Source organism: Formosa undariae, from assembly GCF_042427615.1.
Lineage (GTDB): Bacteria > Bacteroidota > Bacteroidia > Flavobacteriales > Flavobacteriaceae > Formosa > Formosa undariae.
Genome location: NZ_JBHMEZ010000003.1, coordinates 1 through 115,343 on the forward strand (window position 1 = coordinate 1; position 115,343 = coordinate 115,343).

Here is a 115,343-nt window from a genome sequence, read left to right on the forward strand (position 1 = left end):
ACGACTTAAAATCGAGGTCTTAAAGCCTCATAGAACTGTACGAAATCTGTGTAGAAAAAGAGAGGGGGTTTTCAATGTTGACGAGATCTGTAGTCTCTGCGTATATATTAACCTTATTCCTCTCTTTTGTGCTTTCTTTTTATAGGTCTTAATTTAGTGCTTTTTATTAAAATGCTAACTTAAGCCGTATAAAAATAATTGCGGTTTAGTGCTTAATCAAAGGTCGTTGTGTGTTTGTAGCGACTGAATTTCCTTCGGAAATTCCTCGCATACAAACCCGCAACTATTCTTATACATAAACGTTAGCGGTCATACGAAAACACGAATTTGTTACTAATTATTTAAAACAATATTAATTTCAAAACTATGAAATTTAAGCCTGCTTTACTTTTGATAATACTTACTATTACCTATTATCAAACAACCGCACAAAAAATTAAAGCGGGATTCAACCCACAGGAATACAAAGAATTGCTTGCCATTAGTGTCAAGAATTATTATCCCTCTGAAACGAAGAATATTCCTTATCCTGCTAACTATGAAAGAAAATATCGTTCTCAACCTATGGGTCTAGATAATGTTTGGGAGCTATGGACTAACACTGATAGCATTGCTGTGATAAGTATAAGAGGCACAAGCGCAGACCCTAGTAGTTTTTTAGCAAATGCCTATGCAGCTATGGTTTCTGCTAAAGGAAAACTAACCATTGCGGAGAATAATGTTTTTGAATATGAGTTATCCGAAAACCCGAAAGCTGCAGTGCATATAGGCTGGTTAACCTCAATGGCTTTTTTATCTCAAGATATAATACCGAAAATTGATTCTTGTTATCAAACTGGAATTAAAGATATTTATATTACGGGACACAGTCAGGGTGGCGCAATAGCTATCCTAATGACATCGTACTTTAGTAATTTACAAAAACAAGGAATTATTCCACAAGATATTCGCTTTAAAACGTATAGTTCAGCTGGTCCAAAAGTTGGCAACCAATACTTCGCAAATAATTATAGTATATTAACACAAGACGGTTGGGGATATAATGTTATAAATCCGAACGATTGGGTACCAGAAAGCTTTTTGACAGTTCAAACAATGGAAGACTTTCCTGATATCAATATTTTTGCTACCGTTAAAGAAGGGATTGATAATCAATCATTTTTCAAAAAAATTATGGGAAAGGCTTTGTACAATAAAGTAGCTAATCCATCCAAAAAGGCGCAACGGAAATATCAAAAATACTTTGGGAAAATGGTTTCAAATAAGATTAAAGAAAAGCTACCAGGATTTATCAGTCCTACATATTACCATAGTAGTAATTATATACAGTCAGGAAATATTTATGTATTGAAAGCTGATTCGGATTATCATAAATTATTCCCTTATGATAAAACAAAATTAATGCAACATCATCAACCCAACGCCTATTACTATTTGATAAATGAGGTATTAAAAAGGGACAGTACGAACCGCTAACAATGTGTATAAGCAATGGCTTGTCCTCGTATACTTGGAAAATCCTGCGAATTTTCCTCTGGCAAGTACCTGTTTACAAATGTCCTTGACGAACCATGCCACTGCTCATACACGAGACGTCAGACTGTCTAATAACTATTTAAGTTTTTAGTAATATTTAGAAACAGTTATAAAGTAATTTTCAGGTAGTTTTTGTATCTTTTAGTTATGAAATTCATACTTGNACAAAGGCAATTGCGTGTTTGTAACGTCTGATTTTCCTTCGGAAAATCCTCGCATACAAACCCGCAACTATTCTTATACATAAACGTTACCACACATTTGAACTCACTCAAACTCATGAATAAACTATTAACCGAAAAAGAATCTAAAGTTGCAGACTTATTTCTAGAGTTTTTACTATCCTCAGAAAAAAATGGTGTATTTAAAGGCGTAGTTAATTTTTTCTTTAAAAAACATAAAATATCTGAACACAGAGCATTATTTGTTTGTCATTTTTTGCAAAGGAAAAAATTATTAAAAGTATTATTAGATTCTAATGATGGATTAAGAAACTTAACATTTGAAAAATCTAAAATAGAGGATTTTATAATAAACAACAGAATACACGATGAATGGCTTTTACAAAATAAACTAAAAAATGAATCAAAAATATCTACAATAAAAGCAAAAACATTTATTCCCGTTTTAATTTTAGGTGCTTTTGGAGGTGTATATAGTATCATTAAAGTTGTGATTTTAGTATTAGGTAAAGAATGACAAAACTCACAAACGGAAAAGGAACTAAAAAACAAAATAAATCAAACGGAATATCACAACTTTTGATTTAAAAATCTATAATCTGACCAATGCAAATCGTAACTGTTGTGTAGATCTGACATTTGGAACGAGAAATAAAAAACGTGTGGTAACACCGTGTAAAAAACATTGCTTATTTTAGTTCAATCGTTTGGTCGTTATTTTGTTTGCTAGCTTCTGATTTTCCTTCGGAAAATCCTCGCACACAAACACGCAACTTTCCTTACACATAAACGTTAGGCACAATTTAATTTGATCAAAAATTAATAATATGAAAAACATGACAAGACTTTTTGGAATTACTTTAATCATCCTCTTTGCATTAAGTTGCGAAGAAGAAACGACTTTTATTGAACCCTCAGAATCAATTTTCTATTTTCGAGGGACAATAAATGGAGTTTATAAGGATTGGACAGTAACTGATCATAAAAATGGAGACAACTTAGATTATCGCTTTAATTCAGCTTCAGGTGTTGATTCATTAGGTAGTGATTGTGAAAATACTTTCTGTAAGTATATGTTTGAAGATGTAGATATTTTCGAAAATAATGGAGCAGGGACAACAAAGAATTATATTGCTGCTGGTTTCTACATTAGCTCTAAAACTGGCGATAGAAATGAAATAATTAATCAGTTTTCTGTCGGGCAAAAAGATTTTGGCAAACCTCGATCTAGTATTACTGACCCAGTTAAAGATGGGGTTTATGTTTACTATATTGACGAAAATGGGAAAGTATGGTGTTCTCATTATGGTTCAGGATTTCAGACAAATAGTAGTTTCAAATCAGAGGAATTTCTGAAACAACCATACACTGAAATATCTTGTGAAAATATTTGGAGGGCAACTTTTTCTTGCATTCTTTATGACGGAAATGGAAGCTCCATAAAACTTGATAATTGTGAATTATATACACCTGTAATTGTAATTAAATAGTTAACGAAATAACTGTGCCTAACATCTCATAAAATTTATGCTCACATTTGAACTAATACAAACGACAAAAATTCAACAAGCGATTTGCTACGTCCGAAAAATCTCCGATTTCTCAGTCGCACAAATCTTATAAAAATCCGTTGTAAAACATTTTTAAAAAAAACACTCTGCATTCAATAACACTATGAAAAACTTAATAATAATTCTATGTTTTTTTTACTGCCTTTGCTTCAGCTCAAGAAGAATCGCAATTCGAAATTAAAGATAATCTCTTCAAAGTTAGTTTGTTTAATAACATTTCAAATGAATGGTCTACATTTTTAGGCATACAATCAAGAAAAGTTATCTATATAAATTTTCCAGACTTAAATCTTGAACGACCTTCAAAGTCCTATATCTCGACAGGTACGGAATATGAATTTAAAAACAATTTTACTGGAAATTTGACTATTGGATTTCCTTTAGATTTAAACTTAGGACTAAAATTTTAGAAACTTCAAATGAAAATAAAACAAACTTTAACCACAGTCATTTTAGTTCTATTTTTTTCGATTGGATATTCTCAAACTACAGAAAAAAAGAATCAACTTGAATTTTCAATAGGTTACAATTCAGGTTCTTTAAAAAATTTAGAATTTGCCCCAATATCTCAATACGATTATAATGACGTTATCTATAAGTTAAACTTTGAACGAACAAGTAAAAGACAAAATATATTTGAAATAGAATTAGACTTTTTTGACAGAACAGCATTAAAAAGTGAAAGAATACCGAGTTTAAACGCAGAATATTTAAGAGCAGATTTGAGTTTCTCGTATTTAAAGCAAATTCATAATAAAAATTCACTTTCCATACATTTAGGATTACAAACACAATCAAATGTTTCTTTTCTTTATAATAATACTGACTATTTTTCTGTTCATCAAATTTTTGGTGTAGCAAGTCGATTCGGTTATAAAATAAATGAAAAGCAATATCTCACGTCAAAATTGACTATTCCATTTGTTTTGTTTAGAGCTACTGGAAATGGCGGAACAATTAAATCACTTAATAAATATCAAAGTATTTTGTGGAATTTAAAATATGGTTATGTGTTATCGGAATATTTCGATTTAAAAATGACCTATGATTTTATGTACAATAGGCTTCAAATACCGAGTGCTTACAGAGAATTACAGCATCAAATTAACCTTGGAATAATATATAAATTTTAAACTAATGATTAAACATAAAAGATTAAACATATATATCTTTTTCTCTTCACTTATCTTATTATCAATATCTTGTACTGATACTTTAATTAGCGATAAAGGAGAACTTGATGAAGACATTTTTTTAAATTATCAATCGCAAACGGAATTAGAATTGCCATTTGAAAATGAAATGGAAACTAATATTGAATGGACTATAAACCAAGGTGGTAGAACAGGTTTAGAAAATAATCATTTCTCAAATCGTGAGGCAAGATATGGAGTGGATTTTGGTCAAAAAGTAAATGGTGTAGGTTTTACTGGAGACGGAACTAATAATGAAGATTATTATAGTTTTGGGGAACGTGTAAATGCGCCTGGAGATGGGAAAGTTATTGCTCTAATGAATAATATTGATGACAATGCAGTTGTTGGAGATTTTAATACCGATCAACCTCTTGGTAATTTTATAACAATAGACCATTTGAACGGAGAGTTTTCTTTTTTGGCTCATTTTCAAAAAAATTCTATAATAGTGGCATTAGGAGATACGGTACAGAAAGGTCAAGAAGTGGGAAAACTAGGAAATAGTGGCCGTTCTACTGGTCCACATTTACATTATCATATGCAGACAACGCCCAATTATGAGGAAGGAAGTGGAAACGGAATTGGACTTCCAGTGCAATTTTTAAATTATTTCGCAGATGATGTATTTATAGAAAAAGGGGAGCCAATAAAAGGTCAAATTGTATATAAGTAGTGAGAAAAAACGTTTTACAACAAAGTACTGTGGTAAAAAACAAGTAAAACTCATTAAGTTCCCACTAAAACACTTCTATAATTATTATCATAGGTTAATCCTGATTTGGCTATGGCAAAAGCCTGTTTTAGTGAGGGTATTACACACGGCTATTAATGCTAACTTTTTACTTTTCCTTTATTTACCATTCGCTCATTAAGTTCCCGACATAAACTTTTGTTTATATGCATAAAAAGAGCTGCAAAAAATGCAATTAATCTATACAACGAAATCAGATTACATTTATCTTTAGATTATAAATCACCAAATATGGTATATCTGTTATCTGCCTAAAAGCAATTTTAATCTGTAGCCATATTTCAGTACAAGACATTTAAACAGACCTTTGAACTATGATAAAAAAAAGTATTTTATTATTCATATTTACGATTTTATTCCAATTATATGGGTGTAAAGAACAAAACAAAAAGGAAAGTAAGTCTGAAAACATTTCAATCAAAATAGACACTCTGCTAACACCTGAAATTGGCGGAATAAAACAAGTTGTTGAAATTAAAACGGATGACTCAAACAAGCCAGTACTTTTATTTTTATCGGGTGGTCCTGGAAGTTCAATGATGAATACTGCTGACAATTTCACGAACATTCTAAAAAATAAATTCACTATCGTCCAATGGGAACAAAGAGATGCAGGAAAAACTTTAGAATTAAATCCTTCACCAACTCAACCATCAATTGAACAAATGGAAAAAGATACTTATCAAGTTATAAGTTTTCTAACAAAGGAATTAAATCAAGAAAAAATATATCTATTAGGTAGCTCTTGGGGAAATGTTTTAGGCTTTTATATCGTTGAAAATCACCCTGAATTACTTTATTCCTATTTTGCTGTAAACCCAGTTATCAGCCAATTAGAAAGTGAAATGGAATTACTCAAAATTTTGAAAACTCATTTCAAAGAAAATCCTACTGCCAGTAAAGAATTAGCAAACGTAAACATTCCTTTTAAAACTGACAAAGACTTATTTTATTTAAGAAAGTGGCTTTTTTATAAAGACGGTAAGGAATATGTAACAAGTGATGATTTCAAAAACGGTTTTCTAAAATGGTCTAAAACTTGGACGCCCGTTTGGAACGAAGTAATGGATATCGATTTACCAAAAACATTAAAAGAAGTAAATTGCCCAATTTATTTTTTCGTTGGGAAAAACGACATTCAAACATCGACAGAAATTACAGAAGATTATTTTAAGGAACTGAAAGCACCACAAAAAGACTTGTTTTTATTTGAAAATTCTGGACATCAAATTCATCACGATGAACCAGAAAAATTTCAAAATACGATAATCAAAACTTTAGAACAAAATTAAACAGCGGAATAAAAAACTGCTCAAAACAATGTGTATAACTCATAAATAATCAGTTGATTAATAATAGTTTTGGCATATTTGGAAAGTAGCCAAATTTTTAAATTTGACAATTTCAAAACAAAAAGATAAATAGTAAAATTTAATATACATTGAGAAAATTAAAAGACATCGTGCTGAAATTTATAATTGGAATTCCCTTATTTATTCTGGCCATTCCGTTTTTAATAATTAGTATACCGATTGAACATGTTCGGAGAAAAAAGTTTGAAAAAAGGTATGCTGAATTTCTAAATGAACATAACGGCAAGAATTTCTTCTGTTACAATAATAGAAAGCACTCAAAACAATATATTGAAGAAAATATACTCCCGAATCTGACTGACGGCATTGAAATCGTGTATCTGAATGGGAAAAAAGTTGAATCGGAATATAACTCTGAATTTATTTCTGAAGCGTTATATGGTTTAAAGCATTATAATAAGTTTCCGCACATAATGAAAATCAGGAATGGAAAGCTCATTGACAAATCCGTAAATAATCCGTTTTATAATATTCTGAATGCAAATAAACCGAAAAGCTCCTTTTTAAATCAATTAAATACATTCTTTAATCTGAATGATATTAATAACACGACATAGTAAATTATACTCGTTAAAAACGGAATAAAAAACATGGCATGCTTGCTAAAAGAGTTCTATCTATTTTTTATATAAACACCCAATTTGGCTATAATAATACCTTAAACAGAAAGACCATAACGGCAATATAAAAGTGCCAATATCTCGAAGGCATAATTGATTATGGTTTATATTTGATTTTATATAACATGTTGGCTAATATATAAAAATGACCCATAAAGAATTCGACATATCGATTTACAATATAATTTTTGAAGATTTAAGAAAATATCAAAATCTAATTGAGACTTTCCTAAATTCTCAAAAGTTATTTGAAAACCTTTTAAACCTAAAATACAATGACTAACAAAGTACTGCGGTAAAAACTCATTAATTTCCCACTAAAACACTTCTATAATTATTATCATAGGTTAATCCTGATTTGGCTATGGCAAAAGCCTGTTTTAGTGAGGGTATTACATACGGCTATTAATGCTAACTTTTTACTCTTTCCTTTATTTACCATTCGCTCATTAAGTTCCCGACATAAACTTTTGTTTATATGCATAAAAAGAGTTGCAAAAAATGCAATTAATCTATACAACGAAATCAGATTACATTTATCTTTAGATTATAAAACACCAAATATGGTATCTGCCTAAAAGCAATTTTAATCTGTAGCCATATTTCAGGACAAGACAAATGTGGTGTACTGGATATATAATGAATGGAGGTTGTTCGGACGATGGATTTGAATATTTTAGAAATTGGATAATATCACTAGGGAAAGATACATATTATAAAGCAAAGGAAAATCCAGACAGTTTAATTTCGGAATTCATAGAAGGCGAAGAATATTATGACTTTGAAAGTTTTTGGTATGTTGCATTAACAGCGTTTGAAAATAAAACAGGAAAAGAATTATATGACTATCTATCTGACGATTTTAAAACAAATGAAGGGAATTATCCGAATTTCGAGTTTACTTGGAAAGAGGAAGAACCTGAAACTATGAAAGTGATTTGTCCGAAATTATTTGAAAAAATGTACAATTAAAGACAACAGGTAATACCATATATAATTAATGGCTAGTTCAAAAATACATACAACTAAAAAGTTAGAAAAGTTAGTCAAAAAACTGATCACAACTGACCAAAAAACTGATTCCGGAATTCTTGGAAAATGGAATGCGACAGTATTTTATGTTGACAGAAAAAAATGCTGGTTAATCACAAACGGACTGACCAAATACAATGTAATTCTAACTGATATAAAATCATCAGATTTGAGCAACATTGAGCAAATTTTTAAAGAGGCTCTTTTCGGACAACTAATTTTTGATGGAATACTAACCGACTTTGAAACTCTGAATTTAATTATTGGCGGACTGGATTTTCTGCCAACAGATAACGACCGAAGTACGACTGGATTTCAAAACCAAAGACTTTATGAATTAGATTTTTGGAAAAATGATTTTGGTAAATTAGAAAATATGCCAATAAATGACTTGACTAATCGCATGAATGGAAGTCCTATTCATATTGGAAAAGGACGTAAAATGTCTGATTATACAGATTCGATTGAAGAAATGAAAAAAATATTAATGAAATAAGAACGGTAGCTGAAACCGTATTAAAATATTTCTTAGTTTAGTGCTTAATCATGGGTCTGTACACATTTGTTACGCCTCATTCATCTTAAGAACATCCATTTACAAGAGTCCAAAAAATAAATATAAATAGGGGAGCCACTTTAGGTTCAAAAAACAATACACCCAAAATATGAATGAAATGACGCCACCACAAGACCATAGAACAAACCAACACGGACAAACATATATAATCACTCAGAATGAATCTAATGGCATTGGGATTGCTGGATTTATTTTTGCGATGCTAGGTTTATTTTTAGGATGGATTCCGCTTTTTGGATGGTTTATTTGGTTTCTTGGAGCAATTTTATCTTTTATAGGTGTATTTAAAAACCCTAAAGGATTTGCGATTGCAGGACTTGTAATCTCATTTATCGGTCTTATTTTACTACTATTTATTTTCGCTGGATTGGCTGTTTTAGGAAGTCTGGCATAAGAGACGTAATCTATAAACTAACAAGAATAACTACAAATTAACGTAAAACACTTCCGTTAATGACAAAATACGCCCATATACGGCCTACAATTTCAAGCGATTGATTTTGTAGGCTTTTTTTTATGGTTATATTTAGAAACCTAAACCATCTATGTCCTTAATTACCCGATTTATTGAATAATTACGATATTAAGAATAGATAAAACGTATAAAATAAATTACTAATTACGACCTAAACTAATACACCTCCAAAATGACATACAAATACCTTCTTATTTTTCTGTTCTTATCGTTTGCTATTTCCCTTAATGCACAAACATATATTACCAACGTCACTGTAGCCGATGTAGAAAAACAAGTATTAATTCCGAATCAGACCCTCGTGATTACTAATGACTTGATTTCGGATATTAAAAAAAGTACAAAAGTAGAAATCCCTGCCGATGCTAAAGTTATAGACGGGAGTGGCAAGTATGTATTTCCTGGACTCACAGATGCTCATATTCATTTCTTTCAGAGTGGTGGTTTATACACGCGTCCAGATGCCATAGACCTGAGATCTGAAAGGCCTTACGATTTAGAAATAGATTATGCACATAAGAATATGGAAGTCGTATTGCATCGGTATTTACAAAACGGTATTACCAATGTGATCGATTTAGGCGCAACCTACAACCTGTTAAAACAAAAAGACGCGTATAAAAATATTGCCAATTTACCATCGGTTTATATGTCTGGTCCGTTGTTAACCACTTACCAACCTGACGCCTACAACGACTTAGAGAATGATGCCCCTTTTACGTTAGTTAAAACGGTTGAAGACGGTATAAATATGGTAAGAGCGCAGTTGCCTCATCATCCAGATCTTATTAAGATTTGGTATATCGTGGGAAGAGATGGGTTATCGCTAGAGGAAAGCGCTCAGAAAAGTTTACCTCTGGTTAAGGCGATAATAAACGAAGCCCACCGTAATAATTTAAAAGTTGCTGTGCATGCTACACAACGCATTACAGCGCAATTGGCTGTAGAACATGGCTGTGACTTTTTAGTACATAGTGTCGCTGATGAATTGGTAACCGATGATTTTATTCAACTTTTAAAGAAAAACAAGACCATACTAAGTCCAACGCTACTCGTTAGAGATGGGTATGTAAACACGTATAGTCAGAGTACTGAAACAAGCATACATGAATTACAAAAGGCAGATGCGTATCAATTAGGGACTTTACAAGATTTAAAGCATGTGCCAGATACAGTATTGGTAAGCAAATATAAAAAGCGCACGACGTCTGAAGCGAGTATCCGTAATTTAGATAAAAGAACATCTATAATGATGACGAACTTAAAGCTATTGTCGGATGCAGGAGTGCTCATCGCAACGGGTACCGATGCTGGAAATATTGGAACGTTACATGCCTCTTCATATTTAGCCGAAGTACAAGCCATGTATAAAAGTGGGATGAGTACTTGGGATATTATGACGGCATCTACCGTAAACGGGGCAAAAGTTCTTGGTAAGGCGCATGAATTTGGAACGGTTAGCAAAGGTAAAAAAGCAAATCTTATTCTGTTAGATGCAAATCCTATAGAGGATATTAATAACATTACCGCTTTAAATAAAGTGATAAATAATGGGATGGTTTTAAATCCGAATGATATTCTTAAAGATACTGCGAGCGACTTAGTACAACGTCAATTAAATGGGTATAACTTAAGAAATATAGAGGCCTTTTTAGAGCCATATGCAGACGATGTGGAGGTTTATACAAATATGGACCAATTACAGTATAAGGGCAAGGCAACCATGAGAGCGAAGTATTCTAAATTGTTTGACAACACCCCTAATTTACACTGTGAACTTACGAGTCGCTTTGTTCAAGGAAATAAGATTATAGATAATGAACGTGTGCAGTTTGGAGATAAAACTATAGAAGCTTCAGTCATCTATCAAATAGAAAACAATAAGATTAAAAAAGTGTTTTTTATGAAGTCGGAGTGAGGCAAATATGGTAGGTAATGGTGACTATTAATTAGTATTGAAATAGTGTAATTTAGTATTTAGATTACAGAACTAAGCGCTTTAGAGTAGCACAAAACTTCATTATTTAAAAAATACATATGACTTTATTCTCTTATCATCTTGTCAAAATACCCATCGCGTTGGCGATAAAAGGATTATTCTCATCCCCAATAAAAAGTAATACTAAAGGTTTAGTTCATGCTGAATATATGACTGCAATGACATTAGGTGCGCCCATTTTATCAACTTCGAGATTTCTTATAAAACAAGTCGCAATATTTGCACAATGGGAAAGTGAAGATGCGTTTGAAACTTACTTAAAAGAAGATAAATTTGGTAAAATTTTGACAAATGGTTGGCATGTACGATTAGAATTTATGAGAGAGTGGGGGAGAATAAGTGGCTTTAAAATACCAGAACAGAAAGCCAAGTTGCAAAGCGCATCGTCTCCAGTTGTTGCAGTTACAATCGCTAGAATGAAACCTTTCGCCATCCCACGCTTTTTACGCTGGGGAAAACCTGTTGAGAAATTAGTTCGTGACCACACAGGAACTTTACTTTCCTTAGCTTCAGTAAGGTTTCCTAATACAGTCTCCACCTTTTCAATTTGGAAAACAGAACAAGAAATGACCAATATGGTACATGGTCATAGTACAATGCCTAATCCAAAAAGACATTCAAATGCCATGCAAGAGAGAGCAAGAAAGAATTTTCATTTTGAATTTACAACTTTACGTTTTAAACCGATTTCTGAATATGGTTCATGGAAAGGAAATAAGAATTTTATTCCTAACCTTAAAAATAAATAAATGGGAATTGCAATTCAAAAACAAAACATTCAAGATTTTATTACTCAACAATGGGTAATATTATTTGGAATAAAAATTATAAAAAATGAAAATGATTGGCTTCTAGGTCCGTTTGGAAGCTCAAAAGGTATTGGAATAAATTTTATTAATCAACTGGCTAAAAATGAACAATTAGTACGTGATGATAATAAAAAGAATAAAGGAATTATAACCTCTATTAGCCAGCTAAATTTAGCACCGAAAGAACTAAGTAGACTGTCTAAAAATGTAATAGACTTTTATGAAAATACTAGTCATTATGATTTTGATTTAAAAGTGAAATGGAATCCTATTTTTTATGGATTTGGTGTGGTGTTACGGCTATTATTTAGCAATCGCATAGAGCAATTAAATGTTCCTCTTCAAAACATAAAAGATTCTAAATCTTTACAAAGTGAAATCATTCATTTAGTAGATGCAACAAGCAGAAAAGTTAAAAGTACCATATGGCTTAGGACTTTTAGAACAACAGGAGAGGTTGTGTATTCAGGCGTTTACGAAACATGTATAATACATTCAGGACAAACTTGTATTAAAGCGATATTTCCATTACCAAATGGAAACGCTACAGTTATTTTAAGTCCAAGTGTTGGGAGAAATGGAGAACTCATTTTAACATCTTCTGGAAGGAAATTAGGGGATAGTGGGTTTTACTTTTTACTAAATGACTCCAAGGGAAATTTATGGGCTAAATTCATTAAATCCTTTAAGGACGAACTAGTTGTTAGTTCCAATAATGAAAGTATTACAGCTGTACAGACGTTAACCTTGTATGGTTTAAGAGTATTGCAATTTAAATATTTTATCGAAAAAAGTGACGATATTTCAATTTGATTGCCTGATATATATAAACACACATATATATGTTTATATAATAATTACTAACAAAACAGTTGCTATTTCGATTATCAATGTTAAGTATTCTAAATACTTTTATTTGTAATCAAATAGGAGCGTCCTCACAGCAATGCATTCCACGATATCAATATTTTATTACGACTTCTGAAGGATAGAACTAATGGCATTTTTAATGCGTTGCATGCCTTCTGGCTGATTGATATCGATCTCGCAAAATAAGGTGTCGGTCGATTTTGCATGAAGCACCATATAATAAATCGCTGCGACCAATATAGCCGATACCGCACGTATGTCTTTACCCTCAAGCTCTTTATCGGCCAACGCGAAGACTTTAGAGCCTAGGCGCTCGCGTTCTTCGCAAGCATCATACATAATTTGTGATTTTTCGCTGATTTCCCACAATATAATTTTCTGCATTTCGGTATTATTGTAAAAATACTCTAGCTGATTTTGAAGAATCTCATCAATCATTTTTTTAGTATCTCTCTTATCATGGTCTTTCAGCATGTCTTCCACTTTCCCTGAAGCTGCGGTCCAATAATCCTTATTTCTCACATAAGTTTCTACCAAATCATCTACCGAATCAAAATACGTACTAATAAGACGTCGACTTAAACCTGCTGCTTTTGCAATATTCGTAGCCGTTAACCCAGTATACCCTTTGGTTTTTAGAATTTTCCCTACAGCATTTATAAGTTTTTGCTTAGACCGTTCCTTATCATTGATTTCGCCTTGGTATTTTTTTCTAGTCATAGTGCATTCTATTCAGATAGTAAATTGTAAAAATATGTATTTATTAATAAAACAAAGCGCGTGTGAAATACATATTTACTTTCACGTTAAATAATTATCCCAGTAACGGGAAAAAAAGTATATTTGATTTTTAGTAATGAAAATTGCAACTAAAAAGACATCTTATGAAAAACAAAATTTACACTATAACATGCATACTAATTAGTACGCTTATTGCTTCGTGCTCGTCTGATGACGATATGGATTATCAAACAGATTTTAATAATAGTAAAAATGCTTGGGAGCAGTTTAAAGCGACGTCTAACAATTCTTATTCATATGTCACTTCTGGAGGTTCAGTTTTTACAGAGTATGGTTGGGAGACAACAATTACAGTATTCAACGGGGTTATCATTACACGTGAATTTAAATTCACCCCAGGGGCAGAAGACTATATTCCTGTAGACGAATTGGAATGGACAGAAAATGAGAATGAAATTAATAGTTCTGAACACGAATACACCAGTGCTACAGTTGCCCGAACTTTAGACGAGATTTACTACATCTCTGAAAACGATTGGTTACTGAAAAGAAAGGATGCCACATCGTATTTTGAAACCGAAAACAATGGATTAATCTCTATGTCTGGTTATGTTAAGAAAGCATGTCAAGACGATTGTTTTGTGGGTATAACTATTAAAAGCATAGAAGCGTTGTAAAAACGAACGGTTAAAAAGTAAAATAAATACTATGAAACTACACACTTTTGTAATTGGGTTATGTTTATGCTCCGCAGTGTTATCTTGCAGCTCCGAAGAGAACACCATCGAACAAGAAAACAGTCTAAAGGCGTACGAATTAATGTCTTTAGAATGGAAATTAGACACCAACAATGGACAAACCATAATAGAAGAAAAACTTCCTGAGTTCTATTTTAGAAATGATTCAGATACTATCATGCAAGTCGTTATCAATCCGTTAGAAAATCTATTAGGTAATTCCAAATTCGTTTTTAATGATTCTTTGAGGTTTGCACAACTCAATTCCCCAGAAATACAGGTCTTTATTCCAGACGAATTAAGCCTATTATCGGAAACCTACGGTACTTTATACGGGGGTACAGAAGTGCCTTTCAATCAAGAACCATCGGCGTTTCCTTTTTCTTTTAATTCTAAGAGTACCTATGCGCTAAATCGAAGAAGTATTTTAACTTCTAATTACACTATTTTTCTCAAACAAAATACAGCAACCATCTTGGCTACTTTTAGAGAAACCACTACCGGAGAACGTTTAGAATTGGATGGCACCTGGACAGGTGTGTTTTTTAATAATATAAAAGTAGAAACTATAGCTAATGCTATATATGTTTTAGACTGACACGTTCGTGATTTAACGATGAAAAATTAAGGGCATACTGATAAGCGAAATGGATTTTAATGAAGTTTAATTCATTATATCTACTTTGCAGACGTCATGAAATCGTCAAGACATATTTAAGACGAAACTCGGATTTGTCTGCCAGAAAATAGTAGACTTAGAAACAATAGCTTACACATTCAAGAGATTGATGCTGTAAGCTTTTTTTAGCTATATATTCTATGTATTTGTACATTTTAGAACCATAAGCTATAATAGAAAGCCCAAACTTTTCATAAACAGGCTGATTAACCATGCCATATAAAAATTCACGTAACATGGTAATTGTTGTTAGATAATCTCAAAAGATACCGATTGTAGTGACATACTTTTAGAATAAATACAAACTAATCTGTATTTAGCCTGTATTGTAGAATATAAGGCCTACCTTAAAAAAAAGCAATAGAGATGGAAGATCGTGATGATTTAAATAAACAAATTGTACTGGCAACTACAAGAATTCGAGACGAATGTCCAGAATTGATAAAATTTATGGGTGAAGTACCGGTAAGTTTTCAATCTACTGACGCAGAAGGAGTGAACAATAAAGAACTAAAAGATTATTTAAAGACTTTAAACGACTTATTAGATTCTTACGAAAAAGAACATTAAAAAATATAAGATATGACAATCCACACAAATACAGATAAAAGCCAAACGAGAGCACAAAATAACACTAATTTTTTTACGGCTAGAATTATAAAATCCTTAAAAAGATTAGAATCTCATATAAATAGAATAGGAATGCTTTTAAAAAGGGACCATGAAAAAAATAACGGAATGCATAACATCTCGTGGTTTTTAAATGCGAGACTAGAACGTATGCAACTTATTCCAATTACGAATCAAGAAAACACACGAAATGTTGGTGTAAGAGGTGCTTTAAATAAGGCAAATCAGCTATAAAATGCTTGCTTAGTAACCGTTAATTATTAAAACTTAAGATCATGAAAATAAATAGCAATTTAGGAATATGGATGGATCATTCAACCGCTAATCTGATTGATATTAATTCAAAACATAAAGACCAATCTATTGTCTCTCAATTTACGTCAGAAACCAAAGAAGATGCTTTAAACCGCAGTGAAAGTCTTATGCACAATAAAAGACAGCAAATGCAAGGCAAATATTATGATAAGATTGGGGCTCAGATTTTAAAATATAAACACGTTCTACTATTCGGGCCAACAAATGCAAAAGTAGAACTTCACAATTACTTAAATAAGGATTCTCATTTTAAGAATATTGAAATTGATATGGAATCCTCAGAGAACATTACTCATAATGAACAACTCGCTTACGTTAAAAATCATTTTGAAACGGTTTAAAATGCTTAAATCAATTTAGAAAGAATAAAATTCTACTACATTGATGGAACTGACAAACAGCCCACTACATTATAACATATAACTGTTTATTTTTTGACCTGGTCGTGGGACAGCTGTAAGCAAAGTGAGTTGCTCTTGTTGGTTATTTTTACGATACAAGCTTAAATGGAATAAATACATCTCTTTTTACGCCACACATTTAACAATTTATAATACGTGTACTTTATATGTGTCCCTAAAGTTTCTACACCGTGTATTTTCTTCTTCTTGGTAATTATAGTTTTACCACATAAAACCATTATATTTTTTCTTATTCTATCTCTAATTTATTAGGAATCAACTGTAAGCAGTATTTAAAAAATGCTTATTTTAGTTTTTTATTTATCTCAATGGCTTATTTTTTTAACCATGAATTTCTTTTGAAAACTATAATTTAAATTCACAGGTTTCACAACTTAAAGCGTTGACAATCACTTAAAAACACAGAGCTATGAAACCTATATTTTTATTATTATACCTTACCGTTTTTACCCTAAGTTGTAAAAACAAAGGCATTGTGTATAACGATCCCATTCCAGAACACGACAGTTTAATTATAAGTTCGAAGATTGTAAACGAAGACCGCGTTATTAATATTTGGACGCCACCAAACTACAAAGAATCGACGGACAGTTTTCCTGTACTTTATATGACAGACGGAGGTATAAAAGAAGATTTTCCGCATGTCGCAAATACGTTAGCTAAACTGATAAGTGAAAATAAAATTCCACCTTATATTCTAGTTGGAATTGAAAATACAGAACGCAGAAAAGACCTTACTGGTCCGACAGAGGTGGAATTTGATCTCACCATAGTGCCTCATCCTGGAGGTTCTACTAATTTTAGAGGATTTATAAAAAATGAACTTTTTACTGAAATAAATAACAGATATCGTACTACAGACAAAAGGGCCATTATTGGAGAGTCTGTCGCAGGACTATTTGTTATTGAAACCTTTCTTTTGGATAATGACATGTTCGATTATTACATTGCCGTGGATCCATCTTTATGGTATAACGAGCAATATCTAGCGAAGAACTTTGAAACCTTAGCAAAAGATGATTACGGACAACAAAAGAAACTTTGGTTTGCTGGTTCTGATGCTGAAGACATTTCTACACATACCAGAACGCTAAATGAAAAATTAAAGGAATTAGACTTGGGATTGGTATGGAAGTATTCTGATGAACCCGAAGAACAACATAGTACGATTTTTAGAGCGACTAAAGAAAAAGCGATAATTTGGACATTGAATGAATAATAAGGCCTGCGGGTATTCCGTATTAAAATAATGATTTATGCTTAGCGTTTCAATTAATGTCTTAATACCATAAAGAAGAATGACTACGCGCAAAACGGATGCTGAAAACATAAAAAACCTGTATGAAACTATAGACGAGCAAAACCTTAGCGATGAAGAAAAGTATAAATATCTCACGCAAAATGATTCCGATATACTAGAACACAAAGCACGTGTTTTAAAAATTATAGGAGAGAGGGGATTGGGGGCTTTAATGAATGACACCAAATGGTTAAGGCTTCAAAAAGTAATATCAAAACTTGAATATCCACCTGCCTATTTAGAAAAACGAGTTACCGATACCGAATTTATATACTCGGACGTCGATACTGATACGATATCATTTATAGGCGATTGGTCGCCTTATTACATGGAAGGTATGCCACTATTTTTCGATATTGAATATTTAATAATAATACCGAGACGTAAAGAATATTTAGGGACGTTGGTAAAAGCAATGACTGTAGATATTAGTGAGCAATTAAAGGACATTCTGATCAAAAACAAGATCCCTTTTGAAATGGATCATGCTAATTTTGTCATTTTTGGATATAAATAAGTTACTTACAGCACGTCATAATATGGAACTTTATATCCGCAAACCGATTTAAATAATACCAATCTTACTAAAATGTTTTACACAAAATATACTTTCTTAGCTTCTTTAAGCCTTTTTATAGTACTAATATCGACAGGTTGTAAGCAAACTTCTGAAAGTGCCAATAAAGGCCAAATTTCTAATGAGCCGACTTTAGATGCAAACACAGCAGTACCTTTTAAAGACTATTACGACTCTGGTGAACTTAAAACCGAAGGAGAACTTATTGATAATAAAAAAACAGGGAAATGGATTTCATATTATAAAAATGGTGAACAGAAATCTGTAAATCATTATAAGGACGACGTATTCGATGGTTATCAAAAAATAGATTATTCTCAAGAGCTATATATGGAAGGGTACTCCAAAAACGGATTAAAAATCGGGGTTTGGAAAAGTCATTTTAAAGACGACAACAGACTAAAATATGTAAAAGAATTTGACGCTGCTGGCAATCCCTCAGGAGAATGGAAAAGCTATTACGATAGTGGAGAGCTTTACACGGTTGAAAACTTTTTAAAGAATAAAGCTCATGGCACACAGACATCCTATTTTAAAAATGGTAATATCAGTGCTATCGGCGAAAAGGCTAACGGAAGAGAACACGGCATCTGGAAATATTATTACGATAATGGGACTTTAGCTTCTGAGAAAACCTTTACAAACGGAAAAGAACAAGAGTAATGTATTCAGTATCGTAAATAAGGTAGAATGCATAACATTGGAATCAAACAAAATTTTAAAAATGTTGGAAGTTGAAAAACCTATGATACTAAGTGCCATTTAATAGAAAACTGATACTTACGATAATTAATACGCTTAATAAGTCTAGACCTATTTGAAGACTTAAAATAATATCAAAAAAAATACTTTACTGAAAAACCAAGTCTCATGCACCTAGTTTTACCAGTAAAGTATAATCTATTTATATAAATCTAGACTTCATGTTTTGAAGTCTACAGGTCTCATGTTAATCGATCCATATCGTCTTGGTATTAACAAACTCTTTAATTCCGTAACCAGAAAGCTCACGACCAAAACCACTTGTTTTTATACCTCCAAAAGGTAATCGCGGATCGGATGCGACTAATTTATTCACAAAGCAACTTCCGGCTTCCAATTGCAAGGCTATTTTTTCACCTTTCTTTTTGTCGCTTGTAATCACACCTGCTCCTAAACCAAACTTAGAATTATTGGCTAATTCAATGGCATGTGCTTCATCTTTTGCACGAATTACAGATGCGACAGGTCCGAATAATTCTTCATTAAAAGCCTCCATTCCATCTTCTAAATCCGTTAGAATAGTAGCAGGGTAGTAGGCACCTTTACGGTTCGGAATTTTACCACCTAAAATTAATGTCCCACCTTGATCTATTGTTTTTTCGACTTGTTTATGTAATTCATCTCTTAAGTCTAATCGCGCTAATGGACCGTAATAAGTATCTTTATCGGTAGGTTCTCCCATTTTGGCAGCCTCCATTTTCTCGGTATACAATTTTAGAAACTCATCGTAAATTTTATCTAACACAATGATTCGTTTAGCAGCGATACACGTTTGTCCGTTATTTTGTAAACGACCAAGCGTTGCTAAATCCGTAGCCTCTTCTAAATTAGCATCGTCTAAAACGATATAAGCATCATTTCCTCCTAATTCTAAAACCGTTTTCTTCAAGTTTTTACCCGCTATTGACGCTACAGATTGTCCTGCAGGTGCACTACCTGTAAGTGTTACAGCAACGATGTGGTTGTGTTCTATAACCGCTTCAATAGCATCTGAAGCTACATTTATATTAGAAAAGATTCCTTCAGGAAAACCTGCTTTAATAATCGCTTCTTCAATAGCAAAAGCACACCCTTGAACATTAGATGCGTGTTTTAAAACACCCGTATTTCCAGCCATAAGCGCAGGTGCTAAAAATCGGATGGCTTGATAATAAGGAAAATTCCACGGCATAACTGCTAATACAACTCCCAAAGGTTGAAAGGTGACATAGCTTTTTTCGGCCTCGGTTTTAACAGCTGTATCTTGTAATAAATCTTTAGTGTTTTCGGCATAATAACGACACACCCAAGCACATTTTTCAACTTCTTTTCTAGATTGTCCAATTGTTTTACCCATTTCAGCAGTCGCTATTTCCGCATAATAATCGGTGTTGTTTTCCAATTCATCGGCAAGGTTATTCATTAATTGTGCACGTTTTATATGGGATGTGTTTTTCCATTCCATAAAAACCGTATGCGCTTTTTCAATTTTTTGCTGTGTTTCTTTAACTGTTAATCGGTTATATTCGGCAATTTTTTCTTCTGTAGCTGGATTTATTGAAATTGATTTACTCATGATATTTATTTTTTTAATTTTTCAGAGAATTCTTTAATAAGAACATTTAATATTTCATGATTTAACGAATAATCGATCGCTAAATCTATAAGTTGAATGCCTTTGGAATGTAATGCGGTGTCTAATGCAGATTTAAATGACTCTACCGAATTTGGTTTGTATCCCACGGCTCCAAAACTTTCGGCTAATTTAACAAAATCTGGATTGGTATATTCTAAACCATATTTGGGAAAACCTTCATCTTCTTGTTTCCACTCGATCATACCATAACCATTATCGTTTAAAATGATAACAATCAGGTCTAATTGTAGTCGAGAAGCGGTTTCTAGTTCTTGAGCATTCATCATAAAACCGCCATCTCCATTAATTGAAATCACTTTTTTATTTGGATATAATTCTTTAACCATCATAGCAGATGGTAAGCCAGCGCCCATAGTGGCTAAAGCATTATCTAGAATTAAGGTGTTTTGCATATAGGCTTTATAATTTCTCGCAAACCATAATTTATACATCCCATTATCTAGCGTAACAACACCGTCTTTAGGTAGTACATCGCGGACTAATTTTACCAAACGTTGTGGTAAAATAGGGAAGCGGTTATCGTGTTCGTAAGTTGTTAAGTGATCACAAACATTGTCTTTTACATGAAGGAAAAACGTGTTATCCCAAGAATGAGCAACAGGTTTTAAAGCTTCGGTAAGCTGATTAACACTGGTCGCAATGTCGCCGATAATATTTAAATGAGGGAAATACAATTGATCTATTTCTGCCGCAAAGTAATTGACATGAATGACCTTTTGATCGCGATCTGCTTCCATAATGAAAGGCGGTTTTTCAATAGTATCATGTCCGATATTTATAATGACATCGGCTTTATTAACGGCTTCATGTAAAAAGTCGTCGTTAGATAATGCCGCGGTTCCTAGATATAAATCGTGACGTTCGTCGATAATACCTTTCCCCATTTGGGTATTAAAAAACGGAATTCCAATGGTATCTACAAAATCGGTTAGCGCTTTGCTTGTCCGATTTCTATTGGCCCCAGCACCGATAAGCACTAAGGGTTTAGATGCAACTTTAATTAATGCCACCGCGTGTTGTATTGCTTTTTGGTCTGCAATAGGTTTTCTATCCACTACAACATCAAAAAGTCTGAAGTCGTCTAACTCTTCCTGTGCAACATCTTCTGGTAATTCGATATGTACAGCACCAGGACGTTCTTCTTGAGACAATCGGAATGCTTCACGAATCATGGAAGGTATATGATTGGCATGAGTAACCTGCTTGGTGTATTTTGTTAGAGGTTGCATCATTTCCACAACATCTATAATTTGAAACTTCCCTTGTTTACTTTTTTTAATTGGCTTTTGGCCAGTAATCATAAGCATGGGCATGGCCCCTAATTGTGCATAAGCTGCGGGAGTCATTAAATTGGTAGCACCTGGACCCAAGGTAGATAAACAGACTCCCGGTTTGCCGGTAAGACGACCATACGTGGCCGCCATAAACCCTGCACCTTGTTCATGCCGGGTAAGTATGAATTTGATCTGTTTTGACTTGCGAATAGATTCAAGAATGTCTAGATTTTCTTCTCCTGGAAGTCCGAATATATATTCTACCCCTTCATGTTCTAGGGCTTTAATAAATACATCTGAGGCTTTCATTTTAGTGTTCATAATGCTAAAGGTTTTAGTGACGCTTACGATTCTGAAGCTCCAGAATTTGCTATATTTTCTAAGGCTTGAGAAATCATGCCTAAAGTCTCATCATTATCATCTACATCATGACGTTCTGCGATATAATACGGATCGTTATATATGATGTGTACACTGCCATCTGCATCTTGATAAACCAACATTTTTTGAGGTAAATCTAATGCCATAGTTCTAGACTCTTCCATTAAAGGCGTACCCAATGCTGGGTTACCAAAAATTATAAGTTTAGCAGGTCCTAAGTCCAAATCTGCACTTTGTGCATTAGCTTGATGATCTAATTCTGCTATGATAGAAATAGGTTCTAAGCCATTAAGTGTATTAATAATATTTGTGTAAGTGGTGTCGAAATCGTTCGGACTTGAAACGGAGATAATTCCTTTTGATGATGCATTAGCAACAGGATTTAAAATTACCTCTTCTCCAGTAGATGCATTTACAATATTCGTAAGGGCATTCTCAACCATTTCTGTAGTTGAAACAGTTCCTAAACCATGTCTATTGATTATGTATTCTACAGAATTATAAGCCACAACAGTATGATTATCTTCATCTGTATATACCGAAATACGTTGAGGCAAATCTAATCCCGCCTGAATATTATCCTGCATAAGTGGTGTGCCAAGTGCAGGATTTCCGAAATATACGGTTCGTGTATAATCTAAACTTAAATCTGCATTTTGAGCATTTGCAGAATGATTTACTTCAGCAACAATTCCGATATTATCGTTAGAATTTAAGGTTGCAATAAGTGCATTGTAGATGTTCGTAGGATCTTCATTGGTTTCTATGTATCCAATACCAGCGGTTTCTGGCACATCGTTGCTTGGAATTTCGCTATTATTATCGTCATCATCATCGCAGGCCGAAACTAAAAATAATGCGCAACATACAAGTGAGGTGATTTTTAATGTTTTCATGGTGATCTGTTTTATATTAGAGCACAATGTAACACAGGCTATTTTTAGTTCTTACCGCTATCACTTATAATATTGACTTGAAGGCAAAACAGATCTTAAAGCACATGTTAAATTTATAAAAATCACATCATTACAGCACTAATCTATTTCAGTTTTACACCTGGTTTTAGACTAATAAAGACTACCGTACAGACAAATAAAAATAGTAAATACCAAGTATGACTAACCAAGTCTATATAATTTATGCCTTCGTTAGAAAAACTTAAAATCATTAATACTTGTGCACCATAAGGTAATAAACCTTGAGTAATACAGGCAAAAATATCTAAGGTTGAAGCTGTGTCTTTTGGATCCAATTGGTATTCATCGGTAATTGTTTTACTAATCGGTCCAGAAATAATAATAGATACTGTGTTATTTGCAATGGCCATATTTATACTACTTACCAAAGCTGCTATTCCGAATTGTGCCGACTTTTTATTCTTGATGTATTTTTTAATATTGATTAATATATAATCGATACCACCGTTCTTTTCTACCAAAGCGGCAAGTCCACCAGTTAACAAGGATAACAAGAAGATTTCGGTCATGTCGGTAAAACCTTCATAACTAATTTTAGTGGCCTCTAAAAGTGTAAAATCTCCATAAATTATACCTATCAGCCCCGTAGAAAGTGTTCCTATTAATAATGTAACAAAGACATTTACTCCTAAAATAGACAGTAAAATAATTAAAATATAAGGTAGTATTTTTATTATAGAATAGTTGTAAACGACCAATTCGGTATCTTCTGCTTTAAGATCTAAACCTTGGACTATTAGAATAATAAGTGTAATTACAGCTGCAGGTATGGCTAGTTTGATATTCTGCTTAAATTTATCGCTCATTTTGCAGCCTAAAGATTGTGTGGCAGCAATGGTTGTATCTGAAATTACCGATAAGTTATCGCCAAACATACTACCGCCTAATAACGCGCCACATAAAATGGCTAAATCAGCAGTACTTTTATCTGCAAAACTCACTACTATAGGTGCTAAAGCAACGATAGATCCAACTGATGTTCCTGTAGACAACGATAAAAATCCAGCTATAATAAAGACCCCTGCATAAATGTATTGAATGGCAATATAGTCTAACCCCAAATTCACAATGGCATCTACACTTCCTGTGGCATCGGCCACTGCAGCAAATGCTCCAGCCAGCAAATATATAAGACACATGGTTAAAATTTTATCGTCGCCACATCCTTTTAAAAGTGTTTTTATTTTAGAATCGATTGATTGTCGAAACATTAAAAAAGCTACAATAATACCTCCTATTACTGCAATAGGAGAGGGTAATGCATAGAAATCGTTTTGATAAATACCGACCCCTAGAAACGTTAATACGAATGCGAAAAGCGGAATTAATGCTGAAAATTTTGGTGTTCTTTTGGTGATTTTTGCCATCTTATAGTCGTTTTAAAAAGAGCATAGTAGCAAATAAGAAGAAATATGATTTAACATTTGTTCCAAATAATTGGCATATCTATTTAGCACCTTGCTCGTTAATGCAGGTTGCTATCTCTTTTTATGGAGATTCTTGATAATTATTTTAAGCCGGCAAAAGTAGTATATAAATTGATATGAAATTCTTAAAAAAAGTTAATTTTAAATTCAATGCGGTTATCCTAAGAATAATACGGCATCCTAGACGACCTCGTTCGTCTTTCCATTTATAAAAACGACAAGACATAAAAAAAGCTTTAATACTGTCCGCGCCGACAAGATTAAAGCTTTTTTAATTTATTAAAATACTATCTATATTCAGGATTAGAGAAGTTCCATCGGGTACCATCGTCCCAAGCTTCTCTAGAGTTTCCGTAAGCTGGATAGCCGTCTTGTGCTTTCAGCATTTTCGCTAAATGCATTAAGTTATAGCTCATAAAGGTCGTATTTCGATTGGTGAATTCAGAATCGTGACCTACTGGCGGATCGATACTTTCACCTTTCCATTCGGTATCCCCATAACTAGGTCCAGGACCTACGGATCCAATCCAACCAGCATCTGATTGTGGCGGAATGCTATATCCTAAATGTTGTAATGCGTACAACATACCCATCGCGCAATGTTTTACACCGTCTTCATTTCCTGTAATGATACATCCTCCAGCTTTTCCGTAGTATACATATTGACCTTTATCGTTTTGATACCCGCTCATAGCATACAAACGTTCTATTAATTTAGAGGCTACCGAAGAGCGCTCTCCCAACCAAATCGGTGTTCCAATAACGAGTATATCCGCATCGATAATTTTTTTGTAAATGTCTGGCCATTCATCATAATCGTAGCCTTCTACGGTCATATCTGGTTGCACACCTGCCGGAATATCGTAATCTGCTAAACGTATCGTTTCAACAGAAACACCTTCAGATTTCATAATATCAATAGACACATCCATAAGGTTTCTGGTATGACTTAGCGATGGAGATTTCTTTAAAGTACAATTAACAAATACAGCTTTTAAGTTGCTAAAATCTATTTTTTTCATAATTAATCATGTGAAATTAGTATTATATATTGAGTTATTAACAATCAAATTATCAGTCAATTAAAACCCATAGAGTTGATTATTCTTTCCAATTATCTTCGCTATAACTACACCCAATATAATATATGGGACAAACGTGATTAATAAAAGTATTTCGAAAGATGTAGTTATTAAAGACATTCCTAAATATGCTACAATGTTAGCAAGAATACCGTATGCAACTCCTTTAAACCAGAGATTCCGAATGTGTATGTTGTGAGCAAATATAAATCCATATCCCAAACCAAAAAGGATTCCGGCCATGAAATGCGCCACCCAACCAATCACCAACGAAACGCCTATTGCTTCCGATAATAATTCCCAAGGGAAAATCTCAGGCATTCCTAAATTAGGTAGGATTACCATAATAATTGTCATGGCTACTGTACCTAAAAGACCTGCTGCTATATACTTTGGAAATTTATTCATTCACTTTGTTTTTTTAATTCAATCTTTCATATTAACTACCCAAGATTGTATTTGTAATATGACATTATTAACATTCTGTCGATAACATTATACAAGATACAGGATGCATTCAGTTAGAATTGATGCATTCCGTTTTACTATTGCCGTAATCAGGATTTCGACCTATATTTAAAGTATTGTTGGGTTCTGTATAAAGACAAATTTTATAACATATGTAGTTTTATAATAAACTTAAAGGTGTTTAGAGAGTGCTGTGTTGGTTGTTAAAAAAATAAAGGATACGTATGAGCTACTCAATTAAAACCTTTACTTTTATCATTCTTAATTAATAACATGTCAGTTCCCAATAAATTCTCATTTGTCAACCCCAACAAGTTTCCTTTTTTCTACGGTTATATTGTCCTTTTTATAGGAAGCATTGGTGTTCTCGCCAGTATTCCTGGACAAACAGTAGGTGTTTCTGTATTTACAGATCCGGTAAAAGATGCATTAGGATTGAGCCGAAATCAGTTTAGCAATGCCTATATGTTTGGGACATTGTTAAGTGCTTTTTTTGTGTCTAAAGCAGGAATTTTGTTCGATCGTTTTGGCGCGCGATATGTTGCTTTTTTTGCAACACTAGTTTTAGGAATTTCATTATTACTTTGTGCCGTTTCTGTGCAAATTAGTGAAGGCCTTAAAACGATGCTTAATGTGAACACTTGGCTAATTCCTTTTGGTGTGATGTGCGTGTTGTTTTTCTTTATCCGTTTTAGTGGACAAGGTGTATTAACCATGGCATCTAGAAATATGATTATGTTGTGGTTCGACAAGAATAGAGGAAAAGTAAACGCCATAAGTAGTATTACCGTGTCTTTAGGATTTTCAAGTTCACCTTTAGTGCTTAATTACCTGATAGAAAATCACGGGTGGGAGCGTAGCTGGCAAATTTTAGCGGTCTGTTTATTTATCTTTAGTTTCGGTATTTTACAATTATATCGAAACAAACCAGAAGATTTTAATTTGGTTCCAGACGGTGTTAAAAAGACGATTAAAAAAGTAGTCGATACACCCAAAAAAGCAGTTAAAGATTTCACTTTAATTGAAGCAAAAAAAACACGAGGATTTTGGATGTTTGGTTTAACCCTAGCTTTTAATAGTTTCTTTGCTACAGGATTTACGTTTCATGTCGTTTCTATTTTTGCTACACAGGGTTACAGTAAAGCACATGCTATTGCTATTTTTATTCCCATTTCTATTATTGCGTTATCCGTGTCTACCTTTTGTAATATTTTAAGTGATTACATTAATCATAAAATATATTTATATGTAATGTTAGGCGGTGGTGTTTTGGCGTCTTGCGGTTTATTGTTTTTATCTCACCCGATGGGTGTGTATGCTTTAGTGGCTGGTTTAGGACTTTTAAGCGGGTTATTCGCGGTGATTAATGCAGTAACTTGGCCTAGATATTATGGCCGTTTACATTTAGGAGCTATTACCGGAAAAGTAATGAGCTTTTTAGTGATTGCAAGTGCTGTCGCTCCGAGTTTATTTAGCTACTGTTTTTCTACGTTCGGATCTTACAGTTATCTTGGGTATATGGCTTTGGCCTATTTATTATTTTTAATTGTGGGCGCTTTGGTCGTAAAGAATCCGCAGTAATATGTTTATAATTTCTATAATTCACCAAACTCCGAATCTAAAGCACTGTATTTATTGTAAAACGAATAAACCACTGTTTTCGGGGATGCTTATATGTGCTACATTGCCTACATTTGCCCATGCTTTTTAAGCCCCAAAATATACTAGTCATTTTGTGTCTCTGTTATGCGTCTCTGTGTATGGCACAAACTGCGACTGTTATAGAGGCAGAAAATCAGAAAATAGACTCACTGTTTTATTACTTCAATAATGGCTCCGATAAAAAAGCATATCAGGAGGCTCACATTGCGTTATCTAAATTTAAAACCAATAAGGCCGTAGTGAACACTAATTTATTATTGGCTTATTACCATAATAAGTATTCGGCCATAGACTCTTCTATTTATTATACTCAGAAAGCTCTTAAAAGTAGAACAACAGTAAATGATTCTTTAAGCATACGATTAACCATTTTGGCTTACCAATTACTCGCGATTAATAACAAAAAGAAGGGCTTATATCACGAAAGTAAAAAATGGTATATTCAGGGTGCCGAACTCAGTGAAAAAAATAACGAAACAAATTTATACTACACACATATCCACGGTTTGGCAAGTACATATATTGCACTGGGTAAGAACGTTGAAGCCTTAGAACTTCTGAAAAAATGTGTTAAAAACTCTAACGATCAAGAAATAATTTTAGGAAGCTACATTAATTTAGGTTCCATTTATTCCTCACTTTACCAATATAAAACCTCGAATACCTATTTGCAGAAAGCTAAAGAGATCTGCGAGCAAGATCCCAATCAGAAACAGGCCCTAACAAGTGTTATTCTTAATATAGGAGATAATTACATCAGTAATGGTGAGCCAGACAAAGCGCTATTTGCATTTTATGAGGCGAAAAAAATAAGTTTCGATAATCGGTTCCATAATTTAGATATCATAATTTCAGACAAAATTGGTACTGTACTGTATAGTGAAAATCGAAATAATGATGCGCTTTTAATATTTACGAATACATTATCTAAAGCGATGCGCTTGGGATCTTTAGATATACAGATGCATAGCTATCTCATGCTAGAAAAACTATCGGTTAGAAAAGCAGATTATACTAATGCCTATCATTATGGAAAACGATATTATCAGATAAAAGACTCTATTGAAAACTCCCAGAAAGAGCAAGAAATAAACAGGTTAGAAGTTCAGTTTGAAACCCTTGAAAAAGAGAAAAAGATAAAGTTATTAGAGATTGAGAACTTAAATAAAAGTTTGAATATTAAAAATAAAGATGCCGATATAGAGAACTATAAACTTCAGCAAGCTATAATTGCCAAGCAAAATGAGAATCAGGTACTTCAATTTCAGAATGGTGCTGAAAAACGTAAAAACGAGATCGCATTACTTAAGGAAAAAGAAGCTTTAAAGGCAGTAGAATTAGATCGCGAAAAGACCATAAAATATATTGTTCTTGGGGCCTTTTTCATTTTACTAGTTCCTATTGTTGCGCTTTTAATTATCTACTATCAAAAACTTCAAGCACAAGGGTTGCTTAATTTAAAAGAGAAAGAGATTAATGAACAGCGTGTGAGTTCATTAAAAAAAGATCAAGAATTAAAGCTTATTAAGGCCTCTGTAGAAGGACAAAATCAAGAACGAAAAAAGATTGCTCAGGAAATGCACGATAGTGTTGGTGGTAACTTGGCGGCTATAAAACTACAGTTCAGTCAGCTTACAAATCATCCTGAAAAAATGGCTTTAATTTACAGTCAGTTAGACGATACTTACGAGCAAGTAAGAAATCTATCGCATAATCTATTACCTAAGAAAATCAGAGAAAAACACTTGGTCTTTTTAATTAAGGAATATATTTACACCGTGGAAGATGCTAGCAACATTAAAATAAATGTGTCATTTTTTGATGAGGATAAAATTAACGCTTTAAACAAAAACTTACAAAACGAATTGTTTTCAATTTTTCAAGAGTTAACCACCAATACGCTTAAATACGCCAAGGCAAATACGATAGATATCCAGTTAGATCTCTTAAACGCCTGTATCTTTTTCATGTATGAAGACGACGGTTTAGGTTTCGATGTCTCACAAACGTCGTTGGGTATTGGCTTAACAAATATAAAGCAAAGAGTAGAAAATTATAATGGGACATTACATATAGATTCTAAACTAAATAGAGGTACAAGTATAAATATTGAAATTCCATTAAACGCATAATTAAATGAAGCATAATCTTATAATAGCCGACGATCATAAAATGTTTTTAGACGGTTTATTAAGCATTCTAAGCACAGAAAGTGATTACAATATTTTATACACTGGAAAACATGGTGGTCATATTCAGAAATATATTTCGATAAATACTGAAGAACAAATAGATCTTGTTATTACAGATGTGACCATGCCAGAAGTTGATGGCATTGAACTAAATAAATGGATTAAGAAAACGTCTAGAAATATAAAAACACTGGTGGTGAGTATGCATAACTCGGCAGATATTATAGACGATCTTATAGAGAATGATGTAGATGGTTACCTTCAGAAAAATGCACAAAAGGAAGAATTTCTAAAAGCGATTAAAACAATTTTAAGTGGTGAAAAATATTTCTCGAAAGAGATTAAAGACATCTATCTTAAAAATAAATTTGAAAAAAATAAAGAGCAGGACATTAAACTTACAAAACGAGAAGTTGAAGTAATCTCACTTATCGCCGAAGAATTTACGACACAAGAAATAGCAGACAAATTATTTTTGAGTAAGCATACTATTGAAAGTTACCGAAAAAATTTAATCACGAAACTTAATGTGAGAAACCTAGCAGGACTAACCAAGTACGCCATTAAAAAAGGATATGTTTCTTAATGATTAATATATATAGTATACGGCAAGGTGCTTTTTTTAATAGCGCCTTTTTTGTTTCATTTACTTTTAAAACCTAAAACAGATTAATTCTTCTACTTATTTCAAATAAAAAGAATAATATAGTGAAACAAAAGCGTAAGAAATAATTCGCAAATAGCTAAAAAACAACAATATACATGCAAAACCCCTGTTTTCAGGGGTTTTGTTTTCACCTGATAAGGGGTTATACAGGAGGTGCTATTCCTCTAAATTTGCTAAAGAATATGAAACGCATCCCAATAAAAAAACAGGATGCCATAATTCAAAAACAAAACAATATTTAACCCTTAAAAACACATTATGATTTTCGGAATTACACTAATCTTATTAAGCATCATCGCAGTACCATCTTTATTATTATCAAAAAAACCTAATGCCAAAGAACTCTTAGAAAAAATAGAACCTTATCAAGGTTGGATCGGATTAATTTGTTGCTTTTATGGGATTTGGGGAATTGTATTTTCAATTTTAAAGTTAGGCTGGATCTCGACATTTCCAATTTGGTGGGGAACCTTATTAGCAGGAAATAGTATACAAGCTATTTTAGGATTTATGCTAGGCTTTGGATTGATTAACAAATATGTATTATCTAAAAACGATGGTGCTAAAGAAAAAGCAGTAATCCTTAGAGAAAAGTTGGCACCAAAACAAGGTAAACTAGGTCTTATTGGAATATTCGTAGGTATTTGGATGATCGTCGCTAACATTCTATTCTTTTAACATAAACACTTTAAATTAAATTATCATGAAAAATATTATCTATTTAATGGTTTTAATGTTTGCATTACCAAGCATTGCACAAGACAATAAAAACACGATTTCTGTTATTGGAGAAACAGAAAAACAAGCCCTAGACGACAGTTATATTATTCTAATTACGTTACAACAAGTAATGGTTTACGAGGGTCAAGGCGAAGTAGAAGCTACTTCTTTAGATGTTGTAAAAGAAAATTACATAAAAAAAGCAGCAGAAGCAGGTATAGATTTTAACAAATTTAAAAGAAACACCTATTACGAGTTTGCGATATCGTATTCGCAAAACAGAGAATCTGCATCTTATTACTTAAAAACGTCCGACAAAGCAGAAGTTAGAAAAATAATGTTATTAAAATCTGCTGGAATGTCTATTACAAATATAGATATAGAAACCAATAAGTTAACAGAGCAAGAGTTGGTAGAACTTTCTGTAAAAGCTATTGCCAATGCAAAAGAGCGCGCTAAAGCTATGGCTAAGAAAATGAATAAAACCATTGGAGAGATCGTGAGTATTTCCGATACAAATACGAGCAAACAGTATGTGCTAGATTACGGGACTTCGGGTACTCAAACCCATTCTGTTTCTGTGTCTTTTGAATTATTATAAAATTACGAATGTCTATATATAAACAAGAAATCAAAACAAAAATGAAAATTAAATTACTAGTATTATCAGTATTCGCTGTCTGTTCTATTTTTAACGCAGAAGCACAAAAATTAAAAAAGTTTGGAAGTTCGATAGAGAAAAAAATTGGACCAAAAACCATTCAAGTGCCTTACACAGACGTTATTTCTTATTTAGGCTATGCATCTGCAGGTAATGAAGACGAAGTGGTAGACGGTAAAAAATTCTATTACATTTACTTATGGATTCCTGCTGTTGCTCCAGAACTTGGTGTAAGAATGTTGTCTCCTGTAGCTAAAACAAAAGTAAAAGATGCTATAGAATCTGCCGCTTATGCAGAAAACGCATCTTCAAGCGACTATTTTGATACGTACATAACTTTAGAACGTTCTACTATTTTTACAAAAGAAGATATCTCTGAAGACGCTGCTAAAAACGCAACGTGGACTAAACTTGCGAGCAATGATGATAGTTCTGAAATGCCAGAACAACCTAGCGGACGTAGCTACAATTCTTTATTAAGATACGAAAGCGAAGTAGGAAATCCTACAAAAGCATTAACTGTTGGTTTATACCGTATTGGTTTTACAACCTATAAAACAGGAGAAGTTAATGGAACATTTTTAGCTGAAGTTGCTGCCCCAGTAAAATTACCTGGTGTTGTTATGGCTAAAACTATTGAAGAGCTTAAAAAAGGACTATAAAACACATTAGACATTTGTATTTTATTGTAGCACCGCTTTATTTGCATAAAGCGGTGTTTTTTTGTTTTATAGGATTACTAATAATAGTTAGAACTTAAATTGCTCTCGTATATCTCCTGAATTCTAAGGATTTTTCACAGACTCTATCATTTTTTAGTAATTTAGATGCTTTTCCTATAGCACTAAACTTATATAACAACCTCTTAACCTATAAAACCAGTATGAAACAAATTTTACTATTAATTTTAGGAATACTTCTAATAGGCTGTAAACAAAAAACAACACATACGAATGAATTCTCTTCACATTCTGATAGAATTGAATTAACTACTAAAAAAATAAAGGGCAATAGTTTGTTTCCTGCTGGAGCAGTTCCAATTTATTTTAACGACACTTTAGATCATTACGAATATCCTGTAATTTTTCCAGAGGATCTTACAGAGATAAAACTCGCAACGCAACATGTGGACATAAAACCTTTTCAATTTGAAAATTTAAAAAAGGATAATTCAGATTATCTGAAAGTCTTTTTAAAGGAAAATTATCCAAGTCATATTGACACCTTAAACTTGCCACCCGTTAAAGACAATAGTATTTGCATGATGACTGGAAAACGTGGTACTGAGCGTATTTTTATTATTGACGAAAACAACAATAAAGACTTTAGAGATGACGCCATTAGAAAACTTGGTAAAATGGATTGGGAAACAACAGATCAGCTCATCAAATCTAAATATAAAATTTTCGATGGAGAGAAAATGAAAACAGATTCCACTTGGGTAAATATTGGTAAATTAAAAAATAAAATATTATTTTCTGTGTCACATCATTTAGTGTCAACTTTTTCTATAGACACTAATAAATATCAAATAGGAATTGTAGATAGGCACTCAAATTTTGGCTTCGACAGACCCATATTAGCATTACTTTCAGAGAATGGTGTAAAGAAAGATTCCCTTCCTAAAAGTGAATTACTTAATAAAGGAGAATACCTAAAATTAGGTTCCGATTACTACAAATTTGAGAATATTTCAAATGATGGTGAAAAGATTAACTTGATTAAACAAAAAGATGTTAGTCATTTAGTTGGAACTCAAGTTGGGTTTATTGCACCAAAATTTACTACTCAGACCATAGACAGCAGTACTGTTTCTTTAGACGACTACAAAGGTGAATATTTAGTATTAGCGAATCTAACAGCATGTTATTCGGCTATAAGTACGTATCAGCATTACAAAGAAATGACAGAATCGTTTCAAGGAAAAATTAGTTTTATTGGCATTGATAATTCAACCCAAAGCCTTCCTGTGAATATTAAAAATTTAAACTTATCAGGAAAATTTATATTTGCTGAATTGAATAATGATGAGATTCAAAAACATTACAGACAAGACTTCTCTTCAAGAACTTGTTTCTTAATCGATAAAGAAGGTCATATTCAAGATAAATTTGAAATATCAGATTGGAAACAGAGCCTAACACGAATTATTAAATAGATAAAATATCGTGTAACCAAGTACTATAAGACAAGAACCGTTAATACTAGAGTTAAAAAAACTACATAAAAGTAAAAAAAATAGAATGAGTAAAATAGAACACATTGAAAGTGAGATTTTAGAATTAAGAACTCAATTAAAAAACCACAAACTATATGCGAGTCTAAATACGATCGATGACATAAAAATTTTCATGGAAAATCACGTGTTTGCTGTCTGGGATTTTATGTCACTTTTAAAGAATCTTCAAATCAATCTTACCACAATCCAAACTCCTTGGACACCACCCAAAAATCCAACATTATCACGGTTTATAAATGAAATTGTTCACGGAGAGGAAAGCGATATTAATGAATTGGGAGAGCCTAAAAGTCATTTTGAAATGTATTTGGATGCCATGCTTCAACTAAATGCAAGTACTAATGAAATCAATAGTTTTATAAAACAGATTGAATTAGGGAATTCGGTTGAATATGCTTTGAACGAGATTAATATAGATAATAGAGTAGCCGATTTTGTAAAGTTTTCATTCTCAACTATCAAAACAAATAAACCGCATCTTGTCGCTTCGGCATTTACATTTGGACGAGAAGATGTTATTCCTGATATGTTTATTGAAATTCTTAAAAATTCTGATTCTGAGAATAAATTATACAACAAATTAAATTACTACCTGGAACGCCATATTGAATTGGATGGTGATGAACACGGTCCGTTATCTCTTAAAATGATTTCAGAATTATGCAAAGACGATGATCAAAAATGGAACGAAACATTACATGTTGCAAAACAATCATTAGAAAAACGAATTGAACTCTGGGATGCGATTTCAGATTTAATTCAGAGTAAAAAGCAAGCATACAGCAATGCTTAATTAATATTAATTAGCAACGTAAATTCAATTTTTAACTGTGGCTATGTTATAAACACCCTTAAGGCATAAAGTAAAAATGATACGCTTCTTTAATCTATAAAATAAATCATCAGAACTCTTTATCAAAGTTGATAATGATCAATTGTCTATTAACCATACTGTTTTCGAATTTCCATTGGACTGGAAGGCGCTTAAAAAATGTTTTGGGGAACACTCTGAAATTAAAAGTAACGGAATCTATTGGAAACACATAGGAATAAGTATGCATCCGCATGGTGAGATGGTGGTAATGCCATTTATATGCAATTGTTAAGGTTTGGAGAAGGTTGGGAAGACTTTTGGGATATAGAAATAACGGAGGATGCCAAACAGTTTCCAAACTTAAAAAAGAGTAAGATTATATTATGCAAAAGACCATGTAATTAAAGAGCTAAATGGTATGGGGATTGAAACCACAAGGATATAAAAAATTAGAAACCACAAAGTATCGTAATAAACAGCAACTAAAAATACATAAGGGATTAACTAAAGGGTTTCGTGATACTTATTTTACGGTTATACAGAATTAACTATTCAAAACTCTTAATTGCAAATACGCCATGTTCTTAGCGTTAAACGCTGTGTAACGTGCCTTGAAAAACACACATGAAACAAATTATACGAATCACATTTAGTCTTGTATTTCTAGTCAGTTGTAATAATTCGACTAAAAATAAGGGCGAACGGGAATTTATCCCAAATCCTGAAAAATATGCCCTTGACGAATATTTAGAAATCAACGACTCCTTAAAATATAAATTTACACCTGATACTTTAATTGGACAACTAAGTCTTAATAATACTCAAAACGTAAACGAATATCTCGGAAAAGATGTCATGAAAAAATTGATCGATGATAGTCTACCATACTCTAGTGTGACGTCCAAAGATGGAGAACAACGCCTGACATTTTATTTTCATCCTGGAAATATAGTTAATACTTTTTCGGAATTTAAAGTCAGTTATAACAATAAAAAGGATAGAGTAGAAGAGGTTACAAGCGATAGAGCGTTTAAAACTGAAAGCGGCATAGAACTAGGAATGACTGAAGGAGATATTTTGGCAATTAAAGGCAAACCTCAAAATAGAGTCAACAATGAAACGACCGTTTTTCATTATAAAATTGAAAATATGGAAAACTCCGAATTCTTAAAAACATATAACATGCCAGTTTATTATGCAGATTACGAATTTAATAACGGGTATCTGATAGAGTTTCGGTTCGGATTTGAATACCCATAGGATGAAAAAGAACAATGGCATAAGCTGGTATAAAAAGGATGATTTAAGCACTTCATCTAAGCGAAAATCATTTTACAAATACACATACTATTTTTAAAAGAAACGTTAAAACTAAATAAATCTGAAAAATGGAAATATTTGAAACCGAAAGATTAATAATTAGAGGTTTAGAAGAAGTAGATAAGAAATATTTTGCTGAACTTTTTACTGATCCAATCGTTTTAGAAGGTATTCCTCAGAAAGCATTTACGCCGATCCAAATAACAGAGCGGTTTAATAAAAGCCGGAATTTAACGTTGCGCGATTTAAGTGATCAGAAATGCGCTTGCGCAATATTTGAAAAAGGTAACGAAGAAATGATTGGACTCGCTCTGTTTTTAATAAATGAACATGACGAAAAGGAATTGGGATATCGGTTTAGAGTAGATTATTGGGGGAAAGGATACGGAACAGAAACGACGAAAGGTATGTTGAAATATTATTTTCAGGAAATGAATGAAAACAAAGTGACTGCAGATGTTAATATCGCTAATATTAGTTCTGTAAAGATTTTGGAGAAGTTTATGAAACCTGTCCGCCAATTTTTTAATGAAAGAGATAATTGCATCGATAGAACGTATGAACTCACTAAAGAAAACTGGATAAAACAAAAGTGAATGACTACTTAAAGGAGTATGCATTAAGCACTCCATTACTTCTTGTAGTAAAGTAAAAAAAACCATGTAAAAAACAATCAAGTTAAGAAACTGAAAACCCTAGAAACAGACATGGTTTGGTTAGACATTGATAAGCAAATCTGGGATGCTCAATTTAAAAAAAAAAAAACACGATCAAGAGAAGCTATTAATACAGCGAATTTATACAAGACATAATTTTAGATGTTAAGCTTTTATTAGTCCAAATAATAAAAATAGTAAATAAAAAATCACTTATTCTTCTCCACCAATAAGACTTTCTAGAGCATAAAACAAACGATTCTTAGCATTTGCTTGCGAGCCAAAAATAGAACGGAACAGTTTGCCTTCCTCAGAAATTAGAATCCATTGTGGTGTCCCTTCAGACTTAAACTGATCGTAGACCAAATGATCTGCGTCTATATAAATTGGAAACGGAATCTCGCCACTCGTAAACACGCTTTTAATATTTTCTTTTGTACCTGTTCGATTTTTAAAATCCGCATGAATTCCAATTACTTGAATTGTAGGGAAGGTCTGCTGAAATTCGTAAGCCAACGGAATAGCACGACCTGTGCAGCCCAAACAATCGTTATTATAAATAATAAGTAGCATGATTTTATGCTTATAAATAGCTAAGAGATCTACAGGAATACCTTCTAAATCTAAAACGGATATGGATTGTATTGGAGTACTCATGGATTTTTGTTTTCAAAAGATTATAAATTTAAGGATTATAATGGTGTTCTAGTGCGCAATTTGGTTTTAGATTAAGGATAGTAAACGATTGTTTTTCGGATGTGTTCTTTATTCTATTTGATAAATGTGTTTTAATTCACAATAGCCAAACAAATTCTAATGTGTTCGATTAAAAAAAATTTACTAAATTTAACCTAGATACTAAATGCTGTTCTAAAATGAATCATTCCAAGTTACAATCTATTAAAGAAATGGCACAAGAATTGGATTGTGGTAGCGACTGTTACTATAACACTAAAACGGACAAGGTAATTGCAATTCCCAATTTTTCAGAGCTGATAGATGAAGATCAATATCTAGAGTGCTTTGGAGAAGCCTTAGAAGAAATCGAGAAAAATAAAGCAGATATTATAAAAATAGACGTTTTAAATGCTACTGAGTCCTTTCAAATAATGGAACGTTTTGCTAATCAACTTTCCGACCCAACGTTTAGAATAGAATTGGAAACTATTTTAAAGCACAAAAAACCGTTTCAAAATTTTAAGTATGCCATCGATCAGTCCGAATTTAGACAAGCATGGTTTGATTTTAAAATAATAGAACTCGAAAAAATAGTGGCTCTTAAACTTAATTAAACATTAGGTAACCCGAAAATATAATAATTGCTATCTTAGCAGTCAACCAAAGGCTGATGTTGTATTATCTGTCTTAATTAACGCATAGAATTATGGATAGCATTTGGATAATAATAGCAGTAATCGCCATTTTCTTGAGTATAAATTTCCTGTATTTTGCAATCATGAAAAGTTTTGTAAAAGAGTCTTTAGGGAAAAAGTGGTTACGTACTTGGGGTAACAAAATGTATTTCTGGCAAAGTTCGATTTATGTAAGTACAGGAGTCACGGTAATGGTTGTGTATTTTTTAAAATTGTCGAATGTGATGTCCTTCTAATCTGCATATTCTATCAATTTTAAAACTTATTTTATGCCTAGCTAAGTGTGTTACTTGAGTCTTATCTAAAGGATTCTTAGTCATTTTAAAACATTTGCATTTCAAGTATCTATAATAAAACACACACACAATAAATACCGATCTTAATACCAACAAAACGCTTAACCTAGATTCTATTACTCAAACTCAATAGGATATGACTAAGGGTTATGCAAATGGCGCTTTTATATTCATTCGGTTTCTTAAAAAATAGATTCTAAGGCTACTAGATGTATTGAAAAATCTTATAATTTGGCTTACCTATTAAAGTAACTTAATATGGTAAATCAAAGGAATCTAAAACCAAATCAGGGAAAGCTTATAAATTAAACAGAACTTAAATTATTAAAAAAATGAATTTATTAACTGTAAAGTTCATAAGCAACATGTAATGAATAGGAGCTAGTTTACTGTGAAGTTATTAGGATTTTGTTCTAAATAATAGATAGTTATGTAATATTTTATTTCCGAAAACAGCTGTACTTAAGCATATAATTATTTATACGTAAAACACTTAAAATCAAATAGTATCACGCCAATTACTAGACCGTTAATAGAAGTCTACTAATTAAGCAATTTAAGTAGATATAGTATATTCAGTTAAATTGATAAGTGATTAATTATTCTAAAGTATTGAAACTACAAATCAGTAAAAACATTAGGAGTAACAGCTATCGGTTTAGACTTCTATTACAACTTTACTAAAGAATTCTAAAAAAATACTACATTGCAAGGATTCTCTTTCGTAGAGCCCTAATTAAAGACCTTATGGAATATTTTCTTTCTATTATTATAATCATATTATTACTCCTTCAAAGATCTAAAACCAATAAAAACAGTTCGCGTTTACAAGGAGATATAGATGCGTTAAATTATAAACTAAATAGTTTATACGACCTTTTAAAAACGGATCAGCAACCAAAACCTACGGAACAGGACGTTGAGGAAAAAATTGTAAATGAACCTCTAAATTCAGATGTAGACCTTCCCAAAGAGGAGCCAATTCTGACTACTGAGGTTGAAGAAACCGCGTATACACCTACATATCCTCAGGTTTTGAAATTGTCGGTTAAAGACATTACAGCCATTAGAGATATATTCAATGCTGCTGAAGCGTCTGAAAATTTTGAAAGACTGACTTCACTGAGCACTAAACTAATAAATGTTTTAGGATTAGAAGATGTTAAAGCAACCTCGGATAAAGCTTTTATACAAACCATAATAACCGATTACGATTACTACTTAGAAAACCAATTAGATGCCACGGCACCTGCTGAAGCCGACACGGAAGACGATAGTATAAATCCTATTTTTGAGGATGCCGAAATAAGTATGACAGCCGCGCCTTTACCTGAAGAAAAAACTGAACCTACACTTTCGCTTTGGGCGAAATTTAAACAAAAGAATCCCGATTTAGAGAAATTTATAGGAGAAAATCTAATCAATAAGATTGGAATTTTAATCTTGGTTTTAGGGATTAGTTATTTCGTGAAATTTGCAATAGACAAAAACTGGATTAACGAACCTGCACGTGTGGGTATTGGTATCTTGGCAGGAAGTTTAGTGCTTTTTATCGCTCATAAATTACGACAAAAATACGCGCCATTTAGTTCGGTTTTAGTCGCAGGAGCCATTGCAATTTTTTACTTTACCATCGCTATTGCGTTTCACGAATATCAACTCTTCGGACAAGAAGTCACCTTTTCTATCATGGTGGTCATTACCGCGTTTAGTTGCTTAATTTCCTTATAGTACAACCGGATGGAACTTGCCATACTATCACTTATAGGCGGATTTCTAGTGCCGTTTATGGTCAGTACAGGTAGTGGGAACTATTTAGTACTATTTACATACATTGCCATTTTAGATATTGGAATTTTAGCTTTAGCATATTTTAAAAAATGGCAATTATTACATATTCTAGCTTTTGTATTTACCGTGGTATTATTTGGTGCATGGGTCTATAAGGATCTGAATAGCGATACGCCACATTATATTGGCGCTCTAGTCTTTGGGTTTATATTCTACATTATTTTTATCGTAACGACTATTATAAATAATCTACGCACCAAAGGCAGTTTCACGACAATGCAGTTGGCCATGCTTACCATTAATAACTTTGTGTTTTATGGTATTGGCATGTTGGTGTTATCCGAATTTAAACCGCAATACACAGGTGTTTTTACAGCCTTTTTAGCGATTCTAAATATGGGGTATTCCGTATTGTTATATAAGAAGTTTGGTTTAGATAAAAAGGGAATCTATGTCTTAATAGGATTGAGTTTAACCTTTATAACATTGGCCATTCCTGTTCAGTTTTCAGGACATAGCATTACTATTTTCTGGGCTGTGGAAGCGGTCTTGCTGATTTGGTTATCACAGAAATCACAAATTAAAAGTTACCGTTTTGCTTCGGCTATTGTACAACTTTTAATGCTAGGTAGTTTGTTAATGGATTGGGGAACCTATTTTACAAATTCCGATTTAGCAGTAGTTCTTAATCCTATATTCATGGCAGGTATTTTAGTAGTCGCATCGTTTGTAGGCGTGAACGTGTTATTAAGAAAAGAGACAGAAACATTAACCAAATTCGGATTAAAATTTAATCCCATAGCTTACCGTAAACTCACTAGTATTCTAGCGATAATAACGGGGTATTTTGTAGGGTTTGCCGAAGTATTATATCAGTCATTACAGTATTACGAATTTAACGATACCTTGGCTATTACATTAGTTTACCATGTAGTCTTTACAGCTGTTTTTTGTTTTATTTTATTTAGAAAGCGAACGGTTAAACAGGATAAAATCATCAACCTTTTAGCGGTTTTAAATATTCTAGGTTTTGCATTTATTTTTATGCAAATTCCTATTTCAGAAATTGAAGAGAACATTGTTTATGGTTCTCAAAATAACATCGCTTATTATCTGCATATGGTAGCGCTCATTTTTATTTTATATTTCTGGTATTTAATATATAAGAGCAACACACCTCAAAAGGTATTTGCCATCTTTAATCATAAATTAGCGTTGTGGTTTGCTGTTTTTGTTTTGGTGGTTATTGCCAGTACCGAAGTGATTTTACAAAGCCTTCATCTTATGGATTTCTCATCGACTGCTTTAGAGACGAGCTACGAAACGGTGTCTTCTGCTCAATATAAAATCATAAAAACAGGACTGCCAATATTATGGGGCGTTTTAGCATTCGGATTATTACTTTGGGGAATAAAGAAGCAAATGAAACAGCTACGTATTATCGCGTTGTCGCTTTTAGGATTAACCATTGTAAAACTATTTGCATACGATATTAGTAATGTTTCTGAAACCGGAAAAATTATCGCATTTATATTGCTTGGGGTGCTAATTTTAGTGATCTCATTTATTTACCAAAAAATTAAAGTTCTAGTTATTGATGAAGACAAAACACCTACGAATGAAAACATGGATTAAAGTATTAGTCATGCTATGCACTGTTGTGGCTTTTGGTCAGAGTCATACCGTAGCAGGAAAATTAGAGCCTGTAAATACAGATGGTTTGTATTTGATTCCGATACCACAAACGGTTCGTCCTTATGCGTCAGCAGATATGCGAGATTTCAGAATTTGGGATGTAAAAGGAAATCAAGTGCCTTATTTTGTACAACCTACAACGTCGTATACCAATACCACAGTTTCTAATTTTAGTGCCTTCACGATACTTTCAAGCACACGCATAGCGGATAGTAGCGCGACTTATGTATTCGAAAATCCTGATAAAACCATTAATCAAGCCGTGCTTTCTATTGCTAACTATCAAGGACGTAAAAACTATCGATTAGAAGGAAGTCATGATGAAAACCAATGGTTTGGAATTGTAAATAGGGGAGAACTCCAAGATTTAAATCATCCTGAAGATACTAGTGTGTATAAGATCATAGATTTTCCAATCTGTAATTATCCCTATCTTAAAATTGTTTTCGACGACCGTAATTCTTTACCACTAAACCTTTTAGAAATTGGTAAAGCGACTGCAGAAACGATCAATTTAGTACCTGTTGCTATGGAAGAGCTTCAAACAGCGGACATCACTTTTTCGGAAAAAGACAAAACCACACAGATCCATATTAGTTTTGAAAGACCACAAACCATCAATCAATTAAGATTGGATATTGCGGCACCTGAATTGTATAGCAGAAGAGCCACTTTATATACCGTTTACGAACGTGAAGTGAATCGTAACATGGAAACATACCGTAAAACGATTACGAGTTTCGATATCCGGTCTGATAATGCTTTGGTTTTCGATGTTACTAATATCGTGACGCAAGACCTCTATTTAGATATCGAAAATAAGGACAATCCTAAACTTCAGATTCCCTCAATTCATATCATGCAGAAACCGGTATATGTGGTGGCTAATTTAAAAGCACAGCAGGCATATACCATAACAGCAGGAGATGAAGCGCTAAGTACTCCAGATTACGATATTTCGGAAGTCACAAACACCATAAAACGTGGGTTACCTATCGCAAATATTTCTACTGTCACTTATATTGAGTCTAAAAAACCATTGGAAGAATCACGTTCTTTTTGGCAACACCCCTGGTTTATGTGGTGTTGTATTGGTCTGGCGGCGCTAATAATTTTCTATTATGCGTTCACTCTAATTAAGGACATGAATGCGAATACCAAGTAAATCTTGGTTTCAATTTTACACTTAAAATCATTTTGGAAGGAGGAACATTAGGTCGGTTTTAGGATTGCTTAGTTTTAATTAATTTTATTTTTTTCATGTCAAATACACATTCAAAATATATAATCATTGGTGCTGGTTTATCGGGTTTAACAACGGCGAATCAATTACAAGCACGTGGCGAACACGATTTCAAAGTTCTAGAAAGTAGAGCTCAAATTGGAGGGAGAATACTAACCCAAGGTGGTGTAGATCTTGGAGCGACTTGGTTTCAGAATCATCACAGGTATATGGCAACGGTATTAGATCAACTAAAGCTTAAATCGTTTCCTCAATTTAGCGCTGGAAAAAGTATTTTAGTTTACAATTCCATGGCACCCGCGCATTATTTTGAAAGTGATCCCAACAGTCCCGCAGCACAACGTATTGAAAATGGTTCTGAAACTTTGATCAAGGCTTTGGCCATAGGTTTTCAAGATAAAATTGAATTAAATACAAAAGTGATCCGTATTACGGAAGACGCAGACAAACTTCTAATACAAACCAATACCGATAGTTATACGTGCGAAAAACTAATCGTAACAGTGCCTCCAAAAATTGTTAAAAACATACAGTTTGTTCCTGAATTACCTGAAGAACTTACCCCGGTTTTAAGTAAAACACATACTTGGATGAGTAACGCCATTAAAGTGGGTATTACCTTTGAAACTCCGTTTTGGAGAGCTAACGGATTATCGGGAACAGTAATTAGTCAGATTAGTGAGGTTACCGAATTGTACGATCATAGTAACGCTTCAGAAACAGAATTTAGCCTCATGGGGTTTGTGAATGAAGGACTTCGTGAATTGACTGCAGCCGATAGAAAAGAACGCATTCTAACGTATTTAGAGAACTATTTAGGTTCGGATATCAGAACCTATATCCATTACGAAGAGAAAGATTGGTCTATAGATCCCAACACCTCTTGCGAAGAATTAAACTCTGTATATATGAGTCCGTCTTACGGAAATAAAGCATTTCAAGCGCTGTATATGAATGGAAAACTGGTATTCTCTGGCACAGAAACATCTACTGTTAGTGGCGGGTATATGGACGGTGCCATTTATAGCGGACTGCAAGCTGTCGCATTAATTAATAAAGATTAAAGCACTATTTAAAAAAGGGTACTTTATTGATACCGAATAATTTTGCAGGTATTTACAACGAAACAACATTTGGATGCTACCGATTTATACAATTTAATAGAATTTTAAGACAAATCTCTTTATTAGAATTGGATATGGTCTTATCTTTAAATTTGGATATTATAAAAACGAAAACAATGAAAACATTATATGAAGCAACTTCTGTTGCAACAGGAGGTAGAAAAGGACATGTCGTATCAGAAGGTAGTCCGATAGATTTTAATTTATCAGTGCCAGAATCTATGGGCGGTGATGGTGGCGCAGGAGCGAATCCAGAGCAATTGTTTGGTGCTGCTTATGCTGCGTGTTTTGGAGGTGCACTTCAAGCTGTAGCAAAAAGCGAAGGTATCGAAATCGATGAAGACGCTTTAAGTGTAACAGCAATTATCGGATTCTGTAAAGGTAAAAGCGGATTCTTACTTGAAGCAACTTTAGATTCTTACATTCCTGGAGTTGACTTAAAAACCGGAGAAGACTTAATCGAAAAAGCACACGAAATGTGTCCGTTTAGTAAAGCGACACGCGATAATATTACAGTGACTTTAAACTTATTATTAGACGAATAAACGTCTGTTTTGTTTAAAAACAGATCAAAGCTCACCATTCGGTGGGCTTTTTTTTTGTTCTTGATGTAGATCTTGTTCTCGACTCCGCTCGAACTCCCAGGAAAACGAAATATGATTCAAACGGTCTTCGAGCATTAGTGAGAAAGAATAGTAAGAACCTCACAAAACTAACAAACGACGTTTGTCGAGAAGCTTCTACTATATTATGTTTTCATGCCATGCTTTTTTTATCTTTGCAAAAGTCACACATATTCTGCCATGCAAATTTCTTTAAAGAACCAACTATTATACCGTTTTTCCTTCCTATGTTTTGCTTTGTGCGCAACACATTTACAGGCGCAAGAATTGTTTTTCGAGAACATAGAGTCTAATCATTTTCATAATCTATACAAGCTAAACGCTAATTTATACCGTTCGGAACAACCCTCTAAGAAAGGGATGAAAGACCTACAAGAGATGGGCATTAAATCGGTTGTAAATCTAAGACGAAAACATACGGATGAAAACAAACTTAAAGACCTTGATTTAGATTTATATAATTTACCGTTAAAGGCTGGCGCATTAGATGTTGATGATATTTTTAACGCCCTACAAACCATACAGCAAGCAGAAAAACCTGTACTTATCCATTGTTGGCATGGTTCTGATCGCACAGGAGCCATAGTTGCGGCATCTCGAATGGTATTCGAAAACTGGAGTAAAGAGGAAGCTATTGCCGAATTTACCGATAAACGTTTTGGTTACCATAAAAAAATGTATCCTAATTTAATTCCTTTGTTAGAATCTTTAGATGTTGACTTACTTAAAAAGAAGTTAGCACAGTAAATCTTATTTTAAACCTAATTGAATATACTCATTATTGTTGTCTTGAGATTAGGTAGGTATAATTAATACTTAAAGCCATAGAATGGAAGGCCCATGCCAAGAAAAGATTTTAACTACCAAGCCTCAACAATTAAAGCAGGACTGTTTATACTATACAAATCCTGATTAAAATTTCCGTAGTAGTTACACGTTTTAAAACCAGCATCTTTCAATAATTGTACTAAATCGTTTTTTAATAGTGGTACTAATTCAATACTATTTTCAATGATTTCCTGAGTAGATTTGACAGTTAATATAGTTTTAAAATCAATTTTATGTTCCGATTTACGATAAAAATAATTGCGTTCAAATATAATGTCATCGTTTTCTATAAGCGGTAATTCTTGGATTGTGTTGGCTAAAATCCTGTCGTAATTAACTATTTGTAATAGTAATTTCCCGTTAAACTGAAGTACATCTTTGGATTGTTTTAAAAATTCAGCAATTTCTTCTAATGAATTCAAATGCACTAACGTATTCCCAAAACATATAACACCGCCTATAGAGTTAGAATCTATAAACTTATTTATTTTAAGCATACTCAACTGTTCAAATTGAATGGATTTAGAATTAGGATCCTTTTGTTGTAAAGCTTTCTGAATCATTCCAGAATCCATATCAATGCCAAGTACATGTTTATAATAATTAGACAACTCCAAAGAAAGCGTTCCAATACCACAGCCAATATCAATAATTTTAGAATCCTGATCTGTTAGTTTTGACTTCACAAAACGAATCTGATTGATATTAATTTTAAATATATGGTGATAATAGTCCGCAATTTTCTGGTAAAAACTCATGCTAATTATTTTATAGATTAAAGATACGCGTTACAAACTATTAGGAAACAGTATTATTGAACTTTTCAGTATTTAAACAAATAATTTTATAGTAGGCTGGTCTGTTTTTTCATGAAATTAGCCATGTTAATATCATATATAAGGAAATATAGATTTTTTAATTTGCTTAAGTTGAAGAATCCGATTTTCAAAATGTTTCATATTACGTCATGTTGAAGTCTAAAATCTTCTCTGTGTATTTGATACAATCTAATTAGTGAGATTGGTACATGTTTTTTATGAGACGAAGTAAGAGAAAGGGGTATAATGGGTGAAGAAAGAATAGTAATTACTTTTTAATTAAATATTTGAGATAATCACAGTACAAAATACTTGCAACATTTTGTGAATCTGATATTCCCTTAATTCTATTTATGGAATTATATAAGCGTATTTTTAATCTGTAAATATCAAAAAGCTCACCAATATGATAGCATCGTATTCGAGTGCTATATACAACAGTAAAGTTGTCAATCTACAATACTATTAATAGTGCTATTCCTCTAAAGTATACCACTCTATATCCGTAAGAATCGCTCTGCGTCCTTTTTTATTTGGCGGATAATTTGTAACCAGATAATCGATGATTATATCTTCATTTGGGCCTAAATCCCACAAGTTTTGAGTTGCTTGCATCCATTCAATAGTAGATTTCCAACGCACTTTATTCATTCTATTTTGAATGACCAATTTAGAAGAATGGCAATTGGTACAATTCTGAATGGTTTCCATCATACCAGCAGCTTCAATAAAACCCGTGCGGACATGAATTCCATTTTCTATTTTATCTGGATCTTCTTCAACAACTACAGCCACTGTCTCTGTTTGTGGTGCATCATACTTAAAAGCAGACAAACTAGGATCTGCAATAAAATAGACCAATACAAGAGCTCCAATAACACTAATGGTACACAGCAATGTGCATGCCCATATAACGCTACGATATAATGCTTTAAGTTTAATATTTTCGTTGGTATACTTTTCCATCTATGCTATTTTTACAGCTATTCTATGACAAGAATTATTTAAATATCCCTTTGGATTCCAACCTGGGAGTAACATGGGTTGACTAACACCATTGGAATCTGTAGCTCTTGCCCATACCTCATAATAGCCTTCCTGCGGAAAAGATATTTCTGCTGAAAAGTGTTGCCATGCTAAGCGATTTACTGGTTTTTCAATAGTACAGGTACTCCAAGTGGCACCAAAATCTATAGAATACTCCATTTTAGAAACCTCCAATTCACCTGCCCATGCATGACCTCTAATATGTAAGGCTTTCCCTTTAGAAAGAATAGCCCCTGTTTTAGGATAGGTAATTAAAGATTTCACGGGCATAGATTCGATAATACACATATCTTCATCGGCTACTTTTTCGCCGGGAGCCACAGGTTTACAAGGCACTCTATATGCTGTCCCCGTCATTTTAGCACCGTCATGCACTATATTTCTAATACTTAATCGTTGCAACCATTTTCCTGAAACCGAAGCTGGCCAACCACCGGCTATAATTCGCAACGGATAACCATGTACCATAGGAATAGCTTCTCCATTCATTTTAAAAGCTAAAATAGTTTCATCTTGCATGGCTTTAGACAGTGGTGCACCTCTAGAAATGGACTCTTTTTTAGGATCTCTACTTAAATGTAAATCTGCCCCATGGTAACCAAAGTATACTGCATCGTCTTTTATACCTACATCTTCCAGTACATCTCGCAGTCTAATACCTGTCCAATTCGCACAATATACGGCACCAATAGTCCATTGATTTCCTTTGGCTGGCGGGTCAAATTCACTTCTACCATTACCACCACATTCTAAGGTTAATTGATAGGTGTACTGCTTAAATTTAGATTTTAATTCGGAAAGGGAATAGGTTTTTTCTTTTTTAACCGACTCACCATCAATGGTCAGTGTCCAATTCTCAAGATCTATATGCTCAGGCATGAGTCCATTATTTCTGACAAAAATTGATGAATTAGGGGTTACTTTATCATCTAAAAGGTGAGCTTGAGCCTCTATATTCCATGGCTTATCATTTAAAACCACCATCTCCTTATTTTTATTAAATAATTTAAATGGATCTGATTCCTCTAAGGCGAGTGGGGTATAACCTTCAGGCATTAATGTATTATAAACAACATCTACACCTAATAAAATAGCGAGACTACCTAAACTAGATTTCGCAACAAAACTTCTTCTCTTCAAATCATAAATATTTGATCTAAAATTAATTTTTTTCTGATAATAATACGGTTGTTACGTCTTAAAATGTTACAATTTCTTTAATAAAACCTAAGTTGTATTACGATTTATTAGATAATTAACACGTTGTTTTAGACTTTATGTTTTGTTTCTAGAGACTTATCAGCCATAAAAAGAAGCATTTAAAGATGACCTCAGAAATTTTATTTAAAACAAATCACTAATAATATAAAATACTTAGTGGTTAATATGTTTTTAGCATATACCAAATAGCATGAAATACGCAATTCCGATAATTATTATAATTTGTTCTATACTGTCCTGAACTAGAATACTTCCTTTTGGAAAACAGAATGTATAGAATGCATGCTTATTAAATGATTGATTATAGTAGAGTAGTAAACTTATTATAAAATATAATTTTATATTAAAATGCTAAAGAGTTCAAAAACGTTGTTTTAGTTTTGTATTTCATTTACGATACAAAAATTAAAAAACTTGTTAGAAAAACATCCGCAATACCCCCAAAACCAATTAATAGATTCAGAGTATTTTATTTACTGCTTAGAAGGCGTTAACGACATAGATAATGACCACGTTACCGAAGCACAAAAAAGCCTAGAACACTTGGCGTTGACCTACGAAATAGCGAGTATACATAAAACATGCGACACTATTGAAGGATTAGAAGACAGTTTAAATGCACTGGTTTTAGACGATCATAATTTTAAAGATTATGAAATAATTTATCTCGTAATGCCTGGCGAAGCGAATACCATTTGTTTAAATGACTACCATTATAATTTACAGGAAATTGCAGAAGTTTTTGAAGGACGCTTAAGCGGAAAGATTGTACATTTTTCTAATGCAAAGATTCTAGATTTAGACGACGAAGAATCACAATATTTTTTAGATATCACGGGTGCAAAAGCGGTTTCTGGCTATGGTAATACTTATAATGGTGTGCCTAGTTCTAACCTTGATAAAGCATTCTTTAACTTGTTTAAAGAAGACGATAATATGTTTGACGTTGTAGAAGAATTACACCAAAAACATTATGCGGTCTGTAAATTACTTGATTTTAGATTGTATTATTAGGCAGGTAAATTACTGCTTTTTGGTGTTTATTATTTCCTCGTTAAAGCATAATACATGCTTCTCGACTCCGCTCGAAGACCGTTTAAATCATAATTTATTTTCTATGGTGTTCGAGTATTAGTGAGAAAGAATAGTAGGATGCTTTCGAAACTACCAAATGAAATTTGTCGAGAACAGGGATTACGTTACTATTAATTTATTAGTTTTAATAGGATGTATCTCTAGGTTTTATATTTACTTCTTTTAATAGTATTGATGTCAATCGAAATATATAACGCTACTGTTTCTCACTTAAATATTTCCAATAGCGCTTCGGCACATGTTGGATATGGAGTCTCATGTTTTTCCGAGATGCAATGTTAGTGCTTTTAAAATAGTCGTTCCACAATTGCTGAAATTCTAATTCGATTTCAGCAAATAGATCTGATGATGTTTTAGACGGATCGAAATCCGCATCAAATTCTAAGGTAATCACATCTACTTTTTCTAAATCATAATAGATGCCATACTTCCGTTTTAAATCGTAAATCAGCCATTTTTGATCGGCATAACGTCTTTTAAAATGATTTTTTATAAGCGGTAACACATTAAAATCAGGTTCTATATTGGCGAAATAAACCCCATCTTTTGTCAGTTTAAACCGCACAAACGCTTCCATTCTGTGTTTTTCTCGTCCGACGTTTTTCGTGAGTTTAGAGATTTCTAAAATATGCACATTGGTAAAATCTGAAGCCACGTTGGTTTTAGAGGCAAACACGTATACCATGGCTTGGAATAAGGTAGCTTCCACCGTGGTTTTCTCACTCAGAAACGCATAATAAAAACGGCGTAACTCATTAGCAGACATTTTTTGTTTTAAGCCCGTCCACACGCGGTTTGCTTTCTCAGCATCTGTATGCACCGTTTCGGAACTCCCAAATAAAGGGTGCTGAAATCGCGCAGCAGTCACTATAGTCACTGCTTTTAATTTCATCTCGAACGCTGTAAACACTGCCGTTAAGAATCCATCGAAAGAGCTGTCGTAAATTAGAGTGGTTTCCATAACGCTGGACTATCCAAAAAGATTTAACTGGTTACTAAGCATGCTGGTATATTTACTCTTCGTATTTTGTAAGATCAAGCCTTTAATTTTTTCAGCGGTTAAATCACGAGTTTCAAATTTGTTGGAAGCACAAATCAAGAAATATTGCGCACGATTTAAGGACACACCAATCGCTTTTAAATGATCCCAATTGAGTTGTCTGTAACGTCTAGCACTTAATATTTTAAATACCGATTTCATCCCTAAACCCGGAATTCGTGCCAACATGCGCTTATCGGCTTTATTCACATCCACAGGGAATTCGTGTAAATTCCGTAACGCCCAACCCAGTTTCGGATCGATATCTAAATCTAAATGTTGATGCTGTGCGTTTAGAATCTCTTCAATATTAAAGCCATAAAAGCGCAATAACCAATCGGTCTGATATAACCTATTTTCCCGTAACATGGGTACAGGCGTACCAATTTGCGGTAAACGTGTATCGTAACTAATAGGCACATAACCCGAATAGTATACTCGTTTTAAATTGAAGTTTTTATAAAAGTAATTGGAGGTATACATGATTTGCATATCACTTTCGCCACTCGCGCCTACTATCATTTGGGTACTTTGCCCAGCGGGTGCATATTTAGGTGTGCTTTTAATCAGTTTCTTTTCATTTTTGTATTGAATGATTTCATTTTTCACCTTTTCCATAGGTTTAATAAAATCGGCTCTGTTCTTCTCCGGAGCCAACAATTTTAAACCTTCTTTTGTAGGGATTTCGATATTAACACTCAATCGGTCGGCATATAAACCTGCTTCTCGCATAAGTTCGTCACTAGCGCCCGGAATAGATTTTAAATGAATATAGCCATTAAAGTTTTCTTCTAACCGCAATTTTTTAGCCACGGAGACTAAACGTTCCATAGTGTAATCAGCGCTTTTAAAAATCCCTGAACTTAGAAACAGGCCTTCAATATAATTTCGTCTGTAAAAGTTTATGGTTAAATCGACCACTTCTTGCACTTGAAATGCTGCCCGTTTAATATCGTTGCTTTTACGTGTTACACAATAGGCACAGTCGAATATACAATGGTTGGTAAGGAGTATTTTTAATAAGGATACGCAACGGCCATCTTCGGTATAGGTATGGCAAATCCCTGAAGCCGAAGCATCGCCTAATCCCTTGTTTGTATTGGTTCTATTGCTGCCACTAGATGAGCAAGACACGTCGTATTTGGCGGCATCTGCAAGGATATTTAGCTTTTCTTGTACACGTTCAAAAGACATACTTAAGTGTTTAATTTTAAGGCGCAAAGCTACAACTTAATCTTATAAAACAGGCGTTGTGTATTAAAAAAATAACATTATACTAACAATAAGTATCTCATAATATGATATACTATTATGTAATTGTTTATATTTGTGACTGAAAATCAACCCATTGATTATGAATCGCATTAAGGAGGTATTAGAAGATAAAGGCATTAAGCAAACGTGGTTGGCCGAAAAGCTGAATAAGAGTTATAATATGGTGAATGCTTATGCACAAAACAGGAGGCAACCCAGTCTAGAATTATTGTACGAAATCGCTAATATCTTGCAGGTTGAAGCCAGAGATTTATTAGATGTGAACAAAGCGGTGTTTCCCAACACCGTTGAAAGTGATACTGTAAACATCCCCTTAATCGGAGCGGTAGCCTGCGGATTACCAGTATTTGCTGAAGAACATATTGAAGCGCAAATCCCGATTGCGACACAATTGGTAAAAACTCCTTCAGATTATTTTTTGTTAAGAGCAGCAGGAGATTCCATGAACACGAAAGGCATCGATAGTGGCGATTTATTATTGATTAAACGCCAACAGACTGCAGAAACTGGAGATTTGGTTCTCGCTCTAATAGACGACAATGCCACGGTTAAGGAATTTAGACATAACGGAAGCACCGTTGTGTTAAAGCCACATTCTACGAACCCAAAACATCAGCCTATTATATTAACTACCGATTTTAAAGTCCAGGGTGTTGTGGCGCATGTGATTAAGATGTAATTTGTGGTAAATGGGTCTTATTCTAAGGTGTTCGAGCAGCCTGTGCTGAGCGAAGACGAAGTAGAGTCGAGAACTGAAAAATGTTGTTATGATACTTTAGTGCTTTAATGAAATAGATACTTACTCTTTAGTGTTTCTTAGTTTTTAAAAATAATACATGCTTCTCGAAAAACTTCGTTCACTAGCTTCGTAAGCATCTTACTATGCTTTCTCACTAATGCTCGAAGACCGTTCAAATCATATCTTAGGTCTTCAATGGTGTTCGAGCAGCCTGTGCTGAGCGAAGACGAAGTAGAGTCGAGAACTGAAAAATGTTGTTATGATACTTTATTGTTTTTAATGAAATAGATACATACACTTTAGCGTCTCTTAGTTTTTAAAACAATACATGCTTCTCTGCAAACTCCGTTCGCTAGTTTCGAAAGAAGCTTACTATTCTATCTCACTAATGTTCGAAGACCAGCTATATCATATCTTAAGTTTTTCAGGGTGTTCGAGCGGAGTCGAGAACTAAAATGTGTTTTATTATACTCCTTTTTATTAATGAGATAATAGTTTATATCCATTACTTTTTGATTTTAAACTACTGTTGATGCTTCTCGACGTAGCTCGAAGTCTCTCCTAATAACAACTTCTTTCATGGTGTTCGAGCAGCCTGTACTGAGCGAAGTCGAAGTAGAGTCGAGAACAATAATTATGTTATAATACTTTATTTCTTTAAAGATAATAAATGTCTATACTTTAATGTTTTTAGTTCTTTAATATAATACATGCTTCTCGAAAAACTTCGTTCGCTAGCTTCGTCATAAGCTTACTATGCTTTCTCACTAATGCTCGAAGACCGATTAAATCAAACTTTAAGTTTTATAGGATGTTCGAGCAACCTAGAGAACCAAAAACACCGCAATAACCATCATATAATTTTAATAGCCATAATTTTCCATAAAACGAACTAGGAGGGAAGTTATATATATGTAGCCTAGAAAAAATATTCCGAAATTTAGTCTTGATATTAGATTCTTACCGGTTGCGAACACTGGTTCCTAGCTTAAAGTGTTGTTTAAAATTAAACTATATTTTTAAGTATTTATAGTATATATTGCTATTCTCATAAAAAATTAGAGGTATTGTGAACGACATCTTTACATGGATGTGCTTCATTTTTTTTATGCCTATGGAGTAAACGTAATGACTAGCACTCAAATTTTAATAAATAATAGAGACCAATGTACAGTAAACTGAAAAAGAAATATCCTAAATTTTTAATCTTAATAGGTGTGTTTTTATGTATTTCTTGTCAAAATGATAATGATTTTAATTTTGAAGAAGAGGCCGATATCCCTTGTAATGGTGCTATATGTGATATGCTGATAGCGGAAGAAATCATACTAAATCCCACAGGGTATGCACCTTTGTCGGCTATAATAGCACTAGAGACTAATGAGAGTATCCAAGTCGATATAAGTATCGCAGGGGTTAATGGCACGGATTCTAACGTGGTTCATCAGTTTTCTGAAACTGGCACAACTTTAGACATTCCCATCCACGGACTCTATCCAGACTATGAAAATACTGTAACACTTAGCTTTTTTAACACTAACGGTTTAAAACTAGGAGAAAAATCATATGTTATTAAAACAGATCCGTTAATTACAGATTTACCCCAAATAAGCATCGATACAGCAGAGCGAAATCTGATGGATAACGGAATGAATTTAGTGAATTATTTTGGGTATGATCAGCGTTTAACCCTGTTTAGGCCCTTTATATTCGATTCTTATGGTGATATTCGATGGTATCTCAATTTTGAAAATCATCCTATTTTAAGCGCCTTGGACTATGACAACGGACCAGAACAATTGGCTAACGGAAACTTATATTTTGCAGACCAGTCCACCAATGCGATCTATGAAATAGATCTTTTTGGAACTATTTTAAATACCTGGGGCATTTCAGGATATAAGTTTCATCATGAAGTCTTCGAAAAGCCGAATGGCAATTTTTTAGTTACCGTAGATAAAAATGGTAAAAACACAATAGAAGATTATATTATTGAGATCGATAGACAGAGTAAAGAGATAGTAGTCGAATGGGATTTAAATGCATCTCTAGACAATACTAGAATGGCTTTAACGAGCAATACACAAGATTGGATTCACGTAAATGCGATTAATTATGATGAAACCGATAATACTATTATCGTTTCTGGTCGTACACAAGGCGTTATCAAGTTAAATAATAACAATGAGGTGGTTTGGATTATGGGATCACACAGCGATTGGAATACCTCAGGAAACGGTATCGCACTTAGTCAATTTTTATTACAACCTTTAGATGCTTTAGGTGTACCTATTACCGATCAGGCCGTTTTAAATGGCGATGAAAATCATCCTGATTTTGAGTGGAATTGGTTTCAACATGCCACAAAAGTACTCCCTAACGGCAATATTATTCTCTTTGATAATGGTGGGGCTGACCGCAATTTTAGCACGACAGATTTATATAGTCGCGCCGTAGAATTTAAGATAGAACATGGTACTATTCAACAAGTCTGGGATTATGGAAAAGAACGCGGATTAGAAATTTATTCACGAATTGTATCAGATGTAGATTATTTAGAAAATCAAGATCATATTTTAATGTCTTCTGGTGCTATTGTCTCTGGGACGCAACCCGTAGGTAAATTAATCGAAATCGATATGTCAGACCATAATGTGATTTTTGAAGCCACAATAACACCACCTACCGCACATAACGATCAAATAACGTTTCATCGAACAGGACGCATTTCACTTTATAATAATTAGAATTTTAAATTATATGATGTGCCGCTCGAAGACCGATTAAATCACATCTTGAGTTTTACAGGGTGTTCGAGCAGCCTGTGCTGAGCGAAGACGAAGTAGAGTCGAGAACTAAAATATGTAAGCATCACACTATACTTTTTCACAAATCAACCGAAAAACACCTTAATATTTCTATTAAATCCGCTTCTAAGGTATCTCCAAATTAGGCGTTGATTGGTACTGCATTGGCATCTACTGAAAAGAGGTGGGGGTTTACTGAATACCCCTAGAATCCTTGCGGATTCTTTAGAAACATGTGGACATTTGCAGTAACATGAATCCATAAAACCAAACCCATGATAATGCAAAAATTGAAATATATAATGATTGCTTTCGGCGCTTTAATCTTATTTAGCCAGTGTAGTGATGATGCAATTACCGATGAAACCGATGGCACAGATGTAGTCGATTCGGGTACCATTATAAACGCCGATTATACCGTAGGACTAACCTATAAAACCGATGAAGCTAGTGAGGGCTACACCTTATTTGCACCCATCGGGAGTACCACAACCTATTTAATAGATAATTGTGGAGATGAAGTGTACAGTTGGCCATCTAATTATATGCCTTCACACTCCGTTTACCTATTGGAAAACGGGTATTTATTACGCACAGGAAACGCAAGTAACAGCAGTTTTAATGCTGGCGGACAAGGTGGTATTATAGAAATGATTAATCCTGATGGCGACGTGGTTTGGGATTATACCGTATCGTCTAGCACCGAATTACAGCATCACGATGTGGAGTATTTAGACAATGGTAATATTTTAATTATTGCTTGGGATAAAAAAACAGGTACAGAAGCGACAGCTGCAGGATTAACAACGTCGCTGTCTGAATTATGGTCGGAAAAGATTATCGAGATTCAACCGAATATAGAAGCCGGAACAGCTGTGATTGTTTGGGAATGGAACGCATGGGATCATATTGTTCAAGATCAAAGTGAAGGCTTAAGTAATTTTGGTGTGGTTTCTGAACATCCTGAATTATTAAATATCAATTACGATTATGAAAGCGATGAAATCGAAGATTGGTTACATTTTAATAGTATCGATTACAATGAAACTTTAGATCAGATTCTTGTGAGCAGCAGAAGTTATAGCGAATTTTATATCATCGACCACAGCACGTCTACAGATGAAGCCGCTTCTCATACAGGTGGTACACACGGAAAAGGTGGCGATATTTTATACCGTTGGGGAAACTCTCAAACTTACGATCAAGGGAGTTCTAGCGATCAGCAATTATACAATCAGCATGACGCTCATTGGATTGAAAGTGGTTTTTTAGATGGTGATATGATTATGGTGTTTAACAACCGAGCAGGCGATGCCGTAGGCTCTAATTATTCGGCTGTAAATGTAATAAACCCTGATGTAAATGCCGATGGGAGTTACGACTTAACAGATGATGTTTTCGGTCCGATAGATTTTCATTGGACGTATACCGCAGACACACCTACAGATTTATATTCTGCCTTTATTTCTGGAGCAACACGTTTAGAGAATGGCAATACCTTAATTTGTGAAGGTAGTACAGGCATTTTTACCGAAGTGAATTACAGTGGCGAAACCGTTTGGGAATATATTAATCCGGTAAGTGGGTCTGGCATTGCAGATCAGTACGACAATGCTGGTGAAAATAGACTATTCCGTGCCGAACGTTATACATACGATTTCGCAGGCTTTAGTGATTACGATTTATATCCGCTAGGAACCCTAGAAAGTGGTTCTGATTATGCCTGTGAATAATATTTTTTATACTGGAGTGACCTCATAATGGTAGCACTCTAAGTACTAATTTTCAAAAAGCTTCGTGAGCAATCACGGAGCTTTTTGGGTTATATAAGCAGTCGCTCATGTGCTTTACTTATAATAAACCTTGGACAATACGTTTAATACTTTTGTTATGACTTCATGATTTTAAAGTTTAGGTGTGGTGGCTTATATTATAAAAATGTAAATTGTAGGTTTATTGTCTTTTTTACTCTAAAACCTCATGAAAATTGTATTAGCCCCAGATAAATTTAAAGGCTCGCTTACCGGATTCGAATTTTGCGATCGTGTAGCAGCCATTTTAGAATCCATAGATCAGGTCGAAGTCATTATGGCACCTTTAGCCGATGGTGGTGACGGGACTATAGATGTGGTGAATTATTATTTAAATGGTGAAATCATTAGCGTCGGCGTCAGCAACGCCATAGGAAAACCCATTACAGCCCATTATCTGTATGCCGAACTGTCTAAAACCGCTTATATTGAAATGGCCGAAGCGTCTGGATTACAGTGTTTAGCCACAGAAGAACAGCATTGCATGGAGACCACAACTTTTGGTACTGGTCAGCTTATACAACATGCTATAGATCAGGGCGCACAACATATTATTTTAGGGATTGGAGGCAGTGCGACAAACGACTGTGGTATCGGGATGGCTACAGCCTTAGGGTATCGGTTCTTAGACCAACATAAGCGCGAGCTTAAACCCATTGGTAAATCCCTAACGGATATTACAACCATAGACTATGCTTTAGTCGATTCCAGATTAAAACACATCACCTTTAAAATCGCTTGCGATGTTACCAATCCGTTATACGGACCCGATGGCGCCGCGTATATATATGCCAAGCAAAAAGGGGCAAGCGATGCTGATATTCGGCATCTTGATCAGGGATTGCAACGGTTTTCCGGTGTATTAAATCGGCACTTTAATTTGAATGTTCAAGATATAAAAGGCGCAGGTGCGGCTGGCGGACTAGGAGCAGGAGCAGTCGCTTTTTTAAAGGGAACATTAGTACCCGGCATCCAACTGATTAAAGGCATCGCTCAGTTTGATACGTTAATCCAAGATGCCGATTGGATTATTACGGGTGAAGGGCATTTAGATACCCAAACGCTTTCTGGAAAAACATTACAAGGTGTTTTAACATCCGCTAAAAAACAGCATATAAATGTCGCCACGTTTTGTGGACATATCGATTTGGAACAGCATAATTTGCAAGACTTAGGCATTACATATTCAGATGCGATTACGAATCATGCTGAAGATTTAAATGATGACATACGGCGAGTAACACACTATGTAGACCTTATGACGAAAGCCTTTGTAAATCAGGCATTACGTAAAAAAACTACCTAATAGCGGGTATTAAACGGTATAATCTCCCAAATACCTACTAGTGGCTGTAAGATCTAGGTTACTATTCCTAAAGGTTGCCCACAGGTGTACGGTTTCGCCATGAAAATCCGCTTCAAAATCTAGCAAACACTGTCCGTATTCACGGAGGCTGCAATCTATAAAAGTATCAAAACGCTGTAAAGCGGATGCATAGGCCACGACTACAAAAGCATCGGTTGGGTAGGCTAAGCCTTGGGAGCTGTTATCATCCCAAGTGATACTCAGGGTATGATCGGGAAGCGATTGTACTGCAGGCTGTTCTAAACCGCATAATCCACCCATAGCCACCAACACTTTATTATAGTCCATAGTAAACCCTGAAGGCGTTGGTATTAACGCCTCTCTCATATGGTACGACATGGCCTGATTATAGGGCGATTTACTGCCTACTTGCTTTCCAAAGGTTTCGTTAAGGAGTTCTTTTATGGGCGTTAAAAATTGGAGTACCGTTTTAAACTTGTCCCGTTGGCGTTGCTGTGCGGCGCTTATGGGTTTGGTAGATTTAGTGGGTACAGACCGCAATATGTTTTTACCACGGTAGGTACTTCCTATTACAGGGCCAACTTTCCCCGAAAAACCACCCAAAATACTTTGATGTAATGTTGCCATATGCTTGATTTTTAACATGTTAGTTAACCCTAATATAAGAAAAAAAACAACAAAAATATTATGAGATCCTGATTTTCAAGGCTTAAACCCGTTTATTTTTAAAGACTTGGTTCGACAATCCTTCGGGGATTCTTCGAGAATCCTTCGTAAAACAAGGGTTTTTAGGGAGGATTCTCGAAGGAATGTGGGAGGAGAGTGGGAGGAGATTGAGTTTATTTTTTTTATAAATTTTTAGATACATGGAAATTAATGCGTGTTAGATTGGTTCTTATATTTTAAAATTGACAATTTTTATAAAACGACATAAAAAAGAGGTGTAATATGTGTAAAAAAAATATTAAATAGATTAATATTTAACATTTACGGTTGGCCTTCATATTAATTCCTACAATATTTTGTAGATTTAAACTCTCCCTATAAGTGCAAATTAAATTAGTGCTTTTTGTCCTTTTAATAATAATTTATTAATTGGATACAATTGTAATAGTTATAAATATGGAATAAATGGTCTTCAAATTCATAGACACAGTAATTAATGATTTAAATATAAATCTTGAGGTATTAACCAAAGACACAAATCTTTATACCTCATTATTATTTCAACATAAAGGGAATTTTATTGCTGAAGCAACAAGGTTTGGAAATAATGAAGATTGTACTGATAAATTTAATGCTTTTTTCACTCTTGCAAAATCTAAAAACTCTTCATTAGCTTTGACACCTGAATATTCATGTCCTTGGACTTCTATTGAATGGATATTAGAAAACGAAGAAAGATTACCAAATCAATCAAAGTTATGGGCAATTTGTTGTGAATCAATAACACCTCAAGAAATTGGAACATTCAAACAAAATCATGAAGATGAAAACACCTTAGTTCACTTTGATGAAACAGCTTTAAATAACGGTGGAACTGGAGTTCTATTAGATCCTTTATGTTATATCTTTAAAGCTGAGCGAAATGGTATTACAATCTTAATCGTTCCAATGTTTTCTAAAATATAGCGATTGAGCCGTGATTGTTTCCAAAGTTTTGTGCAGCCTTGATTTTTTTGTTTCTATTTTTATCAAGAAAAAAAGATAATAATAAACATTAATGTCACGATTTCAAATTTCAATTCTAAATGTTTCTTAAACAGCTCAAATCAAAAAAAGGTTGAATAATAGCACAATTAAAGCAAGTGTACAGAAATTATCTCGCAGAGTAATTTTGTACTCTTGCGGAAGGCTTTACGAGAATGTCGTAGAAAAAAATATTGAAGGATTATTATCGAATACGCGATTTTTGAATGAATCTAAAAGGTTAGCTTTTTTTGGCGCTGGCAATGCGGTTGGAAATTGTGTTTTAAAAAATTAATGCGATAGCATAATTATTTTAAAAAAGCAATCGAGCGCATTGGCGTGCGGCAATTTTACATAACGGCTAATTATAGATACAAATGTTTTTAAACGCTGCGAAGCAAACCGCTTATTAGTTTAATGACCCAAGTTCCAATTATTCTTAAGAAAACCAATGCTTCTGGGATATTTTACATAATAGAAAATTATAGCTACACATTAATAAATACAACTAATAAGCCACAATTAGCTTGTACATAATTACAGATATAAGTCTAAAGACATTATATCTGTAATTATGTCAAATATCGCCCAAAAGCGCTATTTCGCTAATTGTTATAAAATGTACTATAATTTATATTATGTAAAATAGAAAATTAAGAATGCGCTTGCACTCCTTTTAAATTATATGATTAGTTTTCTTCTTGATATTAAAAAGAATTGGAAGTAATATTATTTAATTGTTTTATTCTCGACTCCGCTCGAACCCCCTTTAAAACCTCTTTACAGTCGTTATATTAAAATGTACTGGAAAAAGTATCAGACTGTATTATTCTGGACTGCGCTCGAACGCCCTGTAAAAACTAGATATTCGTGTGCAGTCCAGAATTATGTAATCATATAAATTAAAAAAGTTATAGTTGAATTGTATAGTTCTCGACTCCGCTCGAACATCCTATAATACTAAATATGGTTTTAGAATAGTGTTAACGGTTAACACGTCCGCCAGTATTTCCAGATAATAAATGCTCTACATCTTTAACGGTAGCATAATTAATATCTCCTGGAAACGTATGTTTTAATGCACAGGCCGCACTTGCAAATTCCATAGCTCTATAATCGTCGAAGTTTAACAGTCCGTAAATTAGTCCTGCTGCAAACGCATCTCCGGTTCCAATACGATCTACAATATGCGTGATTTCTATGGGGTCTGTTTCTTTAAATTCTTTTCCGTTCCACATACGGCCTTTAATTTTCTGCCATGATGCGTTTATGGAAATCCTAATCTTATCGAATACCTTTTCAATATTTGGATACTTTTCAATCAGTTCTTTACTGGCTGTAATAAAATCTTCGTTACCGTAACCATATTCGGTGCCTAGTATGCCGTTAATTTCATCTATTCCACCATTAAAAATATTCACATATTGCATTAAATCCTGAATGGCATCTTTGGCATCTACACCATATTTCCACAATCCGCTTCTGTATGTCGGATCTGAGGATACTGTAATCCCTTTTGCTTTGGCAGCAATTAAACCGGCTTTCAGTGTGTCATAAGCGCCCTGAGATAATCCAGGTGTAATTCCCGTCCAATGAAACCAGTTGCATTTGTTTAATGCTTTTTCCCAATTCACCATATCTGGAGTCACCCCTGAAAACGCGGAATTAGAACGGTTATACGCAATGGTACTCGGACGCATAACAGCGCCAACTTCTAGAAAGTACATCCCCATTGGGCGGTGTGTTCTATAAATATCACGCGTATCTACATTGTATTGTCTGAGATAACCAATAGCCGTTTCCCCAATAAAATCGTCTGAAATACAAGAAATGTGTTTCACCTTGTTTCCGAAGTTCGCTAAAGAAATCCCTACATTTATTTCGGTACCACCAAAGTAATATTCTAATAAATTGGTCTGTTTCATTTTCTTATTTCCTAATGGAGACAGGCGCATCAAGACTTCGCCAAAGGTTACTATTTTATTCATGTGTGTAGTGTTGTTATGTTTTTATCTATAAATATATAGTATTGTTTAAAAACTTAAAAGATTACTAAAGAGAATTAAGTTAAACTCATCTTAAATATATATCTAAAAAATGAATGTTTATTCTTTTTTCATACCTTTGTACTCTAAATTAATATATATGCCAGTTTTAAAAAAGAGTGAAATTAAACGTGCGGCCCTCGTAGAAGCCACCATTTCGTTGGTGAACAATCAGGGGTTCCACGCTGCTCCTATGGCTAAAATTGCTAAAATGGCGTGCGTGTCGCCTGCGACGATTTACTTGTATTTTGAAAATAAACAAGATTTAATCAATCAGGTGTATAAGGAAGTAAAATCTGAATATATGCAGTTCGCTTTTGCCACGTATAAAACAGAATTGTCTGTAGAATCTGGATTTGAAGTGGTTTGGAGACGTATGGCAACATACAAATTAAATGATATTGAAAAGGGATTTTTCTTATCGCAGTGTGAAAACACACCTATGATAGATGAAGCCAGCAGACAAGAAGGTGTTTTAAACCTGAAGCCCCTACTCGACCTATGGGATCGCGGTATTGAAGCCGATATTATTAAACCATTCTCGCATCATTTACTTTATGCCTATAGTATTTATCCGTTAGCCTTTTTGCTAAATGCACATAAACGCGGGGATTTTAAAATAAAAAAACAACATTTAAACGATGCTTACCAAGCGGCTTGGGCAAGTATTAAAAAATAAAAATTTAAAATATAACACATTTACACTTATGGAATTATTAGATAAATTAAACTGGAGATATGCTACTAAAGCAATGAATGGAAACGTTGTGCCTCAAGAAAAAATGGATCGCATTTTAGAAGCAGCACGTTTAGCTCCAACATCTAGTGGATTACAACCTTTCGAAATTATTGTAATTACCAATAAAGAACTTAAAGAACAAATTAGGCCTGTGGCTTGGAATCAATCTGTAGTTACAGACTGCTCACATTTATTGGTCTTTGCAGCTTGGGATACTTATACTGCAGATCGTATTAATGAAGTGTTCGATTTAACAAATAAAGTTCGTGGTTACGAGAATGAAGGTTTCGAAAATTACAGACAAATGTTACTAAGTACCTATCCGCAAAAAGATGCTGAAGAGAACTTTACTCATGCAGCGAAGCAAGCGTATATCGCTTTCGGAATGGCTATTGCTCAAGCAGCTTACGAAGGTGTAGATGCAACGCCTATGGAAGGTTTTGATCCAGAAGCAGTAGATAAAATATTAGGATTAAAAGAAAAAGGGTTACGTAGCGCCATTTTATTACCAATGGGTTACAGAGACGAAGCTAACGATTGGTTAGCAGATCAAGTTAAAGTAAGAAAAAGTACAGAAAATTTAATAACAGTATTAGACTAAACATAATAAATTATGAATCAGACTATATTATTAAAAAGCAGACCACAAGGAACCCCTCAATTATCAGATTTTGAGTTCCAAAAAGAAAATAAATCATTAGAAATTTCTGAAGGGGAAATCCTTTTAGAAACTAAATATATCTCCGTCGACCCGTATTTAAGAGGGCGTATGAGTGATGCAAAATCGTATGTTCCACCGTTTAATTTAAACGAACCTATTTCTTCTGGAGTTGTGGCGCAAGTTAAAGCCTCTAAAAACGACAATTTTAAAGAAGGCGATTACGTTTCAGGTGCCTTAGATTGGAAAACAGAACAAGTATCTAATGGCGAAGGTCTTACAAAAGTGAATGCCGACCTTGCCCCTCTTAGTGCTTATTTAGGTGTTTTAGGAATGACTGGATTAACAGCATTTTTAGGATTACATGAAATAGGAAAACCTAAAGCAGGAGAAACCTTATTAGTTTCTGGTGCCGCCGGAGCTGTTGGAAGTGTGGTAGGACAAATAGGAAAGATTTTAGGTCTTCGTGTTGTTGGTATCGCTGGTACAGATGAAAAAGGTGACATGTTAAAGACTGAATTTGGTTTTGATGAAGTGATTAATTACAAAACCACTGAAGATATGACGAAAGCTATAAAAACGGCATGTCCGGATGGTGTAGATGTGTACTTTGATAACGTTGGTGGATCTATTTCAGATAGTGCATTATTCAGTATCAACAGATTTGCCCGTCTCATTATTTGTGGTGCGATCTCGGTATATAACAGTACAGAGCTTCCTACAGGTGTTAGTGTGCAACCCTTTTTAGTGAAAAACAGTGCATTAATGCAAGGATTTATTGTCTCTAATTATGCTGAAAAATTCCCTGAAGCGATTAAACAACTTTCTGAATGGGTAAGTAATGGTGACTTAAAATATACAGAAACAATAGTTGAAGGTTTTGAAAACACACCACAAGCATTTATTGATTTATTCAGCGGAAAGAATAAAGGAAAAATGATTGTTAAAGCTTAATTTTTAAAAATATAATTGTGTTTTTATTACGGTGTTACTGAACTTGGCTCTAGATTTGCGGTACTGAAACAAGTTCAGTAAGACTAATAAAATAAGTTGTAGCTAATTAAAGTAATAAAATGAAAAACCTAAGAGAACAAACAGATGCTAAAATAGCAGAAGGACGATTAAATAATCCTGACTTCATGAAAGGCGTAGATGCAGCCATTGAAGAAGCTAAAGCTTTCGAACAAGGTGATAACGCAATAAAAGTTGGAGAAACAGCACCAAGATTTAAGTTACCTAACGCTAGAGGCAAATCTGTGTCGTTAGATAATTTACTAGAAAACGGTCCTGTAGTTATTACATTTTATCGTGGTAGTTGGTGTCCGTATTGCAACTTGCAAATTAGAGCATTACAAGAGATTTTAGGCGACATTCGTAAGTTGGGCGCAAACTTAGTTGCTATCAGTCCGCAAGTACCAGATGGAAGTTTGACTGATAAAGAAATTAGTTCTATGGATTATGGGGTATTATCGGATCAGGATGCGAAAGTCGCTTTTCAATATGGAGTGGCCTGGGAAGTCCCTGAGTTTTTAGCCGAACACATGCGTGTAGATCGCGGATTAGATTTAGAGAAAATCAATAACGGTAATGCTACGATGTTACCTATTCCAGCGACGTTTGTTTTAAATCGTGAAGGTGTTGTAAAATGGAGTTTTGTAGATGTAGACTATAGAAAGCGTGCAGAACCAAGTGATATTTTAAAAGCGTTAAAGAATCTATTTTAACGTATTAGTATCGAGATCTAATCCCTCGTAATACTAATTTTAGCAGAAAATAAGTAGGATTAAAAACATGTAAAATTAAGGATTATGAACAATTTTGAATTTAAGAATCCAACAAAAATAATTTTCGGAAAAGATACAATTGCTAAATTAACCGAAGAAATTCCATCCGATGCCAAAGTATTAGTGCTTTATGGTGGTGGAAGTATTAAAAAGAATGGCATTTACGATCAAGTAAAAACAGCTCTTAAAGATGTTGAACATTTAGAATTTGGTGGTATTCCTGCCAATCCAGAATATTCGGTACTATTGGAAGCACTTGAGGTGATTAAAGCCGAAAATATCACATATTTACTAGCTGTTGGTGGTGGTTCTGTAATCGACGGAACTAAATTTTTATCTGCTGCAGCGCTTTATGAAGGTGAAACACCTTGGGAGATTTTAACCGGTGGAAAACCAACCTTAAAAGGTATGCCTTTTGGAACGGTATTAACATTACCTGCAACAGGTTCCGAAATGAATTCTGGTGCTGTAATCACCAATAGAGAGACTAAGGAAAAATTAGCAATGGGTGGAGCAGGCTTATTTCCTATGTTCTCTATTCTAGATCCACAAGTGATTACCTCTATTCCACGACGCCAATTGGTAAACGGAATTACAGATGCTTTTACTCACGTTTTAGAACAGTACATGACCTACCCTGCTGGTGCGTTACTTCAAGATCGTTTTGCTGAAGGTATTATGCAAACCCTTTTAGAAGTGGCTCCAAGTGTATTAAAAGATCCATCTGATTATGATGCGGCTTCAAACTTTATGTGGAGTTGTACTATGGCATTAAACGGATTGATTCAAAAAGGAGTACCTACAGATTGGGCGGTGCATGCTATCGGACATGAATTAACGGCACTTTATGGTATTGATCATGCACGTACTTTAGCGATCATTGCACCAAGTCATTATCAGTATAATTTCGAAGCTAAAAAAGAAAAATTAGCACAATATGCAGAACGCATTTGGAATGTTACTGAAGGAACTTTAGAAGATAAAGCTTACGAGGCTATCGAAAAAACAGAAACGTTTTTCAATCAAATGGGAATCGAAACCAAATTATCTAAGTACACAGATTCATATGAAGGTACTGCCGAAATTATTTCAAAACGTTTTACAGAACGTGGATGGTTAGGTTTAGGTGAACATAAAAGCTTAAAACCAGAAGATGCAGAAAACATAGTACGCATGGCTTACTAATTTAGTTTCTGCCATTAATTATTAACTTAAAAAATCAAAGATTATGAACATATTATTTGTCTTAACATCACACGATGAATTAGGAAATACAGGGAAAAAGACAGGATTTTGGATTGAAGAATTTGCAAGTCCGTATTACGCCCTTATAGATAACGGAGCTACAATTACAGTGGCTACACCAAAAGGAGGAAAAGCACCTATAGATCCGACGAGTGATACTGAAGATGCACAAACACCTGCAACGATTCGTTTTAAATCAGATCCAGCTACTCAAGAAATAATTGATAACACAGTTATGTTATCTACTATTAACGAAAGTGATTACGAAGCTGTATTTTATCCAGGAGGTCATGGACCACTTTGGGATTTAGCAAATGATGAAACGTCAATTAAATTAATTGAAAGTTTTAATGCAGCACAAAAACCTATCGGATTTGTATGCCATGCACCAGCCGCTTTAAAAAGCGTAAAAAATGCAGATGGTACGCCTTTAGTACAAGGGAAAAAAGTGACAGGATTCTCAAATACTGAAGAAGAAGCGGTTCAATTAACAAACGTTGTACCTTTCTTAGTTGAAGATATGCTAAAAGAAAACGGCGGAATCTACTCTAAAGGAGACGATTGGGCTGTACATGTTTTACAAGATGGAAATTTAATTACCGGTCAAAATCCAGCATCGTCTGAATTGGTTGCCGAAACGCTTTTAAAAGTCATTAAGCCTTTAAGAAACGCGTAGGTTAAATATTCCTATAATTAATAAAAAGCCTTCGATCCCATTTATGGGATCGAAGGCTTTTGCTTTTTGTATCTAAGAATGTGTAATCATAAGGGTCATCGCGCGGAGTCGAGATGGGTAGTTAAAGCTCTCGACTCCGCTCGAGCATCCTGTTAGTAAGTATATCGTACATAAATAAATATAGCCACTCTGAATGTAGTTCAGAACTCACCATTTAAAATTTAGACTGGAAATGTATTATACGTGAACGTTAAGGTCATCGAGCGGAGTCGAGATGGGGAGTTAAAGCTCTCGACTCCGCTCGAGCACCCTGTAAATAATTATCGATTAATACCGTCACTCTGAATGTAGTTCAGGATCTCAATATTTTAAATTTAGACTAGAAGTCTATTATACTCGAACATTAAGGTCATCCCGCGGAGTCGAGATGGGGAGTATATGGAGTTTAGATGACTCTCGACTCCGCTCGAGCATCCTGTAAATAATTATCGATTAATAACGTCACTCTGATTGTAGTTCAGGATCTCAATATTTAAAATTTAAACTGGAAATGTATTATACGTGAACGTTAAGGTCATCGAGCGCAGTCGAGATGGGGAATTACAAGCTCTCAACTCCGCTCGAGCACCCTTTACTATCGTTACCCAAAATGTAGTATAGGGTCTAATTATTTAATTCACTTCGAATTCAAAATTATTTAAAATGTAAGTCGCTTAACAAAGTTCCACATGAGGCAGCCAAAAGAAAAGCGTATTCAAATAAAATTGAATACGCTTTTCTTTTATACTTAAATATATAGATTATCGAGCGGAGTCGAGATTGGGACTCAAAAAGCTTTCGACTCCGCTCGAGCACTTCTATATTAAATAGAAATCTCTTTAAACTTAATACCTAGTTCTTTATTCATTTCATGAATACGTTTTAATTCACTTCCTAAAATTAAAGCAATCGACTGACCAGTTTTTCCTGCACGAGCTGTTCGTCCGCTTCGGTGTGTATAATATTCTATATGCTCAGGAAGTTGGTGGTGTAATACAAAAGCCAAATCGTTTACATCTATTCCTCTTGCAGACACATCTGTAGAAATTAAGACTTGTAAATTTCCTTTTTTAAAGGCACGCATTACTTTTTCACGATCACGTTGTTGCATATCACCTTCTAAAGCTTCTGCAGAAAAACCTTCAGTTTTTAAAAACTCGGTTAACGTTTGGGTTCCTGCTTTTGTTCTGCAAAAGATAATACCACGATCGTCTGGTCTAGCTTCTAATAAACTTAGAATAACGTTTTGTTTCTGCTCTATAGTTGTCGTAATATAGGTGTGAGAGATATTTGCGTTTACCAATTCATTTTTATTAATCACCACACGCACTGCTTTTGGAGACATGTACTGATCGATAATTTGTTGTATTCCAGACGGAATAGTTGCAGAAAACAACCACGTACTTTTAGACATGGGTGTATGGTCTAAAATTTTAGTCAGTGCATCTTTAAATCCCATACTTAGCATTTCGTCTGCCTCGTCTAAAACCACGGTATTCACTTTTCTAAGATCAATAATTTTACGATCTAATAAATCGTTTAAACGTCCAGGCGTTGCAACAATTACATGAGTGGTACGCTTTAAATTCTGAATTTGAATATCTATTTTTTCACCACCATAAACACCTTCAACAAAAATTTTAGCCTCACTAAATTTCGTGAACTTAAACAATTGTTTTTTAATTTGTTGTACAAGTTCTCTTGTTGGTGCTAAAACTAAAGTTTGAACATGACTTAATTTTGGGTCTATATTTTGAAGTAAAGGCAAACCGAAAGCTGCCGTTTTTCCAGTTCCTGTTTGTGCTAATCCAATAAAATCTGTTTTAGATTTTAATAAAACAGGGATTGCTTTTTCTTGAATTTCAGAAGGATGTTTGATTCCTAAATCCTTTAAAGCTTGTATAAATTCAGGTTCTACACCTAAGTGTTTAAATGATGCCATATTGTATATTTCAGATTGCAAAGGTATGCTAATTTAAAGTGCTGTCTAATACAAATTTCGATTTCTGAAATGTTGCTAATTTTTAGTTTATCTTTGTCACAAATTAAATCTATGCACTCTAATAACAAGCATAAAAAATCATACGATTTTGATGCATTAATTCAAGCGTATCCCAAATTGAGTTCGTTTGTATTTACAAGCCCATTAACCCAACAAAAAACCATTCATTTCGAAAAAAGTGATGCTGTTTTTCATTTAAATAAAGCCATTTTAATTGCCGATTACGAATTAACAGATTGGAGAATTCCGAAAGGGTATTTATGTCCGCCAATTCCTGGTCGTGCAGATTATATACATTATATAAATGATTTATTACACGTAGAAAAACTAGCCGAAAACGTAAAAGGTCTTGATATTGGCGTTGGTGCAAACACCATCTACCCTATTCTAGGTGCTCAAATTTACGATTGGAAAATGGTAGGTTGCGACACTAGTGCAAGTGCTATTGAAAGTGCAAAGCATAATGTAGGTTTAACACCTCCATTGCTTAAGAAAATAGATATTCGTTTGCAAGCTGATCCTGCTAATATTTTTGAAGGGGTTATTAAAACCGATGAAAAATTCACGTTTACCATGTGTAATCCTCCTTTTTTCGGATCTGAAGATGAAGCAACAAGAGCGACAAAACAGAAACTTAAAAACCTTAAGAAATCTGGTCCTGCTGAATTAAATTTCGGTGGTCAAGCTCATGAATTGTGGTGTAACGGTGGTGAAGCTTTATTTATTAAGCGTATGATTAAGCAAAGTGTTGCGTTTAAAGATCAAGTGGGTTGGTTTACAACTTTAGTCTCTAAACAAGAAAACTTAAGCAAGCTGAAAAAACAATTAGACAAGTTAAAAGCGACGTATAAAACAATTTCAATGGAACAAGGAAACAAGAAAAGCAGAATCTTAGCTTGGACGTTTGCTGAAGCTCCAGTGTGTTAGAAAAAGACAAATTAAAATAATAAAAGCGTATTCAGATTAATTTGAATACGCTTTTTTTTGTTTTTTTATTCTTGAACTTGAAAGGCTATCGATCGTCGTCGAGATCCGGATTGTAAGGTTTTTGACTCCACTCAAGCATCCTATAAGTAAATATATATGTTACTTGATGTTTTTGTCCTGTATTTAGTTTATGGTTTCAATATTGAAATCTCATAAGTAAAATAGTTAAGTTTCTTGTGGGATGCTGAAACGAGTTCAGCATGACGAGTTTGAAAATGAATTAGTTTCTTTTCTATAAAGTTAATGCCAGTCGTCACCCTGAATTTAGTTCAGGGTCTCATGAATTGCTAACGTTATGGATACATTTCGATTATTCTCTTTATGTGATACTGAAATTTCAATCATGAAAAAAGGCATAAATAGAACAAAAAAAATGTCCTTCAGTTTTAAACTGAAGGACATTTTTATATAATATACAATTAGAACAATAAACATGCTCAACTCGTTAGAATCAAATCTATATTCTCGGTTCTAACAGCGAAGCGGTCTTACATCTTAAGACTCTACTCCTCCGGCGGAAATCCATTAATTTCTTCAAACAATTCATCGAAGTTCTCACGAAGGTGTGCTCTTAATTTTTTACGGTAATCGTCGCGTAACCACTCCACAAAATTAAAAGTACTCTTACTGATACATTTTGTATAGCGTTGAATACGGTAATCGATATCGTCTCCTAATTTTTTAGCAAGATCTAAGGCATCATAAATATCTTCACTATTTTCTGTACAGATATACGCATGATGATGGATAGAACGTTCTAAAACCACTTTAGACGACTCCCCTTTTCGAATAGAATCGATATATGTTTTTTTAACATCGAAATAGACAGAATTAGATTTAGAAAATTCAGCACGTAATTCGTCTGGCATTTCATATCTAAAGTTCTCTTCTAATTCGTCGTCACTCATAATTCCGTCTAAATAGAAATTAGGAGATCTAAATATTTTTTGCCAGTCTAAATCTGCTCCCCAAGGTCCGAAACGGTGGAAATTGTTACCTAAATCGATAACATTAAATTTAGATTTGTTTTTTAATATACGAGAACCACGACCAATCATCTGGTAGTATAGCGTTAGAGATTTTGTCGCACGATTCAATATAATAGAATCTACTGTAGGTTCATCGAAACCAGTTGTTAAGATACTTACCGATGTTAAAATGGCATCTGGGGTTTCTTTAAACCACCTTAATATCTTTTTACGCTCACTTTTGGTATTGGTATTATCTAAATGCGCAACATTGTAACCTGCTGCTCTAAATGTATCGTAAACATGCAATGATGTATTAATACCGTTATTAAAGATAAGTGTTTTTTTATGTTTAGAACGTTCTTCGTAAGCTTGGATTAACTTACCAAGCATATCGCTATTTGTATATAAATCTTCGGAAGATTTTACGGTATAATCACCATTTGCACCTACCACTAAAGAGGTTAAACCTACATTATAAGAATATACTTCTGCGCGCGCTAAGAATTCGTTTTCAATTAAAGACTGAATGGTTTCTCCAACGATTAATTCGTTGTAGTTATCATTCATTGGTAATTTAATATTCGAACTTAAAGGTGTTGCTGTTACGCCTAAAATGAAAGACTTTTCAAAGAATTTAAATAGTTTGGTGAATGAGTTGTAGTGCGCTTCATCAATAATGATTAATCCCACATCGGAAATATCGAGTTTACCGTCGTTTAATCGGTTATTCAATGTTTCTACCATGGCCACAAAACAACTAAAATCTGATTGATCTTCTAAGTTTGCTTTACTGTGAATCACTTTGTTAGACACACCAAATTCGGTTAACATACCAGATGTTTGTTTACACAATTCTATACGGTGCGTCATTACAAGCACTTTCTTATTATGGTGCTTTAAATACTGCCTAACAATCTCAGAGAAAATTACCGTTTTTCCACCACCAGTAGGTAATTGATACAATAAATGGTAATCTTCAGGAGCTTCTTCAAAACATTGAAATATCTTGTTTATGGCTCCTTGCTGATAACTATATAAATCTTTTCCGGCGTTTCTTTCTGCTAAATCTGAAGCTGTAACTGACATTTATATTAACTTTTAAGGAATGCAAAAATACGGCCTTTTCTAGGGTTTTTATGCATGAAATCTTATAAATAATTTGATTTTAGCCGATTAACGTCATTACACGTTGAAATCTAATAATATTAATAGAACACTAACCCATTAAATATGAATATTATAAGATCGAAAATATACATTGTCGTTCTAAGATTATTTCTTGTTTTTTAATTTTGTCTTGCCCCGATTTAGATCGTATTTATAATAGGCTAATGCACTAATTATACAAACAATGGCCACCAAAACATATACAAATTTAGGAATTGGAACGGGATCTCCCGTTGCGTAAGAATGCAAACCCGATAAGTAATAATTCACTCCAAAAGATGTCATGATTATCGAGAAAAACGCAAAAACACTAACCATATTTAAAACATACCTATTATTTAATTTAGGCACAAAATGTAGATGTAAAACAATGGCATAAATAATAATACTTATAAGTGCCCAAGTTTCCTTTGGATCCCATGCCCAATAGCGTCCCCAAGATTCGTTGGCCCAAACACCTCCTAAAAAGGTCCCGATAGACAATACAAATAAACCAATGGTCATAGATAATTCATTAATATAGGTCAGCTCCTTTATTCTTATATCTATTTGTGCTTTGTTCTTCTGCGTTTTAAAAATCATTAAAACCATAGCCATTAATCCCAATAATGCAGATAACGCTAAAGGCGCATAACTACTAATAATGGTGGCTACATGAATTTTTAACCAATACGATTTTAACACCGGCATTAAGTTTGTAATTTCAGGACTTAACCAATCTAAATAACTCACAAACAATAAGGTTCCTGCAAATAAGGTCGCTAATGGCAAAGCAAAATCAGATTTTTTATAAAATATAATTCCGAATAACATGATAGACCACGCTACAAATGTGATCATTTCATAACCATTACTCCAAGGCGCATGCTGAGCCACATACCAGCGTAATGCTAAATTTCCGGTATGAATTATAAAAGCAACCAACGTAATTATAACTAATACATTAAATATGAGTGTCACATAGGTTTTGTTTGAAAAAATACGATATAGCGCTATGATTAATAATCCGAAACCAAGTGTCCAATAGGCTTGAAATAACCAGAAATAGGCATTGAGATCGTTGTACCATAATTCTGCCTCCAAATGTTGACTTGTCGGCATGATCTCTTTAGCTAATACAGACTGGTATTTTTTAATGTAGGCCAAATCGTTTTCTGCAGGTACCCAATCCCCACTAGATTTGGCATTTTCTATATCTCTAAAATAAATCGGTAAAATTGCCTTTGCAAAATCTGCATCTTCTTGATTGAAGTTTGAAAAATCATGAGAGTAACTATACCACGTTTTAGTTTCGTCGTCTTTTAACGGGAAAATCTTTAAATAATTTCCAGAAAAAACATTATATAAAATATTAAAACGCTCGTCTACTTTTAGCATTTCCTTATCAAACTCACTACGCTCTGCCGGCTTTTTAGTATTGGCTTCTTCTACTGCCTGTTCTAAGATATATTCACCATCATTTTTTATAAACTGATCGAAAGCCACTAAGTGATCTGAACTTTGTTCTAAGCCTTTATAAATCTCTCCTCCTTTTTCAGGATCTATTTTAATTAACGGAATTAAAGCCCACACATCTGGATGAGAATGCAAGGCCAAAAAGGTCTGATTGGCATCTAATCGTATGGATTCTGATTTATAATACGGACGCCGAGATATTTTTCTTAAAAACTCTGAAGCTAAGGAATTAATCGGTTTAATTCTTCCATCTAAATCTTGTACCATTAATCGGCCAAAGAGTGAAGCATGGTATTTATCTATAACCTGAGTTTGTACTAAACTATCTGCTTTTTTATCAATAGTATTAGCTTGAACGGTACTTAAGGTGAATAATAAAAGTAAGACCGTAATTACTTTTTGCTGTTTTAATTTTTTTAATTTCTTCTGAATTAATGTAAAACGAGACCCTTTTCCGAATAAGGTCCAGAGCATTCCTAAACTCATAAAAAAGTATCCAATATATGTAATTAGTGTTCCCGCTCTATCGTGATTTACAGCCAAAACAGTTCCTTTTTCATCGGTATCATAAGACGCTTGAAAAAATCTATACCCACCATAATCTAAAACGTTATTCATAAATATTTTATAAGCGAAAGCATTATTATTTACTTTATCTGTTACTGTAATATCACTAGAATACGAAGACGGACTTGTAGATCCAGGATAACGAATCAATTCAAAATCGTCTAGTTTTATACTAAAAGGTGTAATAATAGGAGTCGCTCCATAAGACACCGTAAGCGTAACTTCGTTAATGGTTTTGGTTTCAGAAATGGGAATAAAACCATGCCGGTATAATAATTCTATTTCTTCCGTAACACCATTTACAGTGGCATTTAACAGTAAAATATCGTCAATATTATCCTTATTGTCTTTAGGTTTTTCTGAGCTAGAAACCCAACCCATTTTTGCGCTTTTATGATGTTCCATCGGGACTACAGCAATATCTCCCATACGATAGAGCGTTTGCATGGTCATAGGATGCCAGGTATTAGCTACTAAATTACCCGCATTTTGTTCGGCCATGATAAAAAAGCTAATGTCGTGAGCCGCTTTAATTTCTAATCCGTTGGACGTTTCTCGTATATTTAATCCTTCTGGGACTTCATTATTAAATGTTATTTCATGACGATGCATCCCTACTTCTGCGATCTCACCAGATTTTAATAATCGATTTTCACGACCTTCGCCCTCGGAAACTACAATCTCTAAAATATTGTCGCCTCCAGTTTCTACATCCTTTAAATCTAGTCTGGCATCGGCAATAAACTCTTTAAAAGAGAGCTCTATAGTATTATCGTTTAAGGATTGAGTTAATGTAAAATTATTATCTTTTAAAGGCGAAAAGTATATTTCTTTTTTTGCTGTTAGTACTTCAGATGCATTTTCATTGGCATGTAATTGCACAAAATTTCTATCGGAAACGATGGTATTTGACGTCGCACCTTCACGAATTCTCATAATACCTTCATAAGCTGTAAACCGCGTTACGGCTGCTCCAATAACAATAACAACAAATGCGAGATGAAACATAAGAACAGGAATCTTACTTTTTCTAAAAAGTTTATATTTAAAAATATTTGCTATAAAATTTAAGGTAAGCAGTAACATAACCATCTCGAACCACCACGCATTGTAAATTAATGTACGTGCGGTTTGGGTGCTAAAATCATTTTCTACAAAAGTTGCAGTGGCCATTGCTACTGCAAAAATGACTAATAATACTAAGGCTATTGCTGGGGAAAATAGGAATCGTAAAAATTTGTTCATTGTTTGTGTATATGACAAACCTCATGAAAACATTTAATTGACATGAGGTTTTATAAAATTAATGGTTAAAACTCATTAGTTACTCATCGTGACTTGTTTAATGTCCATTTTAGACTCACGCTCTTTGGCTTGCTCTAGCCAAACTGGAATTAACTCTTTCTTGAAGACTTCTTTTTCTTTTTTTAATCGCTCTAAATCGATACCTATATACTTTTGAGCTTTTTCTTTTGAAGAAATATCCGGATAAGTCATCTCTTCATTAAAACCTAAAGTTGCCAATAAGCGTGCTAATTTAACACGTGCATCTGCGGCAACATTTAAGCCCGAAGCAATAACTCTACCAATTTCTACAGGTGCATGAAAAGAAGCACCATGAGATGCCGCAACATAATCCCAACGCCACTGTGCATGACGAATATCCATTAGAATAGGTTTCATTTGTTCTTCTGTAGCGCCCAAATCCCAAGCCTTTCTAGCTTCTAAATGTGCTTTCACTAAAACATCTTCTAATTTTAAACGCGACTCTGTAGATTTTGATTGTCGAGAATACACATTCTCAATCAGTTTATCTGCTTCCTGACGGTGACACACCTGACAAGAATTGGCGACATTGTTTAAAGGCGATTGAATGTGGTGATCTGTAAATTTTTGTCCGCCCTCTGTTTTATAAGGCATATGGCAATCTGCACAAGATACGCCTCTATCAGCATGTACGCCTGTAAGATAGGTTTCGTAACCGGGATGTTGCGCTTTTAACATAGGCGCTTTACTAATTTCGTGAGTCCAATCACTAAATTCAATATCGTCGTAATATTCTTCCATGCTTTCTGCAGACATTCCATTCTTCCAAGGAAAAACTAAATAAGGTACGCCTTCTTTTCCTGGTAAGGTTTTATCGAAATAGTACTCTACGTGACATTGCGCACACACTAAAGAACGCATTTCGTTGTGTGTTGCTTGATTAATGTCTTTTCCCATATTTTCAAAAGCTTCAACCAAAGCGGGTCTTGTAATTTTTAGACTCATATCTTTAGAATCGTGACAATCTGCGCAACCAATAGGATTTACAATTTCAGAACCTTTATCTGCCCATTTTCCACTGTAAAATTCTGTAACCCCTTTCTCATTCATTAAACGCGGCACATCCGGACTTTTACAAGTCCAACATGTTGCGGGCATAGGGCCATCGCCTTCACCTGTTGGAGCGCCAGTTCTTAAAATATTTCTAACATCATCTATAGCATAGTAATGTCCGCGACCTTGATTATAATCCTTAGAAAATGCATATCCGGCCCATAAAACAACAAGTCTTGGGTCTTCTTCTAACATGTCGATTGTTTTACTTCCGCCTTGATAAGACGCAAAAGATGTGTCTAATGTTTGAAGATAAGATTGATATTCTTTAGGAAAATTCTTTCCCCAAACTTCATTTCTAGGTTCGTTTTCTGAAATAGAAACTTGCGGTACGTATGCAAATTTAGCTTCGCTTTTTCTGTTTATAACACTTGAAGCGAGCATTCCTAAAAGAAAAACTACAATCGCTGTAATAACGAATAAGATCCAATTTTTCATCTCAATTAATTTTAATTATTTTTTAATCTCCTCTTTTAACCACTCTGGCACTACATCCTTTGCTTTATCTGTAGGTATTGGAGCAATGGTATATTTTGTACTCGAAAGCCCATGAACCTTGCCGTGTGGCACTTCCATATGGCAACTCCAGCAGGCACGTTCTGTTCTATTTTCTTTATGAGTATCTGACCAACTTGCCAATTTAGGATCTATAAGTTGATCCTGGTGGCAATGAATACAATTTTGTTGAACAACTTCTTGAGATGCCTCTAGCATTTTAATAACTTGAGGTTCTTTGCGCATTGTAAAAATATAAGAATGATATAAACCATCTTTAGCTTTGAAGTAATACGCGCTAAAAACATTATCCTGAGGAACATGGCAGCTATTACATGAAGCAACTTCTCTATGCGAACTATGCATCCAACTGTTGTACTCCGAAGTCATAACATGGCAATTAACACAGGCCTTAGGATCGTCTGACATATAAGAAACAATCTCTGCTTCTTTGGCTAGAAATAAACCCAAACCGACCATGCTTCCTAGGACAACAATGGATACAGGAAGCCATTTAGAGTTTTTGTCTGGTAATAATCTGGAGGCCAAATTCTTATTTTTTAAAAGTTAACTAAAATTAATAAAATTTTATGATAATTTAAGGCCTTAAAATGAATTTAGAATGCTTCTATTTTATCTCAAAAATTAAGTACATTTAAAGCTTAAAATGTTTAATTTTTGATGTCAGATACACAGCAATACTTAGGGTATTTAAATACGCCCGTACTTTGGAAAAATGAAAATAGTTGGGGCATGCAACAGTTTATAATGCCAACTTCGACAACGGCTTCTATCGACATTAATATTGAACCTAAACTAAGATTAGGAAAACGAGTTGAGCGCTTTGTGAGTTTTGAATTAAGCAAACAAAAAAACATTCAGATTCTTTCTGAAAACACACAAATTCAAAACCATAAAATCACACTTGGAGAAATAGATTGCATCTTAAAACAAGATGAAATTTGCATCCATTTGGAAATAGTATATAAATTTTACGTGTACGATCCGGAAGTAGGAACTACAGAATACGATCATTGGATTGGACCGAATAGAAAAGACAGCTTAGTTGATAAATTGTTAAAGCTAAAAGCCAAACAACTCCCTTTATTATACCGTTCTGAAACTGAAAACTATTTAGAAACCACTTTAAATATATCGGCTATAGATCTCTTACAACAGGTCTATTTTAAAGCACAATTGTTTGTGCCTTATAATGACAATAATATCCATTTCGAGGAATTAAATCCCGATTGCGTAAAAGGATTTTATATATCGCATAATGAGTTAAAGCAATTTGAAGATTGTAAATTTTATATGCCTGAAAAAGCAGATTGGCTATGCGATGTTCAAACACAAATACCTTGGCTAACATTTTCAATGTTTAATGATGTACTCCAGCCTTTAATCGGCAATAAGACAGCACCTTTATGTTGGATTAAGTATCCAAATGGTTTAACTGATAAATGTTTTGTGGTTTGGTGGAAATAATCTGTTTTCATAGGATTTAAATGACTCCTTTCTGATCTAAATAGCAAAAAAAAAAGCAATGCGTTACACCCGATATATCTTTGATATAAAGCGTTTTTAAGGATTAAAACCTGTATTAGTCAATCAAAAATTATTAGGATAAAATCACCTTGAGATTTCTACAACAGCCCTTAAATAGGCTGTTGTAAACCATCTTTTAAATTGTATAATTTGTTCTTAATGTTCAAATTCTTTAATATTTCGACACCTTGTATACTTCTTTTCCCTGTTTGGCAATATACCAAAATGGACTTTTTAGTATCTATTTCGATAAAACGATCACTTAATTCCTTTAATGGAATATGATAATCGTGAGATAAATGAAACATATCGTGCTCTTTAAGCGTTCTTACATCTAGAACAAATAAGTCGTCTTTATGCTTTAAATACTCATCGAAAGTTAGCGATTTCATTGACGTATTGACATTGAATTCTTCTTCTACATCTTCAATATACGTCACATGAGCATGTACTGTTTTTTCATAAGTTATTATATTCTGACTCATACTTAGGGCGTTAAAAACTAAAAGTTTTCCTGATAACACCTCTCCTATTTCACAGATCATTTTAATAACTTCATTGGCTTGTAATAAACCTACAATACCAGGCAATACACCAAGTACACCAACTTCCTCACAGTTTAAATTACCGCCGTCGCTTTTAGGATATAAACATCTGTAAGTCGGACCGTTTTTATAATTATATACAGAGACCTGTCCTTCAAATTTAAAAATAGATCCAAAAACAACAGGTTTTTCAGTCAAAACAGCTGCATCATTTATTAAATATCGGGTACCAAAATTATCTGTTCCGTCGACAATAATATCATATGCTTTGAAAATTTTCTTCGCATTAGATTTACTTAAGCGTTCTATATAAGACTTGAATTTCACAAACTTATTAAGCTGTTCTAGCTTAGAAATAGCACAGGATACTTTAAACTTTCCGATATCATTATAACCATATAATACCTGACGTTGTAAATTGGTTTGGTCGACGCTATCGTGATCTATAATACCAATTGTTCCCACACCAGCAGCAGTTAAATACTGTAGAATGGGGCATCCTAAACCTCCAGCTCCGACCACTAAAACTTTAGCGTCTTTTAATTTATTCTGACCAACTTCGCCAATATCTTCTAAAGTTAAATGACGCTTATATTGTAAATGTTCTTCCTTATTTAGCATGCCGTAAATTTAATAATTATTGCCAATTGTTAGCCCAATCTTTCCAAACAACTTCTAATCCTTTAGATTTTAACATTTCTGCCACGACTTCTGTCGATCGCTCATCCGAAATCTCGAATTGCTCTAGCGATTGTTTTTCAACTACATAGCCTCCAGGATTTGTTTTAGATTCTGCACTAATAGATGTAATTCCTAAATTAACAATATGATCACGAAATAACTCACTTTCCCGAGTTGACATGGATAATTCTAAATCTTCATCTAATAAGCGATAGGCACAAATTAGTTGAACCAAATCTTTATCGGTCATTTCTACTTTAGGCTCTAATCCACCCGAAAACGGACGTAAACGCGGAAAAGACATGCTATATTTCGTTTTCCAATACGTTTTCTGTAGGTATTTAAAATGAAGCGCTGTAAAAAAACTATCTACCCTCCAATCTTCTAAACCATATAAACTTCCCAATCCGATTTTATGAATCCCCGCTTTCCCCAAACGATCGGGAGTCTCTAAACGATAATCGAAGTTCGACTTTTTACCTTTGGGATGATGCTTTTTATATTCGTCCCGATGATATGTCTCCTGATAAACCAAAACCGCATACAAACCATGTTCTATAAGCAATTCGTACTCATCCTGATCTAACGGTTGGACTTCAATGGTAATATTCGAAAATTGAGAACGCATTAATTGAATGGCATTTTTCAAATACTCCACACCTACTGTCCGATTAGCTTCTCCTGTAACTAATAAAATATGGTCGTAACCTTTGGCCTTTAAAAAAGCGGTTTCTTTCAAGATTTCAGCATCGGTTAATGTTTTACGCGGTATCTTATTGGTCATACTAAAACCACAATACGTGCAAATATTTTGACATTCGTTGCTCAAATACATGGGTGCATACATTTGTATGGTATTCCCGAAACGCTTCTTTGTAATCTGCTGACTCAACTGCGCCATATCTTCTAAATAAGGTGCGGCTGCGGGAGACACTAAGGCTTTAAAATCTTCTAAATCACGAGTCGATTTTCCTAATGCATGTAATACATCATTTTCTGTTTTAGCATAAATACCTTGTAACGTATCGTCCCAATTATACTGATCTAAAAGGGTTTTAAAAGTGCTCATAACTTAGGCGTTTAAAAAGCTTGTTAATGGACTACTAGCTTCGGCAGTCTGTTTAATAGGTGCTAATTTGGCATTATACCCCATGCGTCCAGCTTGAACAGCCAATTTAAACGCTTTGGCCATTTCTATCGGATTCTGAGATACAGCAATCGCAGTATTTACAAGTACGGCATCTGCGCCTAACTCCATGGCAAAAGCAGCATGAGAAGGACTCCCAATACCTGCATCTACAATAACAGGAACATTACTTTGCGCAATTATAATCTCTAAAAATTCTAATGTTTTCAACCCTTTATTACTTCCTATTGGAGCTCCTAAAGGCATCACACATTGTACCCCAACATCCTCTAATCGCTTACATAAAACAGGATCGGCATGAATATATGGCATTACAACAAATCCTTCTTTAACTAGAATTTCTGCGGCCTTTAAAGTTTCAATGGGATCTGGTAGTAAGTATTTAGGATCGGGATGAATTTCTAATTTCACCCAATTAGTATGTAAAGCTTCACGAGATAATTGTGCTGCAAAAACGGCTTCTTCTGCAGTTCTTACTCCAGAGGTGTTTGGCAGCAAGTGTATCGACGAATGATTCAAATGAGTCAGTATATCGTCTTCTAAATCAGTTGTATTCACGCGTTTTAAAGCCACAGTAACTAATTCGCTTTCTGAAGCTAAAATAGCATCTCTCATGTTTTGAGAATTACTAAATTTTCCAGTTCCAGTGAATAGTCTAGAACTAAAAGTTTTATCTGCAATTGTTAAAAGATCACTCATCATCTTCGGTTTTATTCATTTTATAAACTTGCTCCTGAGTACTTGGTCCGTTTAAAACAGCATTAAATTCGGGGATAGCATTAAAGTTTTTTGTCAGCTCTCCAGACACTGCAACGCCATAAATTCCCGTATTTATAAGTTCAGGAATATCAGGTAGTGTAATACCTCCAATAGCAATAATCGGGATGTCCGAATCAAGGGCATTTAAAATTGATTTATAGCCGTCAATTCCTAAAATCGGGCCTAAATTAGATTTAGTTGTAGTAAATTTAAAAGGACCTAATCCAATATAATCAACCTTTTTATCGATAAGATTTTCACAATCTTCAAGTGTGTTTGCTGTACCTCCAATAGAAAACCACTTTCCTAAATACTCACGAACTTCCAACGGACAACCATCATTTTTCCCCAAATGCACACCATCTGCATTCACTGATTTGGCTATTTTATAAAAATCGTTTATGATTAATCGTGTTTGAAAATGCATAGTGATTTCTCGTGCTTTTTCGGCTGTTTGTAAAACAATAGCTTCATCGAAATTTTTCATTCGTAATTGAATCCAATCTGCACCTGCACTACATGCGGCTTGAACATATTCTAAATGTTGTTCTGCCGTGTTTCCTTGTGTGATATACTGTAATTTACTTATCATAAGTTTTTGTAATTATGTGTTCCTAACCACGAGTCATTTGAATTTAGAAACTGTTCTGTGTATTGTTTTGCTAATTTACAAGCATCTTCTAAATCCATATTTTTCGTAAAATTAGAGGCCAATGCGGCCGAAATAACACAACCACTGCCATGTTTTTCATGGATTTTCTGAACGCCTGGTCTAAAATTAATTTGAACAATACCACTATGGTAAATTTCGTCCCAACCTTTTTTGTCGGCTCTATGACCGCCTTTTAAATAGATATTTGTTTTATCTGAAATAAACTCAATGGTTTCTGAAATGGATTTATTGGGTAATAAATTTTGAATCTCGTCGTAATTTGGTATTATAAAATAACACTTTTCTAAGACACTATTTAAGGTTTTAACATCTGAATCTGTATGAAAATCAAATCCCGTACTTGCTTTCATGATAGGATCTAGAATAATCTTGATTTCAGAGTTTAATCGCAATAATGTATCTACCACTTTTGAAAGGACGTGCCAAGATTCAATAATACCAATTTTAACCACATTAATAGTAAATCGCTTAAAAAGAATTTCAATCTGATTGATGATTATATGTTCATCCATCCAAATACAATCCTTAAAATCGATATCATTTTGAACCGTTACCGCAGTACAAACCGATAAACCATATAAACCGTGAGCTTCAAATGTTTTAATATCTGAAGTGATTCCCGCTCCACTCGAGGGGTCGAGTCCCGCAATTGTTAATATGAATGTTTTGTTATTCATTAATGTTTGTTTAATCCTTTCATGTTACCCTGAATCTAGTTATTCATGCCTTACTAATTTAAATGTATTCATGAATCTTTAAATTCAGAGTCAAATTATATTGGTGCTCCTTACTAAATGTCAATTCATTGTTTTTCTACTTGTAAGATGCTGAAACGAGTTCAGCATGACGACGCAAACAACATTCTATTTCTAAAAGGTGAATATACCGTCAACCTGAACTTGTTTCAGGGTCTTATTATTTATGAATCTTTAATTATTTAAATTGACTTTGTATCTTATTAAAAACATCTAAAGGATTTTCGCTATTCCAAATACCTCCTAAAACACCAACGCCTTTATATCCTAATTGTTTAAACGTTTCAATGTTTGAATCGGTAACACCGCCCATACCAATTATTATTTTATCTATATGATTGACGTCAAATCCACGACCTTCGTAGCCCACTTTTGAAATTGATGAAAATATAGGACTTAACAAGTGATAATCGAATTCGAAATAGCAGTTATCAAGATCTTCTGGTTCATGAAAAGATGAACTTATAGATTTTCCAAACATGTTCAAACCTTTAAAGTACTGCCCGGGATTATCAATATGGTCAATGCGTTTTTGTTCTTGAAAATGAATGCCTTTTAAATCGAACGTATTTACCAATTCATGAAAATAATGCACGACAATTCTGTTGTGATACTGAGCGTCTATCTGATTTAAATACGCAACATGTTCTTCAAAATTCTTGTTTGGTTTCCGTAAATGATAATACTGTAATCCGTCTTGAAATAACCGATGTAGTATTTCAATTTCGTTGGGTATATCTGTTTCGGGCGCTATGAGTACAATCATATCTATAAATAATTAAAAGTGAACAATTAGTAATGCTAGTCAAGTAAATGTTGACTAGCATTACTAACTGAATATTGTTTAAAGATACACTTCACTCCCTTTATTTTTGAATTCTTCGGACTTTTCTTCCATACCTTTTGTAAATACTTCATCCCCAATTATTTCATTAACGGCAGCAAAATCACGCACCTCTTGTGAAATTTTCATCGAACAGAATTTAGGGCCACACATCGAACAGAAATGTGCGATTTTAGCACCTTCTGCAGGAAGCGTTTCGTCATGATATTCGCGAGCCAATTCTGGATCGAGGGCCAAGTTAAACTGGTCTTCCCAACGGAATTCAAAACGTGCCTTACTCAACGCATCATCACGGTGCTGTGCTCCTGGATGTCCTTTTGCTAAATCCGCCGCATGTGCTGCTAATTTATACGTCACAACTCCCGTACGTACATCATCTTTATTTGGTAAGCCCAAGTGTTCTTTAGGCGTCACGTAGCATAACATGGCGCAACCAAACCAACCAATCATTGCAGCTCCAATACCTGAAGTAATATGATCGTAACCTGGTGCTATATCTGTAGTTAACGGACCTAAAGTATAAAAAGGCGCTTCTTCGCAAGCTTCTAATTGCTTGTCCATGTTTGCTTTAATCATATGCATTGGTACGTGTCCAGGACCTTCAATAAAGGTTTGCACATCGTGTTTCCATGCGATTTTAGTCAGTTCGCCTAAAGTTTCTAATTCTGCAAATTGCGCTTCATCATTCGCATCGGCAATACATCCCGGACGTAATCCGTCTCCCAATGAAAAAGCCACATCGTAAGCTTTCATAATCTCACAAATGTCTTCGAAATGGGTATACAGAAAACTTTCTTTATGATGCGCTAAACACCACTTTGCCATGATTGATCCACCACGAGAAACAATTCCTGTAATACGTTTTGCCGTCATAGGCACATAGCGCAAACGAACACCAGCGTGAATAGTGAAATAATCGACACCTTGCTCGGCTTGTTCGATTAAAGTATCACGGAAAATCTCCCACGTTAAATCTTCGGCTTTACCATTTACTTTTTCTAAAGCTTGGTAAATTGGCACGGTTCCGATTGGTACTGGCGAATTACGAATAATCCACTCACGAGTTTCATGAATATTCTCTCCTGTTGATAAATCCATGATGTTATCGGCTCCCCAACGACACGCCCAAACCGCTTTTTCAACTTCTTCTTCAATACTAGACGTTGTTGCTGAATTTCCGATGTTTGCATTGATTTTCACCAGGAAATTTCGACCTAAAATCATCGGTTCACTTTCTGGGTGATTAATGTTTGAAGGCAGGACTGCACGACCACGAGCAATCTCTTCTCTTACAAATTCTGGTGTGATTTTCTGAGGAATTGAAGCTCCAAAATCCTGACCTTTATGTTGCTCTGATAGACGAATCGCTTCATCTATTTTCTGATTTTCACGAATCGCAACATACTCCATTTCAGGTGTTATAATCCCTTGTCTGGCATAATGCATTTGGGATACATTTTTTCCAGCCTTAGCTTTAAATGGCTTCTTTACATCTGCAAATCGTAAATGATCTAGCTCTGCATTATTTATGCGCTCATTACAATACTTCGAGGAAAACGCATCTAGTTGTTCTACATCGCCACGTTTTAAAATCCAAGATTCACGAATACGTTCTATTCCTTTATGCACGTTAATATCCTTATCAGGATCGGTGTATGGCCCAGAGGTATCGTAAATGGTTATTGGCTGATTTGGAGTTCGGGCTTTAGTCAAAGAATCTACAGTGTCACTCAATGCGATTTCTCGCATAGCGACTTGTAATTCAGGAAATAATTGGCCTTGAACATAAATTTTTTTAGAACTTGGAAACGGATTTCTAGTCACACCATTTTGTGGTGCTGTGTCTTTTTTCTTCATGGTTATTCATTAAATTAAAGCGCAAACATCTTGTGTATACACCGAATTAATTACGTTAAATAAGATTGTGATATAAAAAAAGAAACAGTACTAACCGCCTTGTGTGGCCTGAATAATCAGTATATTATCGTTGTTTAAAACTGTAGTTTTTTCCCAATTAAAATAAGGCACAACAGCGTTATTAATAGCTACTGCAATACCATTTTGAATGGGGCTTAGTTTAGAAACGATAGTTGCAAGCGAAGTATTTTCGGCAACCTGATGTATAGTATTGTTTACGTTTACAGATATCATAATCTTGATTTAGATAAATTTCCATAAACTTTTAAAGGATAAACCGAAATTGAAATCGGTTCTAGTGAAATGATTTGAAAAGTGCTAACTTTTTCCTCCGGCTGTATTAACAGCGTCAGGTTCAAAGGATATTTCTCAAACTACCTAGTAGTTACTCCTAAAGTTTATTTTTGTTGTTACAAACTTAAAGGATTTTAATTGACGAAAACAAATTATATAAAAGAAATTTAAAAATTGTTTTGCTGTTTTATGAGTTGTTTGCCTTAATTTTGCCATTCGAAAAAAAGAAGCATGCCACTACCCGATTATAAAAATCTACTACTTCCTACGTTAAAAAAACACTTTGGATACGACCAGTTTCGTGCCCAACAGCAAGACATTATAGAATATGTTCTTGAGGGAAATGATGCCTTAGTTATTATGCCAACTGGAGGTGGAAAATCGATGTGTTTTCAGGTACCGGCCTTACTTTTTGAAGGTTTAACAGTTGTGGTTTCTCCGCTTATCGCTTTAATGAAAGATCAGGTAGACGGATTAAAAGCAAATGGAATTCATGCCAATTTTTATAATAGTAGTCAGTCGTCAGAAGAGCAACAAGCCATTTTAGAGCAAGTTATAAAAGCAGAATTAAAACTTTTATATGTTGCGCCAGAAAGTCTTGCGGGTTTATCTAATATTTTAAATGAACGCTATGTGAGTTGTATTGCTATTGACGAAGCACATTGTATCTCGTCTTGGGGTCATGATTTTCGTCCGTCATATCAACAGCTTGGATTTCTAAAAAAATCATTGCCAAATATTCCAATTATTGCGTTAACTGCCACTGCAGATAAAGCAACGCGACAAGATATTCTAGATCAATTAAAGATTCCTAACGCACAACAATTTATATCTTCTTTCGACAGACAAAACATCTCTTTAGAAGTCCGTTCTGGAACCGAAAAAGTAAAACAGATTATTAGTTACGTCAAGAAACATCCTAACGAATCTGGGATTATTTATTGCTTAAGCAGAAAAAATACGGAAGATCTTGCTAAGAAATTAAATAGTAATGGTGTGCCAGCCACGGCTTATCATGCCGGACTTAATTTTAACGAACGTAATAGAGTTCAAGAAGATTTTGTATACGATAATACGCAAGTGGTTTGCGCGACTGTGGCCTTTGGGATGGGGATTGATAAATCCAATGTCCGCTGGGTAATTCACCACAATATGCCTAAAAATATTGAAGGGTATTATCAGGAAATTGGTCGTGGTGGTCGTGATGGATTACAAGCTCATGCTCTATTGTTTCATAGTTACGCTGATGTGATTCAATTACGTCGATTTGCTTCGGGAGCTTCGAATGAAGAGGTTCAGATTGCGAAGTTGGAACGCATGAAGCAATTTAGTGAAGCTACAACATGCCGACGAAAAATCTTGCTAAGTTACTTTGGTGAGCTACTCGAAGAAAATTGTGGAAATTGTGACGTGTGCAAGAATCCGCCGCAGATATTTGACGGTACAGTTATCGCACAAAAGATACTATCTGCAGTCTATCGCCTTAGAGAAAAAGAAGCCATTGGTACTATTTTAGATGTACTAAGAGGGTCCCAAAATGCGAATGTTTTAGAAAAGGGTTACGACAAATTAAAAACGTTTGGAATTGGTAAAGATGTGGCTTGGAAAGATTGGCAACATTTCATTATTCAGCTTATGAATCAAGGGTATTGTGAGATTGCATTTCATAAAAATAACGCCTTACAACTTACCGAATTTTCTAATAATGTGTTGTTTAAAGGAGCAAAAGTCTCCTTAACACGACCGGTACATATCGCAGAACCTAAAGTTAAAGAGCGTGTAAAACGAACCAAAGTTAAACGTGGTGCTTCTAAAACGACTGCCGATTCATTATTTGAACGTTTACGTCAGTTACGTTATAAAATTTCGAAAGAAGAAAACATCCCGGCTTACCTTATTTTTAGTGACAAAACGTTAATGGAAATGGAACGCGATCGTCCGATGAGTATTATGGATCTTATGGATGTTAGCGGTGTAGGACAACATAAAGCGGAAACGTATGGTGATGAATTTGTAGAAGAAATCATGAAATTTCTAGGGTCTAAACCTAAGAAAGACAAAAAACAAGCTACCCATATGGTGACTTACGAATTGTATAAAAAAGGGTTATCTATCGAAGAAATTTCTATGCAACGTAAGCTTAGAGATACTACTGTTTACTCTCATATAGCAAAACTTCATAGTGATGGAAAAGATATTAATATTTATGATTTCGTGTCTAAACGCGAAGTTGAAGATGTAAAAAAAGCAAAGTCAAACATAGAAGGATCAACCTCATTAAAAGCCTATTACGACTACTTTGATGAACAATTAGATTATTTCAAAATCCGCTTAGCTTTAAGTGTTATAGATAGTTAAATTAGTAGTATTTTATGACTGCATTACTTTGAAATATTCGAATAATAAGTCAACGTAAACGCTCATGTTTATGATTACAAAAATCGTTTACTAGTAGATGAAAACTATTAAATATTATTTTATAAATTAGAGTTTATTAAATTCGTATCGACTATTTATCCCTTATGAAAAAATCGACCAAACCATTATTTTATCTACTTATATCGTGTCTTTACTTGTCGACTGCTTTTAGCTACGGACAAGAAGATCTTTTACAATTAAAAGATTCATCGGCTGTTAAAGAACAAAAAATTGAAATTGAATATACAGACGAAGGCTTTGAATTTAAAACCACCGACGAAAAATTCTCTCTTCATATAGAATCTCGTTTACAATTCAGATTTTCTACACCTAGTGATCTAAACCCCATAACCTACGATGAGATTTACTCGGATAAGGAAACCGTTTTTAAAATAAACAGAGCGCGTTTAAAAGTGGGTGGTCACGCCTTCCAACCATGGTTAAAATACTATTGGGAATACGAGTTGTCGGCTAGTAATCTTATGGATTTTAGAATAATGATTGAGAAGTATTCGTTCTTTAAAATTAAAGTTGGACAATGGAAAACGTATTATAACAGAGAACGTGTTATCTCTTCAGGGAAGCAACAAATGGTAGACCGTTCTATTCTAACGCGTCCATTTACGCTAGACAGACAACAAGGTGTCGAATTTTATGGTAGAATTAATCCTAGTAAATATGCCGATTTCACTTATAACGCTTCACTTTTAACAGGAACCGGTCGTGGCTCTACAGAAAATGATGATAATCACTTAATGTATGTTGGTCGTTTACAATATAATATCTTGGGGCGTGAATTAAGTTTTACAGGTTCAGATTTGGATTATCATGATGATTTTACAGGTTTGGTAGCTGTAGCTGCTGTTACTAATAAAAGTGCGTTTACACGTTTTTCTCAAGCAGGCGGGGGACAATTGGAGGGTTTTGAAGATGGAGTAGCTGGACAATATAAAGTAAAGCAATATTTACTTGAAACCGCATTTATGTACCAAGGTTTATCTTGGCAAAACGAGTTTCATTCTAAGGAAATTTACGATTTTGTAAATGATCAAACGACAACTTTAAAAGGAGCTTACTTTCAAACAGGGTACTTTTTCCATAGCATTTGGTCGAAGTTTCCAAAACCTTTAGAGGTCGCAACGCGTTATGCCTATTTTATTCCTAATACAGATTTATCGAACAATTTAGAACAAGAATTTGTTGTTGCTTTTAATTGGTTTTTCAAAGGACATAGAAATAAATTAACCTCTGAAGTGACATACTTCAATTTTCAAGATCAGACGGGGATTTACGATAACGGCCTACGTTTTCGATTACAATGGGATATTTCTTTTTAGCACAGCATTTATGCATATAGAAAACGCCTTGTATCTTAAAAATATACAAAGCGTTTTTAATTAAATATGCTGTAATGCTTATACTAAGCTTTAGTTTTTAGTTGTGAATCGATCCACATATTAACGCGACGCTCTAATAATTCCATGGGTAAAGCACCACCACCAAGCACGGTGTCATGAAAACCTTTTATATCGAATTGTTCTCCTAATTTGTCTTCCGCAGTTTTACGTAATTCCTGAATTTTAAGCATTCCTATTTTATAAGAAGTCGCTTGTCCAGGCATCACCATATAGCGTTGTACTTCCGCAGTAATAGCACCATCGGACACTGAAGAGTTTTCTTTAAAATATTTAAAAGCATCTGCTTCCGTCCAGCCTTTGGCATGTAATCCAGTATCTACCACCAAACGAATGGCTCTCCATATTTCATTAACCAGACGGCCGAAATCGTAATACGGATTTTGATATCCGCCCATTTCTTTAGCTAAAATTTCAGCATATAATGCCCAACCTTCGCTGTAGACACTAAAACCGGCTTGTGTTCTAAACTGAGGAACTTCTTCTAATTCTTGAGCGATAGAAATCTGCATGTGATGCCCTGGAAGACCTTCATGATATGCAACACCTTCCATCGTCGTTTTGTCCATCATGCTCATATCAGAAAGATGAACATAATACGTCCCTGATCTAGAACCGTCCGGAGTTCCTGCACTATAATGTTGTGGTGCACCATCTTGTTCTCTAAAGGCTTCAACACGTTTAACTTCTAATTTAGCTTTAGGAAGAATTCCGAAATAATCTGGTAATTTTTTCTCTATGGCATCTAGATATTTTGTTGATTCACCTATATAACCTTGTCTGCCTTCATCTGTATTTGGAAAATAAAATTGTGGATCGCTATCGACAAACTTAAAAAACGCATTTAAATCGCCATCGAAACCTACTTTATCTTTTATAGCTAACATTTCCTCTCTAATTCTAGCGACTTCTTCTAATCCTTTTTCATGCACTTCGCCTGCTGTTAGATTGGAAGTGGTAAAAACTTTTAGCTGATAGTTGTAAAAATCTTTACCGTTTTCATGTCGGCTAACTCCCGTTGGAGCTGCTTCGGCATTATCAATTTCTGTTTCTAACCACGTTAAAAGATGCTGATATGCGGGAGTAAATGATTCCTGAATTACAGATGCCGATTGTTGTTTTAAAGATTCAGCTTCTTCTGCAGTGATCTTTTCTGAAGTTAATAGCGCATCCGTTTTTCTGTACATATCGTCTAACACTGTTTTACCGTCAAGCAAACCTTTTGTTTGAGAAATAACCGTCTCGAAAGCAAATTTTGGAGGTAATATACCTAAGTCGGCTTGATCTTGTGCTTTAACCAATAATTGATTCATAGCAACACCTACTCCTTTAATTCTAGAAATATAAGCGGTCATATCTGGAAGACTATCCACGTTATGATAATTGATTAAGAAATTTGGAAAGTACGTGTGTGCACCACGCATTTGTTCGAAAACATACTCCATATCTCTATAAGTCTGACCTTCCTTCAACATATCATATTGATACATCCATAAATCATAAGAGGCCTGATCTGCTTGATCTAGATTATCGTAATCGAATGTTTCTTTTAATTCTTTGGCGCTATCGGCATACCACGCTAGTTTTTTATCCTCTGCGGCTTTGCTCATGTCGTCGATTTTATCATTTAAATCTTTTCGACCTAGAGAAGTCAGATGCATTGGACTCATTTGAAGTAACTCTTCGTACTTCACATCAAACCATATATTTAGTTCGGCTTTCTGACTAACGATAGCTTTGGGTTCTTCCTTGCAAGAAGCAAATACTAGTAGAAAAAGTAAAACCGGTAATGCGGTTTTAGTAATGTTGCATGTTTTCATATAAAAAGTGTTATCACGTTAAATTAGGTTCAGGCTAAATATAGGTAATAAATTTAATTGTCATAAAATAGTGCCTTTAGAGCCCGATTCTAACTGTAATTCTAACTAAAACCCTAAAAACAGATCCTTAATTACTGTAATGATCTAAAATTGAAGACTGAAGTATTCGTTAATAACTCCTGATAACTCTGCTTCTTTTTACTCCGCAAAAGTTATATTTTGCGGACTCTTATTTAAGGAAATAAAATGAAAGTATGTATCGCTGAAAAGCCAAGTGTAGCCCGTGAAATTGCGTCCGTTTTAGGCGCTAATACTAAGCACGATGGATATTACGAAGGCAATGGGTATGCGGTAACTTACACTTTCGGTCATTTATGCACATTGTTTGAACCTAACGATTACAAACCGTATTGGAAGAGTTGGGATTTAAATAATCTACCTATGCTTCCTGATAAATTTAAGACGAAAGTAACGTCAGACTCCGGAATTCAGAAGCAATTTAGAATTGTAAAAAGTCTTTTTGATAGAGCCGATGTGGTTATAAACTGCGGGGATGCTGGGCAAGAAGGAGAATTGATACAGCGTTGGGTTTTAGACCAAGCTGAATATAAAGGCGAAGTGCAACGGTTATGGATTTCGTCATTAACCACTGAAGCCATTAAAGAGGGTTTCGAACACTTAAAATCGTCTAAAGATTACGATAATTTATATTATGCTGGATTTTCTAGAGCGATTGGAGATTGGCTTTTAGGGATGAATGCTACGCGTTTATACACCCTAAAACATGGTGGATATAAGCAAGTGCTTTCTATAGGTCGTGTGCAAACACCAACTTTAGCCATGGTTGTTAACCGTTTTAAAGAGATTGAAAACTTTAAACCACAACCGTATTGGGAATTACAAACCATGTATCGCGATACGCTATTTAGTTACGAAGAAGGGCGTTTTCTTAAAATGGAAGATGGTGAAATTCTCGCCAATAAAGTTAAAGAGGACGATTTTGAAATTGTATCTATTACCAAAAAGAAAGGAACAGAATACGCTCCGAAATTATTTGATTTAACAGGGTTACAGGTCTATTGTAATACGAAATTTGGATTTTCGGCAGACGACACGTTGAAGATTGTTCAAAAACTGTACGAACAAAAAGTAGTGACGTATCCTAGAGTAGATACCACGTTCTTACCGAACGATGTGTATCCTAAAGTGCACGGCATTCTTCAGAAATTAACAAAATATAATACCTTAACAGAACCGCTATTAGGTAAGAAAATCAAAAAGTCTGCTAAAGTATTCAATGATAAAAAAGTAACCGATCACCACGCCATTATTCCGACAGGAATTCAGATTAATTTACAATACAATCAGCAACAGGTTTACGATATTATTGTAAAACGTTTTATCGCTGTGTTTTACGACGACTGTTCGGTATCGAATACTACAGTTATTGGAAAAGCGGCCGAGGTAAATTTTAAAACCACTGGAAAAGAAATCCTTAAAAAAGGATGGCGCGTTGTGTTTGAATCTCCGGATAAAGACAAAAAAGAAACGGGTATTTTACCCACATTTGTAAAGGGCGAAAAAGGACCTCACGAACCATCGTTTTTAGAGAAGCAAACCAAACCACCAAATCAGTTTACGGAGGCTTCCCTCCTACGTGCCATGGAAACGGCTGGTAAGCAAATCGATGATGATGATTTACGTGAATTGATGAAAGAAAATGGTATTGGTAGACCGTCTACGCGCGCCAATATTATTGAAACCTTATTCCGAAGAAAATATATTGTCCGTAATAAAAAGCAATTGTTGCCAACCACAACGGGCGTTCAGTTGATTGATATCATTCAGAATGATTTATTAAAATCTGCCGAACTTACCGGATTATGGGAAAAGCAATTAAAGGATATTGAAAAAGGCGAATACAATGCGGGAACGTTTATAAATAACATGAAACGCATGGTAGACGAATTGGTTTACGAAGTGCGCAGTGAAACCAAACGTGCAAATATATCTCATGTTGCCACAGTTGAAAAGAAAGCGGCTAAAGTTGAAGCCAAGCAAAATGCCGGAATTTTATCCGAGAAATGTCCGAAATGTAAACAAGGCACCTTGATCAAAGGAAAAACAGCTTATGGTTGTAGTACCTTTAAATCGGGTTGTAAATTTGTATTGCCTTTTGCATTTAATGACAAAAAAATCTCAGAAAAACAATACATCAGATTACTTCAAAAAGGATCGACTGTCAACCTAAAAGGGTTTAAAACTGAGCAAGGTTCTGTAGAAGGTTTGTTGCGATTTGATGATGATTTTAAACTGGTTTTAGAACCTAAAGTTACTGCAAAGAAAGAGGTGAAAACCGAAGTTCCTGACACCCTAACCTGTCCGAAATGTAAACAAGGAACTGTTATGAAAGGTAAAACAGCCTATGGTTGTAGTGCCTATAAATCGGGCTGTGATTTTAAAGTCACCTTTGATGTGATACGAGAAAAATCGGCTGGAGAGCAGTTGAGTAAAGCACTGGTATTTAAAATTCTAAACGCATCTATATAAATTAATGCATCAACACTTTAAAATATATAAACCGTTCGGATATTTAAGTCAGTTTATAAACAACGGACAAAAACAACATCGTAAAAAATTGCTTGGTGAGTTGGGAGAATTCCCTGAAGGCACCATGTCGATTGGTCGTTTAGATGAGAAATCTGAAGGTTTGTTATTACTCACTACAGATGGTAAAATGAGTGATTTTGTAAACAGCGCTAAGGTAGATAAAGAATACTATGCACAAGTAGATGGTGATATTACTGAAGATGCAATTGAAGCCTTACAAAACGGTGTAGAAATAGGATTGAACGGCACAAAATACACGACTAAACCTTGTCCTGCTTTTAAGCTTAGCGAGGCTCCTGATTTGCCTGAACGCTGGAAAAAATTAAGAGACGAAAGACACGGACCTACCTCATGGGTTTCGATTATATTAAACGAAGGTAAATTTAGACAAGTCCGTAAAATGACTTCTGCAGTGGGATTTCCTACACTACGTTTGGTACGTGTTCGCGTGGGTACTATTTATCTTGACAATCTGCAACCAGGTGATTCTATTGAATTAACGGATATTAAAACCGAACTTGATTTAAACCCCTAAACGTTCTAAAACATCCTTTTTAAACGTTTCTCCAATTGGAATACGCATATCGTTTTGTAACACAATTTTGGTTTTCTGTAAGGCTTTTATGGAATTTACATTTACAATAAATGATTTATGCACGCGCATAAAATGATTATTCCCAGGTAATTTATCCATCATATCTTTAAAGCTTAATAAAGTAATAATTGCTTTGTTAGTCCCTTCGATATGAATTTTTATATAATCTTTTAAACCTTGAACATATATAATGTTTTCGGTCTTAATTTTAATGTTTTCGTATTCTGATTTCACAAAAATAAAATCGTTTTCTTGTTTTTGAAATGAGCCTATTGGTGCAGGCATTCCACTTGCGGGTTGTAAATGTTCCAATTCGTATTTTTCTTTTGCACGCGTCACGGCTTTTATAAACCTGTGAAACGGGATGGGTTTGACTAAATAATCTGTAGCATTTAAGTTAAATCCGTCTAATGCATATTGCGGATAGGCTGTTGTAAATATAAATTGGGGTAAGTTTTCTATAGATTTTACTAAATCTATACCACTTAAATTAGGCATTTCTATGTCTAAAAACACTAAATCTACACTGTGTTTGTTAAGGAGTGTAATCGCTTCGAGCGGATTTGTGCACTTTGCAACAATCTCCATCCCTCCCATTTGTTTTAAATAGGATTCTACAACGTCTATAGCCAACGGCTCATCATCAATGATTATACATTTCATACCGAAAGATTTAAATTTAGGTGGACTATAAATTGATCATTTACATCTTCAATATCAAGTTTATGCAAATTTGGATATAATAGTTGTAAGCGATCTCGTGTGTTTTGTAATCCAATACCCGAATTTTCAGGATCCTGTTTTCTGTTTCCTACTAAATTTACACATTTAAAATCTAAGCTAGATCCATCTATATTAATTTCAATACGAACTAAAGTATTTCCTTTGTAATCTGTACCGTATTTAAAAGCATTTTCAATAAAAGGAATCAGTAATAAAGGTCTTATTTTTTGCTGCCCAATACCACCTCTAATAAGCAATGTAACATTCTGATTATTCGCAATTCTAATCCGTTGTAGTTTTAGATAATTCTGAATATAATCCAATTCATCACTCAACATTACAAAATCATTATCCGCTTGATACAACATATAACGCATCAGTTCTGAAAGTGTAATTACAGCCTCTGGAGCATCGTTAGATTTCTGACTTGTTAAAGAATATATACTATTTAAAGAATTAAATAAGAAATGCGGACTTAGCTGGTTTTTAAGAAAATGGAGTTCGGCAGACGACTTTTGAGATTCCACTTCTTTTTGGTGCTGAATGTTTTTATCCCATTCCAAATACATTTTAATCGCTGTACCAATAATAACAAAAATGAGATTAATAAATATAGGAAAACCAATGCGCCCCCCTTTAAAACCAGGATCATCTCCTGGTCCGTTTAAATCGGTTGGCCGTGGTATATGTCTTACAATGTCTGGCTTTGGAAGTACAAATTCAATAATAACAACCGTTATCACTATCAATAAACTTACTGTTATAAAATAATATAGATTCTTCTTTTTTAATAGAAACTGAGGAACTAAAAAGAGATAATTAATATAAAAACCAATAAAACCAATAAATAGAAAACTTAAAAAAGGTTTCGGTATTTTTCCTGTATTTAAATAGATTTGAAGAAAAAATACGCAGAAAAAAAGAGCCCATATTATACAATGTATAAAGCCTTCCTTTTTTAAAATATTATAGAGTTGTGTTTTTTTTATCATTATTAGCGCCTTACTAATTTAAACAATTTAGTGCTATAGCATTTGTTTTTAATTCTGCTGTAGTGATTCTAGGGTTTTCTTTATTTTCAAGTTTACTTATTACCAAATTAGCAATTTTTAATGCATCCTCTGAATTACAAAAAGTATGTTGTTCCGAAATTGCAGGAACGTGATCCTGCTTAATTAAAATTTTACTCCCCATACTAATTTCGTAACCATAACCTGTATTTACCTTATAAACACGTGTATTATAAGTAGACGTGTTTTTTATTAGAAACACGACACCGCATATTAACACTATAGATCCGAAAACTAAAAATAATTTTAATATATTCTTCATAAAGTAAACAAAATAATCCCCAGATATACAGCATTACACCCGGGGATTTAATTAAAAAAACAAACAACTATTATTTAATTTAAAGGGTAATTTTATTTGATTAACAACAAATTAATCTTCATCATCATAATCTTCCTGTGGAAACAACTCGTAATTATCATCTAAATACAAACTACCGCTTCGTCCTAAAAGTACAAATGCTCTACTTCCATCAGAAAAACCTAAGGCATCTTGACGCGTGTAAGCCTCTAAACTTGTAATGTCATCCCAAGAATCTGTTCCTGGATTATACTCCCAAGTAGATCCTAAAACACCACCATTATAACCTGTTACAATGTATCCTAAACCGTCCATACTAAATCCAACAGCATTAGATCTTGTAATACTATAATCGTCTTCTTCGTCTAAATCATTTAATCTATTAAACACTTCAGTAGCTGGATCAAATTCCCAGAAATCTGATTTATACAAACCATTACTAACACCTGTTCCGATGTATACTTTATCTCCGATACTAAAAGATGTTGCAAAACGACGTTTTTCTCCACCAAAACCAACAAGTTCAGACCATTCATCTGTAGTTGGGTTATACTTATAGAAATCCTTTAAATCGTTATCACCATCGTATCCAGTACCAATATATCCGGTATTATTCCCAGAAAATCCTATTGCAGCACGTCTTGGTCCACCAATAAAATCTGCCTTCTGAGCCCATTGATTAGTATCATTATTATACTCCCAGAAATCACTTAATTCGTCTGTTCCATCGTATCCAATACCTAAATAACCATTTCCGTTAAGTGCAAATCCAGAAGCAGAACTTCTTTCTGTACCAGGAAAATCGGCCTTTTGTACCCAATAGTCACCATCCATATTATATTCCCAAAAATCATTTAAATAATCATCTCCATCGTAACCAGTTCCCATATACCCCATATTGTCTAAAACAAAACCGACAACATTACTTCTTGGTACACCATCGAAAACAGAACGTTGTTTCCAGTTTCCTCTATCACCATCGTCATCGTCGCTAGAACAGTTAAACAGACTTAATGTTAATACACACAACATTAATACTCTTGTAGAATTTGTAATCATATTTAGAATCATTTATAAAATTTAGTGCTGCTTTATTATATACCAGCATGTTTTAAATAACAAGATCAAAACTACGCGCTTACTATAGTTTTAGAAAATAAAGTAGATAGGTTTGGTATTTGTCTATACGAACTCACGCTCTTAATCGATGAATAGGGTTTCTGAAAGACATCGAGAATATTTAGGCGTTCGCAGACATAAAAGTGTGTTTGGTATATCTCTTTTTAAAAGTAAGGGCTTACAGTTTAAGTTCGCTTAATATTAAAAATCACCTATGAACTCAATATTTTTTAGAACACTCCTTGGAGCCTGTTGTTTTATGATGCTTTTAGAATCTTGCGATTCTGAAGCAACGTCTGTAATTGGAGAGGATTGGATAGATAATGGAACAAAAGTTTTCTATATCGATACCTTTACGGTTAACACATCTACCTACAAATTCGATTCGATTGTTGTAACAACTCCAAGTCGTTATTTACTAGGAGGCTATACAGATCCAACTTTCGGACATATTAAAACGACTCCATATTTTGAACTAAATAGCGGTTCTTTATATATAGATTCTGATGCTGTTTACGATTCTGTTGCGCTATTATTAGATTACACAGATTACTACTATAATGATACCATTCCGACACAAAAATTTAATGTCTACGAAGTTTTAGAAACCATTACCCCAGACGAAGATTACTTTTATAATACCACAACATTTAAAACTGACCCTACGTCTATTGGAAGCGCACAATTTAGTCCGACACCAATACGATCGGATTCTATTCATTTTACATTACATTCCGATTTTGGAAAACAAATATTCGATGATATTCAGGATAACGAAATAAATAATAGTACAGAATTCCTAGATAAATATAAAGGGATAATGATTGAAGCCGACGATGCAAATACTACTGTAATAGGAATTAGTACCACATCGAAACTCAGACTGTATTATTCTATTGCTAATGAAGATGACACGGAAGATGGTTATTACGATATTTCTATAAATACGAGTAATAGTTTTAACAATATCACTTCAGATTTCTCTACAACAGTTTTCAATACTTTAGAAGATCAGACCGATGAAGTTCCTAGTCCGCTAGCAGATAATTTAAGTTTTATTCAAGCCGGTAGTGGTTTAGCAACAAGAATAGATATTCCATTTATAGAGCGCATAAATACTTTAGATGGTTCTGGCTCTATTATGGATGCTAATTTAAGAATATCACTTAAAAAGAATTCAAGTACCGATAATTTGAATACACGAGATTCTTTAAATGTTTATATCATCGATCAGAAATCTGAGATTGTAACCACTTTAATAGATTACACAGGAAGTACTGTATATGGCCGAAAATTAACAGATGAATTCGATTCTAATTATACCACCTATACCATTCCTTTAAAATACTTTCTTGATTTAAAACTGAACGCCACAAACACATCGAATCTATTCCTAGGAATTACCTCTCAAGGGTTTACCGATTCTGTAGACCGTTACATTTTAGAAGGCGAAGGTTCCGAAGAAAAAGACTTGAAAACATATTTAGAATTAAACTATGCACTATATAATGAGTACTAAAATAAATATACTTACAACAACTTTATTTTTAACTGTCGTATCCGCTTTTTCTCAAACGAACTCCTTATCAAGTTCACCATATTCGCTTTATGGTATGGGAACATTTAATACTACGAATACAGGGAAAACAACGGCATTAGGAAATACTGGTATTGCAGGAAGCTCTTCTGAGTTTATTAATAATTTAAATCCTGCTTCCATGTCGAGTATTCCTTTAAACACCTTCTTTTTTGATGTGGGATTAAAATCTGAATATGGTACACAAATTGATGGTGGTGTTAAAGAGTACAAAACTGTAGCTAACTTTTCTAACATGGCTTTTGCGTTTCCATTAAATAAAAAATCTGGAGTAAGTCTAACGCTTATACCGTACACCAGTGTAGGTTATAATTTAACAAATGTTGAATCGGATATCGAAGGTTCAATAAGTTCTTTTTACAGTGATATTAATGGATCTGGAGGTTTAAATGATTTGAAGTTAAATTATGGTTACTCGCTATTAGATAATTTAAGCGTTGGTGTAACGGGTTCCGTTTTATTTGGTCAGATTATTGAAAATGAAGTGAATTACATCGGAACTAATGTTTTAGATATTTATGATGCTAACAGCTATTCGGGACTACAATTTGGAGCAGGAATTCAATATAAACCTATTAAAAATACAACGTTAGGTGCGGTAGTAAATTTACCTACTAATTTAAGCGGTACACAGTACAGAGATATTTCTCAATTGTACGATAGTGACATAAGCTTAGAACAAGATTTAGATGATTTTAAATTACCCCTAGAAGTCGGTTTTGGTATACAAACTAGATTCTTAGATCAGGTAAATGTTGCTTTCGATTACAAGAAAAAATATTGGGCGGACACCGACCAAACAGATCAGCTTGGAACATTTGTAGACCAGGATATTTTTGGTTTTGGTATAGAATTCGATCCTAATGGTAGCCCTTTAAAATTTAAAAATAGAATGCAATATCGTGCAGGACTAAATTACGACAGCGGAAGTTTAGAAATAAACGATAAAAAAATCAGCAATTACTCTTTTAATATTGGGTTAGGTATTCCTGTAAGTTACAATACAGTATCCATGTTAAATGTAGCGTATTCTTATGGAAAAAAAGGACAGATTTACGATGGTATTATTCAAGAAAATTACCATATGCTTACACTAAACATTAGTTTAGCAGGACGTTGGTTCGAGAAAAGAAAGTTTCAATAAAATTATATTACTTTATAAAGAAGGACTGCAATTTTGTTATTCGAAATTCCGTAAAGAACACGGAAGATTAGCAAAATTGCACCGAACTTTAATACAATTTAAAATATCCTAAAGCCTTTAAATTTACTCACTTCTAAAGGCCTATCAGTATTCAAATTAACTACTACGAATACATATAAAACACATTCAGATCCCTATAAGGAATCTGAAGAAAATATTTAATCATATTATTTTATACCAAAAACAACTCCTTTGTAACTCCCTAAAGGAACACTAATTACGCATTTTTAAGTATAAAACATGAAATATCATCATTGTTAAAAGATATATTTATAGACATATCTTTTTATAAATCATATTCATAAGTTTAAATTAATTTAAGTTTATGAATATCAACAATGATATTACAACATTTATTGCAAATACACTTAAGATTAAATTTTCTTAACTCTAACTGCATTCATACCTTTCATACCACGTTCTAGTTCAAATTGAACTTTATCATTTTCGATAATAGTATCAATTAAACCACTTACGTGACAGAAATATTTTTCTGAATTTTCTGCATCGATAATAAATCCGAAACCTTTAGAGCTATCAAAAAACGATACTTTTCCTTTACGGATAGGATCTACTTCTTCAATATCGCTATCATCCTTTTTAGGAATTCCGATTACGATATCTTCTGCTTCTACTTTAATTTTATCTGCTGGATCCGGTGGCGTATCTGTAAGATTTCCGTATTGATCTACATAGGCAAATTGAATACCTTGAGAGTCTTTAGATTCAGCTTTACGAGCTTCTTTTTTCTTTAGTTTGTCTTCACGCTTTTTTTGACGTGCTTTTTCTTTTTCGATTTTATTGTACGTCTGTTGAGACTTAGCCATAAATTACTACTTGTTTTAAATTGAAGATTAAGTTTATTGAAATGAATACCTTAACGTCTATAAATAGACGACTAAACGCATTACAATTCTTTACAAAGATAATGTAAGTATTTGGATTTGATAAACACTAGACAAAAAACTATTTTAATAAATAGTTAAGTCCCATTATTTGGTAGAAAATAAAAAGTGTTTTTGGAATTGGTTTAGATTACTCCTTTACTATTATAATAGACCCTTTAACACCCTTTGCTAAATTCCAAGTGTTCCCTGAAATGTAGTTCCCTTCGTCGTCTAAAACTTTAAACTGAGCGGTATTAGGACCTGAACTTCCTGTGTTCAAGGCTTGAAAATCTATTTTATTAAGACCAGGTTGCAACTCGAATGTAAAACCACTAAATCCATTTGTTAACAAGACATTAGATTTAATAATATCGTCGTTTACAAGCACCATGATGCGGTCACCATCGAATGCTTGGTGATCTCTATATACAATATTAACAGTTCCTGAAGTGGTTTTGAAATCTCCAAAATACTGATCGACCAAACTCCCAACGGCATCTGGATTCACAGCTTCAGAATCTGGCATAACCAATTGATTGTCTAAATTATCTTGAAAAAGTTCTGCTGGATTTCCGAATTTCTTTTTATTAAACATCGAGAATTCCTCCTTTACATTTAAGCTTGGGTGTTTGGTTACCGTTAAACCATTTACTTTATCAGAGTTATTTGATTCATTTAAACTTGGAGCTTCTAAAGGTTTTATATCCAAACTATTTACTTCCGTAGCTTTTCCTTCTTCGCTTTCAACAGCAGGTATAAATAGGGAATTCCCTTGTCTAGAATCTATTTGAGACCAAACAGTTGTTGACAGACATAGAAAAATAATAAATGAAAAAATATACTTCATAGGGGAATTTATACAGCTCAAAAATAATTGATAATTTTTAATGTAAGCAAGAATCATTCCTAAAATTTGTTAACGTTTGGGACCTTTTTACAACTATTTAAGCATTTAATTAAAAAGTGAAGATTTAAGGCTACAATATGTTCATTTTTTAACAAAACGTATAAAATATAAAACCAATAAGTTTCTCCGATGCTTTATAATAGCAATATCATTTCACCACGTAGTATAATGGGCTGAATAACTTAAAAAAAAGCCATAACATGAGTTCTGGCTTTTTAATTTAATCATTTTATGCGTTAATTTGAACTGACTTCGTTTTCTAAATCTAGTAAGAACGCATATTTTAATGCCTGAATTTTGTAACGTTCAAAACGCCCTGATGCTCCACCATGACCAACATCCATATTACAATCCATAATCAACAAGTTATCGTCTGTTTTTGTAGCGCGCAACTTTGCGATCCATTTTGCAGGTTCCCAATATTGCACTTGGCTATCCCAATACCCTGTAGTAATTAGCATATTTGGATACGCTTTAGCTTCAACATTATCGTAAGGCGAATACGATTTTATATAGTCGTAATAGATACTGTCTTTTGGGTTTCCCCATTCATCAAATTCAAATGTGGTTAAAGGAATGGTTTCATCCAACATAGTCGATACTACGTCTACAAATGGCACAGCCGCAACAACACCATTCCATAATTTTGGTTTCATATTTACTATAGCTCCCATTAGCAACCCTCCTGCACTACCTCCTTCGGCATATAAATGTTCTGAGGACGTATATTTAGCATCGATTAGATATTCAGCACAATCTATAAAATCTGTAAACGTATTTTTCTTGTTTAATAATTTACCATCTTCGTACCAGTGTCGCCCCATTTCTTCTCCCCCACGAACATGAGCAATAGCGTACACAAATCCGCGATCTAAGAGACTTAACCTACTCGAATTAAAACTAGCATCTATAATAGAACCATAGGATCCATAAGCATATAATAGTAACGGATTATTTCCTGACTTTGTAATTCCTTTTTTATAAACTAAAGAGATAGGGACTTTAGTGCCGTCTGTTGCTGTAGCAAATAAACGCTCAGAAACATAATTGTCCGAATTAAAGTTAGCGTCTAAAACGTCGTCTTGCTTAAGTACAACTTGGTCCTTAGTCTTCATATTGTATTCTAAAGTGCTATTTGGAGTCGTTAAAGATGAATAGTTATATCTTAAAATATCGGTATCGAAATCTAAATTAGATGTGGTGTAAGTTAGATACGTTGGATCTTTAAATTGTAAATAATGTTCATTCCCATTCCAATTTCTCATTCTAAGTTCTCGCAAACCCTTTTTACGCTCAGAAATCACCAAGAAATCTTTAAACAAATCAAAATCTTCTAAAAGTACATCGTTTCTATGCGGAATTACATCTACCCAATTCTCTTTTGCAGTTGTATTAATTGGAGTTTCTACTAATTTAAAATTTTTAGCATTGTCTTTATTTGTTCTGATGTAAAAATGATTTGCATAATGATCTACAAAATATTCTAGATTTTTCTCTCTTGGCTGAATAATTTTCCAAGTACCATTTGGAGTGTCTGCGTTTATATATTGGTATTCGGTAGAAATGGTTTGAAAACTTCCAATAAAAATAAAAGCTTCAGATTTCGACTTAAAAACGGTACATCTAAAGGTGTCATCTTTTTCTTCGTACACTAAAACATCTTGATCTTGAGATTCTCCTAAAGTGTGTTTAAAAATCTTATTACTTCTTAAGGTTTCAGGGTCCTTAGTCGTATAAAACACGGTTTTATTGTCGTTTGCCCATATTGCGCTACCGGCAGTGTTTTCTAAGAAATCTTCTAACATGTCGCCTGTTTCTAAATTCTTAAAACGTATGGTGTATTGTCTCCTAGAAATAGTATCTACAGCATAAGCCAATAATGTATTGTTTGTACTCACTGCCTGATTTCCCATTCCGAAATAGGTCAATCCTTTAGAGAGTTCCGGTCCGTTTAGCATAATTTCTTCTTCATTTGTTCCCATTTTAGACCTACAGTATAAAGGATAATCATTGCCTTCTTTATATTTCGAATAATAAGAATACCCATTATGATTCACAGGAACGGACTCGTCGTCTTTTTTTATACGTCCTTTAATTTCTTCAAATAAAACTGTTTGAAGCGAATCTGTATGACTCATAACCTTATCTAAATAGTCGTTTTCAGCATTTAAATAATCAATGACATCTTGAGTTTGAGCATCAGGAGTTGTTGCGTTTTTTTGTTCGTCGGATAAGCGCATCCAAAAATAATTGTCTATTCGCGTATCTCCATGATTGACCAATTCTTCAGCATGAATTTTTGCTATTGGAGGTTGGATTTCTGGTGTAGAAGATTCTTTGATGTCTGATTTACATCCAATTAAAAAAAGTAAAGTTAAAAAACAAAAGGTCGGTTTCATATCTGTTTCGTTGTTAGTGGTTTATAAATATAATGAAGAATTACACATAAAAATACTAACCGATCAATTTTATCTTTATGATTAGATACACTGATAACTTTAGAAAGGGATAAAAAAGACAAATAAAAAGCATCTAGAGCGATAGGTTATAATATCCTTTAATTGAGATATAAAATTTTATACATTTATGTTTTATTATGATATAAAAAAAGCTGCTATAAAGTACGAATTTCATAAAATAGTTTCAATTTAACTATCGTTGTTTTTTGTACATTTGTAATTACACTCTATTAAAATTAAGATATATGAATAGCATTCCTAGCGTAGATTTAAAAGACTTTATATCTAACGATCCCATAAAAAAACAACAGTTTGTTGAGCAAATTGGTAAGGCTTATGAAGACATCGGATTTGTTGCTTTAAAAGGTCATTTTTTGAATGAGCACTTGGAAGCTGATTTATATTCTGAAATAAAAAACTTTTTCGATTTACCACAAGACAAAAAAGATACTTATGAAATAGAAGGTATCGGCGGTCAGCGTGGTTATACGTCTTTTGGAAAGGAACATGCTAAAGGTAAAAAAGAAGGTGATTTAAAAGAGTTTTGGCACTTTGGTCAATACGTAGAAAACGACGAAAAATTAGAATCAGAATATCCTAAAAACGTGATCGTTTCCGAGCTTCCTAAGTTTAATGCAGTAGGAGAAGAAGCTTATAAAATGTTAGAAAAAACAGCAAAATATGTGCTTCGTGCTTTAGCTATTTATTTAGATTTAGAAGAAACGTATTTTGACAGCTATATAAAGAATGGGAATTCTATTTTAAGACCTATTCACTACCCGCCTATTACATCAGAACCAAAAGCCGCTGTTCGTGCTGCTGCCCATGGAGATATCAATTTAATTACCTTATTAATGGGTGCACAAGGTCGTGGTTTACAAGTGCAAAATAATGCTGGCGAATGGATTGATGCCATTGCACAACCTGACGAGCTTATGATTAATGTTGGTGATATGCTATCGAGACACACCAACAACAAATTAAAATCTACTATACACCGTGTAATCAATCCGCCAAAGGAATTATGGGGAACGTCTAGATATTCTATTCCGTTTTTTATGCATCCTATAAGTGATATGAAATTAAATGTATTAGAGAATTGTATTGATGACAATCATCCGAAACAATTTGATGATATTACGGCTGGAGATTATTTGTACGAGCGTTTAGTTGAGTTAGGTTTAATAAAAAAATAAAACAGCATCCTTCCTATGGATTTAAAAGATCAGTTAAAAAACTTATTTCCCGAACACGAAGAAATACCTCAAGAATCAGCAGAAAAGGATTCTAATTTATGGCTTCAAGACGATCCTATTCTTTGTAAATACGAAAAACGTAAGGGAAAACCCATTACAATTTTAGAAGGATATACGGGAGCTACTGAAGATTTTAAAATATTAGCGAAAGATTTAAAAAAAGAACTTAGTGTTGGTGGAAGTTTTAAAGACGACAAAATAATTATCCAAGGTGATTATCGGGATAAAATAATGTCGATTTTAAAAGAAAAGGGATTTAATGTTAAACGCGTTGGAGGATAATTATATGGATCAAAACACAACATTGCATATCACCAACGGAAGTGTCTTAACCAAGTATTTAGTCGAATTAGAATTTAAAGGCGAAATATTAACGTGGGAAGAAATGCTTTGCGAAGGTCCTACGATTGAGCATATCAATTCGGATAAATTTTTAGATATTCGAATAGATTTTTTAAAAGAGTTTTACGATATTGAAGTTGACCTTGATAAAGTAAGAAAAGATATAAGTATTTTAGATAATATTGATAAGTATACGGAAATCATCCTGTGGTTCGAGTACGATTTGTTTTGTCATATTAATCTAATTGGGGTCATTAATTTGTTACTTCAAAAGAAAATTAATTTGCCTCTATTTTTGGTATGTAGTGGGAGAATTCATGGTGTAAACGAACTTAAAGGTCTGGCAGAATTAAGCTCTGCACAACTTACAGATCATTACGATGCTCGCTTACGTTTAACGACAGACGATAAAGATTTAGCGCGAACCATTTGGCAATTATATAATGGTAAAGATCACAATCTTATTAAACCTTATATTATAAAACATTCGTCTTTCGAATATTTAAGTAATTGCTTAAAAGCACACCTACAGCGTTTTCCTAATTCCGAAAATGGGCTTAGCGAATTAGAACTTAATATACTTAGGATAGTCGATCGAAGAGATATCCATTCTAGAAATCATCTACTCGGCTATGCCGTTAACTTTCAAGGTTTTTATGGTTATGGAGATATGCAATTTGAACGTTTAATTAATAGATTAAGCATGTTTTACAAAGAAGAAGAGCATAGCTTAACCCTAAATGAAGACGGAAAAAAAGCGCTAAATTCTGAAGCAAACTACGAAAAAGACATTATAGATTCTTTAGTTTATGGCGGTGTAAATAAAAAAGATTTCAATTTTAATGTTAAGCTGAATAAGCTTGTAAACTCAGTTAATTATGGCAATTAAAGAATCAGAATTAATTTTAAATCCAGACGGAAGTGTTTATCATTTAAATTTAAAACCAGAACATATTGCGCATACTATTATATTAGTTGGCGATCAAGATCGTGTAAGTAAAATTACCAAATATTTTGATTCGGTTGAATACTCTATTCAAAAGCGCGAGTTTAAAACAGAAACAGGTTTATATAAAGGTAAGCGTATAAGTGTTGTTTCTACAGGAATTGGTTGCGACAACATCGATATCGTTCTAAATGAATTAGATGCCTTAGTTAATATTGATTTTGAAACACGTAGCATTAAAAAAGAGTTAACAACATTGAATATTATTCGTGTTGGAACTTCGGGATCACTTCAAAAAGAAGTTCCAGTAGATTCTTTTGCATTAAGCTCGTATGGATTAGATTTTTCTGGAATGCTACATTTTTATAATATTGAAAACCATAGAAACAAAGCCTTCGAATCTGCTTTTGTCACCCACACGCAGTGGAATGCAAATAAAGCATTACCAGTTTTAATACATAATAGTAAGTCACTAGAAGCTCTTTTTTCATCTGAAGAAACAAGTGCTGGAGTTACAGCCACAGCGAGTGGATTTTATGGCCCTCAAGGTCGCGTTTTACGATTATCTATTGAAGATAAAGATTTAAACGATAAAATACATTCTTTTAATTTCGAAGGTCTAAAAGTTATAAATTTCGAAATGGAAACCGCTGCTATTTATGGCCTATCTGCCCTACTCGGTCACAATGCATTATCACTAAATGCCATTATTGCAAATCGTGCTACAGGAGAATTTAGTACGGACCCAGGAAAGCTAATCGAGCGTCTAATAACCTATACTCTAAATAGAATATTAGATCTATAATGAAACATCGACAACAGTTCGTTTTAGTTTAAATGTAATGAAAGGATAAAAGCATTATCAAAATCTAAGAATAGATAGTATAAAAGCTGATCAAATTACGTTTTACTCAATTATGACTCAAATAATTAGGTTATTTTAAAACTAATTATTAAGTTTAGTTACGATTAACTAAACCAGACTATGATACTAACCATTTCAATAATTATAGCGGCACTTATTATAATAAATATTTTATTATTGTTTTTTAGTTGTAATAAATTAACCGATTCTGCTGTTGATACGCAAAATCACATAAAGATGGTACGTGAAACAACTACCAAGCAATCTCAGAAAACTTATTTTGCACCAACAGGGAGTTAGTTTCACTAAAATGCTTATTGCCAAACCAATACCCTCGATTTGCACTTAACGGAGAAGGATGACCAGATGTTAACACATAATGTTTCTGAGTGTCTATTAATTTCGATTTCTTTTTAGCAAATCCGCCCCACAATAAAAACACAACATTTTCCTTTTCTGCACTAATTTGTGAGATCACACGATCTGTAAAAGTTTCCCAACCTTGTTTTTGATGACTGCCAGCTTCATGTTCTCGAACCGTAAGGGTAGGATTTAATAATAAAACACCTTGCTTAGCCCAACGCTCTAAATTTCCACTTACAGGATAATCGGTCCCTAAATCTGATTGAATTTCTTTGAAAATATTTTTTAAAGATGGTGGATGCATAATTCCATCGGCAACAGAAAAACACAAACCATTAGCTTGTCCGGGGCCATGATAAGGATCTTGCCCTAAAATCACAACCTTTAAATCATCAAAGGCACACGAATTAAAAGCATTAAATATGTCGGATTTCGGTGGATAGCAAACAGTTGTATTATATTCTACTTCTACAAAACGCCATAAACTTTTAAAGTAAGGTTTTTCAAATTCAGGATTTAAAAAAGGAAGCCAATCGGGGTTTATGTTTTTTGACATTTATATAAAGGTTTGAAAGTTCAAATTTAAAAATAGTATTATCTTTCACCTTATAAAATTGAAAAGAATGTCTTCACTTAAAGCCATTAAATTCCCTACAGCACTAACCGTTTTACTTATTATCGCTGGGGTGGTCGCGTTTTTAACTTATATTATTCCCGCAGGAAAATACGATAGATTAACATATCACTCAGATTCTGATACTTTTAGCCAAGAAAAGAAAACGGAGACTTTAATTTTGCCTGCCACGCAGGAAACTTTAGAGCACTTTGATATTAAAATACCGATCGAAAAATTTAAGAACGGTGATATTTGGAAACCCATCGGAATTCCCAACACCTACCATACTTTAGATTCGCAACCCCAAGGTGTTATGGCCTTTATACAATCACCTATAAAAGGTATTATGGAGGCTATAGATGTTATCCTTTTTGTTCTAATTATTGGAGGGTTTATTGGAATTATGAATTTTAGTGGCGCTTTTGAAGCCGGAATTTCATCCCTAGCAAAAACATTACAAGGACGAGAATATATTTTAATCATTGTAATTACAATTTTAATTGGAATTGGAGGAACAACATTTGGTCTTGCCGAAGAAACCATAGCCTTCTACCCTATTCTTATTCCTGTATTTCTCGCCGCAAAATACGATGCCATGGTCGCTTTGGCTTCTATTTATATTGGATCATGTATCGGAACCTTAGCTTCTACAGTTAATCCGTTTTGTACTATAATTGCTTCAGACGCTGCCGGAATTAATTGGACCACAGGACTAACTACGCGTTTAGTGGTTTTAGTTTTAGGATTGATTATTTGTTTACTATATATCATTCGTTATGCCCAACGTGTAAAAAACGATCCCTCTAAATCCATTGTTTTTGAACAAAAAGAAGATATTGAACTTCGATTTCCCTTAACAAATTTAGATTCTGCTGTAAAATTAACGGCCAAGTATAAACTTATATTAATCATATTTTCTTTATGTTTTGTGGTAATGATTTATGGTGTGTCTCAATTAGATTGGTGGTTTTTAGAAATGACAACCGTCTTTTTAGTTGGTGCCATTTTAATAGGAGTGATTGCGAGAATTAAAGAAGCAACCTTTGTAGATACCTTTATTAAAGGTGCTAACGATTTGCTTGGTGTAGCCTTTATTATTGGAATTGCTCGTGGTGTAACCGTTTTAATGGAAGACGGGCTAATTAGCGATTCCTTATTATTTTACGCCAGTTCTTTAACCGATGGGATGAATAAAGGAGTGTTTATAAATGCCATGCTTTACATTTACAGCGGACTTTCATTCTTTATTCCGTCGTCTTCAGGAATGGCTGTTTTAACCATGCCAATTATGGCACCATTAGCAGATGGAGTTGGAATAGGTCGAGACTTGGTTGTAAATGCTTATCAATTTGGAATGGGAATATTTGCATTTATTAATCCGACAGGTTTAATTTTAGCCTCTTTAGCTATAGTTAAAATAGGTTTTGATAAATGGTTACGCTTTGTGATGCCTTTAGTTGGAATATTACTAATTTTCATCATGATAGTATTAACAATTTCAGTCTACATTTAGAGGCTTTAACCTTTTTATTTCCTTAAATTTGTTGTCTTTAAAAAGTTTCAAAATTTAGGATGATAAACATTCACCAAAAAACCTTACAAGATTTAGAATTTCAAACGGTATTAGAACAAGTTAGTGAATATTGTATCACTGGCTTGGGACATAGTGCTGCTCTTGAAATGTCACCTTTTCAACATAAAGCAGACGTTTTACGCGAGCTCCAATTAACCCACGAATATGTGTCGTCGTATGATAACGACAACCGTATCCCGAATCATGGTTTCGATGATATTACTAAAGAACTCAAACTTCTTAAGATTGAAAACACGTATTTGGAAGTTCATAGTTTAAAAAAGATCGTTTCTATTTCTCAGGCGACCAATGAAATAATTGTGTTCCTGAAAAAGTTTATAGAATACTATCCTAATTTATATGAAAGTGCTTCACATATCGAAATCACAAAAGTACTTATTGAAAGAATAGATGCTATTGTAGATCGATTTGGAGAGGTAAAGAATAATGCATCACCACTACTCTATGAGATTAGGCAGGTAATGAATAAGCTTAAAGGCCAAATAAACCAGAGTTTCACTTCGGCCTTGAGCATGTATCAAGGTTTAGATTATTTAGATGATATTCGAGAATCTGTTGTGGAAAACAAGCGAGTTTTGGCGGTTAAAGCCATGTATAGACGAAAAGTGAAAGGGTCTATAATGGGGAGTAGTAAAACAGGAAGTATTGTTTTTATAGAGCCCGAAGCGACTTTAAGGTACACACGAGAATTACACAATTTACAGTTTGAAGAAAAAGAAGAAGTTGTAAAAATCCTTAAGGATTTAACCAATTTTATTCGTCCGTATATTACATTATTAGCAGACTATCAGGCGTTTTTAATTAATATAGACTTAATTGCAGCTAAAGCGCAATATGCAAAATCGTTAAACGCTATTCTTCCTGAAATTACAGAAGAACGCAGCATGTTTTTACGCGATGCTTACCATCCTTTATTGTTTTTAACGAATTCAAAAAAAGGAAAAACCACATACCCTCAAACCATTACATTAAACGAGGAGAATCGAATTATTGTCATTTCGGGACCTAATGCAGGAGGAAAAAGTATTACATTAAAAACGGTAGGATTATTACAGGTTATGTTGCAAAGTGGAATGTTAATTCCTGTACACGAACGTAGTAAAACTTACATTTTCGAACGTGTTTTAAGTGATATCGGAGATAATCAATCTATCGAAAATCATTTAAGTACGTATAGTTACCGCTTAAAGCAGATGAATTATTTCTTAAAAAAATGCAACAGCAGGACACTCTTTTTAATTGATGAATTCGGAACAGGATCAGACCCAGAATTAGGAGGAGCACTAGCAGAATCGTTTTTAGAAGAATTTTACGAGCGTGAAGCCTACGGTATTATTACGACCCACTACTCCAACTTAAAAATTTTAGCTAATGAATTGCCATATATGCAAAATGCTAATATGCAATTTAATAATCAGACTTTAGAGCCTATTTTTAAATTGGTTTTAGGACAAGCAGGGAGTTCGTTTACCTTCGAAGTTGCTCAGAAAAACGGTATTCCGTATAGTTTAATAAACAAAGCTAAAAAGAAGATTGAAGGCAGTAAAGTACGTTTCGATGCGACTATTGCTAAACTTCAAAAAGAACGTAATAAATTAGAAAAAACAGAGCGTTCTCTTAAGGTTAACGAACAGAAAAAATTATCTGAAGCCGAAAAATTAGAAGAGATTAACACTAAAATTCAGAAGAAACTAGAAAGTTATCAAGAGCTTTACGATAGCAATCAGCGTTTAATTTATTTAGGACAAAAACTAAATGATATTGCAGAAAAATACTTCGAGAATAAACGCAAGAAGGAAATGCAAGATGAAATTTTTAAAGTGGTTCAGATTGAAAACTCTAAACGTAAACGGGTTACTGTAAAGCAGAAAAAAGTTCAGAAAGCCAAAGAGAAGAAAGTTGTTGAGGAAGCAGAAAAGAAAGTTGAAGTTATACGAGAAAAGAAAAAAATAGCGAAACAAAAAGCGATTGAGGCACCTAGACCAAAAGTAACGTTAAGATTAGGTGATCGCGTGCGTATGATTGATGGTAAAGCGATAGGAAGTATCGATAAAATTGAAAAAAACAAGGCTATTGTAAACTATGGCATTTTCACAACTAATGTGAATCTAGATCAATTGGAACTTGTAGAGGCTAAAAAATAGCAAAGTACCTATTTAAATTATTAACCATAATTAAATAGATATTTTGTAATTTAAAGATCCAAATCAACCCAACATGAAACACACATATATACTTCTTTTACTTTCGTTTATAACGACATTTAGTTACGGACAACGAGATAAATCGAATTTAAAAACTGATTTTAAGAATGAGGTTTCTTTAGAAATTCCGCAACTAATAAATGGTGTATATCAGTTGTCTTATGAACGCTATATTTGGAATAATTTTACCGCTACTTTAGGTCTTGGTTATAAGGGAAAAGAAGGCTTGGTTAAAATATCGGGACTTAATGCTAATAAAGTTAAAACCGATGAAATTTTCTATACTGGATACCAAATCATTCCTGAAGTACGCTATTATTTAAGTCAGACTTCTAATAGAATGCTAACCGGATTTTACCTTGGAGCCTATTTTAAATATTCGATGTATAAAAGTGAAGTCGATGGGAGTTATAAAAATTCTAACAATCAACTCTACGATTTCGAATTCGACACTAGTGCCAGCGTAGCCTCTGCAGGATTAATGGTTGG

Annotated in this window: 102 protein-coding genes, 4 pseudogenes and 2 riboswitches (1 of these 108 running past the window's edge); of the genes and pseudogenes, 68 read left to right on the forward strand and 38 right to left on the reverse strand. The window is 33.9% G+C overall.

Features of this window, described 5'->3' with window-relative positions; genetic code table 11:
• Positions 1-366: 366 nt before the first annotated feature.
• From ACFFVB_RS03405 to ACFFVB_RS03435, 7 genes are all read left to right on the forward strand, one after another.
• Positions 367-1,476, forward strand: coding sequence for a lipase family protein (locus tag ACFFVB_RS03405; protein WP_382381183.1), 1,110 nt, complete (start codon positions 367-369; stop codon positions 1,474-1,476).
• A gap of 339 nt (positions 1,477-1,815) precedes the next feature.
• Positions 1,816-2,235: a hypothetical protein gene (locus ACFFVB_RS03410; protein WP_382381185.1), complete on the forward strand. Its 420-nt coding sequence runs from the start codon at positions 1,816-1,818 to the stop codon at positions 2,233-2,235.
• A 310-nt stretch (positions 2,236-2,545) separates the two neighbouring features.
• Positions 2,546-3,208 (forward strand): hypothetical protein, encoded by a 663-nt coding sequence (locus ACFFVB_RS03415; RefSeq protein ID WP_382381187.1) that lies wholly within the window; start codon positions 2,546-2,548, stop codon positions 3,206-3,208.
• A 500-nt stretch (positions 3,209-3,708) separates the two neighbouring features.
• Positions 3,709-4,422, forward strand: a complete 714-nt coding sequence (locus tag ACFFVB_RS03420) for a hypothetical protein (protein WP_382381189.1) — start codon at positions 3,709-3,711, stop codon at positions 4,420-4,422.
• Positions 4,423-4,426: 4 nt separating this feature from the next.
• Positions 4,427-5,158 (forward strand): M23 family metallopeptidase, encoded by a 732-nt coding sequence (locus ACFFVB_RS03425; protein ID WP_382381191.1) that lies wholly within the window; start codon positions 4,427-4,429, stop codon positions 5,156-5,158.
• 392 nt (positions 5,159-5,550) lie between these two features.
• Entirely contained in the window at positions 5,551-6,528 is a 978-nt protein-coding gene (locus ACFFVB_RS03430; protein WP_382381193.1) for an alpha/beta fold hydrolase, read from the forward strand.
• 149 nt (positions 6,529-6,677) lie between these two features.
• Positions 6,678-7,166, forward strand: a complete 489-nt coding sequence (locus ACFFVB_RS03435; protein ID WP_382381195.1) for a hypothetical protein — start codon at positions 6,678-6,680, stop codon at positions 7,164-7,166.
• A gap of 369 nt (positions 7,167-7,535) precedes the next feature.
• Here ACFFVB_RS03435 and ACFFVB_RS03440 read toward each other — a convergent pair.
• Positions 7,536-7,692: pseudogene (locus ACFFVB_RS03440) on the reverse strand (IS110 family transposase); the annotation flags it as partial.
• 155 nt (positions 7,693-7,847) lie between these two features.
• Here ACFFVB_RS03440 and ACFFVB_RS03445 point away from each other — a divergent pair.
• The 6 genes from ACFFVB_RS03445 to ACFFVB_RS03470 all read left to right on the forward strand — a co-directional run bounded on the left by ACFFVB_RS03445 (position 7,848) and on the right by ACFFVB_RS03470 (position 12,934).
• The gene (locus ACFFVB_RS03445; RefSeq protein ID WP_382381197.1) at positions 7,848-8,201 is read left to right on the forward strand and encodes a DUF4240 domain-containing protein; all 354 of its coding nucleotides are present in this window, start codon (positions 7,848-7,850) and stop codon (positions 8,199-8,201) included.
• A gap of 28 nt (positions 8,202-8,229) precedes the next feature.
• On the forward strand, positions 8,230-8,757 hold the full coding sequence (locus tag ACFFVB_RS03450; protein WP_382381199.1) for a DUF6933 domain-containing protein: 528 nt from the start codon (positions 8,230-8,232) through the stop codon (positions 8,755-8,757).
• Between the two features lie 178 nt (positions 8,758-8,935).
• Positions 8,936-9,232: a hypothetical protein gene (locus tag ACFFVB_RS03455; protein WP_382381201.1), complete on the forward strand. Its 297-nt coding sequence runs from the start codon at positions 8,936-8,938 to the stop codon at positions 9,230-9,232.
• 253 nt (positions 9,233-9,485) lie between these two features.
• Positions 9,486-11,231, forward strand: a complete 1,746-nt coding sequence (locus tag ACFFVB_RS03460; protein ID WP_382381203.1) for an amidohydrolase family protein — start codon at positions 9,486-9,488, stop codon at positions 11,229-11,231.
• Positions 11,232-11,350: 119 nt separating this feature from the next.
• Positions 11,351-12,061 carry a hypothetical protein gene (locus ACFFVB_RS03465; RefSeq protein WP_382381205.1) on the forward strand — a complete coding sequence of 237 codons (711 nt, stop codon included), beginning with the start codon at positions 11,351-11,353 and terminating at the stop codon, positions 12,059-12,061.
• Positions 12,062-12,934, forward strand: coding sequence for a hypothetical protein (locus tag ACFFVB_RS03470; protein WP_382381207.1), 873 nt, complete (start codon positions 12,062-12,064; stop codon positions 12,932-12,934).
• Positions 12,935-13,093: 159 nt separating this feature from the next.
• Here the strand turns inward: ACFFVB_RS03470 and ACFFVB_RS03475 are convergent, their stop codons facing one another.
• Complete coding sequence (locus tag ACFFVB_RS03475; protein ID WP_382381208.1) at positions 13,094-13,711, reverse strand: TetR/AcrR family transcriptional regulator; 618 nt, start codon at positions 13,709-13,711, stop codon at positions 13,094-13,096.
• A 164-nt stretch (positions 13,712-13,875) separates the two neighbouring features.
• Between ACFFVB_RS03475 and ACFFVB_RS03480 the strand changes: the two genes are divergently transcribed.
• The 8 genes from ACFFVB_RS03480 (at position 13,876) to ACFFVB_RS03515 (ending at position 19,055) form a co-directional block, all read left to right on the forward strand.
• On the forward strand, positions 13,876-14,409 hold the full coding sequence (locus ACFFVB_RS03480; protein WP_382381210.1) for a hypothetical protein: 534 nt from the start codon (positions 13,876-13,878) through the stop codon (positions 14,407-14,409).
• A gap of 31 nt (positions 14,410-14,440) precedes the next feature.
• The gene (locus tag ACFFVB_RS03485) at positions 14,441-15,067 is read left to right on the forward strand and encodes a hypothetical protein (RefSeq protein WP_382381212.1); all 627 of its coding nucleotides are present in this window, start codon (positions 14,441-14,443) and stop codon (positions 15,065-15,067) included.
• A gap of 447 nt (positions 15,068-15,514) precedes the next feature.
• A complete protein-coding gene (locus ACFFVB_RS03490) occupies positions 15,515-15,718 on the forward strand; it encodes a hypothetical protein (RefSeq protein WP_382381214.1) in 204 nt (67 codons plus the stop codon).
• Between the two features lie 12 nt (positions 15,719-15,730).
• Positions 15,731-16,012, forward strand: a complete 282-nt coding sequence (locus tag ACFFVB_RS03495; protein ID WP_382381216.1) for an HPF/RaiA family ribosome-associated protein — start codon at positions 15,731-15,733, stop codon at positions 16,010-16,012.
• Between the two features lie 41 nt (positions 16,013-16,053).
• Complete coding sequence (locus ACFFVB_RS03500) at positions 16,054-16,434, forward strand: hypothetical protein (RefSeq protein WP_382381218.1); 381 nt, start codon at positions 16,054-16,056, stop codon at positions 16,432-16,434.
• A 490-nt stretch (positions 16,435-16,924) separates the two neighbouring features.
• Complete coding sequence (locus ACFFVB_RS03505; RefSeq protein ID WP_382381220.1) at positions 16,925-17,734, forward strand: alpha/beta hydrolase; 810 nt, start codon at positions 16,925-16,927, stop codon at positions 17,732-17,734.
• Between the two features lie 79 nt (positions 17,735-17,813).
• Positions 17,814-18,332, forward strand: coding sequence for a DUF6678 family protein (locus ACFFVB_RS03510; protein WP_382381222.1), 519 nt, complete (start codon positions 17,814-17,816; stop codon positions 18,330-18,332).
• A gap of 72 nt (positions 18,333-18,404) precedes the next feature.
• Positions 18,405-19,055 carry a toxin-antitoxin system YwqK family antitoxin gene (locus tag ACFFVB_RS03515; RefSeq protein ID WP_382381224.1) on the forward strand — a complete coding sequence of 217 codons (651 nt, stop codon included), beginning with the start codon at positions 18,405-18,407 and terminating at the stop codon, positions 19,053-19,055.
• Positions 19,056-19,341: 286 nt separating this feature from the next.
• On the opposite strand, the gene ACFFVB_RS03520 is transcribed toward ACFFVB_RS03515, so the two are convergent.
• From ACFFVB_RS03520 to ACFFVB_RS03545, 6 genes are all read right to left on the reverse strand, one after another.
• Complete coding sequence (locus ACFFVB_RS03520; RefSeq protein WP_382381226.1) at positions 19,342-20,709, reverse strand: NAD-dependent succinate-semialdehyde dehydrogenase; 1,368 nt, start codon at positions 20,707-20,709, stop codon at positions 19,342-19,344.
• A 5-nt stretch (positions 20,710-20,714) separates the two neighbouring features.
• Positions 20,715-22,385, reverse strand: a complete 1,671-nt coding sequence (locus ACFFVB_RS03525) for an acetolactate synthase large subunit (RefSeq protein WP_382381228.1) — start codon at positions 22,383-22,385, stop codon at positions 20,715-20,717.
• 23 nt (positions 22,386-22,408) lie between these two features.
• Positions 22,409-23,341, reverse strand: a complete 933-nt coding sequence (locus tag ACFFVB_RS03530) for a DUF302 domain-containing protein (RefSeq protein WP_382381230.1) — start codon at positions 23,339-23,341, stop codon at positions 22,409-22,411.
• 143 nt (positions 23,342-23,484) lie between these two features.
• A complete protein-coding gene (locus ACFFVB_RS03535) occupies positions 23,485-24,789 on the reverse strand; it encodes a Na+/H+ antiporter NhaC family protein (protein WP_382381232.1) in 1,305 nt (434 codons plus the stop codon).
• A gap of 46 nt (positions 24,790-24,835) precedes the next feature.
• Positions 24,836-24,934: riboswitch (SAM-I-IV-variant riboswitch) on the reverse strand.
• Between the two features lie 202 nt (positions 24,935-25,136).
• Positions 25,137-25,871 carry a flavodoxin family protein gene (locus ACFFVB_RS03540; protein ID WP_382381234.1) on the reverse strand — a complete coding sequence of 245 codons (735 nt, stop codon included), beginning with the start codon at positions 25,869-25,871 and terminating at the stop codon, positions 25,137-25,139.
• 60 nt (positions 25,872-25,931) lie between these two features.
• Positions 25,932-26,339, reverse strand: a complete 408-nt coding sequence (locus ACFFVB_RS03545) for a DUF6789 family protein (RefSeq protein ID WP_382381236.1) — start codon at positions 26,337-26,339, stop codon at positions 25,932-25,934.
• A gap of 333 nt (positions 26,340-26,672) precedes the next feature.
• On the opposite strand from ACFFVB_RS03545, the gene ACFFVB_RS03550 reads away from it, so the two are divergent.
• The 12 genes and pseudogenes from ACFFVB_RS03550 (at position 26,673) to ACFFVB_RS03600 (ending at position 37,270) form a co-directional block, all read left to right on the forward strand.
• Entirely contained in the window at positions 26,673-27,980 is a 1,308-nt protein-coding gene (locus ACFFVB_RS03550; RefSeq protein WP_382381238.1) for an MFS transporter, read from the forward strand.
• Positions 27,981-28,159: 179 nt separating this feature from the next.
• Positions 28,160-30,193 carry a tetratricopeptide repeat-containing sensor histidine kinase gene (locus ACFFVB_RS03555; protein ID WP_382381240.1) on the forward strand — a complete coding sequence of 678 codons (2,034 nt, stop codon included), beginning with the start codon at positions 28,160-28,162 and terminating at the stop codon, positions 30,191-30,193.
• Positions 30,194-30,197: 4 nt separating this feature from the next.
• Positions 30,198-30,839, forward strand: a complete 642-nt coding sequence (locus ACFFVB_RS03560) for a response regulator (protein WP_382381242.1) — start codon at positions 30,198-30,200, stop codon at positions 30,837-30,839.
• A 339-nt stretch (positions 30,840-31,178) separates the two neighbouring features.
• The gene (locus tag ACFFVB_RS03565) at positions 31,179-31,598 is read left to right on the forward strand and encodes a hypothetical protein (protein ID WP_382381244.1); all 420 of its coding nucleotides are present in this window, start codon (positions 31,179-31,181) and stop codon (positions 31,596-31,598) included.
• A gap of 25 nt (positions 31,599-31,623) precedes the next feature.
• Entirely contained in the window at positions 31,624-32,241 is a 618-nt protein-coding gene (locus tag ACFFVB_RS03570; RefSeq protein WP_382381246.1) for an SIMPL domain-containing protein, read from the forward strand.
• A gap of 41 nt (positions 32,242-32,282) precedes the next feature.
• Positions 32,283-32,963, forward strand: coding sequence for a Lipl32 family lipoprotein (locus ACFFVB_RS03575; RefSeq protein WP_382381248.1), 681 nt, complete (start codon positions 32,283-32,285; stop codon positions 32,961-32,963).
• Positions 32,964-33,184: 221 nt separating this feature from the next.
• Complete coding sequence (locus ACFFVB_RS03580; protein WP_382381250.1) at positions 33,185-34,459, forward strand: peroxiredoxin family protein; 1,275 nt, start codon at positions 33,185-33,187, stop codon at positions 34,457-34,459.
• 85 nt (positions 34,460-34,544) lie between these two features.
• Positions 34,545-35,333 (forward strand): DUF3050 domain-containing protein, encoded by a 789-nt coding sequence (locus ACFFVB_RS03585; protein WP_382381252.1) that lies wholly within the window; start codon positions 34,545-34,547, stop codon positions 35,331-35,333.
• 121 nt (positions 35,334-35,454) lie between these two features.
• Positions 35,455-35,646, forward strand: coding sequence for a DUF7738 domain-containing protein (locus tag ACFFVB_RS18695; RefSeq protein ID WP_446685090.1), 192 nt, complete (start codon positions 35,455-35,457; stop codon positions 35,644-35,646).
• Positions 35,625-35,759: pseudogene (locus ACFFVB_RS03590) on the forward strand (hypothetical protein); the annotation flags it as partial. The gene ACFFVB_RS18695 and the pseudogene ACFFVB_RS03590, both read left to right, overlap by 22 nt.
• Positions 35,760-35,978: 219 nt before the next feature.
• The gene (locus ACFFVB_RS03595) at positions 35,979-36,614 is read left to right on the forward strand and encodes a hypothetical protein (RefSeq protein WP_382381254.1); all 636 of its coding nucleotides are present in this window, start codon (positions 35,979-35,981) and stop codon (positions 36,612-36,614) included.
• Between the two features lie 128 nt (positions 36,615-36,742).
• Positions 36,743-37,270 (forward strand): GNAT family N-acetyltransferase, encoded by a 528-nt coding sequence (locus ACFFVB_RS03600; protein WP_382381256.1) that lies wholly within the window; start codon positions 36,743-36,745, stop codon positions 37,268-37,270.
• Between the two features lie 273 nt (positions 37,271-37,543).
• Here ACFFVB_RS03600 and ACFFVB_RS03605 read toward each other — a convergent pair whose 3' ends face one another.
• Positions 37,544-37,987, reverse strand: coding sequence for a TlpA family protein disulfide reductase (locus ACFFVB_RS03605; RefSeq protein ID WP_382381258.1), 444 nt, complete (start codon positions 37,985-37,987; stop codon positions 37,544-37,546).
• A 218-nt stretch (positions 37,988-38,205) separates the two neighbouring features.
• Here ACFFVB_RS03605 and ACFFVB_RS03610 point away from each other — a divergent pair, with 218 nt between their 5' ends.
• The 7 genes and pseudogenes from ACFFVB_RS03610 to ACFFVB_RS03640 all read left to right on the forward strand — a co-directional run bounded on the left by ACFFVB_RS03610 (position 38,206) and on the right by ACFFVB_RS03640 (position 46,222).
• Entirely contained in the window at positions 38,206-38,622 is a 417-nt protein-coding gene (locus ACFFVB_RS03610; protein ID WP_382381260.1) for a UPF0158 family protein, read from the forward strand.
• Positions 38,623-38,714: 92 nt separating this feature from the next.
• Complete coding sequence (locus ACFFVB_RS03615; RefSeq protein WP_382381262.1) at positions 38,715-38,939, forward strand: hypothetical protein; 225 nt, start codon at positions 38,715-38,717, stop codon at positions 38,937-38,939.
• 807 nt (positions 38,940-39,746) lie between these two features.
• Positions 39,747-42,425, forward strand: a pseudogene (locus ACFFVB_RS03620) (DUF2339 domain-containing protein).
• The gene (locus ACFFVB_RS03625; RefSeq protein ID WP_382381264.1) at positions 42,409-43,650 is read left to right on the forward strand and encodes a DUF3999 family protein; all 1,242 of its coding nucleotides are present in this window, start codon (positions 42,409-42,411) and stop codon (positions 43,648-43,650) included. The pseudogene ACFFVB_RS03620 and the gene ACFFVB_RS03625 overlap by 17 nt, the downstream one beginning before the upstream one ends.
• 95 nt (positions 43,651-43,745) lie before the next feature.
• Positions 43,746-44,792, forward strand: a complete 1,047-nt coding sequence (locus ACFFVB_RS03630; protein ID WP_382381266.1) for a flavin monoamine oxidase family protein — start codon at positions 43,746-43,748, stop codon at positions 44,790-44,792.
• A 176-nt stretch (positions 44,793-44,968) separates the two neighbouring features.
• Positions 44,969-45,397 carry an Ohr family peroxiredoxin gene (locus ACFFVB_RS03635; protein WP_382381268.1) on the forward strand — a complete coding sequence of 143 codons (429 nt, stop codon included), beginning with the start codon at positions 44,969-44,971 and terminating at the stop codon, positions 45,395-45,397.
• 258 nt (positions 45,398-45,655) lie between these two features.
• A complete protein-coding gene (locus ACFFVB_RS03640; protein WP_382381270.1) occupies positions 45,656-46,222 on the forward strand; it encodes a dual specificity protein phosphatase family protein in 567 nt (188 codons plus the stop codon).
• A 113-nt stretch (positions 46,223-46,335) separates the two neighbouring features.
• Here the strand turns inward: ACFFVB_RS03640 and ACFFVB_RS03645 are convergent, their stop codons facing one another.
• The 3 genes from ACFFVB_RS03645 to ACFFVB_RS03655 form a co-directional block, all read right to left on the reverse strand.
• Positions 46,336-47,061, reverse strand: a complete 726-nt coding sequence (locus ACFFVB_RS03645) for a class I SAM-dependent methyltransferase (RefSeq protein WP_382381272.1) — start codon at positions 47,059-47,061, stop codon at positions 46,336-46,338.
• Between the two features lie 534 nt (positions 47,062-47,595).
• Complete coding sequence (locus ACFFVB_RS03650; protein ID WP_382381274.1) at positions 47,596-48,087, reverse strand: monoheme cytochrome C; 492 nt, start codon at positions 48,085-48,087, stop codon at positions 47,596-47,598.
• A complete protein-coding gene (locus ACFFVB_RS03655; protein ID WP_382381276.1) occupies positions 48,088-49,308 on the reverse strand; it encodes a sulfite oxidase in 1,221 nt (406 codons plus the stop codon).
• Positions 49,309-49,803: 495 nt separating this feature from the next.
• Between ACFFVB_RS03655 and ACFFVB_RS03660 the strand changes: the two genes are divergently transcribed.
• On the forward strand, positions 49,804-50,403 hold the full coding sequence (locus ACFFVB_RS03660; RefSeq protein WP_382381278.1) for a DUF6642 family protein: 600 nt from the start codon (positions 49,804-49,806) through the stop codon (positions 50,401-50,403).
• 277 nt (positions 50,404-50,680) lie between these two features.
• Here the strand turns inward: ACFFVB_RS03660 and ACFFVB_RS03665 are convergent, their stop codons facing one another.
• Both ACFFVB_RS03665 and ACFFVB_RS03670 read right to left on the reverse strand, forming a co-directional pair.
• Entirely contained in the window at positions 50,681-51,445 is a 765-nt protein-coding gene (locus tag ACFFVB_RS03665; protein WP_382381280.1) for a TIGR03915 family putative DNA repair protein, read from the reverse strand.
• 9 nt (positions 51,446-51,454) lie between these two features.
• Positions 51,455-52,717 carry a putative DNA modification/repair radical SAM protein gene (locus ACFFVB_RS03670; protein ID WP_382381282.1) on the reverse strand — a complete coding sequence of 421 codons (1,263 nt, stop codon included), beginning with the start codon at positions 52,715-52,717 and terminating at the stop codon, positions 51,455-51,457.
• A 160-nt stretch (positions 52,718-52,877) separates the two neighbouring features.
• Here ACFFVB_RS03670 and ACFFVB_RS03675 point away from each other — a divergent pair.
• The 5 genes and pseudogenes from ACFFVB_RS03675 to ACFFVB_RS03695 all read left to right on the forward strand — a co-directional run.
• A pseudogene (locus ACFFVB_RS03675) lies at positions 52,878-53,057 on the forward strand (helix-turn-helix transcriptional regulator); the annotation flags it as partial.
• A 12-nt stretch (positions 53,058-53,069) separates the two neighbouring features.
• Complete coding sequence (gene lexA, locus ACFFVB_RS03680; RefSeq protein ID WP_382382223.1) at positions 53,070-53,477, forward strand: transcriptional repressor LexA; 408 nt, start codon at positions 53,070-53,072, stop codon at positions 53,475-53,477.
• 1,226 nt (positions 53,478-54,703) lie between these two features.
• Complete coding sequence (locus ACFFVB_RS03685) at positions 54,704-56,284, forward strand: aryl-sulfate sulfotransferase (protein ID WP_382381284.1); 1,581 nt, start codon at positions 54,704-54,706, stop codon at positions 56,282-56,284.
• Between the two features lie 341 nt (positions 56,285-56,625).
• Positions 56,626-58,077 carry an aryl-sulfate sulfotransferase gene (locus tag ACFFVB_RS03690; protein ID WP_382381286.1) on the forward strand — a complete coding sequence of 484 codons (1,452 nt, stop codon included), beginning with the start codon at positions 56,626-56,628 and terminating at the stop codon, positions 58,075-58,077.
• 247 nt (positions 58,078-58,324) lie between these two features.
• Positions 58,325-59,461, forward strand: coding sequence for a glycerate kinase (locus ACFFVB_RS03695; RefSeq protein WP_382381288.1), 1,137 nt, complete (start codon positions 58,325-58,327; stop codon positions 59,459-59,461).
• 9 nt (positions 59,462-59,470) lie between these two features.
• Here the strand turns inward: ACFFVB_RS03695 and ACFFVB_RS03700 are convergent, their stop codons facing one another.
• Positions 59,471-60,109, reverse strand: a complete 639-nt coding sequence (locus ACFFVB_RS03700; protein WP_382381290.1) for a DUF6266 family protein — start codon at positions 60,107-60,109, stop codon at positions 59,471-59,473.
• A gap of 504 nt (positions 60,110-60,613) precedes the next feature.
• Here ACFFVB_RS03700 and ACFFVB_RS03705 point away from each other — a divergent pair.
• Positions 60,614-61,114, forward strand: coding sequence for a hypothetical protein (locus ACFFVB_RS03705; RefSeq protein ID WP_382381292.1), 501 nt, complete (start codon positions 60,614-60,616; stop codon positions 61,112-61,114).
• 1,040 nt (positions 61,115-62,154) lie between these two features.
• On the opposite strand, the gene ACFFVB_RS03710 is transcribed toward ACFFVB_RS03705, so the two are convergent.
• Positions 62,155-63,159 (reverse strand): sugar kinase, encoded by a 1,005-nt coding sequence (locus ACFFVB_RS03710; RefSeq protein WP_382381294.1) that lies wholly within the window; start codon positions 63,157-63,159, stop codon positions 62,155-62,157.
• 157 nt (positions 63,160-63,316) lie between these two features.
• Between ACFFVB_RS03710 and ACFFVB_RS03715 the strand changes: the two genes are divergently transcribed.
• From ACFFVB_RS03715 to ACFFVB_RS03740, 6 genes are all read left to right on the forward strand, one after another.
• The gene (locus ACFFVB_RS03715; RefSeq protein WP_382381296.1) at positions 63,317-63,895 is read left to right on the forward strand and encodes a TetR/AcrR family transcriptional regulator; all 579 of its coding nucleotides are present in this window, start codon (positions 63,317-63,319) and stop codon (positions 63,893-63,895) included.
• 28 nt (positions 63,896-63,923) lie between these two features.
• Positions 63,924-64,556, forward strand: coding sequence for an NAD(P)H-dependent oxidoreductase (locus ACFFVB_RS03720; RefSeq protein WP_382381298.1), 633 nt, complete (start codon positions 63,924-63,926; stop codon positions 64,554-64,556).
• 12 nt (positions 64,557-64,568) lie between these two features.
• Positions 64,569-65,567, forward strand: a complete 999-nt coding sequence (locus ACFFVB_RS03725; protein ID WP_382381300.1) for an NADP-dependent oxidoreductase — start codon at positions 64,569-64,571, stop codon at positions 65,565-65,567.
• Positions 65,568-65,686: 119 nt separating this feature from the next.
• Positions 65,687-66,337 carry a peroxiredoxin-like family protein gene (locus ACFFVB_RS03730; RefSeq protein WP_382381301.1) on the forward strand — a complete coding sequence of 217 codons (651 nt, stop codon included), beginning with the start codon at positions 65,687-65,689 and terminating at the stop codon, positions 66,335-66,337.
• Positions 66,338-66,421: 84 nt separating this feature from the next.
• Positions 66,422-67,582, forward strand: coding sequence for an iron-containing alcohol dehydrogenase (locus tag ACFFVB_RS03735; protein ID WP_382381303.1), 1,161 nt, complete (start codon positions 66,422-66,424; stop codon positions 67,580-67,582).
• Between the two features lie 43 nt (positions 67,583-67,625).
• Positions 67,626-68,318 carry a type 1 glutamine amidotransferase domain-containing protein gene (locus ACFFVB_RS03740; RefSeq protein WP_382381305.1) on the forward strand — a complete coding sequence of 231 codons (693 nt, stop codon included), beginning with the start codon at positions 67,626-67,628 and terminating at the stop codon, positions 68,316-68,318.
• An 862-nt stretch (positions 68,319-69,180) separates the two neighbouring features.
• Here the strand turns inward: ACFFVB_RS03740 and ACFFVB_RS03745 are convergent.
• The gene (locus ACFFVB_RS03745; protein ID WP_382381307.1) at positions 69,181-70,299 is read right to left on the reverse strand and encodes a DEAD/DEAH box helicase; all 1,119 of its coding nucleotides are present in this window, start codon (positions 70,297-70,299) and stop codon (positions 69,181-69,183) included.
• A 111-nt stretch (positions 70,300-70,410) separates the two neighbouring features.
• On the opposite strand from ACFFVB_RS03745, the gene rlmF reads away from it, so the two are divergent.
• Positions 70,411-71,286, forward strand: a complete 876-nt coding sequence (rlmF, locus tag ACFFVB_RS03750) for a 23S rRNA (adenine(1618)-N(6))-methyltransferase RlmF (protein ID WP_382381309.1) — start codon at positions 70,411-70,413, stop codon at positions 71,284-71,286.
• Positions 71,287-71,849: 563 nt separating this feature from the next.
• On the opposite strand, the gene ACFFVB_RS03755 is transcribed toward rlmF, so the two are convergent.
• The 4 genes from ACFFVB_RS03755 to nrfH form a co-directional block, all read right to left on the reverse strand.
• A complete protein-coding gene (locus ACFFVB_RS03755; protein ID WP_382381311.1) occupies positions 71,850-73,403 on the reverse strand; it encodes a DEAD/DEAH box helicase in 1,554 nt (517 codons plus the stop codon).
• 186 nt (positions 73,404-73,589) lie between these two features.
• Positions 73,590-76,751 carry a cytochrome c biogenesis protein CcsA gene (locus ACFFVB_RS03760; RefSeq protein ID WP_382381313.1) on the reverse strand — a complete coding sequence of 1,054 codons (3,162 nt, stop codon included), beginning with the start codon at positions 76,749-76,751 and terminating at the stop codon, positions 73,590-73,592.
• A 75-nt stretch (positions 76,752-76,826) separates the two neighbouring features.
• Positions 76,827-78,329 (reverse strand): ammonia-forming cytochrome c nitrite reductase, encoded by a 1,503-nt coding sequence (gene nrfA / locus ACFFVB_RS03765; protein ID WP_382382224.1) that lies wholly within the window; start codon positions 78,327-78,329, stop codon positions 76,827-76,829.
• Between the two features lie 9 nt (positions 78,330-78,338).
• On the reverse strand, positions 78,339-78,929 hold the full coding sequence (gene nrfH, locus ACFFVB_RS03770) for a cytochrome c nitrite reductase small subunit (RefSeq protein ID WP_382381315.1): 591 nt from the start codon (positions 78,927-78,929) through the stop codon (positions 78,339-78,341).
• Between the two features lie 132 nt (positions 78,930-79,061).
• Between nrfH and ACFFVB_RS03775 the strand changes: the two genes are divergently transcribed.
• Positions 79,062-79,868, forward strand: coding sequence for a DUF1853 family protein (locus ACFFVB_RS03775; protein ID WP_382382225.1), 807 nt, complete (start codon positions 79,062-79,064; stop codon positions 79,866-79,868).
• Between the two features lie 170 nt (positions 79,869-80,038).
• On the opposite strand, the gene moeB is transcribed toward ACFFVB_RS03775, so the two are convergent.
• From moeB to thiS, 8 genes are all read right to left on the reverse strand, one after another.
• Complete coding sequence (moeB, locus tag ACFFVB_RS03780) at positions 80,039-81,094, reverse strand: molybdopterin-synthase adenylyltransferase MoeB (protein ID WP_382381317.1); 1,056 nt, start codon at positions 81,092-81,094, stop codon at positions 80,039-80,041.
• 16 nt (positions 81,095-81,110) lie between these two features.
• Entirely contained in the window at positions 81,111-82,223 is a 1,113-nt protein-coding gene (thiH, locus tag ACFFVB_RS03785) for a 2-iminoacetate synthase ThiH (RefSeq protein ID WP_382381319.1), read from the reverse strand.
• A gap of 3 nt (positions 82,224-82,226) precedes the next feature.
• Positions 82,227-83,000: a thiazole synthase gene (locus ACFFVB_RS03790; RefSeq protein ID WP_382381321.1), complete on the reverse strand. Its 774-nt coding sequence runs from the start codon at positions 82,998-83,000 to the stop codon at positions 82,227-82,229.
• On the reverse strand, positions 82,993-83,652 hold the full coding sequence (gene thiE, locus ACFFVB_RS03795; RefSeq protein ID WP_382381323.1) for a thiamine phosphate synthase: 660 nt from the start codon (positions 83,650-83,652) through the stop codon (positions 82,993-82,995). Before thiE ends, ACFFVB_RS03790 begins: the two co-directional genes overlap by 8 nt.
• Positions 83,649-84,410, reverse strand: coding sequence for a hydroxymethylpyrimidine/phosphomethylpyrimidine kinase (locus ACFFVB_RS03800; RefSeq protein ID WP_382381325.1), 762 nt, complete (start codon positions 84,408-84,410; stop codon positions 83,649-83,651). Before ACFFVB_RS03800 ends, thiE begins: the two co-directional genes overlap by 4 nt.
• Positions 84,411-84,666: 256 nt before the next feature.
• Positions 84,667-85,254, reverse strand: a complete 588-nt coding sequence (locus ACFFVB_RS03805) for a thiamine phosphate synthase (RefSeq protein ID WP_382381327.1) — start codon at positions 85,252-85,254, stop codon at positions 84,667-84,669.
• A gap of 78 nt (positions 85,255-85,332) precedes the next feature.
• Positions 85,333-87,189: a phosphomethylpyrimidine synthase ThiC gene (thiC, locus tag ACFFVB_RS03810; protein WP_382381329.1), complete on the reverse strand. Its 1,857-nt coding sequence runs from the start codon at positions 87,187-87,189 to the stop codon at positions 85,333-85,335.
• A gap of 90 nt (positions 87,190-87,279) precedes the next feature.
• Positions 87,280-87,483 carry a sulfur carrier protein ThiS gene (gene thiS / locus ACFFVB_RS03815; RefSeq protein WP_382381331.1) on the reverse strand — a complete coding sequence of 68 codons (204 nt, stop codon included), beginning with the start codon at positions 87,481-87,483 and terminating at the stop codon, positions 87,280-87,282.
• A 75-nt stretch (positions 87,484-87,558) separates the two neighbouring features.
• Positions 87,559-87,652, reverse strand: a riboswitch (TPP riboswitch).
• A 122-nt stretch (positions 87,653-87,774) separates the two neighbouring features.
• Here thiS and recQ point away from each other — a divergent pair.
• The gene (recQ, locus tag ACFFVB_RS03820; protein ID WP_382381333.1) at positions 87,775-89,901 is read left to right on the forward strand and encodes a DNA helicase RecQ; all 2,127 of its coding nucleotides are present in this window, start codon (positions 87,775-87,777) and stop codon (positions 89,899-89,901) included.
• A 164-nt stretch (positions 89,902-90,065) separates the two neighbouring features.
• A complete protein-coding gene (locus tag ACFFVB_RS03825) occupies positions 90,066-91,298 on the forward strand; it encodes a putative porin (RefSeq protein WP_382381335.1) in 1,233 nt (410 codons plus the stop codon).
• Between the two features lie 83 nt (positions 91,299-91,381).
• On the opposite strand, the gene ACFFVB_RS03830 is transcribed toward ACFFVB_RS03825, so the two are convergent.
• A complete protein-coding gene (locus tag ACFFVB_RS03830; protein ID WP_382381337.1) occupies positions 91,382-93,196 on the reverse strand; it encodes a DUF885 domain-containing protein in 1,815 nt (604 codons plus the stop codon).
• Positions 93,197-93,442: 246 nt separating this feature from the next.
• Between ACFFVB_RS03830 and ACFFVB_RS03835 the strand changes: the two genes are divergently transcribed.
• On the forward strand, positions 93,443-95,746 hold the full coding sequence (locus tag ACFFVB_RS03835) for a type IA DNA topoisomerase (protein WP_382381338.1): 2,304 nt from the start codon (positions 93,443-93,445) through the stop codon (positions 95,744-95,746).
• Positions 95,747-95,750: 4 nt separating this feature from the next.
• A complete protein-coding gene (locus tag ACFFVB_RS03840) occupies positions 95,751-96,341 on the forward strand; it encodes a pseudouridine synthase (RefSeq protein WP_382381340.1) in 591 nt (196 codons plus the stop codon).
• On the opposite strand, the gene ACFFVB_RS03845 is transcribed toward ACFFVB_RS03840, so the two are convergent.
• From ACFFVB_RS03845 to ACFFVB_RS03860, 4 genes are all read right to left on the reverse strand, one after another.
• Entirely contained in the window at positions 96,330-97,064 is a 735-nt protein-coding gene (locus ACFFVB_RS03845; RefSeq protein ID WP_382381341.1) for a LytR/AlgR family response regulator transcription factor, read from the reverse strand. The two genes, ACFFVB_RS03840 and ACFFVB_RS03845, sit on opposite strands and share 12 nt — an antisense overlap.
• On the reverse strand, positions 97,061-97,867 hold the full coding sequence (locus tag ACFFVB_RS03850; RefSeq protein ID WP_382382226.1) for a sensor histidine kinase: 807 nt from the start codon (positions 97,865-97,867) through the stop codon (positions 97,061-97,063). The genes ACFFVB_RS03845 and ACFFVB_RS03850 overlap by 4 nt, the downstream gene beginning before the upstream one ends.
• Before the next feature lie 262 nt (positions 97,868-98,129).
• Entirely contained in the window at positions 98,130-98,456 is a 327-nt protein-coding gene (locus ACFFVB_RS03855; protein ID WP_382381342.1) for a DUF4907 domain-containing protein, read from the reverse strand.
• Positions 98,457-98,567: 111 nt separating this feature from the next.
• A complete protein-coding gene (locus tag ACFFVB_RS03860; protein WP_382381343.1) occupies positions 98,568-99,554 on the reverse strand; it encodes a Kelch repeat-containing protein in 987 nt (328 codons plus the stop codon).
• A 274-nt stretch (positions 99,555-99,828) separates the two neighbouring features.
• Between ACFFVB_RS03860 and ACFFVB_RS03865 the strand changes: the two genes are divergently transcribed.
• Entirely contained in the window at positions 99,829-101,133 is a 1,305-nt protein-coding gene (locus ACFFVB_RS03865; protein ID WP_382381345.1) for a DUF4270 family protein, read from the forward strand.
• Positions 101,123-102,355, forward strand: a complete 1,233-nt coding sequence (gene bamG / locus ACFFVB_RS03870; RefSeq protein ID WP_382381347.1) for a BamG family beta-barrel-assembly machinery protein — start codon at positions 101,123-101,125, stop codon at positions 102,353-102,355. Before ACFFVB_RS03865 ends, bamG begins: the two co-directional genes overlap by 11 nt.
• Positions 102,356-102,789: 434 nt before the next feature.
• Here the strand turns inward: bamG and ACFFVB_RS03875 are convergent, their stop codons facing one another.
• From ACFFVB_RS03875 to ACFFVB_RS03885, 3 genes are all read right to left on the reverse strand, one after another.
• On the reverse strand, positions 102,790-103,242 hold the full coding sequence (locus ACFFVB_RS03875) for a cold-shock protein (RefSeq protein WP_382381349.1): 453 nt from the start codon (positions 103,240-103,242) through the stop codon (positions 102,790-102,792).
• A 208-nt stretch (positions 103,243-103,450) separates the two neighbouring features.
• On the reverse strand, positions 103,451-104,149 hold the full coding sequence (locus ACFFVB_RS03880; RefSeq protein WP_382381351.1) for a hypothetical protein: 699 nt from the start codon (positions 104,147-104,149) through the stop codon (positions 103,451-103,453).
• A 296-nt stretch (positions 104,150-104,445) separates the two neighbouring features.
• Positions 104,446-106,608: a S9 family peptidase gene (locus tag ACFFVB_RS03885; protein WP_382381353.1), complete on the reverse strand. Its 2,163-nt coding sequence runs from the start codon at positions 106,606-106,608 to the stop codon at positions 104,446-104,448.
• A 305-nt stretch (positions 106,609-106,913) separates the two neighbouring features.
• Between ACFFVB_RS03885 and ACFFVB_RS03890 the strand changes: the two genes are divergently transcribed.
• From ACFFVB_RS03890 to ACFFVB_RS03905, 4 genes are read left to right on the forward strand one after another with little or no spacing between them, the layout of a single operon-like run.
• Positions 106,914-107,864: an isopenicillin N synthase family dioxygenase gene (locus tag ACFFVB_RS03890; protein ID WP_382381355.1), complete on the forward strand. Its 951-nt coding sequence runs from the start codon at positions 106,914-106,916 to the stop codon at positions 107,862-107,864.
• 15 nt (positions 107,865-107,879) lie between these two features.
• Complete coding sequence (locus tag ACFFVB_RS03895; RefSeq protein WP_382381357.1) at positions 107,880-108,206, forward strand: translation initiation factor; 327 nt, start codon at positions 107,880-107,882, stop codon at positions 108,204-108,206.
• On the forward strand, positions 108,184-109,155 hold the full coding sequence (locus ACFFVB_RS03900) for a DUF1835 domain-containing protein (protein ID WP_382381359.1): 972 nt from the start codon (positions 108,184-108,186) through the stop codon (positions 109,153-109,155). The genes ACFFVB_RS03895 and ACFFVB_RS03900 overlap by 23 nt, the downstream gene beginning before the upstream one ends.
• Entirely contained in the window at positions 109,145-110,017 is an 873-nt protein-coding gene (locus ACFFVB_RS03905; protein ID WP_382381361.1) for a nucleoside phosphorylase, read from the forward strand. The genes ACFFVB_RS03900 and ACFFVB_RS03905 overlap by 11 nt, the downstream gene beginning before the upstream one ends.
• A gap of 313 nt (positions 110,018-110,330) precedes the next feature.
• Here the strand turns inward: ACFFVB_RS03905 and ACFFVB_RS03910 are convergent, their stop codons facing one another.
• Positions 110,331-110,996, reverse strand: a complete 666-nt coding sequence (locus ACFFVB_RS03910; protein ID WP_382381363.1) for a uracil-DNA glycosylase — start codon at positions 110,994-110,996, stop codon at positions 110,331-110,333.
• 67 nt (positions 110,997-111,063) lie between these two features.
• On the opposite strand from ACFFVB_RS03910, the gene ACFFVB_RS03915 reads away from it, so the two are divergent.
• From ACFFVB_RS03915 to ACFFVB_RS03925, 3 genes are all read left to right on the forward strand, one after another.
• Positions 111,064-112,569: a YfcC family protein gene (locus ACFFVB_RS03915; protein ID WP_382381365.1), complete on the forward strand. Its 1,506-nt coding sequence runs from the start codon at positions 111,064-111,066 to the stop codon at positions 112,567-112,569.
• Between the two features lie 59 nt (positions 112,570-112,628).
• The gene (locus tag ACFFVB_RS03920; RefSeq protein WP_382381367.1) at positions 112,629-114,794 is read left to right on the forward strand and encodes an endonuclease MutS2; all 2,166 of its coding nucleotides are present in this window, start codon (positions 112,629-112,631) and stop codon (positions 114,792-114,794) included.
• A 73-nt stretch (positions 114,795-114,867) separates the two neighbouring features.
• On the forward strand, positions 114,868-115,343 hold the 5' portion of the coding sequence (locus tag ACFFVB_RS03925; protein ID WP_382381369.1) for a DUF3575 domain-containing protein. It continues 256 nt past the right edge of the window; the window shows 476 of its 732 coding nt (coding positions 1-476); the start codon lies at positions 114,868-114,870; the stop codon falls past the right edge of the window.

What these genes read in the sequence shown, in the direction of transcription:
- ACFFVB_RS03665 (WP_382381280.1), bottom strand. Translation starts at nt 51,445, where the DNA reads ATGGAAACCACTCTAATTTACGACAGCTCTTTCGATGGATTCTTAACG.
- ACFFVB_RS03565 (WP_382381244.1), top strand. Translation starts at nt 31,179, where the DNA reads ATGATTTTCGGAATTACACTAATCTTATTAAGCATCATCGCAGTACCA.
- ACFFVB_RS03695 (WP_382381288.1), top strand. Translation starts at nt 58,325, where the DNA reads ATGAAAATTGTATTAGCCCCAGATAAATTTAAAGGCTCGCTTACCGGA.
- moeB (WP_382381317.1), bottom strand. Translation starts at nt 81,094, where the DNA reads ATGCTAAATAAGGAAGAACATTTACAATATAAGCGTCATTTAACTTTA.
- ACFFVB_RS03445 (WP_382381197.1), top strand. Translation starts at nt 7,848, where the DNA reads ATGTGGTGTACTGGATATATAATGAATGGAGGTTGTTCGGACGATGGA.
- ACFFVB_RS03875 (WP_382381349.1), bottom strand. Translation starts at nt 103,242, where the DNA reads ATGGCTAAGTCTCAACAGACGTACAATAAAATCGAAAAAGAAAAAGCA.
- ACFFVB_RS03470 (WP_382381207.1), top strand. Translation starts at nt 12,062, where the DNA reads ATGGGAATTGCAATTCAAAAACAAAACATTCAAGATTTTATTACTCAA.
- ACFFVB_RS03885 (WP_382381353.1), bottom strand. Translation starts at nt 106,608, where the DNA reads ATGAAACCGACCTTTTGTTTTTTAACTTTACTTTTTTTAATTGGATGT.
- ACFFVB_RS03455 (WP_382381201.1), top strand. Translation starts at nt 8,936, where the DNA reads ATGACGCCACCACAAGACCATAGAACAAACCAACACGGACAAACATAT.
- ACFFVB_RS03505 (WP_382381220.1), top strand. Translation starts at nt 16,925, where the DNA reads ATGAAACCTATATTTTTATTATTATACCTTACCGTTTTTACCCTAAGT.
- ACFFVB_RS03890 (WP_382381355.1), top strand. Translation starts at nt 106,914, where the DNA reads ATGAATAGCATTCCTAGCGTAGATTTAAAAGACTTTATATCTAACGAT.
- ACFFVB_RS03865 (WP_382381345.1), top strand. Translation starts at nt 99,829, where the DNA reads ATGAACTCAATATTTTTTAGAACACTCCTTGGAGCCTGTTGTTTTATG.
- ACFFVB_RS03605 (WP_382381258.1), bottom strand. Translation starts at nt 37,987, where the DNA reads ATGAGTACTCCAATACAATCCATATCCGTTTTAGATTTAGAAGGTATT.
- ACFFVB_RS03685 (WP_382381284.1), top strand. Translation starts at nt 54,704, where the DNA reads ATGTACAGTAAACTGAAAAAGAAATATCCTAAATTTTTAATCTTAATA.
- ACFFVB_RS03515 (WP_382381224.1), top strand. Translation starts at nt 18,405, where the DNA reads ATGTTTTACACAAAATATACTTTCTTAGCTTCTTTAAGCCTTTTTATA.
- ACFFVB_RS03645 (WP_382381272.1), bottom strand. Translation starts at nt 47,061, where the DNA reads ATGAGTTTTTACCAGAAAATTGCGGACTATTATCACCATATATTTAAA.
- thiC (WP_382381329.1), bottom strand. Translation starts at nt 87,189, where the DNA reads ATGAAGAAAAAAGACACAGCACCACAAAATGGTGTGACTAGAAATCCG.
- ACFFVB_RS03405 (WP_382381183.1), top strand. Translation starts at nt 367, where the DNA reads ATGAAATTTAAGCCTGCTTTACTTTTGATAATACTTACTATTACCTAT.
- thiH (WP_382381319.1), bottom strand. Translation starts at nt 82,223, where the DNA reads ATGAGCACTTTTAAAACCCTTTTAGATCAGTATAATTGGGACGATACG.
- ACFFVB_RS03420 (WP_382381189.1), top strand. Translation starts at nt 3,709, where the DNA reads ATGAAAATAAAACAAACTTTAACCACAGTCATTTTAGTTCTATTTTTT.
- ACFFVB_RS03490 (WP_382381214.1), top strand. Translation starts at nt 15,515, where the DNA reads ATGGAAGATCGTGATGATTTAAATAAACAAATTGTACTGGCAACTACA.
- ACFFVB_RS03860 (WP_382381343.1), bottom strand. Translation starts at nt 99,554, where the DNA reads ATGATTACAAATTCTACAAGAGTATTAATGTTGTGTGTATTAACATTA.
- ACFFVB_RS03580 (WP_382381250.1), top strand. Translation starts at nt 33,185, where the DNA reads ATGAAACAAATTTTACTATTAATTTTAGGAATACTTCTAATAGGCTGT.
- ACFFVB_RS03735 (WP_382381303.1), top strand. Translation starts at nt 66,422, where the DNA reads ATGAACAATTTTGAATTTAAGAATCCAACAAAAATAATTTTCGGAAAA.
- ACFFVB_RS03415 (WP_382381187.1), top strand. Translation starts at nt 2,546, where the DNA reads ATGAAAAACATGACAAGACTTTTTGGAATTACTTTAATCATCCTCTTT.
- ACFFVB_RS03495 (WP_382381216.1), top strand. Translation starts at nt 15,731, where the DNA reads ATGACAATCCACACAAATACAGATAAAAGCCAAACGAGAGCACAAAAT.
- ACFFVB_RS03725 (WP_382381300.1), top strand. Translation starts at nt 64,569, where the DNA reads ATGAATCAGACTATATTATTAAAAAGCAGACCACAAGGAACCCCTCAA.
- ACFFVB_RS03800 (WP_382381325.1), bottom strand. Translation starts at nt 84,410, where the DNA reads ATGAATAACAAAACATTCATATTAACAATTGCGGGACTCGACCCCTCG.
- ACFFVB_RS03900 (WP_382381359.1), top strand. Translation starts at nt 108,184, where the DNA reads ATGTTAAACGCGTTGGAGGATAATTATATGGATCAAAACACAACATTG.
- ACFFVB_RS03530 (WP_382381230.1), bottom strand. Translation starts at nt 23,341, where the DNA reads ATGAAAACATTAAAAATCACCTCACTTGTATGTTGCGCATTATTTTTA.
- ACFFVB_RS03855 (WP_382381342.1), bottom strand. Translation starts at nt 98,456, where the DNA reads ATGAAGAATATATTAAAATTATTTTTAGTTTTCGGATCTATAGTGTTA.
- ACFFVB_RS03920 (WP_382381367.1), top strand. Translation starts at nt 112,629, where the DNA reads ATGATAAACATTCACCAAAAAACCTTACAAGATTTAGAATTTCAAACG.
- ACFFVB_RS03540 (WP_382381234.1), bottom strand. Translation starts at nt 25,871, where the DNA reads ATGAAAAAAATAGATTTTAGCAACTTAAAAGCTGTATTTGTTAATTGT.
- ACFFVB_RS03425 (WP_382381191.1), top strand. Translation starts at nt 4,427, where the DNA reads ATGATTAAACATAAAAGATTAAACATATATATCTTTTTCTCTTCACTT.
- ACFFVB_RS03880 (WP_382381351.1), bottom strand. Translation starts at nt 104,149, where the DNA reads ATGAAGTATATTTTTTCATTTATTATTTTTCTATGTCTGTCAACAACT.
- ACFFVB_RS03595 (WP_382381254.1), top strand. Translation starts at nt 35,979, where the DNA reads ATGAAACAAATTATACGAATCACATTTAGTCTTGTATTTCTAGTCAGT.
- ACFFVB_RS03845 (WP_382381341.1), bottom strand. Translation starts at nt 97,064, where the DNA reads ATGAAATGTATAATCATTGATGATGAGCCGTTGGCTATAGACGTTGTA.
- ACFFVB_RS03550 (WP_382381238.1), top strand. Translation starts at nt 26,673, where the DNA reads ATGTCAGTTCCCAATAAATTCTCATTTGTCAACCCCAACAAGTTTCCT.
- ACFFVB_RS03670 (WP_382381282.1), bottom strand. Translation starts at nt 52,717, where the DNA reads ATGTCTTTTGAACGTGTACAAGAAAAGCTAAATATCCTTGCAGATGCC.
- ACFFVB_RS03485 (WP_382381212.1), top strand. Translation starts at nt 14,441, where the DNA reads ATGAAACTACACACTTTTGTAATTGGGTTATGTTTATGCTCCGCAGTG.
- ACFFVB_RS03760 (WP_382381313.1), bottom strand. Translation starts at nt 76,751, where the DNA reads ATGAACAAATTTTTACGATTCCTATTTTCCCCAGCAATAGCCTTAGTA.
- ACFFVB_RS03840 (WP_382381340.1), top strand. Translation starts at nt 95,751, where the DNA reads ATGCATCAACACTTTAAAATATATAAACCGTTCGGATATTTAAGTCAG.
- ACFFVB_RS03475 (WP_382381208.1), bottom strand. Translation starts at nt 13,711, where the DNA reads ATGACTAGAAAAAAATACCAAGGCGAAATCAATGATAAGGAACGGTCT.
- rlmF (WP_382381309.1), top strand. Translation starts at nt 70,411, where the DNA reads ATGCACTCTAATAACAAGCATAAAAAATCATACGATTTTGATGCATTA.
- ACFFVB_RS03500 (WP_382381218.1), top strand. Translation starts at nt 16,054, where the DNA reads ATGAAAATAAATAGCAATTTAGGAATATGGATGGATCATTCAACCGCT.
- ACFFVB_RS03480 (WP_382381210.1), top strand. Translation starts at nt 13,876, where the DNA reads ATGAAAAACAAAATTTACACTATAACATGCATACTAATTAGTACGCTT.
- recQ (WP_382381333.1), top strand. Translation starts at nt 87,775, where the DNA reads ATGCCACTACCCGATTATAAAAATCTACTACTTCCTACGTTAAAAAAA.
- thiE (WP_382381323.1), bottom strand. Translation starts at nt 83,652, where the DNA reads ATGATAAGTAAATTACAGTATATCACACAAGGAAACACGGCAGAACAA.
- ACFFVB_RS03690 (WP_382381286.1), top strand. Translation starts at nt 56,626, where the DNA reads ATGCAAAAATTGAAATATATAATGATTGCTTTCGGCGCTTTAATCTTA.
- ACFFVB_RS03535 (WP_382381232.1), bottom strand. Translation starts at nt 24,789, where the DNA reads ATGGCAAAAATCACCAAAAGAACACCAAAATTTTCAGCATTAATTCCG.
- ACFFVB_RS03710 (WP_382381294.1), bottom strand. Translation starts at nt 63,159, where the DNA reads ATGAATAAAATAGTAACCTTTGGCGAAGTCTTGATGCGCCTGTCTCCA.
- ACFFVB_RS03615 (WP_382381262.1), top strand. Translation starts at nt 38,715, where the DNA reads ATGGATAGCATTTGGATAATAATAGCAGTAATCGCCATTTTCTTGAGT.
- ACFFVB_RS03465 (WP_382381205.1), top strand. Translation starts at nt 11,351, where the DNA reads ATGACTTTATTCTCTTATCATCTTGTCAAAATACCCATCGCGTTGGCG.
- ACFFVB_RS03775 (WP_382382225.1), top strand. Translation starts at nt 79,062, where the DNA reads ATGTCAGATACACAGCAATACTTAGGGTATTTAAATACGCCCGTACTT.
- ACFFVB_RS03830 (WP_382381337.1), bottom strand. Translation starts at nt 93,196, where the DNA reads ATGAAAACATGCAACATTACTAAAACCGCATTACCGGTTTTACTTTTT.
- ACFFVB_RS03715 (WP_382381296.1), top strand. Translation starts at nt 63,317, where the DNA reads ATGCCAGTTTTAAAAAAGAGTGAAATTAAACGTGCGGCCCTCGTAGAA.
- ACFFVB_RS03560 (WP_382381242.1), top strand. Translation starts at nt 30,198, where the DNA reads ATGAAGCATAATCTTATAATAGCCGACGATCATAAAATGTTTTTAGAC.
- ACFFVB_RS03790 (WP_382381321.1), bottom strand. Translation starts at nt 83,000, where the DNA reads ATGAGTGATCTTTTAACAATTGCAGATAAAACTTTTAGTTCTAGACTA.
- ACFFVB_RS03640 (WP_382381270.1), top strand. Translation starts at nt 45,656, where the DNA reads ATGCAAATTTCTTTAAAGAACCAACTATTATACCGTTTTTCCTTCCTA.
- ACFFVB_RS03610 (WP_382381260.1), top strand. Translation starts at nt 38,206, where the DNA reads ATGAATCATTCCAAGTTACAATCTATTAAAGAAATGGCACAAGAATTG.
- ACFFVB_RS03460 (WP_382381203.1), top strand. Translation starts at nt 9,486, where the DNA reads ATGACATACAAATACCTTCTTATTTTTCTGTTCTTATCGTTTGCTATT.
- ACFFVB_RS03450 (WP_382381199.1), top strand. Translation starts at nt 8,230, where the DNA reads ATGGCTAGTTCAAAAATACATACAACTAAAAAGTTAGAAAAGTTAGTC.
- ACFFVB_RS03745 (WP_382381307.1), bottom strand. Translation starts at nt 70,299, where the DNA reads ATGGCATCATTTAAACACTTAGGTGTAGAACCTGAATTTATACAAGCT.
- thiS (WP_382381331.1), bottom strand. Translation starts at nt 87,483, where the DNA reads ATGATATCTGTAAACGTAAACAATACTATACATCAGGTTGCCGAAAAT.
- ACFFVB_RS03635 (WP_382381268.1), top strand. Translation starts at nt 44,969, where the DNA reads ATGAAAACATTATATGAAGCAACTTCTGTTGCAACAGGAGGTAGAAAA.
- ACFFVB_RS03630 (WP_382381266.1), top strand. Translation starts at nt 43,746, where the DNA reads ATGTCAAATACACATTCAAAATATATAATCATTGGTGCTGGTTTATCG.
- ACFFVB_RS03510 (WP_382381222.1), top strand. Translation starts at nt 17,814, where the DNA reads ATGACTACGCGCAAAACGGATGCTGAAAACATAAAAAACCTGTATGAA.
- ACFFVB_RS03805 (WP_382381327.1), bottom strand. Translation starts at nt 85,254, where the DNA reads ATGATTGTACTCATAGCGCCCGAAACAGATATACCCAACGAAATTGAA.
- ACFFVB_RS03730 (WP_382381301.1), top strand. Translation starts at nt 65,687, where the DNA reads ATGAAAAACCTAAGAGAACAAACAGATGCTAAAATAGCAGAAGGACGA.
- ACFFVB_RS03755 (WP_382381311.1), bottom strand. Translation starts at nt 73,403, where the DNA reads ATGTCAGTTACAGCTTCAGATTTAGCAGAAAGAAACGCCGGAAAAGAT.
- ACFFVB_RS03650 (WP_382381274.1), bottom strand. Translation starts at nt 48,087, where the DNA reads ATGGAAAAGTATACCAACGAAAATATTAAACTTAAAGCATTATATCGT.
- ACFFVB_RS03835 (WP_382381338.1), top strand. Translation starts at nt 93,443, where the DNA reads ATGAAAGTATGTATCGCTGAAAAGCCAAGTGTAGCCCGTGAAATTGCG.
- ACFFVB_RS03895 (WP_382381357.1), top strand. Translation starts at nt 107,880, where the DNA reads ATGGATTTAAAAGATCAGTTAAAAAACTTATTTCCCGAACACGAAGAA.
- ACFFVB_RS03700 (WP_382381290.1), bottom strand. Translation starts at nt 60,109, where the DNA reads ATGGCAACATTACATCAAAGTATTTTGGGTGGTTTTTCGGGGAAAGTT.
- ACFFVB_RS03525 (WP_382381228.1), bottom strand. Translation starts at nt 22,385, where the DNA reads ATGAACACTAAAATGAAAGCCTCAGATGTATTTATTAAAGCCCTAGAA.
- ACFFVB_RS03585 (WP_382381252.1), top strand. Translation starts at nt 34,545, where the DNA reads ATGAGTAAAATAGAACACATTGAAAGTGAGATTTTAGAATTAAGAACT.
- ACFFVB_RS03915 (WP_382381365.1), top strand. Translation starts at nt 111,064, where the DNA reads ATGTCTTCACTTAAAGCCATTAAATTCCCTACAGCACTAACCGTTTTA.
- ACFFVB_RS03430 (WP_382381193.1), top strand. Translation starts at nt 5,551, where the DNA reads ATGATAAAAAAAAGTATTTTATTATTCATATTTACGATTTTATTCCAA.
- ACFFVB_RS03570 (WP_382381246.1), top strand. Translation starts at nt 31,624, where the DNA reads ATGAAAAATATTATCTATTTAATGGTTTTAATGTTTGCATTACCAAGC.
- ACFFVB_RS03705 (WP_382381292.1), top strand. Translation starts at nt 60,614, where the DNA reads ATGGTCTTCAAATTCATAGACACAGTAATTAATGATTTAAATATAAAT.
- ACFFVB_RS03905 (WP_382381361.1), top strand. Translation starts at nt 109,145, where the DNA reads ATGGCAATTAAAGAATCAGAATTAATTTTAAATCCAGACGGAAGTGTT.
- ACFFVB_RS03545 (WP_382381236.1), bottom strand. Translation starts at nt 26,339, where the DNA reads ATGAATAAATTTCCAAAGTATATAGCAGCAGGTCTTTTAGGTACAGTA.
- ACFFVB_RS03910 (WP_382381363.1), bottom strand. Translation starts at nt 110,996, where the DNA reads ATGTCAAAAAACATAAACCCCGATTGGCTTCCTTTTTTAAATCCTGAA.
- bamG (WP_382381347.1), top strand. Translation starts at nt 101,123, where the DNA reads ATGAGTACTAAAATAAATATACTTACAACAACTTTATTTTTAACTGTC.
- ACFFVB_RS03625 (WP_382381264.1), top strand. Translation starts at nt 42,409, where the DNA reads ATGAAAACATGGATTAAAGTATTAGTCATGCTATGCACTGTTGTGGCT.
- ACFFVB_RS03740 (WP_382381305.1), top strand. Translation starts at nt 67,626, where the DNA reads ATGAACATATTATTTGTCTTAACATCACACGATGAATTAGGAAATACA.
- ACFFVB_RS03720 (WP_382381298.1), top strand. Translation starts at nt 63,924, where the DNA reads ATGGAATTATTAGATAAATTAAACTGGAGATATGCTACTAAAGCAATG.
- ACFFVB_RS03520 (WP_382381226.1), bottom strand. Translation starts at nt 20,709, where the DNA reads ATGAGTAAATCAATTTCAATAAATCCAGCTACAGAAGAAAAAATTGCC.
- ACFFVB_RS03555 (WP_382381240.1), top strand. Translation starts at nt 28,160, where the DNA reads ATGGCACAAACTGCGACTGTTATAGAGGCAGAAAATCAGAAAATAGAC.
- ACFFVB_RS03825 (WP_382381335.1), top strand. Translation starts at nt 90,066, where the DNA reads ATGAAAAAATCGACCAAACCATTATTTTATCTACTTATATCGTGTCTT.
- ACFFVB_RS03575 (WP_382381248.1), top strand. Translation starts at nt 32,283, where the DNA reads ATGAAAATTAAATTACTAGTATTATCAGTATTCGCTGTCTGTTCTATT.
- ACFFVB_RS03600 (WP_382381256.1), top strand. Translation starts at nt 36,743, where the DNA reads ATGGAAATATTTGAAACCGAAAGATTAATAATTAGAGGTTTAGAAGAA.
- ACFFVB_RS03410 (WP_382381185.1), top strand. Translation starts at nt 1,816, where the DNA reads ATGAATAAACTATTAACCGAAAAAGAATCTAAAGTTGCAGACTTATTT.